Source organism: Micromonospora sp. NPDC049051, from assembly GCF_043197575.1.
Classification (GTDB): Bacteria; Actinomycetota; Actinomycetes; order Mycobacteriales; family Micromonosporaceae; genus Micromonospora.
Window position 1 is genome coordinate 1 of sequence record NZ_JBICTL010000008.1, and the last position, 115,343, is coordinate 115,343.

Here is a 115,343-nt window from a genome sequence, read left to right on the forward strand (position 1 = left end):
CCACCCTCGAACAACACCCCGACGTCGGCACCGCCGTCGTCACCCGCCGCGAAGACCAAGGCATCGCCCGACTCGTCGGCTACGTCACCGGACGCCACGGCCGCACCCCCGCCACCGCAGAGCTACGCGACCACGCCGCCGCCATACTCCCGCCCTACATGGTCCCCGCCGTCATCATGATCCTCGACCGCTTCCCCACCGGCGGCACCGGAAAGATCAACCGAAAGGCACTACCGGAGCCGGGCTCGCAGCGCCCCGACCTCGGCGTGGCCTACGTCGAGGCCGCCACCGACGAGGAACGAATGGTCACGGGCGTGTTCGCCGCCGTACTCGGCATCGAACCCGTCGGCACCCGGGACAGCTTCTTCGCCCTCGGCGGCACCTCCCTGCAATCCGCCGCCGTCGCCGCCGCCATCGACGAGGCCGCCGACGTCGTCGTACCCGTCTCGCAGATCCACCGCACGCCCACCCCGCACGACCTGGCCCGGTGGCTCACCACCGCGCCCCGCCGCCCCGCCGCCGAAGAGGCACCGCCCGTCGCCGGCCGCCCCGCCGCGACCGGCCCCGTCCCGCTGACCCTGGCGGTCGGCAAGTTCGTCTGGCTCCCCTTCGACCTGGTCTGTCCGACCACCTGGTGGATCGAGGGCGACCTGGACCTACGCGCCCTGATGGCCGCCATGGGCGACGTCCACCGCCGCCACGAGGCCCTCCACGCCCGCTACCGACGCACCGACCCACCCGTCGCCATCATCCCGCCCAACCCCGGCATGCCACAGCTACGCCTACTCACCGACGCCACCACCGAACAAGACGCCCTCGACCAACTCGCCGACGCCGTCCAACAACCACTCGACTACACCCAGGGCCGCAACTGGCGCGCCGCCCTCATCCGCAACAAGACCACCAAACGAATCCTGTTCGGCATCGGCATCCACCACATCGCCTTCGACGGCTGGTCACACACCCTGCTCGTACGCGACCTCAGCCACGCCTACACCGCGCGCCAGGCCGGCCAGGCACCCGTGTGGGACCGCCCCGCGCCCACCCTGCGCCAGTTCTTCGACGAGCACACCCGCCTGCGCAACGCCACCGACCTCGACGCGCAGCGGGCGTACTGGCGCGAGCAGTTGCGCGGACTCACCCGCCAGGGCGAGGGCCGGCCCCAGGAACTGCTGGAGCAGACCCCGACCTGGGGCCCCAAGACCGGGCACATCGTCGCCGTCACCCCCGAGGTGCTGGACCGCTGGGACCGGGCCGCCCGCGAACAGCGGTTCAGCCGCTCCACCTACTTCGCCGCCGCCTACGCCTCGGCGCTGCGCACCATCCACCAGCAGGACGACATCGCCATGCTGATGATCGTCGCCCAGCGCGGCAGCCGGATCCTCGACTCCACCTTCACGAGCAGGATCAGCAACAACTGCCTCCGGGTCCGGTTCGACGGCCCGGAGCAGAACCTGCTGCGGGCCGTCCAGCAGACGGCGGACGGGCTGATGGCCGCCCAGGACGTCTCCTTCCTGGAGATGACCACCGACCCGGTCCTCGGCATGTCCCGCGAGGTGGCCAACAGCCTGCCCTCCTTCGCGTACCAGGACAACCTCGTCCTCCCGCTGGAGCTGCCCGGCTGCCGCACCGAGGAGGTCGTCGAGCCGTACGCCCGGGAGTGGTCGGGCGCCTGTGTCGCCGAGGTGCTGCCCGGCGACAGGGGCACCCTCCTGCGCGTCACCGTCCGTACCGACCTGGTCCCCGCCCCCGTCGCCGAGATCCTGGCCACCGACATGCTGCGCTTCCTGGAAGCCGGGCCCGAGAGCGTCGCCGGGACGCACTGAGAACGCGGTGGCGGTCCCGTCCCGACCGGCCGGCTGAACCGCATCGGCGTGTATCGCGACGGCCCCGCTGGGGCTAGCATCACGCTGTCGATGATGATCGATTGCCCGCCCCCGGCGGGCCAGTCGGAGGTGAGTTCCCTGCGCCGCACAACGCAGACCCTGATCGCTGTCCTGGTCTCCTGTCTGACCGTGGCCCTGGCGGCGGTGCCGGCACACGCCGCCGCCCAGGTCAGGGTGTACGTACCCAGCGGGCTCCCGCTGAACATCCGCAACGCCCCGGCGCTGAGCGGCGCGGTGATCGGCAGTATCCCCAACGGCAACACCGTCACCATCACCTGCCACGTGCGCGGGGACTCCGTCCAGGGATTCGCCGGCGTCACCAACATCTGGAACAAGCTCTCGGGCGGCGGGTGGGTCACCGACGGATTCCTGGAGACCGGCTCGAACGGCCCGGTCGTCCCGCTCTGCGGCAGCTCCGCCCAGTTCAAGCTGCCGTTCGCCGCCGGACGTGCCTACCCGATCACCCAGGCGGCGGGCAGCAGCTTCTCCCACAACGACGCCTACAACCGGCACGCCATCGACTTCGGCATGCCGGTGGGCGTGCCGATCCTCGCGTCCGCCGCGGGCACCATCCGCTTCGAGGGCTGGGCGGGCGGCGGTGGGATCATGGCGCTCGTCGACCACGGCAACAACCGGTGCTCCCAGTACGCCCACCTGAGTGCCACGATCATCAACAACGGTGACCGCGTGGCGCAGGGGCAGCGGATCGGCACCTCCGGGGCGACCGGCAACGTGACCGGCCCGCACCTGCACTGGAACATCGTCAACTGCGACACGCAGACCAGCCGCGAGATCCCCAACAGCGTCGAGGTCGGCACCAACTACGTGGTGGGTACGGCGCCGGTCAGCCAGAACGGCTGAACCGACCCGACCGGCCACGCCGGACACCCCGGGCGGGCTGGGACTCCACACGGTGTCCCAGCCCGACGCCCCGAGGCGGGGCGGGCCCGGCGCACGACCGGTCCGCTCCGGTCACGACGGGGAACGGATGAACGGGTCTCAGTGGACGAGGGCTGCCGGGCAGTGCGCGAGGAGCTCCGTCGGGGCGTGCACGACCAGGTCGGGGCCGGCGGCGAGCAGCGCGGCGACGTCCCCGCCGTGCCAGGTGGTGGCGACCGCGGTCGCCCCGGCGTCCCGACCGCTGAGCAGGTCGATCACCGCGTCGCCCACCATCATGGCCTGGTGCGGCGGCACGTCGAGGTGGCCCAGCGCCTGGAGCACGATGTCCGGGGCGGGCTTGGGGCGGGCCACCTCGTCGGAGCCGATCACCTGGCCGAAGAGGCCCAGCACGCCGAGCTGGTCGAGCAGGGACCGGGCCCGGGGGCCGGCCTTGCCGGTGGCGACCGCCATCCGGATGCCCCGCGCGTGCAGCGTCTCCAGGGTCTCGCGTACGCCGGGGAAGAGCGGCACCAGGTGGGCCATCCGGTAGCTCTCGCGGACGAACGGCTCCTCCATCTCCAGCGGCAGCCCCATCAGGCGCATGATGTCCGGGAAGTACCGGCCCATGTGCCGGTTGTACTCCTCGAACGGCGCCGGCCCGTCGCCCACCACCTCGGCGTACGCGATGCTGAACGCCTCCCGCATGACGGCCGAACTGTCGACGATGACGCCGTCGAGGTCGAACACGACCGCGCGGATCGGGCCGCGCGCCGGCGACGGCGGGGTCACCTCGACGGTGGATGATGGATGGCTCATGGCTGCTCCCGGAAGCGGTTGGGGCCGACGGTGGATCTCACCCGTCGCGACGACCCGCCAGCGCGTGCTGCCGCTCCGGCCTGGTGGGCCGGGCGGACTGGTAGATCCGTTCGATGATGTCGATGGTCCGACGGGCCTCGGCGACGGCCGCGCCCCGGGCCGCCGGGTCGGCGAGCAGCCCTGGCAGGGCGTCGAGCTGGCGGTCGTACTCGGCGCCGATCGGCTCCTCGGCCAACGGCAGCCGGACGGTCTCGCCGGCGCGGGTACGCGTCAGCACCGGCGTCGGCTCCCGGTTGGGGCTGAAGCCGAACGTGCAGCGCAGCGTCGCCGATCCGGCCGCGCCGTGCACGGTGACGGTGGTGCGGTCCAGCGACTCGTGCGAGGCCCAGCAGGCGTGCAGGGCGACCGAGGCCCCGTCGGCGGTGACCAGGAAGCCCCGCGCGGTGTCCTCGACGTCGCCGGGAACGTGGCCGGCGGTGTCGGCCTCGCTGCGCCAGGCGGCGTGGGCCGCGCTGTCGTTGACGAAGTCGTCGGAGACGCTGCCGACGGCGTGGGTGACGCGGGCCGGGCCGAGCAGCGGCAGCACCGTGTCGAGCAGGTGCCAGCCGAGGTCCACCAGCGCGCCCCCGCCGGAGAGGTCGCGGCGGGTGAACCAGCCGCCCGCGTCGGGCACCCCCCGGGCGCGGACCCAGGCCACGTCGACGTGCCGGATCGGGCCCAGCCCGCCGGCCACGTCGACCAGCGCCCGGATGTCGGCCCGGTAGCGGGCGGCACTGCCGGCCAGCAGCACCGCGTCGCCGTCGCGTTCCGCGTCGGCCAGCATGCCCGCCTCGGCGGAGGTCAGGCAGACCGGCTTCTCCAGGAACACCGGTACGCCCCGGCGCAGCAGCCGGACGGCGACGGCGGCGTGCAGGTGGTTCGGTACGGCGACCACCGCCAGGTCGACCGCCCCGGCCGGAAGGTCCTCGACGTCGGCGTACGCGGACGCGACGTGGTGGGCGTCGCGGGCCCGGTCGCGGACCCCGGGCTGCGGGTCGACCACGGCGACCACCTCGAAGCCGGGGTGCGCGGCGAGCCGGGGCAGCCAGATCTCCCGCCCGGCCCAGCCGAGGCCGACCACCGCGACCCGCACCGGTCGGTCGGACGCGACGGACGGGGGCAGGGCCGTCATCCGGCGAGGATGTCGGCGAGCACGGCGGCGATCTCGTGCATCTGCTGCTCCGTGCCGAGCAGGGTGCGGTGGTGCAGCCAGACGCAGTCGGAGTGGATCTGCTCGACGTTGGGGCAGCGGGCCGCGATCGCCTCGACCGACTCGTCGGGCGCGCCGGCCTTCCAGAAGCCCTCGCACCGGTAGATCGCCCGGAACGCCACGAACGCCGGAACGCCGCGGGCGATGAGCGCGTCCACCACGGCGCGGCGGCGCTCGATGCTGATCCCGGGGATGCGGAACATCGCCATGTAGTGCGGGTTGCGGTCGGTACGCGGGTCGGTGGTCTGCGGGACGACACCGGGGATCTCGGCGAGCAGGCGCGACAGCAGCGGCCAGCGCTGCTCGCGCAGCGCGATCTGCCCGTCGAGGCGGGCCAGCTGGGCGCGCAGCACGGCGGCGGTGAACTCGCCCATCCGGTAGTTCGAGCCGGTGGTGCCATGCAGGTAGTCCCGGTCGGTGCGGGGCCGGCCGCAGCTGTGCACGAGGAACGCCCGCTCGCGCAGCTCCTCGTCGGGGAAGACGACCGCCCCGCCCTCGCCGGCGGTCATGAGCTTGCCGTTCTGGAAGCTGAAGGCGGCCACCGAGCCGAGCGCCCCGGCCCGCTTGCCCTGCCACTGCGCGCCGTGGGCGTGCGCCGCGTCCTGCAGCAGCGCCACGCCGGCGTCGGCGGCGAGCTTGTCGAGCGCGTCCATGTCGGCGAACTGCCCGGCCATGTGCACCGGCATGATCACCTTGGTACGGGGGGTGATCGCGGCCTCGACGGCGGCCGGGTCGATGCAGTAGGTGTCCAGGTCGACGTCGACCGGCACGGCGACCGCGCCGAGGCGCTGGGCGGCCAGCGAGGACGAGATGAACGTGAAGGCCGGGACGATCACCTCCGTACCCGGTCCGACGCCGAGCACCTCCAGCGCGACCTCGAGGGCGTGGGTGCCGTTGGTGACGGCAAGCGCGTGCGGGCTGCCGTGGTAGTCACCGAACTCCTGTTCGAAGGAGTCGACCTCGCTGCCGCCCATCCGCCACCACTGGCCCTGTTCGAGCGCGCGGATCAGTCCGGTCCGCTCCTCGTCGCCGTACTGCGGCCACTCGGGGAACTCCGACACCGTCGAGGGCTGACCACTCATGACTTCCCACTTCCCAACTCGGGCAGACCAGGGGCTTCGCCGGACCATCGGGCGGGACGACCCGAAACCGCCGGTACGCGGTCCGGCCCATCGGGGCGCCGGATGGCCGGTTCGCGGTAGGAGACGCTTCCGTTGGAGCCGGCGGCGTCGCTTCAGCAGGGAGGACGGTAACCGAAGCGGATGCGCGGTCACCGCCCCTAACAGCCCCTAGCCACCCCTTAGTCCGCCCGCGTCACGGCCGCCGCCGGTTCGCCCGGGGCCGTGGGCGTAGTAAGACTGCGGTGGACCAGATCATCGGGCCTTGCGGGACAGGGCCGTGCCCCGCGAGGTGAAGTGTGTCGGACGTGCTGCTGCTGAACGGCCCGAACCTGGGCATCCTCGGCCGGCGGGAACCGGAGGTCTACGGCACCGACACCCTGGCCGACATCGAGCGCGCCGTCGGCGAGGAGGTCGCCGCCCGGGGCTGGGGCGTGGTGGCCGAGCAGCACGACTGCGAGGGTGCGCTGATCCACGCGATCCAGAACAGCTACGACACCGTGGGCGCCATCGTGAACCCGGGCGCCCTCATGATTGCGGGCTGGAGCCTGCGCGACGCGCTGGCCAACTATCCCCGGCCCTTCGTCGAGGTGCACCTGTCGAACGTCTGGGCCCGGGAGAGCTTCCGGCACGATTCGGTGATCGCCCCGCTGGCCAGCGGCGTCATCGTCGGGCTGGGGTCGCTGGGCTACCGGCTGGCCGCCCGCGCCCTCGTCGCGACCGTCCGATGACGACCGGACACCCCGCCCGCCGGTGCCGTCGGCGCCGCCACGTCAGCGGTACGGTCGTCCGCACGTCCCGACTCTTCCCGAAGGACCTCACGTGCACATTCCCGTTCTCGTCCTGACCCTCATCCTCGCCGCGGTGTTCGTGGGCACCGCCGTGCCGAAGCTCACCGGGCAGGCACAGATGCGCGAGCGGATGGACCACCTCGGCGTCTCGCCCGGGCTGACCCGCGTGCTGGGGGTGCTGGAACTCGCCGCGGTCGCCGGGCTGCTGCTCGGCCTGCTCTGGCCGCCGCTGGGCGTCGCGGCGGCGATCGGTCTCGCCCTGCAGATGGTGGGCGCGGTCGTCTACCACGCCCGGGCGAAGGACCCGGCCGCGATGACCCTGACGCCGGTGATCTTCGCGGTGGCCGCCCTGGCGCTCGTCTACCTGCACGTGCGGCTGGGCTGAGGCCGGGCGTGTCCGGTCCGCAGCGCCGCGGCGGCGTACTGGGCGTCGACGTCGGTGGCACCAAGGTCGCCCTACGCGCGGAGGCGCCCGGACGGCCGGCGTACGACCGGACCTTCCGCTGGCCCCACGGCGCCGACCCGGCCGCCGACCTGGCGGTGCTGGCCGCCGAGGTGGACCGGCTGCGCGACGGGTGGGGACCGGTGGACGCGGTCGGGGTGGCGATGCCGGCGACCACGGACCCGACGGGCACCGTCACCACCTGGCCCGGGCGGCCCGGCTGGGTGGGGCTCGACCTCACCGGCGCGCTGCGCCGCCTCTTTCCCGACGCGGCGACCGCCGTCGCCGACGACGGTGATCTCGCCGCGCTCGCCGAGGCCCGGCGCGCCGGCGCGGACGACGTGGTCTACCTGGGCGTCGGCACCGGGATCGGCGGCGGCGTGGTGCTGGCCGGACGGTCGGTGCCCGGCCGTTCGTCCGCCGAGATCGGTCACGTGGTCGTCGCCCTCGACGGCGAGCGCTGCGACTGCGGCCGGCACGGCTGTCTCCAGTCGATCGCGTCCGGGCCCGCCACCCTGCGCCGGGCCGGTGCCGGACGTGGCGGCGAGGTGAGCTTCGACGACCTGCGGGCGGGGCTGGACGGGCGCGAGCCCTGGGCGGTGGCGGCGGTCGACGCGAGTTGCCGGGCGCTGGCGGCGGCGGTGGTGAGCCTCGGCGAGCTGCTGGATCCCGCGCTGGCCATCGTGGGCGGCGGGTTCGCCGCCGGCCTGCCCGGCTTCGTGCCGCTCGTCGCGGAGCGGGCCCGCTCCGCCGGCCGGCCCGGGCGGCCGGCGCCACCGGTGCGCCCCGCCGCCCTCGGCGCCTTGTCGTCCCTGCACGGCGCGGTGGAGCTGGCCCGTGACCTGACGGGCCCGCCGGCCCCCGCGCGTCCCACCCCCACCTCGTAGAGGAGATCAGCATGGTCAGGATCGGCGTCATCGTCGGCAGCACGCGGCCCGGCCGCAAGGCCGACGCCGTGGCCCGCTGGGTGCACGACATCGCCGCCAAGCGGGGCGACGCCACGGTCGAGCTGGTCGACATCGCCGACTACGCCCTGCCGCACTTCGACGAGATGCTGCCGCCCTCGATGGCGCCGTCGAGGCGCCCCGCCGTACGCCGCTGGGCGACGACGGTCGCCCGGTGCGACGGCTTCGTCTTCGTCACCCCGGAGTACAACCACTCCATCCCGGGCGCGCTGAAGGACGCCGTCGACTTCCTGTACCAGGAGTGGCAGCACGCCGCCGCCGGCTTCGTCAGCTACGGCGTGCACGGCGGCACCCGGGCGGCGGAGCACCTGCGGCTGGTGCTCGGGCAGCTCGGTGTGGCCGACGTCCGGTCCCAGGTCGCGCTCTCCCTGACGACCGACTTCGTCAACTTCCGCGACTTCCGGCCCGCGGCGCACCACGAGCAGGCCGTCGGAACCATGCTCGACGAGGTGGTCGCCTGGGCCGGCGCGCTGCGGACGCTGCGCCGGCCCTGACGCCGGCACGCAGTGCGGCAGTGCCGCAGTGCGGCAGCGTCAGGCGTCAGTGCGCCGGAGCGGAACCGCCAGCGGGCCGGCGTCAGCCGGCCCGCTCGGCCCGCAGCAGCAGCGCGGCGGCGACGCAGCCACCCGCGAAGACGGCCACGGCGCCGACCGTCTGACCGGTCTCCAGTGCGGAGCGGAACGCGGCGGCGACCGCCGCGCGCTCCGGCTCGCTCCGCGCGGCGGCCAGCGCGGCGGGGAAGGACCCGGCGCCGGCCACGGCGGCCGGCAGCAGGGCCGCGAACCGGGCGTTGAGGATGGCACCGAGCACGGCGATGCCGAGGCTGCTGCCGACCTCCGTCATGGTGCCGTCCACCCCCGCGCCGGCCCCGGCCTTCTCCGGCGGGATCGCGCTCAGCACGGCCTCGACGATGGCCGGGTTGGCCACGGCGCAGCCGGCGCCCATGATCAGTAGGCCCGGCAGCAGTACCCCGTAGCTGTCCGACGGGGCGTGGGTGATCAGGGCGAGACCACCGGCGAGCAGCGTCATGCCGAGGGCGATCGACCACGCCAGCCCGAGCCGGCGGATCACCCGCGCGGCGATCCCGCCCAGGTTCAGCACGACGATGGAGAGCGCGAACGGCATCATCCGCAGCCCCGCCTCCCAGGCCGGGTAGCCGCGGACGAACTGCAGGTGCTGGGTCAGCAGGAACAGCGCGCCGGTGGCCCCGAAGGTGATCAGGACGACCCCGGAGACCGCGCCCACGAAGCGCGGATTGCGGAAGAAGTGCATGTCCAGCATGGGATCGGCGACCCGCCGCTCCCAGGCCACGAAGGCGGCGAGCAGGAGCACCCCGGCGACCGCCGTGCCGAGCACCGGGGCGGCGGTCCAGCCCTGCTCCGGCCCGGCGATGATCGCGTAGACGACCCCGGTCAGGCCGGTCGTGGAGAGCAGCACCCCGCCCAGGTCGAGGCGGCTGCCGGACGGCTGGCGCCACTCGGGCACCAGCGCCCACGCCGCCACCAGGCAGACCAGCACGATCGGGACGTTGACCAGGAAGATCGCCCCCCACGGCAGGTGGGCGAGGATGAGCCCACCGAAGGGCGGCCCGGCCGCGAACCCCAGGGCGCTCGCCGCCGCCCAGAGGCCGATCGCCCGGGTCCGCTCGGCGCCGTCGAAGACCTGCATCGCCACCGCGAGGGTGGCGGTGACCAGCAGCGCGCCGCCGACGCCCATGCCGGCGCGGGCCGCGATCAGCTGCCCGCTGGACTGGGCGAGCCCGGCGGCCAGCGAGCCGAGCCCGAACAGCACGAGCCCGGCCAGCAGCATCCGGCGGCGGCCGTACCGGTCGGCGGCGCTGCCCGCGGTGAGCAGCAGCCCGCACTGCACCAGCGCGTACGCGTTGATCATCCACTGCACGTCGGCGGTGCTGGCGGCCAGTTCGGTCGTGAGCACGGGGATCGCCACGGTCAGCACCGTGTTGTCGAGCACCACGGTGACCTGGGCGAGGCAGAGTACGACGAGGATCAGCCACCGGCCGCGTACCCGGCCGTCCCCGCCGTCGGCCGGTGCCCCGGCGGCCGGCGCGAGCGACGTGGCCGTCATCGCGCGGCCGGGGCGAAGCGGGCGATGGGGTTGGTCAGGTTGCCGACCAGTTGCAGGGCGGCCGAGGGGTCGGCCAGGTCGACCATCTGCTGGTTGTTACGCAGCTGGAGCCGGTTCAGGCAGGACAGCGCGAACTCCGGGGCGAACAGGTCGTAGCGTCGCAACCGCTCGGCGAGGTGCGGGACGCTGTCGGCGTAGTCGATCGCGCACTCGGCGACCGTCCGCCAGAAGGTCTCCTCGTCCAGCACGTCCTCGGTGACCAGGATGGCGCTGAGGTAGCGCAGGAAGCAGTCGAAGACGTCGGTGAAGATGGACAGCAGCTTCATGTCCTCCGGCACGTCGGCCCGGACCCGCCGGACCGGCGGGGGCAGGTCGGCGTCGGGGTCCATGACCACGATCTCCTCGGCGATGTCCTTGAAGATCGCCCGTTCGACCGTTGCGCCGTCCAGGACGAGGATGACGTTCTCGCCGTGCGGCATGAAGGCCAGGTCGTGGGCGTAGAAGCTGTGCAGCAGCGGGGTGAGGTAGGCGTCGAGGTAGCGGCGCAGCCACACCTGCGGCGCCAGCCCCGAGCGGGCGATCAGCGCGGCGGCGAACGAGCGGCCGTCGCGGTCGGTGTGCAGCAGGGACGCCATGGTGGCCAGCCGCCGGCCCGGCGCCAGGGTGGGCACCGGGCTCTCCCGCCACAGGGCCGCCAGCATCTTGCGGTACGGGGAGTACCGGTCGGTGGCCGCCTCGTACTCCAGGTGCCGGTACCCGACGGCGGCCCGCTCCCGGATGATCGTCAGGCCGGTGCCCTTGAGGACCTCGTCGCCGTCGATGAGGTCGGCGAGCCAGTCGTTGATGGCCGGGGTGGCCTCCATGTACGCGGCCGACAGCCCTCGCATGAAGCCCATGTTCAGCACGGACATCGCCGTCTTGACGTAGTGCCGGGACGGGTCGGTGACGTTGAAGAAGGTGCGGATGGACTGCTGGGCGAGGTACTCGTCGGGGCCGGGGCCGAGGCAGACGAGCCGGCGCTGCGCCACCTCGGCGGCGAAGGTGACGGAGATCTTGTTCCACCACTGCCACGGGTGCACCGGGACGAGCAGGTAGTCGGCCGGGTCGAGGCCGAGCCCGGTGAGGGTGTCCGCGAACCCGGCGAGGGTGTCGTCGCCGAGTTCCGCGCGGATCAGCGTGTCGTAGTCGAGGTCGGCGGCGCAGGTGAAGGTCGTCCGGTCGCGGTGGGCGGCCAGCCAGATCAGCCGCACCGGGTTGCCGGCCTCCGGGGCGTACGCGTGGTATTCGTGGATGCCGAAGCCGATGCGGCCGTTGTTGGCGACGAAGCCGGGGTGGCCCTCGGTCATCTGGGTCTCGATGGCCTGGAAGTCCGCCTCGGCGAGGTCGGCGGCGCTGACCGCCGGCTTGTCGAGCTTGTACGCGGTGCTGGCCAGGGTGGAGCTGATCTCCTCCAGGTAGACGGGGAGGATCTGGTCGGTGAGGCCGAGCGCGCCGCGCAGGTCGAGGCAGAACTCCAGCGCGTCCAGCGGCAGCTCGGTGTCGCCACGGTGCCGGGTGATGCTGTCGGCGTCGATCCGCCAGTGGTCGAGGGCCAGCAGGCTCGCGGTGAAGCGGTAGACGACCTCGCCGTCGTCGCCGCGCACCTGGTACCGGCGTGCGGCGGTGGCCGGGTCGGCGGGGACGGGCTCGTCGGCGGGCACGGGCTCGGGCGCGAGGAGCCGCTCGTGGGCGAACTCGGCCAGCGCCTTGCGGACCAGCAGCCGGTTGGCCTGGGCCCAGTTCGCGGGCGTCAGGTGGGCCACGGATGCGAGCGGGTTCACGCGGGCACGTCTCCTCGGGTTGCGGCGTGGAACTGGTCACGGGTGCAGACGCTGAGCAGCGCGTCCTTCTCGGGCTTGCGGATCGGGCCGACGACGGTGAAGCCGACGGCCGCGTTGAGCGCGTGCACCGCCGTGTTGCGCACGTCGGGCTCCACGACGACCCGGCGGGTGGCCGGGTCGGCGAAGAGCCATGCCATCACGGTGGTGATCACCGCCAGGGTGAAGCCGTGCACCGGCGCGTCGGCGGGCGCGCAGAGGAAGTGCATGCCGACGTCGCCGTCGGCCGCGTCGTACAGGCCGACGAGTTCGACGTGGGCGGGGTCGTACCGCTCGGCGAGGAAGGCCGGGCGGCCCTCGTGCAGGCCGATGAACGCGTCGTGGTGCGGGTGCGCGGCGATCCGCCGGTACTCCTCGGCGACCCGGGTCACGTCGGCGTCCTGCATGAGCCAGAACGCCGCCTTCGGGTGGGTCACCCAGCGGTGCAGCAGCGGCGCGTCGGCGTCCGGGTCGAGCGTACGCAGGGTGAACTCGCCGAGCCGCTCGTCGACCCGGCGGTGGACCATCTCGGTCACGACGCGGCCCCGGCCGGCACGCCGAACTCCTGGAAGGCGATGCCCTTCTCGATCGGGTAGTGCTCGCGGCCGAGCAGTTCCCGGATGATCCACGAGTTGCGGTACGGGCCCATGCCCAGGTCGGGCGAGGTGACGCTGTGCGTGTGGGTGCCGGCGTTCTGTAGGAAGATGCCGCGTCCGGTGTGGTCGATGCTGTAGTTGCGGGCCACGTCGAAGCGCCCGTGCGCGTCCCAGCGGATCCGGTCGCGTACCGGCTCCAGGAACTCCGGTACGCGGTAGTGGTAGCCGGTGGCCAGCACCAGCCCCTCGGTGTCCAGGGTGAGGTCGCGCCCCTGCTCGACGTGGTGCAGGCCCAGCGTGTACGTGCCGCCCGGCTCGTCGTAGGTGGCGGTGGTCAGCTCGGTGTTGGTCAGCAGCCGGGTGCGTACGGGACCGGCGAGGCTCTTGGCGTAGAGCAGGTCGTAGATCTCGTTGATCAGGTCGGCGTTGATGCCCTTGAACAGCCCCTTCTGCGCGGACTCCAGCCGGTAGCGGGTGGGCTCCGGCAGGGCGTGGAAGTAGTCCACGTAGTCCGGCGAGGTCATCTCCAGGGTGAGCTTGGTGTATTCGAGGGGGAAGAACCGGGGCGAGCGGGTCACCCAGTTGAGCTGGTAGCCGCACGTGTCGATGTCGCTGAGCAGGTCGTGGTAGATCTCGGCCGCGCTCTGCCCGCTGCCGATCACGGTGATGCTCCGCTTCGCGCGCAGCGCCGCCCGCCGCTCCAGGTACCGCGAGTTGTGGATCACGTCGCCGCCGAGCCCCGCGCAGGCGTCCGGCACGTACGGCGGGGTGCCGGTGCCGAGCACCAGGTGCCGGGCCCGGTAGGTGACCGATTCTCCCGTGGCCGTGACCGTGACCCGCACCGTGTAGTGCTCGTCGGCCGGGTCGAACTCGACGGCGGTGACCTGCTGTCCGTACCGGACGCTGCTCAGCTTGCCGGCGGCCCAGCGACAGTAGTCGTCGTACTCGCTGCGCAGCGGGAAGAAGCTCTCCCGGATGTAGAACGGGTACAGCCGCCCGGACTCCTTGAGGTAGCTGAGGAAGGAGTACGGCGAGGTCGGGTCGGCGAGCGTGACGAGGTCGGCGATGAACGGCGTCTGGAGCCGGGTCGACTCCAGCAGCATCCCGGGGTGCCAGCTGATGCTCTCCCGCGCCTCCAGGAAGATGCCGTCGAGGTCGTCGATCGGCTCGGTCAGGCAGGCCAGGCCCAGGTTGTACGGGCCCAGCCCGACGGCGATGAAGTCGTGGGTCGACATGTGGTTCTCCGATGCGGGATGGGGATCGTCAGCCGACGGGGCAGGACAGCTCGACGGTGGCCCTGGTCTGCGCGTACCAGCCGGCGTGTTCGGCGACGAGGTCGAGGACGTGGGCGATGTCGTCCAGCGTGGTCTCGGGGTTGAGCAGGGTGATCTTGAGGTAGTGCGCGCCGTCGACCTTGGTGCCGGCGACGAGGCCGGCGCCGGAGGCCGCCAGCGCCTCGCGGGCGTACAGGTTGGCGTCGTCGACGACCTCCCGTCCGGCGGCGGCCGGCAGGTAGCGGAAGACCACGGTGCTCAGTTGCGAGCGGGTCACCACCTCGAAGCGGGGGTCCTCGGTGAGCAACTGCCACGCGGCGGCGGCGCGGTCGACCACCTCGTCGAAGAGCTCGCCGATCGCGTCCGGCCCCATGATCCGCAGGGTCAGCCAGAGCTTGAGGGCGTCGAAGCGGCGGGTGGTCTGGATGCTCTTGTCGACCTGGTTGGGGATGCGCTGCTCGACCATCCGGGCCGGGTTGAGGTAGTCGGCGTGCCAGGTGGCGTGCCGCAGCACACGCCGGTCGCGTACCAGCAGCGCGCTGGAGCTGACCGGCTGGAAGAACGACTTGTGGTAGTCGACGGTGACCGAGTCGGCCCGCTCGATGCCGTCGAGCAGGTGCCGCCGGGTCGGCGACACCAGCAGCCCGCAGCCGTACGCGGCGTCGACGTGCAGCCACACGCCGGCGGCGGCGCAGATGTCGGCGATCTGCGGCAGCGGGTCGATGGTGCCGAAGTCGGTGGTGCCGCCGGTGGCGACGACGGCCATCACCACCAGCTCCTCCTCCCGGCACCGGGCGATCTCCCGGGCCAGGTCGGCCGTACGCATCCGCCGGTCGGCGTCGGTGGGCACGGTGAGGACGGCCTCGGCGCCGAGGCCGAGCATCTTGGCGGCCTTCTGCACGCTGAAGTGCCCGGCCGCCGAGGTGATGATGCGCAGCCGGGACAGCAGCTCCGGGCGGGACTGCCGCTCGGTGGCCCGGCCGACGAGGTTCGCGCAGGTCTCCTCGCGGGCCAGCAGCATCGCCTGGAGGTTGGACTGGGTGCCGCCGCTGGTGAAGATGCCGTCGGCAGCCGGGCCGAGGCCGATCCGGTCGGTGGTCCAGTCGACGAGCCGGCGTTCGATCAGGGTGCCGCCGGCGCTCTGGTCCCAGGTGTCCAGCGAGGAGTTGACGGCGCTGAGCACCGCCTCCCCGAGCAGCGCGGGGATCACCACCGGGCAGTTGAGGTGCGCCAGGTAGCGGGGGTGGTGGAAGTAGACGGCGTCACGCAGGTAGACGTCGTGCAGTTCGTCGAGGGCGGCGCCGCTGTCGCCCAGTGGCCGGTCCAGGTCGATGCCGGCGATCCGCGGGGCCAGCTCGTCCGGTGTCACGCCGGTGAACGGCCGGTCCACCTCGGCCACCCGGGCCGCCACCCGGCCGATCCCCTCGGTCAGCACCCGCCGGTACTCCTCGACCGTGCCGGCGGTGAACAGGTGGGCGCGGGCACCCTCCGACCCGGGGGTCACTCCGGTCGAAGGCACCTGGACGGTGGGTCCGGGCAGGCTCATGCGGGTCCTCAGCGGTCGGGAATGGACGGACGGGGCAGGATGGCGGGATGTCACCAGCCGCCCGCAGTCGGTGATCGAGCGAGCTTAGGTTACCCTAACCTAAGCTCGTGTCAATATCGCTCCCCACATTGAGCGATATCACTCAACTCGACGCCTCGTCGGCGCCCGGGCGCCCGTCGCCCTGAGCACCAGGGCCGCCCGGTTCCGCTGCACGCACCCGCCAGGTAAGGTCGGCCCCGGTTAGGGGAGGGTAGCCTAAGTTGACATTCCTGTGGCAGGTGGCGCGACCGCCCATTCGCGAGGCACGACGATGACCGGCGTCTATCGTGACCGGTGGGGAATCCCACACCTGCGCGCCGACAGCGCCGACGGGCTCGCCCGGTTGCAGGGGCGGGTCGCGGCCGTCGACCGGACCTGGCAGATCGAAGTGGAACGGTGGCGTTCGGAGGGTCGGCTCGCCGAGCACGTCGGCCCGGCCGAACTGGGCTGGGACGTCTTCGCCCGCCGGGCCCGCCTCGACGACACCGCCCGGCGCTGCTTCGAGCGGCTCGCCCCCGCCACCCGACGGTGGGTGACGGCGTACGTCGACGGGGTGAACGAGGGGCTGGCCGAGGGCGCCGCCGCGGCACCCGAGTTCGCGGCGGTCGGCTGCGTCCCGGGCCGGTGGCGGCCGTGGTCCCCGCTGGGTGTCTTCCTCGTCCAGCACATCCTCTTCTCCACCTTCCCCACCAAGCTGTGGCACGCCCACGTCGCCGCCACCCTCGGCCCGTCGGCGGTCGACCTGTTCGCCGTCGAGGGCCCCGGCGGATCGGGCAGCAACGCGTGGGCCGTGCCCGGTGACCCCGGCACCGAACGGGCGCCGCTCGTCGCCGGCGACCCGCACCGCGTCCTCGAACTGCCCGGCATCTACCAGCAGGTGCGCCTCGCCTGCCCCGAGTTCGACGTGTTCGGCTTCGCCTTCCCCGGCGTCCCCGGCCTCCCCCACTTCGGGCACGCCGGCGACGTCGCCTGGGCCGTCACCAACGCCATGGCCGACTACCAGGACCTCTACCGCGAAGAGTTGCGCCACGACGGCGAACGCGTCCTGGTCCGCGAGGCGGACGGCTGGGTGCCGGCGCACCGGCACGTCGAGCGGATCGAGGTCCGCGGCGGCGAACCCCGGTCCGTCGAAGTGATCGAGACGCCACGCGGGCCCGTCGTCGACCACGACCGGGGCACCGGCGAGGCGATCAGCCTGCGCGTGCCCAGCCGGGTCGAGCAGCGCCTGGGCTTCAACGCGCTGCTGCCGCTGCTGCGGGCCCGCAGCGCCGACGACGTCGCCAACGCCCTGCGCGACTGGGTCGAGCCGGTCAACAGCGTCCTCGTCGCCGACCGGCACGGCACCGTCCACCAACTGGTCGCCGGGCTCGTCCCGCTGCGCGACGAGCGGTGCCGCCGGGAGCCGGTGCCCGGCGCGGATCCGCGGTACCACTGGCACGGCGGCTACGCCGAGCCGCGCCGCAGCACCGTCGACGGGTTCGCCGTCTGCGCCAACGACCGCCGCCCCGACGTGGCGGACCTGGGCAGCGGTTTCGCCCCGCCGCACCGGGCCCGCCGCATCCGTGCCCTGCTCGCCGACGGGGTCCGGGCGGAGGCCGTACACATGGACACCCGGCTGGAGACCGGGGCGCTGCGCGGCGTGCTCGACCGGCTCGACCCCGGCGGCCTCAGCGAGCCGGCGCGGCGCCTGCGGGACCGGCTGACCACGTGGGACGGCCGGATGGGGGCCGAGAGCACCGACGCCGGCGCCTGGGCCGCGTGGCGCGCGGCGCTGGCCCGCCGGCTGTACGACCACCCGTGCCTGCGCCCCCTGCACGAGACCCCCGGCGCGTTCGACGGCCTCTTCGCGCCGTGGACCGACCCGCTGTCGCGCATCGGGCACGCCCTCGACGGGGTGGCCACCGGGCTGCACCGCCTGGGCGGTGAGATCGGCCCGGTGGCGGCCGGCGCGCTCGAGGATGTCGCGGCGGGCGACCCGCCCGGGCCGTGGGGCCGGCGCCACGTACTGCACCCCGTCCACCTCGGCGTGGCGCCGGCCGTCGACGAGGCGGTACGGGCCATGCGCGAGCGGGTCACGCTGGCCGGCGACGGCGACTGCGTGCTCGCCACGTCGAGCGTGCCCGGCGTGTCCGACGCCTGCTGGCGGGGCCCGGTGGCCCGCTACGTGTGGGACCTGACCGACCGCGCGCGGAGCCGCTGGATCGTCCCCTTCGGCGCGTCCGGGCGACCCGGCGACCCGCACTTCGACGACCAACTGCCCCTGTGGGCCGGCGGCGAACTGGTTCCGGTGGTCACCGACTGGCGGGAACTGACCCGGGAACGGCGCGAGTCGGAGCACGCCGCACCGGCCTGAGTGGACGGCCCGGATCGCACCGGAGCGACGCGCGAGGCCCCGCCGGATGCGACGGGGCCTCGCGGGAGCGGGTCGGTCAGGACGTGGGGAAGTTGTCCGGCGTACGGATGCGCTCGCGCAGGAGGGCGCCCGACTGGGTGAGCACGTCCGGGCCGGTGTACGTGCTGCCGGCGCAGGTGCCCGGCCGCAGCGCGGCGCTGCCCTCGGCCTTGTCCGAGTAGGTCCAGTTCGCGTAGCTGATCTTCAGCCGGTCCAGCAGGTCGATCCAGGCGTTGCTGCTGGCGACGTCGACCCCGCCGTCACCGGTGTAGTCCACCGTGCCGAACTCGGTGACGAACAGCGGCAGCCGGGCGGCGGCCCGCTCCACCTCGGCGCGGTAGTTGTCCCGGTGGGACGCGGCGTAGAAGTGGAACGTGTACATGACGTTCGTCGCGTTCACCGGGTTGTTGATGACCTCGTTGGCGTTCGAGCCGTCGGAGACGCCCAGCGAGGACCAGCCCCGGGTGCCGACCACGACGACCGCGTCGGGGTCGTTGGCGCGGATGACCGGGATGACCTGCTCGGCGTAGCTCTTGATGGTCGCCCAGCTGACGCCGTTGGGCTCGTTGGCGATCTCGTAGACGACGTTCTTCTTGGCGGCGTTGCGGGCCGAGACGGCGGCGAAGAACGTCTTGGCCCGGTCGAGGTTGTACATCGGGTCGCCCGGCGTCAGGGTGTGGAAGTCGATCAACGCGTACATGCCGCGCTGCTCGGCCTCGTCGACCAGGGTGTTGACCCGGTTGGTGAACCCGGGCGGGTCGGTCTCGTAGCCGTCCTCCTGCACGTACATGGCGATCCGCAGCAGGTCGGCCCGCCAGTCGTCGGCGAGCGCGTCGAGCGAGGCGTCGTTGAGGCAGTGGGCGAACCACTGGATGCCGTGGCTGCTCATGCCCCGCAGTTGGATCGGCCGGCCGTACTGGTTGCACAGGTTGACCCCGCACACCCGCAGCTGTCCGTTGATCGCGACCGGGGTCTGACCGTCGGGCGGCGGGGTCGTGGGCGGCGGCGTGGTCGGCGGTGGCATGGTCGGCGGCGGGGTCGTGGGCGGCGGCGTGGTCGGCGTGGTCGCGCCGGTGCAGGCGGTGCCGTTCAGGGTGAACGTCGTCGGCGCCGGGTTGGCGCCACTCCAGGTGCCGTTGAACCCGATGCTGGTCGACGCGCCGGACGCCAGCGCGCCGTTCCAGCTCACGTTGCGCGCGGTGACGGCGGCGCCGGTCTGGCTCCAGGTCGCCGACCAGCCCTGGCCGACGCGCTGGCCGGCGTCGGGGAAGGCGAAGCCGAGTGTCCACCCGTCGACCGCGTCGCCCAGGTTCCTGATCGTGATGTTGGCGGTGAAGCCACCGGCCCAGCTGTTGGTGGTGTAGGTGACGGCGCAGCCGGTGGCGGCCTGGGCGTCGGCGGCCGGTACGGCGGCCGAGGCCGCGACGGTCAGCGCGCCGAGGGCGCCGGCCATGAGCAGGGTGCGCCGGGACGGGCGCGGTAGGAACTTCATGCGGGTGCCTTCGCTTCCGATGGGTGGTGGGAGTGCGGCAGCGCGGGGGCGGCGGGACGCCACGTCCGCCCGGACGGGTGCGCAGCTCGTACGCCGGCGGCCCGACGGACGGGAGCGCCAGCCGGGAGGCCCGCGGCACACCCTGCCCACGGGGCCGGGAGCGCTCCCATGACGCAGCCTAGGCGGGCCGGCCCGCCATTCGCAACATGGACGTACGTCGACCTCCACACACGCCGGCCCCGGGACGCGGACGCCCCGGGGCCGGTGTGCCGACGGTGTCGGTCAGAAGGTGGGAGCCAGGTAGAGCAGGCGGTTCGGCGAACCGGTGCCGGGGCTGGTGATCACGTTCGTGGTGGCCTGGCTGACCAGGTACGAGTGCACCTGCGCGGGCGTCCAGCTCGGGTTGACACTGAGCACCCGGGCTGCCGCGCCGGCGACGTGCGGCGAGGCCATCGAGGTGCCGCTGATGGTGTTCGTGGCCGTGTTGCTGGTGTACCAGGCCGACAGGACGCTCACGCCCGGAGCGAACAGGTCGGTGCAGGTGCCCCAGTTGGAGAACGAGGCGCGCGCGTCGTTGCTCTGCGAGGCGTTGACGGTCAGCGCGGTCGGCACCGAGGCCGGCGAGAAGTTGCAGGCGTTGGCGTTCGAGTTGCCGGAGGCCACCGCGTAGGTGATGCCGTCGGCGATCGAGTTCGCGACCGCGGTGTTCAGGGACGTGTTGGTGGAGCCGCCGAGGCTCATGTTCGCCACCGCCGGCTGACCGGCCTGGTGGTTCGAGGTGACCCAGTTGATGCCGGCGATGACCTGCGCCCAGGTACCACTGCCCGAGCAGTTCAGCACCCGGACGGCCACCAGCCGGACGTTCTTGGCCACACCGTAGGTGTCGCCGCCGACGGTGCCCGCGACGTGCGTGCCGTGGCCGTTGCAGTCGGCGGCCGGCAGCGCGTTGTCGATCGCGTCGTAGCCGTCGACGGCCTGGCCGTTGAAGTCGTTGTGGCTGGTCAGGATGCCGGTGTCGATGATGTACGCCGTCACGCCGGTGCCGCTGCTGTTGTAGGTGTAGGTGCGGCTGAGCGGCAGGGCCCGCTGGTCGATGCGGTCCAGGCCCCACGGCGGGTTGTTCTGCGTGGCCGCCAGCGACACGGTGTGGTTCTGCTCGACGTAGGCGACGTCGGGGTGCGCGGCGAGGCGCTTGGCGGCCCGCTCGGACAGCTTCACCTCGAAGCCGTTGAGCGCGTCACCGTAGACGTGCCCGACACTGCCGCCGAAGCGCGCGGCGAGCGAGCCGGCGGTGCTCTTCACCTCGCCCTGGCGGGTGCCGGCGCGGCCCCCGACGCTGGTGTCCTTGAGTACCACGATGTAGCTGTCGGCCACGGCGGTCGCGCCACCGGCACCGCGGATCTCACCGGTGGCCGCGGCCGCCGCCGGTGCGCCGATCATGGTGGTGACCATGGCGGCGCTGGCGAACACGCTGGCCGCAGCGGCGAGGGCACGCCGATGAGTGCGGGGGAATGTCATACCCCGGTCCTCCTACTGTGGTGGCCCGCGGGCGGCTTGTGGCACACCCGACAGGCGGTCTGGACGTTGACCAAAACCTTAGCCAGCACATTCATGATCGTAAATCTTGTTGATGTTCACGATATGAGGACGATGTTGAGAAAAGTATTCGTGAATACCTTGCGTGAGTAAGGATTCCATTGAGAAGCGTCTACTTTCCTGGTTGACTGCGGAGGGAGCACCGGGCCGTCACACATCCGTCTCGACCTGCGACAGGAGTTCCTCCACCATGCTCCGAAGGCCCCTGCTCCACGCCCTGCTCGCCGCCCTGGCGGCGATCCCCCTCGCCCTCGCCGCCGGGCTCACCGCCCCCTCCCCCGCCCTGCCGTCGGCCGCCGCGCCGGTGCGGGTGATGCCGCTGGGCGACTCGATCACCGGCTCGCCCGGCTGCTGGCGCGCCGCGCTCTGGAACCGCCTCCAGTCCACCGGGTACACCGACGTCGACTTCGTCGGCACGCTCGGCCCGCAGGGATGCGGCGAGCCCTACGACGGCGACAACGAGGGCCACGGCGGCTACCTGGTGACCAACGTGGCCAACCAGAACCTGCTGCCGGGGTGGCTCGCCGCCACCCGACCCGACATCGTCCTCATGCACTTCGGCACCAACGACGTGTGGAGCAACATCGCGCCCGCCACGATCCTCGCCGCGTACGGCCGGTTGGTGGAGCAGATGCGCGCCGCCAACCCGGCGACGAAGGTCCTCGTCGCGAAGATCATTCCCATGGCGCCGCCCACGTGCCCCGAGTGCGGCCAACGGGTGACGGCCCTCAACGCCGCGATCGACGGATGGGCGGCGGCGACCACCACCCCGGGCTCGCCGGTGGTGGTGGTCGACCAGTGGACCGGGTTCGACACGGCCACCGACACCTACGACGGCGTGCACCCGAACGCCTCCGGCGACCGGAAGATGGCCGACCGGTGGTACCCGGCCCTGACCGCGGCGCTGGGCGGCGTCACCCCGACGCCGACCGCCACCCCGACGCTCACGCCGACCGGCGGCCCGACGGCCACGCCGACCGCTCCCGCCGCCGGATGCACCGCGAGCTACCGCGTGGTGGGCCAGTGGCAGGGCGGCTTCCAGGGCGAGGTGACGGTACGCAACTCCGGCGCCGCGCCGCTCTCCGGCTGGACCGCCCGCTTCGCCTTCGCCGACGGGCAGCGGGTCACCCAGTCCTGGAACGCCCAGCTGTCGCAGAGCGGGGCCGAGGTCACCGCCCGCAACGTCGACTGGAACGGCGCCCTCGCCCCGGGCGCGCAGGCCACCTTCGGCTTCCTCGCCAGCACCTCGGGCGGCACCGCCGCCGGACCGGCGAGCTGCACGACCCCCTGACGCGGAAGCCACCGGTCGGGCCGGCGAGCTGCACGAATCCCTGACGCGCCAGCCACCGGCCGGACCGGCGCGGTCGGCCCGGAAGTTCCGCAGGCTTCCGGGCCGACCGGCGACGGAGACGACAGGCCCGGCCCGACGCGGAGGAGCGGCGTCCCATAGCTCGGTGTCGCCCACATCTCGCCCCTCAGTTTGGTGATCCTCATCACACGCCCGCAACCGGCGGCCGATCCGGCCGAAACCCCGCTGCCACACAACGGAATTCCCTTTCGCCGGCCCGGATCCACGCCCTCGGCAGCACCCCGGCGACCAGGCGTCTCGATACGTACCGATCCGTAACTCGCACGCAGAGTCACGCGCGGCGCCCCCGCCGGCGAGTGACGGTCTCCGCCGGCTCCGCCGCACCCCATCACGGTTTGCGGCGCTCACTACCCTGATCGTTGATCCCGTGCCCGGGCACACGTCGACATCGATAAGGGCTTCACATGAGCGACAGTTACCCTCCGTACGGAGGGCAGCAGCCGGACCCGAACGTCACCCCCTGGAGCGGACCGCCGGCCCCGCAGCAGGGCGGATACCCGGGTTACGGGCAGCCAGCGCAGGCGCCGCAGTTCGGTGCTCCCTTCCCGCCGCCGAAGAAGTCGAACAAGGGTCTGATCATCGGGCTCGTCGCCGGCGCGGTGGTCCTCGTCCTCGCCATCTGCGGTGCCGGCATCGGCCTCATCCTCGTCAGCGGTGACGACGACGAGCCCACCACGGTCACGAGTGCCGCCCCCACCGCGGGCCCCGACGCCACCGGCACCCCCGGCCCGGACGCCTCCCCCACCCCGGACCAGCAGCAGACGCAGGAGCCCAGCAACAACGCGGTGACCGCCCGCTACTCCAGCGACCTGTCCAACGTCTGCGACGGCGGCCAGATCCTGAACGCCGCCCCCTACACCGGCCCGTCCGGCGCCAAGGCGTACACGTTCTCGAACAACCCCGACCGGCTGACCTTCTGGTCGTCGAAGTCCATCGCCTCGAACAAGCCGTACTACGCCAAGAGCGCCGACTTCACGACCGTGTCGGTGGTCGGCTGCCTCAAGTTCGTGGAGGGCAGCGAGGGCGCGCCGAAGAAGTGCCAGTACAAGGACAGCTCCGACAAGCAGGTCACCATCGACTACATCTCGTCGCGCTACACCATGACCTTCTACGCCGCGAAGACCGGCGAGAAGATCGGCGACGGCGGCACCATCAGCGCCCCGGCGGCGCGCTGCCCGAGCTTCATCTCGTACAACAAGACCACCATGCGGTCGTACGCCTCGCCGGACTCCGGCAGCATCGAGGCCGCCCTGGACAAGTTCCTGTCCTGACCGACGCGACGACGGTGGGGAGGGACGCGCGGCGTCCCTCCCCACCGTCGTTCGCCCCTCGGCAGCGGCTGACGGCGTCCCACCGGTGGATGCCGACGCGGTCGTGACGCCGGTGCTCCGACGACTGCGGGGCCGCCCCGTCCGAAGACGGTGCGGCCCCGCGGTCGTTTCCGGCGCGTCAGCGGCGCGCCGGCGTCTCCCGCCCGGCGGCGTCCACCGGCACCTGGTCGAAGGCCGGAGCCCCGTCGACGGCGTCGGCGGCCACGGCCGTCGACCTGGCCGCGTCCGGCAGATCCAGGCTGCTGCGCAGCCCGACCGGCTTCAGCAGGACCGCGGCGATGACGCCGACCACGGCGATCGCGGCGGAGATCAGGAAGATGTGGCCGGTGGCGTCCCCGTACGCCGCACGGACGATCTGCTGGACCACGGCGGGCATGGCGTCGAGGTTGAGGCTGCCGGCTCCCGAGCTGGCGGAGGCGGGGATGCCGGCGGCGGAGAGATCGGTGGTGATCTGGTCGGTGACGCGCCGGGCGAGCACCGCACCGAGCACCGAGACACCGATCGTGCCGCCGAGCGAGCGGAAGAACGCGACGGTGGAGCTGGCCGCGCCGATGTCCTTCAGCGAGACCGTGTTCTGCACGGCGAGGACGAGGTTCTGCATCGTCATGCCGACCCCGACGCCGACGACGAACATGGCCGCGCCGACCAGCGTCAGCGAGGTCTCGTGGTCGATCGTGCCGAGCAGGGCGAACCCGATGACGAGCACGATCGCGCCGAACACGATGTACGGCTTGATCTTCCCGGTCCTGGTGATCAGCCGGCCGGCGACGATCGACGAGATGAGGACACCGGCCATCATCGGGATGGTGAGCAGGCCGGCCTCCGTCGGGCTGTAGCCGCGCCCGATCTGGAAGTACTGGCCGAGGAAGACGGCGCCGCCGAACATCGCCATGCCGACCGCGAGGCTGCCCAGGATGGCCAGGGCGGTGGTGCGCTGGCGGACGAGGTTGAGCGGGACGACCGGCTCCTCCGCCCGGGCCTCGACCCAGACCGCCAGGGCGAGCAGCGCGAGCGAGCCGCCCACCATGGCGGCGCTCTGCCAGGAGACCCAGGCGAACGAGTCGTCGACGAAGGAGATCCAGATCAGCAGCACGCTGACCCCGGCGGCGATCAGGGACGCACCCAGGTAGTCGATCTTCACGTTCTCGCGGCGGACCGTCGGCAGGCGCAGGGTGGCCTGGAGGAGGACCAGCGCGATGGCGGCGACGGGAACCCCGACGAAGAAGCACCAGCGCCAGCCGAGCCAGGACGTGTCGACGATGAGCCCGCCCAGCAGCGGGCCGCCGACGGTCGCCACCGCCATGACGCCGCCGAGGTAGCCGTTGTACCGGCCGCGCTCCCGGGGCGGGATCATCGCGGCGATGGCGACCTGGACGAGGGCCTGGAGGCCACCGACACCGATGCCCTGGAACGCGCGGGCGCCGATGAGCTGGCCGGCGGTCTGGGCGAACCCGGCGATCACCGAGCCGACCAGGAAGACCACGATGGCGATCTGCACCAGGAGCTTCTTGTTGAACAGGTCGGCGAGCTTGCCCCAGATCGGGGTGGTCGCGGTCGCCGTGAGCAGGGTGGCGGTGACCACCCACGTGTACTGGGTCTGCGACCCGTTCAACGCTCCGATGATCTTCGGCAGCGCCGTCGAGACGACGGTGCCGCTGAGCATCGCGACGAACAGCACCAGCAGCAGGCCGCTGAGTGCCTCCAGCGTCTGCCGGTGGGTCATCGGCGCGTCGTCCGCCGTGGTGGTGGGTGCGCTCATCGCGCGGCCTCCAGGTTGTCGTGGTGTCCGAGGGCGGTCTCGATGTCGCGGGTGAACCGGCCGATCGCGGTGGCGAACGCCGCCACCTCCGCCGGGGTCCAGTCGGCGAGCGCGGTGTCGAGGATCCGGCCGTACCAGTCGTAGGTGTCGGTCAGGGCGGCCTTCCCGGCCGGGGTGACGGTGAGCAGGCTGGCCCGCTTGTCGGCGGGGTCGGCACGCCGCTCGACCAGGCCGTGGGTGACCAGCGTGGCGATGGAGCGGCTGACGGTCGACGGGTCGAGCCCGCTGCGGACCGCCAACTCGCGGGCGTGGCAGTCGGCGGGGAACCTCTCGATCTGCATGAGCAGACCCGCCAGGCCGACCGGCACGCCCGGCCGGACCTCGGCTCGGCGCCGCCTGATCAGCCGGACGCTCCTGGCCAGCTCGGACAACCTCGTACCGAGTTCGCGGCCGTCAGTCACCACGCCCTCCTCTCCCTGTCGCAGATGGTTGCCGCACACAAGCATCTGCCGATCTTGCCCAACGTGCAAGTTTGCGCGACGAGAAGTAAGTCACGCCCCGTAGGCTGTCGCCATGGAGGAGATCACCGGGCTGCGGGAGCGCAAGAAGGCGGCCACCCGCCTCGCCCTGCACGAGGCGGCCCTGCGCCTCGCCACCGAGCACGGGCTCGACCGGGTCACCGTGGAGGCCATCGCCGATGCCGCGAACGTCTCCCGCCGGACGTTCTTCAACTACTTCTCCAGCAAGGAGGCGGCGGTCTTCCACGGTGACGCCGTACGGCTGCGCCGGCTGCTGGAACTCATCCGTCGCCAGCCGCCCGACGCGCCGCCGTGGGAGGCGTTGAGCGGGGCCGCCGAGCGCCTCGCCGTCGAGGCGTACGGCAACGCCCCGCCCTCCTGGCTGCTGCACCGCCGGCAGCTACGCGGGCACCCCGGCCTCGTCGCGCACCAGGTCGCGGCCTACAGCGCCATCGAGCGCGAGCTCGCCGACGACGTCGCCCACCGGCTGACCGGCCCCGACCGTACGCTGCGGTCCCGGGTCCTGGCGGCGACCTTCCTGGCCTCCCTGCGCGTGGCCATCCAGCACTGGATCGACCACCCCGACGGACCGCTGCTCGACGTCCTCCGGATCGCGCTCGCCGAACCCGACCCCGCCGCGTCCGCGCCGCCGCCGGCCGCCTGACGGCCCCGGTGTGGCGGGGCCGCGCCCTTGGCACGGCCCCGCCACGCCGCGGGAGGCGCCGCCGTCAGGGCAGTTCGGGCGGGCTCACGTAGCTCCAGGTGGTCCCGTCGGCCGAACACCACAGACCCGAGGTGTACGGCCAGGTCCGCTGGACGTACCCGCCGCCGTCGGGCACCGGATCCGCCGCGGCCCCCGGCGCGGGGTCCGTCGGGACCAGGCTCAGCCCCGCGTCGCGGCTGGTGAACATCAGCGGGCTGTCGGCGGCGACGACACCGGCCTGGACGAGCAGGGTGCCGTCGGGGCCGACGGAGGCCCGGACCGACCGCTCGCCGACAGTCGCGCCACCCGTGGTGCGTCGCCACGTCCGCCCACCGTCGTCACTGCGGTGCACGACCAGTGCCGCACCGGTACGGCCCACGGCGTAGACGGTGTGGCCGTCCCGCGTCGCGACGTCCAGCGCCACGTCCTCGCCGGCGGTCAGCGCCCCGGTGAAGACGTGCCGGTCCCAGGTACGGCCCCCGTCGCGGCTCACCGCGAGCGCGCTGCCCCGGCCGACGTACCGGCCGTCGACGACCGACTCGTCCGCGTAGCCGCTCACCCAGATGCCCGCCGCCGCCGGAGCGTCGCCGACCAGGGCGGCCTGCTTCAGCCCGGAGGTCTGCGGCACCAGCACGACGTCACCGGTCACCGGGTCCGCCGCCACGATCTCCTCGAATCGGGACCCCAGCCAGTGGTTCACCACCCGCCAGCCCTCGGGCACCCGGTCGGCCGTACGGGGCGTCACCTCCCGCCACCGCTCACCGCCGTCGACGCTCGCGAGCCAGCCCTGACGCATCGGCACCGCCCCGGCGCCGTACTGGTACCGCGCGACCAGGGTCCGCCGACCGGCCGCCGCGACGACGGAAGTCGCGGCACGTGGCAACGGGAGCGGGAAGGTGCGCCAGGTCGCCCCCCGGTCGGCCGTGCCGGCCACCAGCACCACGCAGTCCTCCTCGCGGCAGTCGTGCCACCGCAGGTAGAAGTGGTCGAGGTCGCCCGCGACCATCGGACCGGTACGCACGGTGCGTCCCGCACCGGGGGCGGGGCTCGCGCTGGGCCCGGGCGACGGGACGAAGACCGGTGTCGGGGTGGGGTCGGTGCCGGGCGCCGGCACCGGCGGCTCACCGGCGCGCACAGCGACGGTCGTCGCTGCCGCGACCAGGGTCAACGCAGTCAGCGACAGGGCGGCGGCCTGGTTGCGCCTGCGACGGCGCGCGCGGCGCCGCACCTCGGCGAAGTCGGGCCTGAAGGCCGCCTGGGCGGCCCGGTCGAGACCGGCGAAGTCGAGCTCAGGCATGGCGGGAACCTCCCTTGTCCACGGTGCCCGGCGAGGCGGTCGTCAGGTGGGCGGTGTCGTCGAGGTCGGCGGCGAGGGCGCGGCGGGCCCGGACGAGCCGGGTCTTGACCGCCTCCACCGAACAGCCCAGGGCCGCCGCGACGTCGACGACCGGCAGGTCTGCGATGTGGTAGAGCACCACGGCCTCGCGCGCCGGTCGCGGCAGCCGCTGGAGGGCGGCGACGAGGGCGACGTGGTCGGGCGACAGGCCCGCGCTCCCCCGATCGGGATCGAGCCGGCCGGAGCGGGCCAGCCGCGCGAAGACCGCCGTCCTGCGGTACCGGCTGCGGGCGATGTTCAGGGCGACCGTACGCAGCCACGCCTCCGGATGCTCCAACTCGCCGAACCGGCCGGGCCGGGCGAGTGCCCGTACGAAGGCGTCCTGCACGACGTCCTGGGCCTCCGCGTGGTCGCCGATGATGGCGAACAACTGCGACACCAGCCGCGGCGCCGCGGCGGCGTACAACTCCCGGATCTGTTCCTGGGGCGTCACATCGTCTCCTCCTCCTCGTCCCATGCACCCTTGAGACCAACCAGAGGCCGCCCCGGTGACACCCTCGGCCCGCCGAACCCGGCCGGGGCCCGACCGACACGCGGTTCGGCTTCCCGTCCGCGGGGTCGCTCCCGTCGCCTGCGACAGGCGACCACTTCCACCCGGCGCGGGCGTCTGCCAACCTGTAATCCACCGTCTTCGATGCCAGGAGCGCCCCGTGTCGTTTCTCCGTCGTACGGCGTCCGCCCGCGCCGCGATCGCCCTGTCCGTGCTCACCGCGCTCACCGTCGGCCTGGCCGCCGCGCCCGCCCGGGCCGACGCCCCGACCTACACCGCCCTCGGCGACTCGTACGCCTCGGGCACCGGCACCCGGGAGTACTACTCCGACAGCGGCTCGTGCCAACGTTCCCGGCACTCCTACCCGGTCCTGACCGCCGCCCGGCTCGGCGCCACGCTCACCTTCCCCGCCTGCGCCGGCGCGACGGTCTCCGGGGTCCTCAACGGGCAGCTGGGCAGCCTGAACGCCACGACGGACCACGTCACGGTCAGCGCCGGCGGCAACGACATCGGCTGGTCGTCGGTGATCGTGCAGTGCGCGCTGCCCTGGCCCGCCACCTGCTGGTCGCAGATCGACAACGCCGAGAACCAGATCCGCGACACCCTGCCGGGCCGCCTGGACCAGCTCTACTCCCGGATCCGCGGTCTCGCCCCGAACGCCCAGGTCGCGGTGGTCGGCTACCCGCGGCTGTTCAACGGCGAGGAGTGCAACCTCATCGCGAGGATCTCCCCCGGTGAGCAGGCCGAGTTGAACGCCGCCGCCGACCTGCTCGCCACGACCATCCGGAGCCGGGCGGTCGCCCACGGCTTCGCCTTCCTCGACGCCCGGGGCCCGTTCACCGGCCACGCCGTCTGCGACGACGTCGAGTGGCTCAACGGCACCTCGAACCCGCTCGGCGAGTCCTACCACCCCAACCGGGCCGGTCACGTCGGGTACACCGCCATGGTGCAGGCGGCGTTCAGCGGCACCGCCGCCCGGCGGTCCTGACCACGGACCGCCGGGCCGTACGCGTCAGCGGGGCGGCGCCGAGCGGGCGGGCGGCGGGAGACGCAGCCGGTCGTTGACCCGCCGGATGACCTCCGCGGGCAGCTTCGACACCCGCCGGTCGTAGCTGAGCAGCCCGTTCAGCTCGTCCTCCACGTCGGACAACTGGGTGTAGACGGTGGCCGACAGGCCCGCCCCCACCGCGGGCACGATCTGCTCGTCGTGCAGCCGGGTGAACGCCTCAGCCAGCTCCGCGGGGGTGCGGAGACGCTTGTACCCGAACTCCGCCGACCCGAAGGTGTGCCCGTCGACGCGCAGGGTGTACCCGCCGTACTCCGAGAGCACCAGGGCCCGCCGGTCCCCGCCCGGCGCGGCGCCGCGCCGGGCCCGTGGCCGCGGCGCGCGGAAGCGGCGGAAGTAGACGTGCAGGCTGCGCAGGTCGCCGCCGCCCTGGTCGTGCCAGCCGCTGGCGTGGTCGACGGTACGGGTCGGATCGAGGGCGGCCACCTCGCGGGCGACCTCGGCGGCGTCGAACTGCCCCCAGCCCTCGTTGAACGGCACCCAGACGGCGATGCTCACCACGTTGCGCAGGTGCTCGACGGTCTCGCGTACCTCGGCGCGGAACTCGTCGCGCCCGGCCGCGTCGGCGCGGCCGAACCACCGCCGCCACCGGCCCCGGTCGGGCAGCCGCAGCGGCGTCAGCACCGGCGCGGTGACCACCAGCGGGCGGTACGCCTCCCCGCCGTTGACCATGTCCTGCCACACCAGCATGCCGAGCCGGTCGCAGTGGTGGTACCAGCGCAGCGGCTCGATCTTGATGTGCTTGCGCAGCATGGTGAAGCCGAGCTGCTTCATCGCGACGATGTCGGCGACCAGCGCCGCGTCCGACGGCGCGGTGTAGAGACCGTCCGGCCAGTATCCCTGGTCGAGCACCCCGGCGTGGAAGTACGGCTCTCCGTTGAGCAGCAGCCGCGGCACCCCGTCGGCGTCCGGCCCGACGCCGAACGAGCGCATGCCCACATAGCCGCGCACCCGGTCGTCGCCGTAGTCGACGGTCACGTCGTACAGGAACGGGTCCTCGGGGGTCCAGGGGCGTACCTCGGGCAGGGGCAGCCGCACGGCGGTCCCGGCGGCGGCGCGCGCCTCGGCGGCCACGACGCCGTCGGCGAGGACCCGGATCAGCGCGTCGCCCGCGGCGGCGCTCGCGTGCACGGTCACCTCGACGCAGCCGTCGGCCAGGTGCGGCGTGAGGGTGAGCCGCTCGACGTGGGCCGCCGGGACGGCCTCGGCCCAGACGCTCTGCCAGATCCCGGACTGGGCCGTGTACCAGATGCCGCCCCGGCGCAGCTTCTGCTTGCCGCGCGCGTGGTGGCCGGTGTCACTCTCGTCGCGCACCGCGACGACCAGCACGTTCTCGCCGTCGCGCAGCGCGTCGGTGACGTCGCAGCGCACCGGCAGGTAGCCGCCGGTGCGCCCGCCGACGGGCACCCCGTTGAGCAGGACGACGCAGGTCTGGTCCACCGCGCCGAAGTGCAGCAGCACCCGGTCGCCGGGCCGGCGGAAGCCGTCGGGCAGGCGCACCGTGCGGCGGTACCAGAGCGTCTGGCCGGGCAGCAACTGCCGCCCCACCCCGGACAGCGGCGCCTCCGGCGAGAAGGGCACCAGGATCTCGCCGTCGTAGCGCGCCGGCTCCCGGGCGTCGTCGGTGATGGCGTACGCCCAGCGGCCGTTGAGGTTGAGGTGGCTGTCCCGGACCAGTTGCGGGCGCGGATACTCCGGCAGCACCCGATCGGGGTCGAGCGCCTCGCCCCACTGCGTCGTCAACGTCATCCGTCCACCCTCCCGCCCCGCCGCCGCAGCGCCAGCACCGGTACGACGATCAGCGCCAGCACGGCCAGCGCCATCAGGAAGATGCCCGGCGTCGGCACCTGCCGGACCACCCCCAGGTCCTGGTACGTCTCGCCGGCGTTGCTGATCACCGCCGCGCCCAGGTACGGACCGATCAGCATCGGGACCAGGATGGCGAAGATCATCCGCAGCCCCTGCACGTGACCGGCCCGCCCCGGCGGCGAGTGGTCCCGCACGAGCGCCCCCAACGGCGCCAGCACCAGCATGAAGCCGGACATCAGCACGATCCCGGCACCGACCACCGGCAGCGTGGCGCGGGCCAGGAACATCAGCAGCAGGCCGGTGCCGTAGACCGCCGCGGCGGGCAGCAGGAACCGGACCTTGCCGACCCGGTCGATCACCCGGCCGGAGAGCACACTGATGACCGACGCGGTCACCAGCACGACGGCGAGCACCACCGCGTACCCCTCGACCTCGAGGTAGCGCTGGAGATAGATCACCAGGTACGGCAGGAAGACCTGCGTCGAGATCCCCCAGACCGACCAGGCGGTCAGGGCCAGGTAGAGGCCCGGGTTGGCGCGCATCACCGAGGGCCGCAGGCCGTGCAGTACCGCGCGCAGGTAGCCGGCGTCGTTGCGTACCAGGGTGGGGCTGTCCTCGACCAGGAACCACGCGACGACGCCGGCCACGGCCATCACCGCCCCGATGATCAGGAAGAAGGTTCGCCAGTCGCCGGCGCGGGCCAGCCCGTCGAAGCCGCCGAAGATCACCAGCATGGAGAGCAGCGGCATGATCGCCAGCACCGACTCCACCCGACCCCGGTTGGCCGGCCGGGTCACGTCGGTCACCCACGCCTGGAACGCCGCGTCGTTGGCGCCCGAGCCGAGGAACGACATCAGGCAGTCCAGCACGATCACCGCGAGCACGGCGAGCAGGACGGCGTTCGCCACCGGCGCGAGCTGCCCCATCGTGCCCACCGTGAGGAAGCCGAACGCGGCGGTGCAGACGCCCCAGAGCAGGTAGCCGCCCGCGACGAACACCCGGCGCCGCCCGGTGCGGTCGGAGAGCGCGCCCAGCAGCAGCGTGGCGACGGTCGCGGTGGCCGCGCTGGCGGCGACCATCGTGGCGATCACGGTCGGATCGTCGGTCACGGTGTCGTAGACGAAGAGGTTCAGGTAGATGTTCTCGACCGTCCAGGCCATCTGGCCGACCAGACCGAGCAGCACCACCGCGACCCAGGTACGCGGTCGCAGGCGGACGGGATCGGCGGCGGGCGTGGCGGCGCCCCGCGGGTCGGCGCTCGGCGACGCCGGGGGCGGCGCCTGGTGCGGGACGGGCATGGGACCTCCTCGGTGGTCAGCACATGATGAGCCCTCGCCCGCCGCCCCTGCTCACGGGGCCCGCCCGGCCCGAGGCGCGCACCGACGGTCGCGTGCGCGCCCCCGACCGTCACCCCACCGCCGCCGCGCGGCGACAGCCGGCGTCACCGCCGGACCCGGGGCGGATACCCTCGCCATCGTGACCCACGAGAACGAGATCACCGAGCCCGTCGACCTGTGCCTTCCGGGCGGACGGCTCAATCCCGCCGCCGTGGGCTGGAGCCGCCACCCGCTGCACCGCGCGAACCTGCGCGGCTGGGGCCGCAACAAGCGCTGGGAGTACTGGGGCGTCGTCACGCCGACCCACATCGTCGGTCTGGTCGCCTCGTCGCTGGACTACGCGGGCGTGCACAGCCTCTACGTGCTCGACCGCACGACGAAGGTCGAGATCGACCGGAACGCGGTGGTGCCCCTCGCCCGGGGCACGGTCTTTCCGCCGGTCAGCGGGGCGGGCGCCGTGCGGGCGCGCGGCGGCGGCCTCTCGATCGACATCGACCAGACGGCGACGCAGACCACCATCCGCGCCACCGCCCCCGGGCTGGAGGTCGACCTCGTGGTGCCGCTGCCGGCGGGGCACGAGTCGCTGGGCGTGGTGGTGCCGTGGAGCACCCGCCGGTTCCAGTACACCGTCAAGGACCTCGGCCGCCCGGTACGCGGCACCCTGCGGGTCGACGGGGTGGAGCACGCGGTCGACGAGACCGACTCGTTCGCCGTCCTCGACCACGGTCGCGGCAAGTGGCCGTACGCGATCCGCTGGAACTGGGCCGCCGGCAGCAGCCCGGGTCGGGCGATCCAGCTCGGCGGCAAGTGGACCGACGGCACCGGCTCGACCGAGAACGGCCTCTTCCTCGACGGCCGGCTGCACAAGATCGGCGACGAGCTGCGCTGGGAGTACGACCGCACCGACTGGCTACGGCCGTGGCGGATCAGCGGCGAACGGGTGACGGTGGAGTTCCACCCCTTCCACGAGAAGGTCGCCCGGACCAACTTCGGGGTGCTCGCCAACGAGACGCACCAGTGCTTCGGGCACTTCACCGGCTGGGCGACGGCCGACGACGGCGAGCGGGTCGACCTGGACGGCCTGGTCGGCTGGGCCGAGGAGGCACGCAACCGCTGGTGAGGGCGATGGTCCGCGAGAGGGCTGGCCGCCACGAGCGGCCGTGACGGCGAGGCGGACGCTCAGGCGGGGTCGCCGGACGCCACACCGCGCGGAGCCGTCGACCGTCGGGGGGCCGGACCGGCGTCCAGCCGTCGCTGGTAGGCGGCGGCCAGATGGTCCTGGAGTTCGGCGTGCCGGAACTGGTAGACGACACCGGCCTGGCGCAGCACCTGGCGCCGCAGCGACTCCCGGAACAGCGCGGTGAACCGTATCGGCGGACGCCCCCGCAGCAGGAGCACGAGTTGGGTGAAGCCGGTCAGGACCGCCGGGCCGAGACCGCTGATGATGCCGTACATCATGCCGGCCACGAGGCCGACCTCCGGTCCGAGCGACCATGCCTCCGGCTGAGGCGGGTACACGACCTCGAACAGCGTGAACAGGACTCCACCGAAGACGACGTTGGAGATGACTGCCACCGCGGTGCGGCTGCGGTCGGCCCGGAACGTTCCGTCCGGGGTGCTCGCCGGCGAGTCGGCCAGTGGCTTCAGCCAGATGCCGAGCAAGCCGAACGTCACGTTGGCCCGGCCGACCGACGAGCCGAAGATCAGCGGGACCATCGTGCTCAACGCGGCGAGCACCCCGGCGAACGGGCCGACGAGGAACCCGGTGCCCACGCCGACGGTCAGCGGCAGTCCCGAGCCGAGCGCCCACAGCGTCCGCAGCTCCGCCCGGGTCGGCCACCGCAGGTTCATGCCGATGGGTTCGGGCGGCGTCTCCTCCCCGCCGGGAGAGGAGGACGAGGTTGCCTCCTCGCCGGAGGGGGCGGGCGGCCGGACACATGCGCCCGCGATACCGGCGACGGCGAAGAACGCGCCGAGCAGAGTCCACAGCCGGTCAGACCCGGCCCCATGGACGACCGCCACGTACGTCCCCGCCAGCACGGCCGCCGACAGTCCGAATCCGATCGCGACCACGACCGACAGCGGTCCGTAGGGAACCCAGGTCGGGATCTCCCACCAGCGCAGGTCGCGACGTCCCCTGAGGTGGTGGGCGATCCAGGACAGGTAGAACAGGTGACGTCGGTTCCGTCGCCGGTCGCGCCTGTCGCGCGGGCGGGAACCGGTCGGGTAGGCCCGCTCCAGGAACTGGCCGATCACGTGGGCCTTCACCTCCGCCACCGAGGAGAGGCCGAGCAGCTCCGCCGGGTCGGGTGCCTCACCGTCCGGCCCGTCGAACGCGTCCCGGGCCAGGCTCAGGATCAGGGGGGTGGCGAACGCCTGCGCGACCGGCGAGTCGGGCCGGTCGTGCAGATGGTCGGCGATCCGCCGCCAGAACCGACGTCGCCGGTCGTCGTCATGGCCACGGCGGAGGTACTCGGCGGCGGTGTCCGGCCCGACCGGGTCGAGTTGGAGGACGACCGGGCGTGGCAGCCGTCCCCCCGCCCGCGCGCTGTCGTATCCCTCGACCTGGGAGGTGAGGACGACGCGCAGCCCGGAGGCCTCGTGCGCGATCGCGTCGAGCGCGGCCTGCTGCCCCAGGAGAGGCATCTCGTCGAGACCGTCGAGGAAGAGCGCCACCCGCCTCTCGTCGATCAGGCGGCGCGCGGCGCGCGCGCCGTAGCGCGGGTGCCGCAGTGCCCGGAAGGTCGTCTCCAGCTCGCTGGCCACGTGGTCGAGCAGCGACCTCTCGTCCGGGTTCCAGCCGCCCAGGGTGACCCAGACCGGCACCGGCGTGCCGGCGTGGCCCCCTGTCAGGACGGGTTCGACGCATTCCTCGGCTGCCTCGACCAGCAGCATCAGCATCGCCGCGGTCTTCCCGCTACCGGCCGGGCCGAGCAGGACCAACTGGTGGCGCTGGATCCGCCGGTAGAGGTCCGCATGCAGATCACTGACCACGCCCCGCTCGCCCCGGCCGTCCGCGGCCGGGTTCCGGCGGCCGGCGCCCCGGCTGCGGGGAACCTTCCCACCCGTACGGCCGAACACCTCGGATGTCGGCAGCGACCGTTCGTGGTCCCACCGCCAGGTGACCCGCACCGGGTCGGCGGTCGTTCCGATGCCCCAGGCCTCGGACTGCGCCGACCACTGCGACAGGGTCGCCCGGGCCAGCACGTCGGCTGCCGCCACGAGCTGCTCCGCCTCCGGCAGTTGCGGCTCATCCTGACCGCGCCGCCACTCCACCCACACGTAGGCGACCAGCACCAGGGCGAACGGAACCCAGATGCCCTCGTCCAACCAGGACGGCAGCTCCACCGTGCTGGTGGCCAGGTTGACGACGACGGCGAGCACGGCGGCCAGCACCACGGTCAGTGGCCCGAGGAAACGCCGCATGGAGTTCTCCTGCTCTGACGGAAACCCCACTGTATCGACACGGGCTGTTCTCGTGGGTCGACGTGCACGCGGGTCGGCGTCCGGCGAGCGCGATCGTGGCGCCGTCGGAGAAGTGGGACGGGCTGTCCATCGTTCGGCCGACCCGATCCGGTCCGGCCACCGTCCGGAGCGGACGTTCTCGTCCGGAAACAACCCGTCAGGGGCGACAATCAGCAGGTGGACAGGGTGGTCGCCGTGCTCACCGGCTTGCCGCCGGTCGTCGTCCTGGCGCTGGTGCTCGTGTTGCCGGCCCTGGAGTCCTCGACCCTGCTCGGGTTGGTCGTGCCGGGCGAGACGGCGATCCTGCTCGGCGGGCTGGCCGCCCACGGCGGCGAACTGCCGCTGTGGGCGGTGATCGTCGCCGGGACGGTCGGCGCGTGTCTGGGCGACCAGGTCGGCTACGCCCTGGGCAGACGGTACGGCTCGAAGATGCTGACCCGCGCCCCACGCGCGTTGCGCAGGCACGCCGACATCGGGCGGGCCCGCAGCCTGATCGCCCGGCGTGGGACGTGGGCGGTGGTGGCGGGCCGGTGGGTGGCAGTCCTGCGGGTCGGGGTGCCGATGGTCGCCGGCGCCGGCGGGATGCCGTGGCCGCCGTTCCTGCGGGCGAACCTGGCCGGCGGCCTGGTGTGGGCGACGGCCGTGGCGCTGCTCGGCTACCTCGGCGGAGCCTCCTACCAGTACCTGGAACGGGAACTGAGGATCGGTGAGTGGGTCCTGCTGGCCCTGATCGTCGGCGGCGTGGCGCTACAGGTGTGGCGGCGTCGGATGCGACGCGGTCGGCGCGGCGGCCCAGCGGGTCACCGGGTTGGGCCAGGTGGACCGGGGACGTCTGCCGACCGGTGACCCGGCCGGCCCTGCGGCGCTGACGCTCAGGACGCCCGACCGACGAACTGCGCCTGACGGCCGAGCAGGTCGCCGAACTCACCCAGTGACGACGACGGCGGAGGGCGGGACGCGGCCGCCTGCTCGTGCCGGTCGCCAATCCAGCGTCGGCGCCACCGGCACCGTCAGCTCGGGAACGCATCGATCTTCCCGCGTTTTCCGCCGACGTCGGGCGCTCACTCACGTAGCGTGGCGAGATGGGCGGCTCGCCGTGCCGCCACGGGCCGTTGGTGCCGGGTGACCTGCGGGTCGCTCACGTACGCGGGCCGGGCCAGGCACCGTCTGCCCCGGCACGGGCGGCCGGTGCTCCGCCGCTGTTCGGCGCGTACCCGATCCTCCCAGCGGGATCGCGACGGTGATCGCCGGCGCCACACTCATCGGTCGCGGCGCCGACACCGGCGGGTGACCCCCCGCCAAGGCCAGCCAGGAGGAGGACGCGATGCAGGCCATCCGGAAGGTCCGCCATCGACAGGCCGACGTCGACGGCCTGGCGGTGTTCTACCGCGAGGCCGGGCGCCCCGGCCAGCCCACGGTACTGCTGCTGCACGGCTTCCCCAGCTCGTCGCACACGTTCCGCGAGATCATGCCCACGCTCGCCGACGTCGCGTACGTGATCGCCCCCGACCTGCCCGGCTTCGGCATGTCGGCGTCGCCGACCATCGACCACTACGACTACACGTTCGAGAACCTCTCGTGGACGGTCAAGAGGCTACTCGACCAGCTCGGGGTCGAGCGCTTCTTCGTCTACCTGCACGACTTCGGCGCGCCGGTGGGATACCACCTGGCCACCCGCGCCCCGGCCCGCGTCCGCGGCCTCGTCGTCCAGAGTGGCAACGCGCACGAGGACGGCCTCGGCGAGCAGTGGGACAGCGCCAGGGCCTACTGGGCCGACCCGACCGCCGAGAAGCGTGCCGCGCTGCCGGACTGGTTGAACTTCGCCGGCACCCGCGACCAGTACCTGGCCGGGCTGCCCGAACACCTGCGCACCCTGCACGCTCCCGAGTCGTGGCACCTCGACTGGGAGCGCATGAGCCGGCCCGGCAACGTCGACGCGCAGTTCGCGCTGTTCACCGACTACGCCAACCACGTCGCCCGCTTCGACGAACTCGCCGAATACCACCGCGCTCACCAGCCGCCGGCGCTCGTACTGTGGGGACGGCACGACCCGTACTTCGACGTCGACGAGGTCCTCGCCTACCACCGCGTCCTCGATCGCATGGACGCGCACATCTACGACGGCGGGCACCTCCTGTTGGAGACGCACGCGGTCGAGTGCGCCGAGGTGATGCGGGCGTTCGTGCTCGACAACGCGTGAGCCGACGCGCCGCTACAGCGCGGCGTTCCGCGCACGACGCCTCCTGGTCGGCCGCTACGCCGTTCGGCAGCACCCGAACCCGGTGCTGCGTGTGCGCGCCACCGACGACAGGGAACTGGCCCCGGCCGGGGCGATGCGCGTCACCCGCGTTTGCGGATCTCGTCGGCGGCCTGTGGGACGATCTTGAACAGGTCGCCCACGACGCCGAAGTCGGCCAACTCGAAGATCGGCGCCTCGCCGTCCTTGTTGACCGCGACGATGGTCTTCGAGGTCTGCATACCAGCCCGGTGCTGGATCGCCCCGGAGATACCGAGCGCGATGTACAACTGCGGGGACACCGTCTTACCGGTCTGCCCCACCTGGAACTGGTGCGGGTAGTAGCCGGAGTCCACGGCGGCCCGCGACGCGCCGACAGCACCACCGAGCAGGTCCGCCAACTCCTCGACCAGCTTGAAGTTGTCGGCGTTACCGACACCGCGTCCGCCGGAGACCACCACACCCGCCTCGGTCAACTCCGGGCGGGAGCCCTTCTGCTCGGCGACCCGCTCCACGACCTTCGCCAGCTTGTCGGCCTCCGCCACCGCGACGGCCAGCTGCTCCACCGCCGGGGTCGCCGCCGCCGGGACCGGGGTGACCGAGTTCGGCCGCACCGTCACCAACGGCAGACCACGCGTCACCTTCGACGTGACGATCGCGGAACCCGCGAACGCCACCTGCGTGGCGGTACCATCCGCGGCCAGACCCACCACATCGGTCAGGATCCCGTTGTCCAACTTCACCGCCAGGCGGGCAGCGATCTCCTTGCCCTCCTGCGACGACGCCAACAACACCGCCGCCGGCTGGGTCCGGGAGACCAGATCAGCCACGACGCTCGCCTTCGGCGCCACCAGGTAACCGTCGATCTCCTCACTCTCCGCCGCGTAAATCTTCTCCGCGCCGTACTCACCCAGCTTGGCGCTCAACGCCTCCGCGGCACCCGGGCCACCGAGCACCACCGCACTCGGGGTACCCAACTCGCGCGCGAGGGTGAGCATCTCCAGGGTGACCTTCTTGACGCCGAACTCCCGAGTAGCTTCGACGACGACGAGAACCTCAGACACGTTCACACCCCTCACACGAACTTCTCGGTGGCCAGGAACTCGACCAGCTTCACGCCGCCATCACCCTCATCGGTGACCTTCGCCCCACCCGAACGCGGCGGACGCTTGCTGTGCTCCAGCACGGCACTGGTCGCACCCTCAAAACCCACCTCGGCCGCAGCGACACCGAGGTCACCCAGGGAGAGCGTCTGCACCGGCTTCTTCTTCGCCGCCATGATCCCCTTGAACGACGGGAAACGCGGCTCGTTGATCGTGTCCCAGACGGACACCACCGCGGGCGTCGAAGCGGTCACCACCTCGTAGCCCTCCTCCGTCTGCCGCTCGACCGTGAGGGTCGAGCCGTCGACGGTGAGCTTGCGGGCACCGGTCAACGCCGCGATGCCCAACCGCTCGGCGATCATGTGCGGCATCACCTGCACCCGACCATCGGTCGACTCACTGCCACACAACACCAGGTCGGCGTTCAACTGACCGAGCGCGGCAGCGAGGACCTTCGAGGTGGCGACGGCACACGAACCGTGCAGGGCGTCGTCCACCACATGCACCGCCTTGTCCGGACCCATGGACAACGCCTTACGGATCGACTCGGCCGCCCGGTCCGGACCCATCGTCAGAACCGTCACCTCGCCCCCGTGCGCCTCCTTGACCTTCAACGCCTCCTCGATGGCGTACTCGTCCATCTCGTTGATGACATTGTTCGACGAACCGCGGTCGACGGTGTTGTCGTCACTACGCAGGCTGCGGTCCGCGCCCGAATCGGGCACCTGCTTGACGAGTACGACGATGTTCATCGCGCTTCGACAACCTCTCTCTGACTGATCCGCCGCGACGAGCCGCGACGGGGGCGCCGACAGGGGCTACCCGTGAGGATCGCCCGGCGGTGCCCAGGGGAAGGGTCCATACCTCACTTCGCAGGCGATACGCCTGACGCGACCCGCGCCAGGGCCCGCTCGAGGGCCGGCAGCCCGACGTCGATGGAGCGGGCCACCGGGACCACCGTCAACGCGATCGCCTGCGCCACCTGTGTGGGCGTCGCCCCGTACCGCAGCGCGTTGGCCGCGTGCAGTCGGGCACCGGGGACGAAGAGGTGGTTCGTCGAGAGGTTCGCGACCACGAAGACCAGCTCCTTCCACTGAGGCGCCAGGCCGTCGCGTCGCCAGACCGCGCGATTGAGCCGCCGGTAGGCGTCGAAGTACTCCGGGAGCTGGTCCGCCATGGCACCGTGCAGACCAGGGAAGTGGCTCTCGAACGTGTCCCAGTACGGTCCCTGGTGGCTGGCGGGCTGTTCCCCGGGACCCAGGATCTCGGTGAGCCCGCTGGCCAGCCCGTGCGTGGACAGGGCGGTGAGCAGTTGGATCACCTCGAGCACGTCCGCGGCACTCGCCCCCGCCTCCAGCGCGAGCACCATCCGCTCCTCCACCGCGGCGGCGTCCAGGGTCGTCATCGACACGTCGTGGGCGACCAGGAGCAGTTCGCGGATGGCCGGCGGCAGCGCGTCGGCCTGGTGGGCCGAGCGCAGGTACGCGATGGCCGCGGCGGCGAAGGCCGGATCGCGGCTGATCAGCTGATCCCACCCCGTCGACACCGTCCCGAACACCTCCCGCACCGCGGAGCGGACGTCGACATCCTCGACCTGGCGCGTCTCAGTGGTCATCGCGCGCCCCGTTCGCCAGGGCGATGGCCTCGGCACGCAGGGCGGTACGCGGCACCTTGCCGTTGGAGAGCCGCGGGATCTGCTCGTCGGTGCGGTAGTGGACGATCCGCGGGATCTTGTAGCTGGCCGCCCGCTGGGACAGCGTCGCGCGGATCCGCTCGAGCGGGAGCTCCTGCGGATCCGCCTCGATGAAGGCCACGACCACCTCGCCCGCCTCGTCGTCCGGGATCGAGCACACGTGGGCCTGCTTGACGCCGTCGAGGCCGTCGAGCAGCGACTCGACCTCCTGGGGCGAGACGTTGATGCCGCCCGGCTTCATCATCTCGGTCGCGCGGGCCTGGTAGACCATCCGGCCGTTCTCGTCGAACCGTGCCAGGTCGCCGGTCCGGAAGAACCCGTCCTCCCGGATCGTCTCCGCCGTCCGCTCCGGGTCCTTGAAGTAGCCCGGCGTCACCCGCCCCCGGACCAGCACGGCACCGACCTCACCGGGTGCGAGCGGCTCCTCGGTCTCGGGGTCGACGATCACCACCTCCTGACCGGGGACCGGCAGTCCCTGCGTGGTGAGGATGGTCTCGTGGTCGTCGTCCCAGGCGGTGAGGGTGGCCAGGCCGTACAGCTCGGTCATCCCGTAGACGCTGGTGCCGTAGGTGATGCCGAGGTCGTCCAGGGCGAGCTTGCGGTCCTCGTAGGAGAAGCCGATCATCCCCTTGCGCAGGAACAGGCGCGACTTGTCGAAGCCGGGGGTGCTGAGCAGCTTGCGGGTGAGGTTGCCGAAGCCGTAGTAGACGGTGCACCGTTCCTTCTCCAGCATCTCCAGCGCCGCGGCGGCGTCGAAGACCTCCTGGAGCACGACCCGGCCGCCGTGGGTCCAGGTGCTGAACAGCCCCTGGATCGCCGACAGCCCGTAGAACAACGGCGTGGCCAGCCAGGTGCGGTCCTGCGCGTCGACACCCTGACGGGCGCCGATGTGGAAGTTGTTCTCGATCATCGCGCCCTGCGCCAGCATCACCGACTTGGGCTTGGCGGTGCTCCCGGAGGTGTAGAGCAGGTACATCAGGTCCTCGGGGCGGTTCTGCCGTTCCCGCTCGCCCAGGGCCTCCGCGGGCACCTGCTCGCCGGCGGCCAGCACCGAGGCCAGCGTCCGGGCGCCCGCGATCTCACCGCGCAGGCTGACGACACCGCGCAGGTGCGGGAAGCGGGCGCTGTGCAGTTCCGCGCCGGACTCCGCCAACTCGGGCAGGATCTGGGCCAGCCCGGCGGCGTAGTCGTGCCGGCGCAGGCTCGGCACCGTGAACAGCCACGTGGACTCGGAGTGCTCAAGCGTGTACGCGATCTCCTCGGCGTGGTGCCAGGTGTTCTGCGGCACCAGGTGCGCTCCCACCCTGGCGGCGGCGAAGGCCAGGTGCAGGAAGTCGGGGTGGTTCCCGGAGAGGATGGAGATCCCCTCTCCCCGGGAGACGCCGAGGGCGAGCAGCGCCTTGGCCCACTCGTCGACGGTCCGGTCGAAGTCGGCGAAGGTCTCGTGCCGACCCTCGAACGAGATCGCCACGGCGTCCGGGGTCGTCCCGGCCCAGTGCCGGATCAGCTGGCTGGCCGTCGCTGCGGGAGAGGTGGGCAGGTTCACGGACGTCATCCCTTCTCGGGGGAGGTGGGCGCGGACGAGGCGGGGGCGAGCGGTGAGCCGATGCTGCGGCCTCCGCACACGACGAGGACCTGCCCGGTCGTGTACGGGGCGTGGAAGAGCAGGTGCCGGACTGTCCGGGCCACGTCGTCCGGTCGGCCGGGGCGCCCGACCGGGATCGCCGCGATCGACCGTTCGCGGATCGGCTCGGGCAGCGCGGCGGTCATCGCCGACTCGATGAAGCCGGGAGCCACGATGTTGACGGTGATGCCGCGCGGTCCCAGTTCCAGCGCCAGCGACCTGGACGCGCCGACCAGGGCCCCCTTGGTGCCCGAGTAGGCCGTCGAGCCGAAGGTGCCCAGCCAGGCGCGGGAGCCGATGGAGACGATCGATCCGCCCTGTGACCCGAAGAGGTCGACCGTCTTGCGCACCAGGTCCAGCGGGGCGACCAGGTTCACCGCCGTCACCAGCGAGAAGAGTTCGTCGTCGAGCTTGGCCAGCCGCGCGTCGCGCAGGACGCCGGCGCAGTTGACCAGGCCGACCAGGCGTTCGCCGGCGGACCGTACGGCGTCGACGATCCGGTCCCGCTCGCCCGCTTCGCTGATGTCCGCGGCCAGCGCCATCGGGGCGGCGGCGCCCTCCACCGCCGTCACGAGCGCGGCGGTCTGCTCCAGGGGCTCGGTGGCGTGGTCGGTCAGCACGAGCCGGTGACCCGAGCCGGCGAGCTCGACGGCGATCTGCCGACCGATCCCGCCACCGGCACCGGTGACCAGGATCGTGGTCGGAGCGTGCTGATTCATGCGTGCAACCTCCCCAGGTCCGCACCCGCGCACAGGTAGATCTCCTGGCCGGTGATGGCACGCCCCTGCGGCGAGCCGAGCAGGCCGAGCTGGCCGACGACGGCGGCGAGGATGCCCGGGTCGTCGAGGTCGCCGTGGACCAGCGTGTTGACCCTGATCCCGTCGCGGGCGAACTCGATCGCCCAGGTCCGGCCCATCGAGAGCAGCGCACCGGCGACGGCCGAGTCGAGATGACGGCCCTCCATCCCGAGGGTTTCGGGCTCCCCAACCAGGATGGTGATCGTGTCGAGAGTGCCGGACCGGCTCGCGAGGGCCTCCTTCACGAAACCCACGACCTCGGCCAGGACCCGCATGACCTGCTCCGGATCCTCGTGCAGCTGGGTGGTCCCGGCCGAGTCGACCGGGCGCGCGGCGAGAAGCAGGTGGGTGGGCTCTGCGGCCGGCTCGCCGTCCTGCCGCAGCAGCGGCTCAAGCTGCGTGGCGGCGGCCCGGCCCGGCCCGAGCAGAACTCTCATCGCGCCATCACCAGCGTGGTCACCGAGCCGCCGTCGGTGCCGCTGACCGTGCCGCCCTTGCAGTACGCGAGCCCGACCCGGGCGTTCTCGACCTGGCGTCCGCCGGCACTGCCGCGCAGCTGCCAGGTCAGCTCGACCGCCTGGGCGACGCCGGTCGCGCCGACCGGGTGCCCACGCGACAGCAGCCCACCGCTCGGGTTGACCGGCAGGCGGCCGCCCAGGGAGGTGTGCCCCTCGGCGGTCCACCGGGCGCCCTCGCCGACCGGCACGAGACCCAGGCCCTCCAGGCGGACGATCTCCGCGATGGTGAAGCAGTCGTGCATCTCGACGACGTCGATGTCCGCCGGGCCGACGCCGGTCAGGCGCCATGCCTGCTCGGCGGCGTTGCGGGAGACCCGCTCGGCGTTGATGCTCTCGCCGGCACGCTCCACCGACCCGCTCACCAGCGCGCAGCCGAGGACCCGCGGAGCTCCCGCCGCGAGCCCCAGGCGCTGGGCTCCGCGCGGGCTGCACAGCACCATGGCCGCGGCCCCGTCCGAGATCGGGCTGCAGTCGAGCAGGCCGAGCGGCTCGGCGATCTGTCGGGCCTGGAGCACCTCGTCGAGCGAGATGGCCCGCTGGTACTGGGCGAACGGGTTGTGGACGGAGTGGGCGTGGTTCTTCACCGCGACCATCGCGATCTGCTCCCGCGTGGCGCCGTGGTCGGCCATGTACCGCCGTGCGCTCATCGCGTGTCCCGCGGCCATGACGTAGCCCACGGCGGCGTCGAGGTCGTTGGGGTCGGGGCGTACGCCGCCGGAGATCCGGTCGGTCATCTTCTCGACCCCGATCACCAGCACGACATCGTGCAGTCCGGCCGCGAGCGCCGTCCAGGCCTCCCGGATCGCGGTCGCACCGCTGGCGCAGTAGTTCTCGTGGTTGGACACCGGCTTGCCGTCCAGGCCGAGCCGGACGGCGATCCGCTGGCCGGCCACCGGGCCGCCGAAGACGTGGCCGACGAAGACGGCGTCGACCTGCGCCGACGCGGCCCCGGCCTCGGCGAGCGCCGAGCGGGCGGCCTGCTCGCCGAGGTCCTCGAGGGTCACACTGACCGGGTGCTTGCCGAAGCGGACCATGCCGACCCCGGCGACGTGGGCCGATGCGAGCGTCACGCGTTCTCCTCCTGCTCGATCTGGAAAGCGAAGCCGGCCCGGTCCGAGCCGTCGGCGGACGGGAAGACGGCCGGCACGACACGCACCCGATCGCCGATCTCCACCTCGGTGCTCGCGGCGCCGACGATCTGTGCCATCACCCGCGGGCCGTCGTCGACCAGCACCCGGGCCAGGACGTACGGCACCTCCACGCCGGCGGGGGCCTGACGGACCACGGTGAAACTCACCACCTCGCCGCGCTCGGCGAACGTCGCCGGCACGATCGCGTCGCCGTCGGCCCGGCATCCGGCACAGAACGAGCGAGCCGGGAATCCCGCCTCGCCGCACGCCGTGCAGCGAGTGCCCAACAGGGCGAACGGATCGAGCTGGAACAAGCCGGCCCGAAACGGCGGCAGTTCCGTGCTGGGTGCCATCACAACCTCCTCAGTTTTGGATATCATATCCTGTATCGAGAGGCAGTCGACCAGCTGCCGAGGCACGAGAGGAACCCATGAGCAGGACCCTCCTGGAGCAACTCGTCACCCGACTCGCGGCGACCGTCGGCGCCGGGTTCCCGTCCGCCGTACGCGACCGTGCCGCCCTGTGCGTGCTGGACTCCGTGGCCTGCGCGATCGGCGGGCAGGACCTGCCCTCGACCCGCGCGGCCCAGCGCGCCGCGGCGCGGATCGACGGCACGGGACCGGTGCCGCTCTGGGGCACCGCGCTGACCACCTCGCTCACCGGCGCCGTGTTCGCCAACGCGGTGGCCGCGCACGGGTTGATCCACGAGGACATGCATCCGGCGAGCCGCGTCCACGCCGGCACCGTCGTGATCCCCGCCGCGCTCGCGGTCGCCGGTGAGCTGGACACGCCGGTCGAGCGTCTGCTCGACGCCGTGGTGCTCGGTTACGAGGCGATCGGCCAGCTCGGGGACGTCTTCGACCAGCCCGCGTTCGTCCGCGGGACGCTGCGGCCCAGCGGGGTCCTGGGCCCCTTCGGCGCGGCGGTCGCCGTCGGGCACCTGCTCGACCTGCCCCCCGACCAGCTGGTCTCGGCGCTCGCCATCGCCTCGAGCGCGTCGGGAGGCGCCACCGAATGGGCCCGGGCGGGCACCTCGGACGTCTTCGCCCAGAACGCTCTGGCCGCCCGCGGCGGCGTCCAGGCCGCGTTCCTGGCCGCCGAGGGGCTCACCGGCCCGCGTACCGCCATCGAGGGTCCCGCCGGCATGCTCGCCGCCCTACGCCTGGAGGCGGGCGAACTTCCCACGCCGGCCCCGACGTCCCTGGCGATCGACGCCGCCTACTTCAAGCGCTTCCCGGCGTGCGCCTTCACACAGGAGACGGTGCTCGCCGGCCAGCGCCTGCGTGAGTCGGTCGATCCGGCCTCGATCCGGGCCCTGCGGATCGAGAGCTACGACATGGCCGCCTACTACCCGGGCTGCGACAACGCCGACAGCCTGGACGATCCCATCTCGCGTCAGATGAGCAACCAGTTCAACCTCGCCGCCGCCCTGGTCGACGGCGCACCATCTCCCAGCCGGCTCCTGGGCCCGCTTCCCGCCGAGATCCGTCGGCTGGCGCAGGTCACCTCGGTACGGTCGGTCCCCGAGTTGGCGGCGCAGTACCCGGCGCGGCCGGCGTCGCGTGTGGTCGCCACCCTCGACGACGGCAGCGTGCACTCAGCGGAAGCCTCCGGCGTCGGGCTCTCGGCGGACGAGGTCGTCGAGAAGTACCGCCGCTACAGCCACGGACGGCTCACCACCGCACAGGCCGAGCGGTTCCGCTCGATCCTGTTCGAGGAACGGGGCAGATCCTCCCGAGACCTCGTCGCACCGCTACAATCTGCCGCTGAAGTTTCGTTGACCCCTCCAGAGGAGACGCGCGCGTGAGTCCCCAGAACCTCAGGATTGCGCGCCTCAGCCTTGCCCAGCAGGCTGCCGAGTACATCAAGTCCGCCATCTACCGGGGCGAGCTCCGGCCCGGGGAACGGATCCCGCAGGCCGCGGTCGCCGACGCCCTCGGCGTCAGCCGCCTGCCCATCCGCGAAGCCCTGATCTCCCTGGAGGCCGAGGGGCTCGTCGAGCTCGTCCCCCACCGTGGGGCGTTCGTCATCCCCATCCGCCGCGAGGACATCGAGGACCACTACCGGGCGTTCGGCCTGCTCCAGGGCTGGGCGGCCAAGCGGGCCTCCACGCGGATCGCTCCCGAGGCCCTCGAACGCCTCGGATCGCTGAACAAGGCGCTGACCGACGCGACCGACAACGACGAGCAGCACGACCTGAACTGGCAGTTCCACGCTCTGATCAACCAGACCGGGGGCAGCCGCCGCCTGCTGTCGATCATGCGCCAGTTGTCGATGAACCTGCCGCGCGAGATCTACCAGGTCGCACCCGCGGCCAGCCCCGAGGCGCTCGCAGACCACGCCGAACTCCTGGCCGCACTGAGCACCGGGGACGGCGACCGCGCCGAGGCCACGGCCCGCCGGCACCTGGAGCACGAGGCGGAACACATCGTCGCCAAGCTCCGGCGCGACGGGGTGCTCACCGACGACTGAGCACCCCGCGCGCGTCCGTCACCAGGCCCGCTGCGGTCGCCACCCGATCGTCGCCTCGAGCGTACGTGCGATCGAGACGAGCCGCGCGTCGTCGCCGTGCTTGCCGACCAGCATGACGCCGACCGGCAGGCCGTCGTGCTCGGCCAGTGGCACCGACAGCGCGGGATGACCGGTCGCGTTGTGGACGTTGGTGTTGCCCACCATCGTCCACCCACGCATCGCGACCTCGGCCGGGCTGAGGTCGCCCTCGCCACAGCGGTGCGCGGCGTGCAGGGCGGTCGGCATCGCCAGTACGTCGTACCGGTCGAGCATCCGGTCGTAGGCGGACCTGATGCGGGGGATGTTGTTCTGCGCCGAGGAGTACAGCCGCCCGGCGGAGGAGACACGCAGGTGCTCACCGACGGCGATCATCGCCAGGTACGCGACCGACGCCTTGTGACCGTGGGCGGGGAATCCCGCGGCGAAGGCGTCCGCGAGGTCCTGGCGGTAGTCACCACGCCACAACCGGCCCTCGCCGAAGGTGTGGGCGGTCGCGGCCATCCCCTCGACCAGGACGGCGAACATGATCCGGTTGCCCTGGGTGTGCTCGGGGAGGGAGACCTCGGCCACCTCGGCGCCGATCTCGCGCATCGACTCCATCGCCGCGGCGAACGCGCGGGTGGTCCGCGCCATGAACTCGTCGGCTGACGGGAGCGCCTCCGCCACCACGCCGACCCGGAGGCCGGCCAGACTGTCGGCCGCATCGCGGACGGCGCCGAGGAAGTCCTGACCGAACGCGGTCACGCCGGCCTGACGCGGGTCGCCGGCCCTCGGCGTCGCGATCACCTGCATGAGGCGGGCCATGTCGTCGGCCGTCCGCGTCAGCGGACCGCAGTAGTCGAGGGTCTTGTCCATCGACATGATTCCGGTGTAGGGCACCAGGCCGAAGGTCGGCTTGAGCCCGAGCACGCCGCACCACGCGGCGGGCAGCCGGATGGACCCGCCCTGGTCGGTTCCGAGCGCGACGTCGACCTGCGGGTAGGAGAGCGCCGCCGCCGACCCGCCGGAGGAGCCCGACGCCGTCCGCGTCGGGTCGAACGGGTTCAGGGTCGTCCCGAAGACGCTGGTCTCGCCACCGGCGGACATGCACATGTCCTCGCAGTTGGTGGTGGCCACGATCCGCGCGCCGGCCTCGAGCAGGAGGTCCACGACGGACGCGTTGAGCTCCGGCACCGCGTCGGCGAAGATCGGCGAGCCGGCCGTGATCGGCACCCCCGCCACCGAGATGATGTCCTTGACAGCGACCCGCATCCCGGCCAGCGGCCCGTCGCCGGCACCCGCGACGTCGCACCAGTGCACGATGGCGTTGAGCGGGTCGTCGTCGTGGGTCGCCCGCACGACCGGCCGGCGCACCACCTTCCGCCGCAGCGGATCAGGGTTGCCCGCCAGGAACTCGTCGGCCTGCCGCAGCACGTGGTTCGCGACCTGCAGGACGCTGTCCCAGGGCAGTTCGTCCTTCTCCAGCCCGAGCCTGCGCAGCGCGGCGGCAACGTCCTCACGCGTCAGCTCGACGGGACCGTGGTCCACCGATTCCTCCCGGATGATGTCTCTACTGTCCGGCCGTCGTGGCCAGTCCCGACTGCGCCGCGGTCACCAGTGCGGCCAGTTCCTGCGGATCAGGGTGCTCGGCGACCTTGAACTCCTCGCAGATCGTGCCGTCGCGGACGATCAGCACCCGGTCGGCGAGCTCCGGCACCTCATTCTCCTCGGAGGTGTGGAAGACGACGCAGTTTCCCCGTCCCGCGTGGTCCCGGAGGAACTGGTGGATCTCCCGGCGGCTGTCGAGGTCGATGCCGCGGGTGGGCTCGTCGACGACGAGAAGCGTCGGGTCGACCGCCAGACCTGCCGCGATCGCGACCTTCTGCTGGTTGCCTCCGCTGAGCGAGCTGACCGCGATCGCGGGCCCGGAGCAGCGGACCCGGTACGTGGCGATCGCGTCCAGGGCGAAACTGCGCGCCTTGCGGCGGTCGAACAGGCCCCACCGGCTGCGGAACCGTCCACTGTCGCGGATGACCAGGTTCTCCTCGACCGACATCTCCTGCACCAGGCTCGCCTTGCGGTCGCCCACGATGAACACCGAGGGGGTGTCCGCCTGGGAGTCGTCGGCGATCTTGGCGAGGATCGCCCGGGATCCCGAGCCCTCCAGGCCGACGACGGCGACGACCTCGCCACCGTGCAGCCGGACGGCCGTCTCGGGCACCTCGTTGCGCACGCCACGCGAGGCCAGGTCCACGACCACGCGGCCGCGTTCGACAGCCGCCCGCGCGCCCGCCCCGGCAGCCGTGGAGCCCATCATCATCGCGGTCGCGATCGAGTCCGCGTCGATCCCGTCGCCCTCGAGCGTGGCGTCCGCGAGGCCGTCCTTGATCACGACGACCGAGTCGCACACCTCGGCCACCTCGGAGAGGCGGTGCGAGATGAGGCAGACGACCTTGCCCTCGGCGGCGATCTCCGCCATCTTCTGCAGCAGGGCGGCCGAGTCGTCCGGCCCGAGAGCCGAGTTCGGCTCGTCGAACAGGAAGACCTCCGCCTGGGTGTCCATCGCCCGCGCGATCTCGACGCGCTGGCGGAAGGAGAACGGCAGTCGCTCCAGCGGCGTGTCCAACTCCCGGTCCAGGTGGAACCTGGCCGCGATCTCGATCCGCTCAGGCGTCAGGACGGGACGGCCACGCCGCATCAGCTCGCGGCCAATGCTGAGGTTCTCCCCCACCGTCAGGTTCGGATAGACGAAGGGCTCCTGGTGGACGATCGCCACGGCGTCGGACCGCAGCGGGTCCAACGGGTTCGCGTCGAGGGTGAACGTGCCGGCGTCGCATCGTTCCTCGCCGGCGAGCACCTTCATGAGGGTCGACTTGCCGGCGCCGTTGGCGCCGACGATGCCGGTGATCTGGCCGCGCGGGGCGATCAGGTCCACGCCGCGCAGGGCACGCGTGGCGCCGTACCGCTTCTCGACCCCGCGGACCTGGAGACCCGAGCCGCTCATGACGACTTCGCCGATCGACGGGTCCGCTGGTCCAGCACCACCGCGCCGATGGTGACCAGGCCGAGGAAGACCTGCTGCACGTAGGGCGCGGCGGCCATCAGGGCCAGGCCGTTGTTCATCACCGCGAGCAGCAGGGCGCCGAGCAGCGCGCCCGCGACCGTGCCCCGGCCACCGTTGAGGCTCGCGCCACCGATGATCACCGCAGCGAAGACCGGGAAGAGCAGCGAGGTTCCGCTGTCGGGATTGACCGAGCCGATGAACGAGAAGTCCAGCAGCGCGGCGAACGCCGCGGCCGCCGAGACGATCAGGAACGCGAGCAGCTTGGTACGACCGATCTTGAGCCCGCCGAACCTCGCCGCGTTCTCGTTGCCCCCGACGGCGCGTGCGCGGAAGCCGTACAGCGACCGGTGCAGCACCAGGACGAAGATCCCGGCGACGATCAGCATCCACACGACCTGCATCGGGATGTCGAAGGGCAGCGAGCGGTTGGAGATGCCGGTGAAGGTGCTCAGGGACCCCTCGGAGACGTGCTGGCCCGGCGTGGGGTAGGCCGGCGCGAACCGCTCGGCGTTGCCGATGAGCAGCGTCAGCCCGACCGCCAGGGTGCTGGTGCCGAGCGTCGCGATGAACGACGGCACCCGCACGACGCAGACCAGGAAGGCGTTGACCGCGGCGATCACCAGCGCAAGGGCGAACCCGATGGCCACCGCCAGGAGCAGGGGCATCCCCCACACCATCCAGGCGACCGCGATGGTGGTTCCCACCACGCCGTAGACGCTGCCGAAGGAGAGGTCGATCTCTCCGACGACCAGCACGACGGTCAACCCGAGGCCGATGATGGCGTAGGTGCTCATCGCCCGCAGCACGCCCAGGAGGTTCTGCGGCTCGAAGAACGAGCCCTCCGAGAGCACCCCGAACACGGCCGCGGCGATCATGATGGCCAGAACCAGTCCACCGGTACGGCGGAAGGCGTCGAGCAGCTCCGGTCGGAACCACGCCTGCGACGAGGACTTCGTCGCAGGCGTGGACGCCGAGGAGTCGGTCGACGCGGATCTACTGGACGACACGGTCGTTCCTATCCCTTTCGCTTCGTCCCGACTCGGGGGGGTCAGGAGGCTTGCTTCAGCGCGGCGCGAGCCTCGTCGAGGTTGGCGCGGGTGATCACGCCCGGCTCCTGGGTGTTCTGCATCACCAGGTTGCGCCCCAGCAGGCTGGCGCAGGCGACCGCGCCGAAACCGCCATGCTCCGGCCAGCCCTGGTCGAGGCTCGCGACCTGGGTGCCCTTCTCGATCGCTTCGAACTGACCCTCGCTCGGGTTCCAGCCCAGCGTGTGGATCTTGCCCGTGCGCCCGAGGTCGTTGATGGCCCGGGCGGCCTGCTCGATCGAGAGGTCGGCGTTGACGATGAAGTCGACGTCGGTGTTGCCGGTCAGGAACGCCTTGTAGGCGTCGTAGGCCTGCGCCGGGTCGTACGGCGCCTTCAGGGGCGCCTGCGGGGTGTTCGCGAACGTGATGTCGGGGTACGCCTTCTTCAGCGTGTCGACGAAGCCGTTGAGGCGCCCGGTGGACCAGGCGGCGGAGGGCTCCCCGCTGCTGAGCGCGATCTTCTTCGGCGCGGTGCCGGTCTCCTTGATCCACTCGATCAGGGTGTTGGCCGCGCCGACGCCCTCCTTGGTGCGGTCCTGCCGGAACTGCGAGATCTCGGCACCGTTGGACTCGACGTTCACCATGAACACCGGGATACCCTTGGCCAGGGCCTGGTCCCGGATCTGGTTCATCGCGTTGAGGTCGGCCTGCTGGATCGAGAGGCAGTCGATCTGGTTGGTGTCGAGCAGCGCCTGCACCTGGGCGATCTGGGCCGGCGTGTCCGTGGCCGCCGAGGGCGCCAGCGCCTTGCCCTTCAGGGGCAGCATCTCGTTGGCGAGGGGGAGGCTGGCGTCATACCCGCTCTTCAGCTGGTACGAGAGCAGGGCGACGCTCGTCGACTGGTAGGAGAAGACGTAGTTGATGGCCTGGCCGCTCTCGACCTTCTTCAGGATCCGGTCGTCGATCTTGAAGGGCGTGCCGTCCTCGAGTTTGCCCTCGAACTGCACGGCGGACTCGAGCGACTTGGCGACCTGCGGGAGACCCGCCGTCTTGAGCTTCGAGACCACCTGCTCCGGCGATGCGCCACCGCCACCGCCGCTGGTCTCGTCCGAACTGCTGCTGCACGCCGTCAGGCTCAGGAGTGCCACGCACCCCGCAGCGACACCTACCGTGAACCGTGCCACGCTGTCCTCCCGATTCGATGTTGTATCCAATATACACTTGGTAGCTCCTGCGGACGCAGAAGCGAATCAAATTTGTGTTACGGATTCGCGCGGGCCACGAGTCGCGGCCCGGCCGCGTACGACTCGACCCCGACCCGCACCCGCTGCCCGACCCGGAGGTCGCCGTAGCGGCTCCCCGCCACCGAGGCCATCACCACGGCGCCGGCGTCCAGCTCGACCAGGGCGACCACGTACGGCACGGGCAGATCCGGGCGGTGCAGGTAGTCCTTGACGAACTCCACGAACGACCAGATCCGGCCCTCGCCGGCCTGTCTGCGCCACTCGTGCCGCCCGTCCCCGCACCGACGGCAGCGATCCGGCCGGGGCAGGCTCACCAGCCCGCACCCGCCGCAGGTCGCCAGCACGATCTCCCCCGCCCGCAGACCTGCCAGGTGGGGGGCGATGGCCGCAGACGTCGCAGTCGGCTCGGAGACGCTCATCGCCCCTCCCCGGACCGGCGGTAGAGGATCGTGGAGCTCACCGGCGCGGTCGCGGCGTACGCGACCAGCCGCGGTGGGCGCGCCGGTCGCGCGACGGCGTCACCGCGCACCTGCCGCACCGCCTCCACGTTCAACGCCCAGCCCTGCATGTACCCCTCGGAGAGGTGCCCGCCGGCGGTGTTGAGGGGCAGCGGCGCATCCGTCCCGACGCCCTGGTCGACGACCCAGTCCGCCGCCTCCCCCGGGCCGCAGACCCCCATGCCCTCGAGGGTGAACAGGACGTTCGGGCTGAAGTTGTCGTAGATCATGGCGGCGTCGAGGTCGTCGACCGTGGTCCCGGCCATGCGATGCGCGCGTTCGTGGGCCGCACGGGCGGCCGTACGCCAGTAGTCGGCCGGGGGAAGGTCGGAGCTCGCCAGTCGGCTCTGCTGTCCCCAGCCCGCGATCTGCACCGCGACCCCGGGCAGATCCGCCGCCCGCTCCGCCGTGGTGACCACCATCGCGACCCCACCGTCGTTGATCATGCAGTAGTCGTGCAGGCGCATCGGCCGGACGATGGCGCGGCTGGCCCGGTACTCCTCGGGCGTCAACGGTGCGCTCATCGCCGCGCCGGGGTTGCGGACGGCGTGGTCCCGGAAGGTGACCGCGATCGTCTCCAGCGCCGCGGACGCCGAGCCGAACTCGGCCTCGTAGCGCTGGAGCATCAGCGCGTAGAACGCCCCCGGCGAGGTGAACCCGTACGCGCGGTGCAGCTCCGGGTGGCTGCCGTAGCCCTCCGCCGCGGCACTCGATGTCGCGCCCAGGCCGCCGTAGGTGTGCCCTCCGGAGCGGCTGTCGTTGCCGTAGGCGAGGACGACGGCCGTGCACTCGCCCGCCTCCACCGCGCGGGCGGCCAGGGCGATCGCCGGGCCCGTCATCCGGCCCTCGGCCGGCACCTGCAGCGAGAACGCGGGCGAGATCCCGAGCCGGGCGGCGATCGTCTCGTAGGAGCTGACCCGCTGCGTGATCAGGCCGTCGAGGTCGTGGGCGGCCAGCCCGGCGTCCACCAACGCCGCCTCGACGGCCTGCACGGCCAGGTCGTCGGCCGTGCGGCCGGGGTGTACGCCGAAGCCGGTCGAGCCGATCCCGATCACGACCGCGGTCGCGGGCATGGTCACCTCAGCCCCAACGACTCAGCAGGTCGTCCAGGGTCTCCTGGTGCGGCGTCTCGGCGCGCGTCGACGGCGTCCGGGAGAAGCGCGGCGCGGGGCTGGGGTGCAGGTAGCCGTCGTCGGTCACGTAGACGGCGCGCTCCGCGACGTGCGGGTGCCGGGCGGCCTCGTCCAGGTTCAGCACCGGACTGACGCACGCGTCCAGTTCGGCGAACACCTTGTCCCAGTGCGCGAGGTCGTGCTGCGCGATGCGAGCCGCGAAGATCTCCTTCATCGCCGGCCAGTCCTCGCGGGAGTACTGCGGCGGGAGGTCGCCCTCGTCGAGCCCGAGGCCGACGAGGACCTGGCGGTAGAACCGCGGCTCGATCGCGCCGACCGCGAGGAAGCGGTCGTCCGCCGTGCGGTAGACCTCGTAGAAGGGCGATCCGGTGTCGATGGTGTTGGTGCCGGGCTCGTCGTTCCAGTTCCCACGACCGCGCCAGCCGAGGACCGAGGTCATCAGCAGGGCGGCGCCGTCGAGCATCGCCGCGTCGATCACCTGACCGCGGCCCGAGCGGGTGCGCTCGACGTACGCGGCGAGCACGCCGACGACCAGGAGCATCCCCCCGCCGCCGTAGTCACCGACGAGGTTCAGCGGGGGCAGCGGGCGCTCGCCGCGGCGTGCGAGGTGGTGGAGGACCCCGCCGACGGCGAGGTAGTTGACGTCGTGGCCGGCGCTGCGCGCCAGTTCGCCACCCTGACCCCAGCCCGTCATCCGGCCGTAGATCAGCCCCGGGTTGCTCTCCTCGAACACGTCCGGACCAAGGCCCAACCGCTCCATCACGCCGGGGCGGAACCCCTCCAGGACGATGTCGGCCCGGTTGATCAGGTCGATCGCGCGCTGGCGGGCCTTCTCGTCCTTGAGGTTGAGTTCGTACGCCGCCCGGCCGCGCCAGATCGGGCCGAAGTGGTCGTGAGGGTCCTCGGGGTCACGCGGCGGCGAGTCGATACGGACCACGTCGACGCCCATATCGGCGAGCATCATGCTCGCGAACGGCACGGGTCCGAGCCCTGCCATCTCGACCACCCGGACACCTGTCAGCGGACCTCGTTGCACCTTCATAATGGATACAATATTTAACATCAAAGGAGGCCTGATGCAACCCTTCCACGACCTGTCGCTGACCCCGGCGACCTTCCGGAGCGTCGCCGCCGGGATCGGCTTCACCGAGGGCCCGGCCCGCTCCGGCACCTCCGACGTCCTGGTCACCTCGATGACCCGCGGCCTGGTCTACCGCGTAGCCCTGTCCGGCGACGGGGCCGAGGAGTTCGCCGAGACCGGCGGCGGCCCGAACGGACTCGCCGTCGGCACCGAGGGCGACCTGCTGGTGATGCAGTCCGGCGCGACGGTCATGCCGACCAGGTCCGCCGTCCCCGCACAGCCGGGCATCCAGCGGATCGCCGCCGACGGCACCGTGAGCACGGTGACCACCGACGTCCACTCCCCCAGCGACGGCGTCCTCGGCCCGGACGGTCGGCTGTGGTTCACCGATCCCTCGGCGCACGACCTCGACAGCACCACCGGCACCGGAGCGGTGCGGGCGCTGGACCTCAGCACCGGGGTGATGGCCGATGTGATCACCGGTCTGGCGTTCCCCAACGGCCTCGCCTTCGCCGCCGACGGCACCCGCCTCTTCGTCGCCGAGACCGGGGCACGGTGGATCCGTCGCTACGATCTCTCCGGCGGCGCCGCGACGCCCGACGGCTGGATCGCCCGGATGCCCGAGGGACATCCCGACGGCCTGGCGCTCGACGCGCTCGGTCGGGTCTGGGTCGCCGGGAGCACCGGCGCGAACATCGTGGTCTTCGGCACCGACGGCACGGTCGCGGGCACCATCGACTTCCCCGCGGGCCACATGGTGACCAGCCTGTGTTTCGCCGGGGAGGACCTGCGCACCCTGGTGGTGACGATGCCCAAGGGCGGGCAGGTGCTGGCGGCGCCGGTCGACTGCCCCGGCCTGCCCCTTCCGGTCATGCGCTGAGCCGACGCGTCAGGACGGCGCGACCCCGACGCCCGCCCCACGAGCGCGGTGTGCGACCAGGAGTTCCCCCGCACGCCGGACGTGGGCCGACATCGCCTCCCGGGCGGCGTCGGGGTCCCCGGCCCGCAGCGCGACGATCACCTGCCGATGGTCGGTGGCCGAGGCCTCGGGCCAGCCGCTCACGTTGGCGAAGAACAGGCGCGGCGCGTAGCGGGAGGTCAGCTTGAGCAGCACAGCCAGGCGCGGCACCTCGGCGGCGACGTTGATCGTCCGGTGGAAGCCGTGGTTGCACCGCTCGACCTCGTCGGCCGCTCCACGGGCCGCGGCGGCCTCAAGCTCCACCTGGAGCCGCTCCAGCCCGTCGAGGTCGCGCCGGCTCATGGTCCGCACCGCCCGGGCCGCCAGCTCCCCGGAGAGCCAGCTCTGGGCGGCGTACACGTCGGCGAGGTCCTGGTCGGTGATCGGCAGCACCTTGAAGCCGCGGCGCGGGTACTGCTCGAGGAAGCCCTCGGTCGCCAACTGGATCAGCGCCTCGCGGACCGGGGTGACGCTCGAGTTCAGGTCGGCGGCCAGCAGGTCGAGCCGGAGAAAGGAGTCGGGCACGACCTGGCCGGTGACGATCAGCTCTCTGACATGGTCGGCGATCTCGCGCGGCTTGCTCCGGCTCACGCCCACACTCTGCCACATATGCGGGATCGCTCACACATATACGATATCCAAGTTGCGTGTACGATCCGGGTACGCCTTCGTCCCGCCCCTGCAGAGAGGCCCTGCCGTGTACGAGCTCAATGAGGAAGAGAGCGCGATCGTCGCGCTGGTCCGCGACTGGATCGACCGCGAGGTCAAGCCCCAGGTGCAGGAGCTCGAACACAGCAACACGTACCCGGAGAAGTTCATCGAGCAGATGAAGCAGATGGGCATCTACGGCCTGGTCATCCCCGAGCCGTGGAACGACGCGTCCGTCTCGGTCCCCTGCTACGCGGCCGTCACCGCGGAGCTGGCACGCGGCTGGATGAGCCTCGCCGGCGCGATGGGCGGCCACAGCGTGGTCGCCAAGCTGCTGCTCAGCTACGGCACCCGGGAGCAGCAGGACCGCTACCTGCCGAGGATGGCCACCGGCGAGATCCGGGCGACGATGGCCCTGACCGAACCCGGCGGCGGCTCCGACCTCCAGGCGATGCGCACCATCGCCCGCAAGGAAGGCTCGGAGTACGTCGTCAACGGCTCCAAGACCTGGATCACGAACGCCCGCCGGTCCCAGCTCGTGGCGCTGCTGTGCCGCACCGACCCGCACGCCGAGCCGACCCACCGCGGGATGAGCATCCTGCTCGTCGAGAAGGGGGCACCCGGCTTCGAGGTCTCCCGGGACCTGCCCAAACTTGGTTACAAGGGCGTCGAGAGCTGCGAGCTCTCCTTCGACGACTTCCGGGCGCCCGAGGATGCGCTGCTCGGCGGCGTCGAGGGCCAGGGCTTCGCGCAGATGATGCGCGGCCTGGAGATCGGGCGGATCCAGGTGGCCTCCCGCGCCCTGGGCGTCGGCGCCGCCGCGCTGGAGGACGCGCTGCGCTACAGCCAGCAGCGCGAGAGCTTCGGGCAGCCGATCTGGAAGCACCAGTCCATCGGCAACTACCTGGCCGACATGGCGACCCAGCTGACCGCAGCCGAACAGCTCGTCATGTACGCGGCCCGCAAGTACGAGTCCGGCGAACGAGCCGACATGGAGGCCGGGATGGCCAAACTGTTCGCCTCCGAGACCGCCATGAAGATCGCCCTGGACGCCATCCGGATCCACGGCGGATACGGCTACTCCACCGAGTTCGACGTCGAGCGGTACTTTCGGGACGCTCCCCTGATGATCGTCGGCGAGGGAACCAACGAGATCCAGCGCAACGTCATCGCCCGCCAGCTCGTGGCGCGCTCCAAGGTGTCGTCGTGAGGTTGGGTGGGCCCTGGCTCTTCGTGCCCGGCACGCAGGAACCGCGCTTCGCGAAGGCGCACAGCGCCGGGGCGAGTCAGGTCATCGTCGACTGGGAGGACGCCGTCGATCCGCGGGACAAGGACGGCGCCCGCGAGACCACCGCCCGTTGGCTGGCGTCGAGTCCCCCCACCTGGGTCCGGGTGAACGCGGCGTCCACCGAGTGGTACGAGTCGGACGTCGCCGCCCTCGAACGCCTCGACGGCCTGGCCGGCGTCGTCGTCCCCAAGGCCGATGACCCCGGCGTACTCCAGCACGTCGGGGATCGCCTCGCGCGGCCGGTGATGGCCCTCGTCGAGTCGGCGCGGGGACTCGACCGGGCTCGCGAACTGGCTCGGACGCCCGCCGTCGTGGCGATCGCCTTCGGCTCGCTGGACTTCGCCCACGACCTGCACTGCGCGCCGACGGACCGGGCGCTCCTGGCCGCACGCAGTGAGCTGGTGCTGGCGTCCCGCCTCGGCGACCTCGTACCGCCGATCGACGGCGTGAGCGCCAACGTCCAGGACCCGCAGGCAGCCGCCGCCGACGCCAGGCTGGCCCGCGAGCTGGGGTTCGGAGGCAAGCTGTGCATCCACCCGAGGCAGATCGCGCCGGTCCGTACGGCGTTCGCACCCTCCGAGTCGGAGCTGAGCTGGGCACGGGCGGTGCTGGCCGCAGCAGCGGACACCCGGGGAGCCGTGCTCGGCCCGGACGGCGAGATGATCGACCGCCCCGTCATCGAACGAGCCCACGCGATCCTGGAATCGACGATCTGACCCGGGAGCCCACCCTTCCCGGCCTGCCGTTCGGAGAAAACTGATGGAGCGCCCCACCGTGCTGACGCACGAAGAAGTACTCACCCCCGAGCACGCGGAGGCGTTCGCCTCCCTCATCGACGTACCGGTGCCGGACCTGGCCGCCGACGGCCTGCCCCTGCTGTGGCACTGGCTGTACCTCTCGGTCTGGCCGGCGCAACGCGACATCGGCGCTGACGGGCACCCGACCCGAGGAAGTCTCCCGGTGCCGCCGGCTCCCGGTCAGCGGCGGATGTGGGCCGGCGGACGGGTCCGCACCCAGCACCCCCTCGTCACCGGCCGCACGGCCGTACGCCGTAGCGAGGTGGTGTCGACCACCACCAAACAGGGACGCTCCGGCCCCCTCACCTTCGTCGTGGTCGAGCACCGGATCACCCAGGACGGCGTGACCTGCGTGGTGGAGGAACAGGACATCGTCTACCGCGAGGCCGTGGCCCCGGACGGCCCCGGACCGGTCCCGACCCCTGACGGCCCGGCCGCGACACCCGCCCCCGTCGCCGTGCCCCCGGCTGCCGGCGAGCGACGGGTCGCGCTCGATCCGCCCCATCTGTTCCGGTTCTCGGCGCTCACGAGGAACGCCCACCGCATCCACTACGACCGCGAATACGCGAGGTCTGTCGAGGGGTACCCGGCGCTGGTGGTCCACGGCCCGCTACAGGCCCTCCTGATGGCCGAGTCGGCGCGGGCAGCCGGAGCTGTGGGACGCCTGACCATGAACTACCGCCTGGTCTCCCCTCTGCTCGAACACCAGGGCCTGGTCACCGGTTCGGAGCCGAGCCCCCACGGCTGGAACGTGCACGTGCGCGACGACAGCGGACGAGTCACCGCCACGGGAACGGTGTCGAACGAGGAGTGACGCGCCGGCGCAGCGCCCGAGGGCCACAGGAAACTGCTGCACCCCTCGTGCGACGGCACACCGGCCACCACGCTCAGAAGCTGATCACCATCGCCCTCGGCGTCCGTGCCACCAGGAACGCAACGGGCACGGTGACGAGGGATCATGAGACGGTGATCTCACTGGATTCTGCCCGGCAGCTCGCCGAACGGTTCCTGGATGCTGAGGTCAGAGGTCACTTCAGTCATCCGGTGGTCATCGTGGACTCCGCTGTCGAGGACCTTGACGAGGCGTACGTCTTTCCCTACAACGGGAAGGCGTACGTCGAAGCCGATGACTGGCATCAGGCCATGGCCGGCAATGTCCCCGTCGTGGTGAACAAGCGGACAGGCGAAGTGAGCTTTTCTGCCTGAGCCGCGGCGATGCAGGACAGGCGGCAAGAACCTGGTGCACAGCAGCCGTTCCGTCTGGGGATCGCTCAAGATGCCGGACTATCGGCACGTGGAGACGGCCACGCGCTGTCCCAACTCGCCCAGACGTCAACCTCGCCAGCCGACTCCACACCCGTCGCCAGCAGCAGCGAGATGACCGCGACCAGGCGGGTGAAGACCACGACCGAGGAGCCATACAAGCCCTCGCCCACGGCCGTGACGACCAGACCCGTGGCGAGGTTCCGGCCTGCGGCGTGGAGAGCCTCGGCGTACTCCGGCTCGGCGGCCCGACCCTGACCTCATCACATGGAACGGAGAGCGCGACGGGCGGATGGAGGTCGAACTGGACTCCAGGCGAGTCACTGACACGCGCCATCAGCAAGCCGTACGAGGACGAGTGTCCCAGACGACCCCGGTACTCGACGCCGACGACGTCGATCTCGGCCGGCGTCGGGCCGGCGTCGCCAGTCCACGCGGTCAGGCTGCAAGACTCCCGCCGGAACTCCCTGCGCATGGGCCGCACCGTAGCGGAACGCCGCAGCTCGCGCGGCCTGGGGATCAGGAAGAAGATCGCGGATGCCCGGTCAGGTGCTACCGGCCGGACTCCTCACCGCGCAGTACGTGGACCGCGGCCACGACGTCCGTGACGGTGCGGTCAGGCAGGGGGAGCTCCGCCGGCCAGTCCATCCCTCGGCTGACCCAGAGGGTGGCAAGCCCCGCCGCACGGCCACCCTCGACATCGAATACCGGGCTGTCCCCGATCGCCCAACCGCCGCTCCGCAGATCCACGCCGCACCCATGGGCTGCCGCTTCGAAGATCTCACGTGCCGGCTTCCGGATGCCCAGCTCGCCGGACACTGCCCAAGCATCGACGCACCGGTCCAACCCCGTACGCCTGATCTTCCCTAGCTGGTTGTCGGCCTGGCCGTTGGTCACGATCGCGACCGCCCAGCCGTCGTCGCGCAGTAGGGTCAGCGACGCCAGCACCTCTTGGCGGCAGCTCACCAACTCGGGCATCCGGCGGCGGTACTGCCTCCATGTTTCGTCCACCGAGGCTGCCAGTCCGAAACGCTTCGTCACCTTGCCGAAGAACCAATCGCGGGGCACAACCCCGTCTCGATCCGTGACGATCAGCCAGGCCAACGCGTCGTCCGGCAGTCCGCGGTCGGCGCAGAACTCGACCGCCCAGCGCCGGAACGCCTCCGAACGGTCCACGAGGGTGTTGTCGAGATCGAAGAGCGCCAACCGCTGCATGGTGGACAACGTATCGGTCGAGAGAAGCGGATCCCCTCGTCGAGATTCATCAGACCGCCCATCCTTCCCGGAAGGGACAAGGTGGAGCGTGCTACCGGACGAGTCTCAATAGCGCCGCGCGGAATCCAGTGCTGCTCTACGAACACTGATCTGGATCGCGCAGACACCCCGCTCTGGACCGAGGTAGAAGTGGTCGATCCTGATATCCGTGTCCGCGATGCCGGCGGCCCAGAAATCTCGGCGGGTCGATCGCGGTGGCAGATCAACGCCAAGGTCAGTCAAGCGCCTCCACGCCTGAGCCATCGCGGTGGCCTGGTCCTCGGATGATCCCAGCGACACCCAGTCTTCGTCGTGTTCCCTCTGTAGGCGCCGCCCCACTGCCGCCAAGCCCTTCTGTTTCCTGCTCCTGCCCACACTGCGACAGTGGCGCATCGGAACAGTCAGGACAAGGAAGATCCCCGCACCGCCAGTTGAAAGATCGCTCCCGGCGGATCTGAGCTGTCCGGGGCGCCTGGTCAGCGCCGGTGCCGAGTTCTGCCGGGTATAGGGCTGAGGCAGGGGGAGCCACTGTTGGATGAGCGGGTCCGCGCAAGCCTGATTTTCCTCGACGTCGTTCGCGGCGAAGGGCCGCAGCAAGAGATCACCCGCCAGCAGGCGGGTCTCGGGCAACGTGGGAATCATTCCTGCTGCCTCCGGCTGATCATTGTGTGCGGCTGACGCTAGCAGGGCCTGCTACCAGGTCACTCGGCGCTCGTTGAACTCCTTTCTGGTCCCCGTTCCCTGGCCCTGACCATGGCCTTGTGACCCGTGTCGGGAGATTCGTGACGCCGTCCTGCGTGCGGTCGGCCGGCAACTCACCCCGGTACCCCGAGCACGTGCGTGCTGCCGGTACGTGTCGGCCACGGCAGCGCCGCGCGGTCGAGCTTGCCGTTGGCGGTGGCGGGAAAGCCGTCCACGAACACCACCGCGGCCGGCACCATGTAGTCCGGTAGCGCGGCGGCGGCGTGCCGGCGCAACTCCCGTACGGTCGGCCGGCAACCGGCGGCCGGCACGACGTAGACCACCAGCGCGCGGTCGCCGTCGCGGTCCGGTCGGGCCAGCGCCACCACCTCCCGTACGCCCGGGTGCCCGCGCAGGCGGTGCTCGACCTCGGCCAGCTCCACCCGGGCGCCCCGGATCTTGACCTGCCCGTCGGCCCGGCCGAGGAAGGTCAGTGTCCCGTCGGGGCCGAAGCTCGCCCGGTCGCCGGTGCGGTAGAGCCGGCCGCCCGGGTCGGGCCCGAGCGTGTCCGGGACGAACCGCTGCCGGGTCAGCTCCGGCTGGCCGTGGTAGCCGAGGGCAAGGACGTCGCCGCCGATGAGCAGGTCGCCCGGCACCCCCGGTGGGCAGGGGCGCAGTTCCTCGTCGACCACCCAGTACTGCGCGTTGTCGATCGGCCGCCCGTACGGGATGCTGCGCCAGGTCGGGTCGACCTCGCCGACCTCGAACCAGTTCGACCACACCGTCGCCTCCGTCGCGCCGCCGAGGCTGACGACCGTCGCCCCGGGGAAGACGGCGCGTACCTCGTCCGGCAGCGTCAACGGCGTGTAGTCGCCGCTGAGGTAGACCAGCCGCAGGTCGCCGGTGCCGTCGGCGCCCCGGTGGGCGCCGAGCAGCGGCGCGAGGTGGGCCAGCGTCGTCGGCGCCGAGTTCCAGAACGTCACCGGCTCCCGCAGCAGCACGTCGCGCAGCAGCTCCGGGTCGCGCCGCTGCGCGTCGTCGGCGAGGTAGACGCCCGCCCCGTACGCGGGCAGCCCGAGCAGGTCGAAGACGGACAGGTCGAAGCCGAGCGAGGTGACCGACAGGCCCAGGTCGTGCGGGCCGAAGCCGTGCGTACGGCGGCACCAGGCGAAGAGGTTGTGCAGCGGGCGATGCGCCACGGCGACGCCGTTGGGACGGCCGGTGCTGCCGGAGGTGAAGACCACGTAGGCGGTGGAGTCCGCGCCGGTGCCGGGATCCGGAGGGTGCTTTTCGCGGGGGTCCGCGACCGGGGCGTCGGCGGCCACCGGGCGCACCCCCGGCGGCACCCGCCAGCCGTCCTCGCCCCCGGCGACGACGAGCAGCCGCACACCGGCCTCGGTCAGGAGGGTGTGCGCGCGCTCGGCGGGCAGCGTCGGCTCGACCGGCACGTAGCAGCCACCCGCCTTCAACACCCCGTACACGGCGACGGCCAGCAGCGGGCCGCGCGGCACCCGGATGCCCACCGGCGTCTCGGGGCCGACCCCGTGGTCGCGCAGCGCCCACGCCAGCCGGTTGGTGCGCCGGTCCAGCTCGGCGAAGGTCAGCGCGCCGCCGGCCCAGCGCACCGCCACGGCGTCGGGGCGGCGCCGGGCCTGCGCCTCGAACAGCCGGTGCACCGGGCCGTCCGCCGCGTACGCGCGGCCCGTACGGTTCCACGCCCGCTGTCGCGCCGCCGCGTCGGCTGTCGCCGGGGCCGCCGCGTCGGCTGTCGCCGGGGCTGGCGACCGGCCGCCGGCCGGGGCGGTCACCGGTCGCCGTCCAGCACGGCGCTGATCACGTCGGTCAGATGCACCAGCAGCGGCGGCTTCATGATCCCGATGTGGTCCCCCGGCACCCGGTGCAGCTCGATGCCGCCGCCGACCAACTCCTCCCAGCGGGCGAGGTAGTCGGCGAACGTCTGGCCCGAGGAGACCACGTGCTGGCCGTTGGCGAGCGCGTCGCTGGCGATGAGGTGCAGTTTGCCGGCGTAGCGGGGGTTCGGGTACTCGATGAGCGCCTGCAACGACTCGCGCCAGACCCGTACCATCCGCGGCCAGGCGGTGCCGACGCCGCGCTCGGGCAGCGCCATGCCCTCCTTCTCGTCGATGTCGTTCGCCACCCGCTCGTAGAGGTCCATGATCTCGGCCCGGCGCTCGGGGGTGTCCGCCTCCGGCCCGCCCCGGTCGATCTCCAGGACCAGCTTCTCCAGCCGGCGCACGAAGCCCATCTGCTCGTAGAACTTCGGCCGGGTCTGCGCGTCGAGCACCGGGTCGAGCAGCATGAAGGTGACGTCCTCACCGGCGTCGAGCAGCAGGGTGGCGAGCTCCGCCGCGATGGTGCTGCCGCCACACCAGCTGAACAGCCGGTACGGCCCGTGCGGCTGGGCGGCCCGCAGCTCGTCGAGGTGCCGGCGGGCCATCTCGGCGGCGGTGGGGATCGTCGCGTGGTCGCCGTGCGGCTTCGGCCACTCGAACGCGGCCAGGGGCAACTGCGGGTCCAGGTACGGCAGGAAGCGCTGGAACCAGTGGGCGCTGCCGCCGCCGGGATGGATGCAGAACAGCGGCGGGGCGCTGCCCCGGCGCAGCCAGAGCATCGCCCGGTTGCGGTTGCCGGGCTCGGCCGGCGCCTCCGGGCCGCCGACCGCCCCGTCGGTGATCGCGGCGGCCAGCCGCGCGACGGTCTGGTGCTCCAGGAAGGCCCGGAACGTCAGCTCCACGCCGTGCGACTCCCGCACCAGCGAGATGATCCGCATCATCGCCATCGAGTGGCCGCCGAGGTCGAAGAAGTCCTCGTCGATGCCGACCTCGTCCAGCCGCAGCACCTGCGCCCACGCGTCGGCGATGGCCCGCTCCAGCGGCGTACGGGGCGCCACCCGCGTGCTCCGCTCGGCGGGTCGCGGCTCGGTCGCGACCAGCGCGGCGCGGTCGACCTTGCCGGAGGCGGTCACCGGGAACTCCTCCACCACGTGGCAGCGGGTCGGCACCAGGTGCGCCGGCAGCCGGCGGCGTACGTGCTCGCGCAGTTCGGCAGCGGACGGGGTGGCGCCGCAGCTGCCGGCGGTGGGCCGGACGAACGCCACCAGCGTCGCCTCCTCCGTGCCCGCCGCGGCGACCGCGACGGCCGCGGCGGCCACCGCCGGGTGCGTCTGCAGCGCGTGCTCGACCTCGCCCAGCTCGATGCGGAAGCCGCGGACGCTGACCTGCTGGTCGCCGCGGCCGTGGAAGCGCAGCGTGCCGTCTGCCGCGCGGGAGACCACGTCACCGGTGCGGTACATCCGGGTGCCGGCCGGTCCGAACGGGTCGGGGACGAACCGCTCGGCGGTCAGCCCCGCGCGGCCGAGGTAGCCACGGGCCAGGCCCGCCCCGGCGACGTGCAGTTCGCCGCGTACCCCGGCGGGCAGCGGTCGCCCCTCGGCGTCCAGGACGTGGCACCGCACGTTCGCCAGCGGGGTGCCGATCGACGGCATCCGCTCCGGCGAGCCGGCGGCGACCGGCGCGTACGTGGCGGCGACGCACGCCTCGGTGGGGCCGTACAGGTTGACGAAGGCGGCGTGCCGCGCCCACCGGTCGGCCTCCCCGGCGGGGCACGCCTCGCCGCCGACCAGGGTGACCCGCAGGCGCGGGAAGTCCGCCGGGTCCAGCCGGCTGAGCATCGACGGCGGCAGGAACAGGTGGGTCAGCGTAGCCGCCTCGCCGCGCAGGTCGTCCGGGTCGCGGTCGGGCGCGGGCAGCACCAGTTCGGCGCCGGCGGTGAGAGCGGCGACCAGTTCGGACACCGAGGCGTCGAAGCCGACCGGGAAGAACTGCAACATCCGGTCGCCCGGCCGGAGGTCGAAGACCTCCTGCTGCGCGTGGCGGAGGTTGCGCAGCGCCCGGTGCGGCACGGCCACCCCCTTGGGCCGCCCGGTGGAGCCGGAGGTGTAGATGACGTACGCGAGGTCGTCCGGCGCCACCGTCACCTCCGGCGCGGTGACCGGCATGTCGAGCTGGGCGGACTCGTCGGTCACGTCGACCGTCGGCACGTTCCTCGGGCCGGGCCCGGTGAGGCCGGTCGGTGGCCGCCCGGCGGTGAGCACCACCGTGGCCGCCGTGTCGGCGAGCATGAACCGCAGCCGCTCGGCCGGGTACGCCGGGTCCAGCGGCAGGAACGCACCGCCCGCCTTCAGCACGGCCAGTACGCAGACGGCCAGGTCGGGCGTCCGGGGCAGGCAGACGCCGACGACCGAGCCCGGGCCGACGCCGAGGGTGCGCAGCCGGTGCGCCAGCCGGTTCGCGCGCAGCTCCAGCTCGGCGTAGTAGACCTTGACGATGCCCTGCCGCAGCGCGACGGCGGTCGGCGCGGCGCGGGCCCGCCGCTCGACGAGCCGGTGCACCGGCTCGTCGCTGTCGAAGGCCCGCTCGGTGCGGTTCGGCTCGACGAGCACCCGGTCGCGGTCGACCGGCGCCAGCGTCACCGTCCGGGGCGACCCCGCCGCGGCCGGCACCCCGTCCGGGAGGGCGCACTGGGCGGCGCCGGGACCGGCAACGGCGTCGGGACCGGGAGCGACGCCGGCCGCCATCGCGGCCAGCACCCGCCGGTAGGTTCGGCCGACCAGTTCCAGGTAGGGCCGGTCGATCCGGCTCGGCCGGCCCAGCAGGCGCAGGTAACCCGGGAACGACACCGCCGAGAACGGCTGCTCGCTCGGGCTGAAGTCGGACTCCAGGTCGATGCCGGAGTCCCAGTCGAGCACGTGGAAGTCCAGGTAGGTGAAGCTGACGTCGACCAGCGCCGAGGCGTGCCGGCCGTCGCGCCGCATCGCGGCCATCGGGTAGCGGCGGTGCGGCCAGAGCCGCGTCTCCCGGTCGAAGACCGCCCGCACCAGCCCCGGCCAGCTCCCGGCGGTCAGGTCGACGGGGAACGGCACCGTGTTCAGGTACATGCCGATCACCTCGTCGCCGCGCAGCCGCTCCGGCCGGCCGTTGCCGACCAGGCCGGTGAAGAAGCGCTGCCGCCCGGTCAGCAGGCCCCAGGCCGCGAGGTGGGCGGCGTGCAGCACGCTCTTCAGCGACACGTCCGCGTCGGCCGCGAGCCGACGCAGCGCCGGCTCCAGGTCGGCGTACGCGACGACGACCGAGTCCGGCGCGTCGTCGCCCGGCCCGTCCATCCCGGCGCCCCACTCGGTGGGGATCTCCAGCTTGTCGTCGGCCGTGATGGTGGCGGTCCAGAAGTCCCGGTCCACCGTCGAGCGCAGCGACTCCTGTTCGGCGGCGACGAAGTCGGCGAACCGGACGGCGGGCAGCGGGGCCGGCCGGGGTACGCCGCCCCGGCGCAGTGTCCGGTAGTGCGCGAGCAGCTCGGCGATCACCGAGGTGTGACTCCAGCCGTCGAGGATCGCGTGGCACTCGACGTGGGTGAGCCACCACTCGCGCTCCCCGGTGCGGTGCACCGCGTAGCGCAGCAGCGGCGGCACCGCCAGGTCGAACGGCGCGGCGCGCTGGGCGCGCAGGAACTCGTCGAGGACCTGGCGCTGCGCGGCCGGCGGCAGGTCCCGCAGGTCGTCCAGGTCCACCGGCAGCTCGGCGGTGGCGTGCACCAGTTGCAGCGGCCGCGTGTAGCCGGCGAGCGCGAAGGAGGTACGCAGGATCTCGTGCCGGCGTACCAGCAGCGCCGCCGCCGCGCGCAGGTCGGCCAGGTCGAACGGCGTCTCGTCCTCGATCCGGTAGCAGCTCACGTTCACGTAGACCGGCCGCTGCGCGGCCAGCATCTCGTACACCATTCCCGCCTGCGTCTCGCCCATCGGGTACGCATCGACCAGGCCCGGCGGCAGCAGCGCCCGGTCGGCGTCGGAGAGCAGCGCGAACGGCGCCACGACCGGCGGCTCGACTGCGCACGGGGGCGCGTCGGCCGGGCCGTCCGGCGTCCGCGTGCCGACGAGGTCGGCCAGCTCGGCGACGGTGGCGTGCCGGAACAGGTCGTGCACCGACAGCGGCAGGCCGGCCGCCCGCAGTGCCCCGACGGCGCGGATCGCCCGGATCGAGTCGCCGCCGTGCGCGAAGAACCCGTCGTCGCGGCCCACCGAGTCGACACCCAGCCCGTCGGCCACGGCCCGCGCGATCGTCCGCTCCAGCGCGGTCCGGGGCGCGGCCCCGGCCGGCGCGTCGTCGGCGGGCGGCGCGGGCAGCGCCCGGTGGTCGACCTTGCCGGCGGTGGTCAGCGGCAGCGCGTCGAGCACCACCCACCGCGCCGGCACCAGGTGCCGGGGCAGCCGGGCCCGGGCGTACGCCGCGACCGCGTCCCGATCCAGCGCCGGACCGGCCGCGTCGCGCGCGCCGACGAGGTACGCGACGAGCCGGTCGTCGCGCACGGCGACCACGGCGGCGACGACGTCCGGATGTGTGCCGAGCACCGCCTCCACCTCGCCCGGCTCGACGCGCTGGCCGCGCAGCTTCACCTGCCGGTCCAGCCGGCCCAGGTACTCGATCGTCCCGTCGGTGCGGTGCCGGACCAGGTCGCCGGTGCGGTAGAGCCGTCCGCCGGGCGCGGCGCCGAACGGGTCCGGCACGAACCGGTCGGCCGTGTGCCCGGGGCGGCCGAGGTAGCCGCGGGCGAGCTGCACGCCGGCCACCACCAGCTCGCCGGGCACGCCCGCCGGCAGCAGCCGCAGGTCCGCGTCGACGACGTAGGCGCGGGTGTTGGCGACCGGCCGGCCGATCGTGACCGGCTCCCCCGGCAGGCATTGCGCCGCCGTCACGTCGATCGTCGCCTCGGTGGGGCCGTAGAGGTTGTGCAGCTCGCAACCGAACCGCTGGTGCACGCCCGCCGCCAGCTCGGCCGTCAGCGGCTCGCCGCTGGCGAAGATCCGGCGCAGCGACGGCAGCTCGCCGGTCGGCGTGTCGAGGAAGGCGCGCAGCATCGACGGGACGAAGTGCAGCGTGGTGACGCCGTGTTCGGCGATCGTCGCGGCCAGGTACGCCGGGTCCCGGTGCCCGCCGGGACGGGCCACGACCAGCGTCGCGCCGCTGACCAGCGGCCAGAACAGCTCCCAGACCGAGACGTCGAAGCCGTACGGCGTCTTGTGCAGCACCCGGTCGGTGCCGTCGAGCGGGTACGCCCGCCCCATCCAGGCGAGCCGGTTCACCAGCGCGCGGTGGGTGACGACGACGCCCTTGGGCCAGCCGGTCGAGCCGGAGGTGTGCAGCACGTACGCCGGTTGGTCCGGGTCGGGGTCGCCGAGCGGCCCGGCCGGCGCGGCGGTGCCCACGTCGGGCCGGAGCAGCGTGCGCGCGGCGGTGCCGACTGCCGCCCGGTCGGTCACCACCACCCGTACCGAGGCGTCGGTGAGCAGCTGTTCCAGTCGCCGCGGCGGGCTCTCGGTGTCCAGCGGCAGGTACGCGCCGCCGGCGGTGAGCACGGCCAGCAGCGCGGCCACCAGCTCCGGGCCGCGCTCCAGGCACACCCCGACCACCGACTCGGGGCCGACACCCGCCGCGCGCAGCCGCGCCGCCAGCGCGGTGACGCGGGCGTCGAGTTCGGCGTACGACAGGATGCACCCCGCCGCCCGCACGGCCACCGCGTCCGGCGTCGCGGCCACCTGGGCCCGGAACAGCGCGGGCACCGTGCCGGCCGGCACCTCGGTGGCGGTGTCGTTCCAGCCGACGAGCAGCCGCTCGCGCTCGGCCGGCGGGATCAGGTCGATCTCGGACAGCGGGGTGTCCGGGGCCGCCGCCACGCCGGCCAGCAGCTGCCCGACCTGCGCGGCGAAGCGCTCGATCGTGGCGCGGTCGAACAGGCCGGTGGCGTAGACCAGGGCGCCGGAGAGCGAGCCGTCCGGCTCCGGGGAGACCGACAGGGTCAGGTCGAACCTGGCGTCGGCGAACGGGATCGGCACCGGCAGGACGTCCAACCCGGGCACCTGGAAGGCGTCCTGCCCGGCCTCCTGCCAGACGAACATCGTCGAGAACAGTGCCGTGCGCGCCGGGTCTCGGTCCGGCGCGAGCTCCTCGACCAGCTGCTCGAACGGCAGTTCCTGGTGGGCGAAGGCGTCCAGCGAGGTGCGGCGGACCCGCTCGACCAGCTCGCCGAACGTGGGGTCTTCGGTCAGGTCGGTGCGGACCACGACGGTGTCCACCAGGAGCCCGACGACGTCCTGCACGTCGTCGTGCCCGCGTCCGGCGACGGGCGTGCCGACCGTGACGTCGCTGGTGCCGCCCCACCGGCCGAGGACGACCGCGTACGCCGCCAGCAGGAGCATGAACGGCGTGGCCCGGTGCCGGCGGGCCAGCCGGCCCAGCGCCCCGGCCACCCCGGCGGGCACGGTGAACGGCACGACGTCGCCGGCGGTGTCCCGTACCGCCGGGCGGGGGCGGTCGGTCGGCAGCTCCACGGGCGTGACGCCGGCGAGCTGGCGGCGCCAGTACGGCAACTGGGCCTCCCGCAGCGCGTCCCCGCGCAGCCGCTGCCAGACCGCCACGTCGGCGTACCGCACCGGCGGCGGGGACAGGTCGGCGGGGCGGCCATCGATCGCGGCGGCGTAGCGGTGGCGCAGCTCCTCCAGCAGCAGGCCCTCCGACCAGTGGTCCACGGCGATGTGGTGGGTGGTGAGCAGCAGCAGGTGCTGGTCGGGTTCCCGGCGTACCAGCAGCGCGCGCAGGATCGGCCCGGCGGCCAGGTCGATCGGTTCGCGGTCGACCGAGACGAGCCGGTTCAGCAGGGCGCACTGCGTCTCGCTGTCCAGGTGGGTGAGGTCGCGGACCGGCAGCGGCACCGGGGCGGGCGGGTCGACCAGCTGTACCGGCTCGCCGTCGGCGCCGACCGGATAGCGGGTGCGCAGCACCTCGTGCCGGGCCACCAGCCCGTCGAGGGCGACGCGGAGCGCGGCGACGTCCAGCCGGCCGCCCGGGCGGTCGGTCAGGTGCAGCGCGATCTGCACCAGGTACTCGACGCCGCCGGGGCGCAGCCGGTCCAGGATCCACAGCCGGCGCTGCGCGTACGACAGCGGTGGCGGCTGCGCCCCGCAGGCCCGGGGGATGCCCGGCTCGGGCAGCGGGTCGAGGCCGCGCAGCCGGCGGGTGAGCAGTTGCTCGTGCGGGGTGGGCGGCTTCCCGGTCTCGGTCATCGGGTTCCTTCCCGGGCGGCGCGGGACAGCAGGTCCCGTGCCTGGCTCTCGGAGAGTCGGCTGACGTCGGCGCGGACCGCGGCGGTGACCGCGGCCGCGAGGGCGGCCACCGAGGTGGCCTCGAACAGGACGTGCAGGGGAAGCTCGACGGCGAACGCCTGCCGCAGCGCGGTACGCACCCGGGCCACCAGCAGCGAGTGGCCGCCGAGGTCGAAGAAGTCGTCGTCGGCCGCGATGTCGTCGTTGCCGAGCAGCCGCGCCCAGATCCCGGCGACGGCCCGCTCGACGGGGTCGGTCGGCGCCCCGACGGCGGACGCCCGCCCGACGCCGCCGTCGGCGGCGGCCGGCACGGGCGGGGCGCCGGGCGCGGGCGGGGCGCCCGGCGCGGGCGAGGTGTCGGACGCGGGCGGGGCCCCGGACACGGGCGGGGCCCCGGGCGCCGGGGCCGGCTGGAGGGCGCGGGCCTCCGGCTCGCCGGCCAGCCGTTCCAGCAGCGTGACGTAGTCCTCGGCGAGCCGTCGCATCGTCGCGCGGTCGAACAGTCCGCGGGCGTACTCGAGGACGCAGCTCAGGTCGCCGGCCGCGCCCCGGCAGACGGTGAACACCAGGTCGAACTTGGCGTCGGTGGCGGTCAGGGGCAGCGGCTCGACCGTGGCGCCGCCAAGCGTGCCGGGCGTCTCCCCCGTGTGCAGGACCTGGAACATTATCTCGAAGAGCGGATTGCGGGCGGGATCCCGGCGGGGCCGGATCGCCGCCACGACCTCCTCGAACGGGACGTCGTTGTGGGTGAGCGCGGCCAGCACGGTCGCCCGCACCCGCTCCAGCACCCGCGCGAACGACGGCCCGCCCGCCAGGTCGGTCCGCAGCACCAGGGTGTCGACGAAGAAGCCGACCAGGTCCTCGGTCTCCGGCGCGTCCCGCCCCGCGGCGGGCATCCCGACCGCGATGTCCGTGCGGCCGGTGCGCTGCGCCAGCAGCACCTGGAAGGCGGCCAGCAGCGTCATGAACGCGCCCGTCCCATACCGCTCGCCGACGGCGTCGACCAGCCGCGCGACGTGCGCCGGCACGTCCAGCGTGAGCACGTCGCCACAGCGGTCCCGGCGGGCGTCACGCGAACGGTCGGTGGGCAGCAGGACCGGTTCGAGTCCGGCGAGCTGGTCGCGCCAGTAGTCGACGCCGGCCGCCCCGGCGGCCTCGCGCCGGGCCCGCTGCCACGACGCGACGTCGGCGTACTGCACGGTCGGCGGTGCCGGCAGGCGCCGGCCGGTCAGCACCGCGCGGTACGCGTCGTCGAGGTCACGCCGCAGCACGTCGCACGACCACGCGTCGGCCGCGATGTGGTGCAGGGTGAGGCCGACCAGGTGCTCCGTCGGCGCGAGCCGGGCCACCACCACCCGCAGCGGGTGCTCCCGGCGCAGGTCGAACGGCCGGTTGCCGGTCGCGTCGAGCAGCGCCGCCGCCCGGGTGCCGGCGTCCGGTGCGCCGGCGAGGTCGACGAGGGTGACGTCCACCGGGCCGGGCGGGTCGACCAGCTGCACCGGCCCGCCGTCGCCGTCGCCGTACCGGGTGCGCAGCACCTCGTGCCGACGGACGACCTCGGTCACCGCGCGGGCGAACACCTCGGGATCCCACGGTCCGCGCAGGCGCCACCGCAGCCAGACCAGGTACTCCGTACCGTCGCCGCGCAGCCCGTCGAGGAACCACAGGCGCTCCTGCCCGGGCGACAGCCGCAGCGGGCCGCCACGCGGCACCGGCCGGATCCGGTTCCCGCTGCCGCGCGGCGGGGCGTTCGTCTGGGTGGGCATCCGGCTCGGCATCGGCGTCTCCCCCTTCACCGGCGGTCGGCATCGGATCGAGACTCGTGGACGCCGGCTGGCCGGTACCAGAGAAGGACCGGCAACGCCTCTGCCGGTCCTTCTCTGTCCCGCCGCCCGCCGTGCTCGGCACAGTGGCACCGAGTCGGCGGATGCGGGCCACCCGCCGGCGGCCCGCGACGCGACACCCACGACGGCCCCTGCTACCGAAGGGCGGCGAACATGCCCGCAACCATGGCGGTACGGACCATGGCGTCCTTCCTGCCGCACCGGTCGGTCGCGGTGGCGGAGCTGCCGGAACTGGCGTACCTCGGGCCAGGCGAGCGGGAACTCTGCGCCGGCCTCGGCATCGACCGCGTCCGCGCCGACCCGGGGCTGGACGCGTTCGACCTGGCCGCGGGCGCCGCCAGCCGGGCCCTGGCGGCCGCCGGGCTGGCCCCGGAGCGGGTCGGCGCGCTGGTCGTGGTGGAGTCCCGCGCGCCGGCAACGCTGGTCAGCTCCGCCGAGACCCGGTTGCAGGCGCACCTCGGCACCGACCGGGCGCTGACGTTCTCCGTCGGCGGGCTGGGCTGCGTGTCGGTCACGCCGGCGCTGCTGGTGGCGCGCGGCCTGCTGGCCGCCGACCCGGGGCTGTCCGACGTCCTCGTCGTGCACGGCAGCACGCCGGCCACGCCACGGCGCTACCGGCACCCGGTCACCGTCAGCGGCGACGGCGGGCTGGCCGCGGTCGTCTCGCGCGACGGGCCGCTGCGGGTCCTCGACGTGCTGCAGGAGACCGACGGCCGCTACTGGGACCTGTTCCGGGTGGACTACCGGGACCGCCCGTCGGCCCGCTGGACCGAGCGGTGCCGCGACCCCCGGGAGTACTCCTTCCAGCTGGCGCTGGAGAGCCGCAACCGGCTGCGCACGATGTACCAGCGCCTGCTGGAGCGCAACGGGTTGGCGCCGGCGGACATCGCCCGGCACCTGAGCCACAACCTCTCCACCGGAGCGTTCCGCTTCGTCGAGGAGACGCTCGGCGTGAGCGTCTCCTCGACCTGCCACGACAACCTGCGCGACCTGGGCCACCTCGGCCCGAACGACGTGCTGCTGAACCTGGCGACCGAGATCGGGGCGGGGCGGCTGCGGGGCGGCCAGCGGGCCGTTCTCGTCAACTCCAGCCCCGTGGCCGCCTGGAGCCTGGTGCTGGTCGAGTTCGACGGCGGCCCGGTGTCCCCGGAGACGGTCGACTGAGATGGGAGTGGGGATGGACGCACCCGACCGGGCCACGGTGGCGCGGGAGCTGCACGACTTCATCGCCCCGGCGCTGTCCGGGCCGATCGGCCCCGACGAGGACTACTTCGCGCTCGGCCTGCTCAACTCGCTGTTCGCGATCGAGCTGGTGGTCTTCGTGGAGGAGCGCTTCGGCCTCGAGGTCGAGGTGGCCGACCTCGACCTCGGCCACTTCCGGACGATCTCCCGGCTGACCGACTTCGTGCTGGCGAAGCTGGCCCGCCGGGCCGGGACGACGGCGTGACCGCCCCGCCGGCGCTCGACGACCTCGGCGCGGACCTCGCCGCGACGGCGTACGGCCAGGCAGCCCGCTGGGACCGCGACGGCGCGCTGCCGGCAGCGGTACGCGGCGCCGCCGCGCAGGCCGGGCTGCTCACGGCGGACCTGCCGGTCGGCTACGGGGGTCTCGGCGCCAGCCCGGCGCAGGTCGGCGAGCTGTGCGCCCGCCTCGGCGGCGTGTGCGGCGCGCTGCGGGCGCTGGTCACCGTGCAGGCCATGGTCGCGGCGGCCGTGCTGCGCTGGGGCACCGCCGAGCAGCGGACGCGCTGGCTGCCCGCGTTCGCCCGGGGTGAACTGCTCGCCGGCTTCGCCGCCACCGAGGCCGGCGCGGGCAGCGACCTGGCCGCCGTCGACACCCGCGTCCGCGCCGTCGCCGACGGCCGGGAGCCCACCCTGGAGCTGACCGGGGTCAAGCGCTGGGTGAGCTTCGGGCAGGTCGCCGACGTGGTGCTGGTGCTCGGTGTGCTGGACGGCCGGCACACCGCCGTGCTGGTCGAGACCGACCGGCCCGGCGTGACCCGGCAGCCGGTCGAGGGTCAGCTCGGTCTGCGCGCCGCCCAGCTGGCCCACATCCGGCTCGACGGCGTACGGGTCCCCGCGACGAACCGCGTCGCGCCGCCCGGCTTCGGCCTGTCCCACGTCGCGGCCACCGCGCTGGACCACGGGCGGTTCACGGTCGGCTGGGGCTGCGTCGGGATGGCCGAGGCGTGCCTGCGCGACATGGCCGAGCACGTGCTCACCCGCCGGCAGGGCGACACCCTGCTCGCCGAGCACCAGAGCGTACGCGCGCTGCTGGGTCGGGCCGCCGTGGAGACCGCCGGCGCGCGGGAACTCGCCGCCCGGGCCACGCGGTGGCGGGCTGCCGGTGCCCCCGACGCGATCGCCGGCACGGTCGCGGCGAAGTACGCGGCGGCCCGCGCCGCCGCCTCGGTCGCCGGCACGGCCGTGCAGGTGCTCGGCGCGGCCGGCTGCGCCCCGGAGAGCCGCGCCGGCCGGTTCTACCGGGACGCCAAGGTCATGGAGATCATCGAGGGCTCCGCCCAGGTGGCCGAGCTGCACGTCGCCGACCATCTGCTGCGGCGAACCCGCGCGACGGGACCAGGGGGACGACGGTGACCAAGCTGGTGAAGTGTCTGGTCTGGGATCTCGACGACACGCTGTGGGACGGCGTCGTGCTGGAGGGCGACGCCCCGGTGCCGTTCCCCGCGGCGGTACGCACGCTGCGCGCCCTGGACCGGCGCGGCGTCCTGCACGCCGTGGCCAGCCGTGGCGAGCGCGCCCCCGCCACCGCCCACCTCGCCGCGCACGGACTGCTCGACCTGTTCACCCGCGTCGAGGTCGGCTGGGGCGCCAAGTCCGGCGCGGTCGCCCGGATCGCCGCCGACCTGGGCATCGGCCTGGACGCGGTCGCGTTCGTCGACAACGACCCGGTGGAGCGCGCCGAGGTCGCCGCCGCCCTGCCGGCCGTGCGCTGCCACCCGGCCGACGCCGTCGCCGACCTGCCGGCCCGACCCGAGTTCACCGGCGGGCCCCCCACCGAGGAGTCGCGGCGGCGCCGCCAGCTCTACCGGGTCGACGACCGGCGCCGGGCCGCCGAGGCCGCGCACGCCGGGCCGCCCGCGGAGTTCCTCGCCTCGCTCGGCCTGGTGCTGCGGGTGCGCCGGGCCGGCCCGGCCGACCTCGCCCGGGCCCACGAGCTGACCGTACGCACCCACCAGCTGAACACCACCGGCGTCACGTTCAGCCCGGCGGAGCTGCGCGCGCTGTGCGCGTCGCCCCGGCACGAGGTGCTGGTGGCGCGGTTGCACGACCGGTTCGGCTCCTACGGCACCGTCGGGCTGGCGGTCACCGAGCTGCGGCCGGCCGCGACCGTGCTGCGGCTGCTGCTGATGTCGTGCCGGGTGCTGTCCCGCGGTGCCGGCGCGGCGTTGCTGGACCACCTCGTGCACACCGCCCTGGCCGCGGGCCGGCGACCGGTGGCGGAGTTCGTACCCACCGCGGCCAACCGCCAGATGCTGGTCACCCTGCGCTTCGCCGGCTTCGCCGTCGAGGACGACGCGGGCGACCGGTGGACACTGGCGGTCGATCCGGCCCGACCGCCGGCCGCGCGGTCGCACCCGGTGCGGGTGGTGGCGGCGTGACCGGGCAGCGGACCGCCGGACCCGGCGCGGCCGGGCCGAACGCGTACGCCGCACGGGGCGACGGCGACGGCGCGGGCGGGACCGTCGGGGTGGTCGGCGCCGGCACGATGGGGCTCGGCGTCGCCCAGTGCCTCGCCGCCGGCGGGTACGACGTGGTCGTGGTCGACCCGGCGCTCGGGTCGGCGGCCGGGGTGGCGGCGGCGCGGACCCGGCTGCGCACCGAGCTGCGACAGGCCCGGTTGCTGCGCGCGCGCCACGCGGACGAGCCGGTGACCCGGGTCGTCGAGCGGATCAGCTGGACCGACCGGGTCGCCGCGCTGCACCGGGCCGGGTACGTCATCGAGTGCGCGCCGGAACGCATCCCGCTCAAGGAACGGATCTTCGGCGAGCTGGACGCGGCCTGTCCACCGGAGACGGTGCTCGCCTCGGTCACCTCGGCCATCCCGATCGACCGGCTCGCCGCCCGCACCCGCCGGCCGGAGCGGGTCGTCGGGACGCACTTCATGAACCCCGCGCCGCTCAAGGACGGCGTCGAGGTGGTGCGGGCGGCGCGGACCGGCGCGGAGGCCCTGCGGCGCACCCTCGACCTGCTCGCCACGATCGGCAAGACCGGCATCGTGGTCGCCGACGGGCCGGGCTTCGTGCTCAACCGCGTGCTGATGCTCACCGTCAACGAGGCCGCCGAGGTCCTCGGCCAGGGCACGGCCGACGCCGAGACCGTCGACCGGCTCTTCCGGGACTGCCTCGGGCACCCGATGGGCCCGCTGCGCACGGCCGACCTGATCGGCCTGGACACCGTCGTGGACACCCTTCTGGTGCTGTTCGAGTGCACCGGCGACCCGCGCTTTCAACCCGGGCGCACCCTGCGGGAGCTGGTGGACGCGGGCCGGTACGGCCGCAAGAGCGGCAGTGGTTTCCACCAGTACCCGCGGCCGTCCGCCGGCCCGTAGCCCGTGCCGACGTCGTGGACGACGATGCGAGGCCCCGTCGGGGCATCGGGTGTCGGTCAATTCGCTGTCTTTCCTGGAGCCTCACCCGCGACGATTCCCGGCCACGCACAACCGCCCTGACCTGCACGATCAGGATGAGGAAGCTCAGGGCAAACGTGATGACCTCCGCGGGAGAGGCTGCGCTGCCCGGGGCAGCGTAGGCACCCCTTCAAGCGGGGTGCCTTTCGGCCGAAGCTGTGACACGGGCAGGAAGCCGTGAACCGCGCCGACGCGAAGATCCCGCGCCGTCCGGCCCACCCCGCCGACCCTGCTCGCGCCTGCCGTGGAACGGGCGGTCGTCCCGCCCGGGACCCGGGGGATGCTGGACGATCTGCGGGGCTGTCCACCACGATCGTGCGGGCGCTCGTCGTCTTCGCACCGCATCGAATCCCACCGCCGCGCAGGATGGAGACAGCGCACCGGATCACATGTCGACGTGCGCTGACTCAATCACGAGTGTGGGCCGGAGACGCGTGAATGGATCTCCGGTTATTCTGCGCCGGCAGAATCGAGGTGCCGGCGCAGCTGGTCAGCGAGCTGAGCCAATGCCTTGTCGAGGGCGGCGACGTGATCGGGGGTCCGGTCCGGCCCCGGTCGTGTCCACCGCCGCGCTGCCGCAGACCCGCCGGAACGGCACTGAACGCGCTGATCAGCCGGTCGCATCGGCGAGATCGGCGGGCAGGCGGCAGGCGGGCGGGCAGTCGGGCATCAGCGTGACCGATGACGCCCCGCCCGTCACCGGTCACCGTGATCTTCGAACGCGTTGCGGGAGCCTTCACCAGCAGGTGCCTTCCGCGAACAGGACAGGAGACCTTCGGCAATCCCGTTCTCCTCAGCAGAAGGCACTCTCCGCTTCCGGCCTACCCCTTGAGAATCTGACGAAGGGGACGAGGCTAGGGCAGGGACGGCGGGATCGCCGAATCCGCAGCTGCGCCCCAACGATTCAGCGGGCTACTTTCCGGCATAGCCAACTTGACGCCGGCCTGAAACCTGGTCTGGACCCCGAGATACTCCAACAGTTCGCCGACACGTCGACTGAAGGTTCTGGGCGAACAATTCAACTGGTGACTCGCGGCGACGTCCGTTGCCCCACTGAGTAAGGCCGCGACGATTACGTCCAGGTGGGGAGGAATTGGCTTCAGAGGAAAAGCTTCACTGCCAGCCCGATCACGAACAGCTCCGCCGAACTTACTCTTCGTCATCCCATCTTCCTTATCCAGCAGTCACCACGAGGCAAGCGCGGACTTCGACGCTGAAGCCGACCACCCAACGCGAGACTCATTCTGCCAGAGGGGCACCAAGTGGGGATTATCACGAAACAGCAAAAGGTCTGCACTTCACGCGATCACCTGGTCACCCAAGGTGGGGATTGACCAGCGACAAATCGGGCCACTTTCGCGCTGGCGGAATAAACGCTTCACCACCGTCTGATTCTGATCATCCCGTTTCGGACTCCCGCCCGAACCCGCAGCAAGCTTCCGGGCAAAACAGACAAGGGGTGGCCATTAAGGGTTCCCGATAGGTATGACGCGTCGATTAGGGGTGTCCTGGCGCGGTACTCGCCTTCTCGAAAGCGCTCCCACGAACTGGGCGAGGAGTTCCGGGCCCCGGCGGCACCGGGTCCACTCGCCGGTGCGCGTCGCCACCATCCCGGCCGGGCAGACCGACGCACGGGTCGGTGAAGTCGCATGGCATCGGCGCGGACGTGCCGCCGCCCTCGCGGTCGACCGCCCCCGCCTCGCCACCCCGTCGCTGACGCGAGGCCCCTTCTCAGGGGCGCGCGCCGCGACGGGGTACCGGCACCGTTCAGGAACGCCGACGATGCCGGGCCAACGCCACGCCGGTCGTCGCCATGGCCACCGCCGCCAACCCCGCCAGCAGGCCCAGGCCCGTCAGCACCTTCCCCAGTTCCAGGCTGTCGTTGAACGAGTCGCGACACAGCTCCACCGCCCAGTTGACCGGGTTCGCGGCGATCGCCGCGGCGACCCAGCCCGGCACCAGGTCCTTGGGCATGAAGGCGCTGGAGAGGAAGGTCAGGGGCATCACGATGAAGTTGACCATCGCGATCAGGGACTCCTCCCGCCCCACGATCAGCGCGACGGTGCTCGACAGAGCGGCGAGCGCGCAGGCGACCCCCGCGAGCGCGAGGATCATGACGACAACTCCGAGCACGCCCCCGTGGAATCTCACCCCGAGCCCGTAGCCCACCACGAGCAGGATGGCCGTCGGGATCACCGCGTTGACCACCTGCTGCACCAGCGGACCGATGATCAGGGCGATCGGGCGCACCGGGGACGCCAGCAGCCGGTCAAGGGTGCCCCGCTCCATGTCCGCCAGCAGGGACAGACCGTTCCAGCCACTCGCGAGCAGGACCGTCATCACGATGAGCCCCGGCAGGAAGAACTGGGCGTAGTTGTCCGACCCGAATCCGGGGATGTCGGCGATACGGCGGAAGGTCCCGCTGAACAGCAGCAACCACAGGAACGGCTGGACGAGGTTGATCGCGATGAGCCACGGTTGACGAAACGTGTGCAGGATGTGCCGACGCGCGATGTAGGCGGACTGCCCGACGAGCTCACTCACGATGCCTGCCCTCCGGCGGTCGCCCCGGGATCCACCTGGGTGGCGAATCTGCGTCCCGTGTACGCCAGGTACACGTCATCCAGGGTCGGCTGGGACACGCTCACCGACCGTACCGCCATGGCTTCCTGGCCGAGCCGCGCGAGGACGACCGGCACCGCCGCCCCGCCGCTTGGCGCCCGTGCGTGCAGCCGGCGCCCGTCGACGCGGATCTCGTCGAGATCGTCGAGCCCCGCCAGCGCGCCGCGGATCGCTTCCTCGGACTGGTCGGACTCGAACTCGACCTGCAGGGTGTCCCCCCGCAGCTTCTGCTTCAGCGTCTCCGGGCTGCCCGTCGTCACGATCTTGCCGCGGTCGATGATGGCCACGTCGTTCGCCAACGCGTCGGCCTCTTCGAGGTAGTGGGTGGTCAGCAGGATGGTGATCCCCTCCTGCCGGACCAGCGCGGTGAGGTCGGCCCAGAGCTGCACGCGGATGTCGGGGTCGAGGCCGGTCGTCGGCTCGTCGAGATAGAGGACCCGGGGGCGGTGCACGATCCCCATGGCGATGTCGACCCGACGCTTCATGCCACCGGAGCAGAAGCCCGCCTGCCGGCCGGCGACGTCCGAGAGCGCCAGCATCGAGAGCACCTCGTCGGTGCGGGTCGCCAGCGCCCGGCCCTTGAGTCCGAACATCCGCCCCTGGAGAAGCACGTTCTCGCGCACGGTGGCGGTCGGTACGGCGCTGAGGCGCTGTCCGACGAGCCCGATCCGCCTACGCACCTCGGTCGCCTGCCGAACGACGTCGTACCCGGCGACGAGTGCCTGCCCCGAGTCCGCGCGGGCCAGCGTCGAGAGGATCCGCACAGCGGTGGACTTGCCGGCCCCGTTGGGCCCCAGCAACCCGAACAGGGTGCCCTCAGGCACCACGAAGCTCAGCCCGTCGAGGGCCCGGACGCCCCGCGGGTAGCTCTTGACCAGGTCACGTACCTGGATGGCCATCTCGGCCATGTGCGTTCCTCTCGTCCTTCGTGGATGTCAGAGGTCGAGCTCGGCCAGCAACAGTTCGCCGAGTCGCGCCGAGGCCGACCCGAGGAAGTCGTGCCCGCCCGGCATGATCCGCAGGGTGAAGTCCTTGCTCGTGTGGTCCTGCCACATCGCGAGGTCCGCGAAGTCCACCGACGCGTCCTCCCGGGCGCCGACGACCGTGACCGGCATCCCGAGTGGCGCACCGGGCTGGTAGTCCCAGTTCTCGTAGACGGCGAAGTCGGCGCGGATGGCCGGTTCGAACATGCCGAAGAGGTTCCGGTCCGACAGCACCGACTCGGGGGTGATGCGGGAGTCCCGCAGGTAGGTGATGAGGTCCGGCTCGGCCAGCGTGTGTATGCGACGTTCCGGGGCGACCACCCTCGGCCCGGGCGAGGCCAGCACGATGAGCCGGACCGGCGGGCGGCCCGCCTGGGTCAGCTCGCGCGCCACCTGGTAGGCGACGAACGACCCCGAGCAGTAACCCAGCAAGGCCAGCGGCACGTCGTCCCACTCGCCCAGAGTCTTGATCACCTCCGCGACGGTCTCGTGCATGTCCGTGAGCGGGGTCTCCCGTCGGCGGGATTCCCGGCCCGGCAGTCGCAGGGCGCAGAGGTCGACGCTCGGCGGGAAGACGGCGCTGAGCGGCCGGAAGGTCGCCGTACCGCCGCCGGCCTGCGGGAAACACAGCAGCCGGACTCGCGGGTCGGTCACCGCACCGATCCGGACGATGGTGGACTGGGGGCGGACGGTCATGCCGAGTCGGCCTCCATCAGCAGGCGCAGGCTGCGGGGCCGCATGTCGGTCCAGACCGTGGCGATGTGGTCGAGGCACTCCTGCCGGGGGCCGGAGGGGCCGGACGCGGTCCACCCAGCCGGGATCGGGCGGTCGTCGGGCCAGATCGAATACTGTTCCTCGTCGTTCATGACCACCTGATAGGTGCGCCCGTCGTCGTCGAACAACCTGCTCACTCTCCGTTCTCGCCTCGGTACTGCTGACTGTCGACGCAGGTCAGCCTGAACTCCGCCGTGTAGCGGCGGCCCTGCGAATCACGCAGCCACAACTGGTCGGGTCCCGGCAGCATCTCGGTGACCGAGACGCTGCCACCGGGATCACGTTGCCGGCCACGGCGCAGCTTCGCCCAGAGCGTGTCGATCAGGGTGTCGTCGCGCAGGTCGACGTAGATCGGCTTGGCCTCACCCGCGACGACCCAGAACGCGACGTCGGGCAGCCCCCGGTCCGCCGCGACCTGCCGCACGTGCGACGCCACCGTCGCCAACCGGGCCTGCGCGAACTCGGCGAACCCGGTGAACGGGAGCTGCCACCGCTCCCGCGACACGACGACCCGGTCGATCTGGATCCGAGGCTGGTACGGGGACGGCGCCAGCAGCCCGAACCGGTTGAACGCGGCCAGGGCGAGGTAGTCGTCCAGCACCTCGATGAGATCGGCCTCGAAGTCGTCCACCACGGAGCGGACCACCAGCCGGCCATCCTCCCGGTGCACCCGCAGCGCGCCCGCCGCCACCACGTTCGCCCGCGGTGGCGCGTACGACTGCTCGGAGGAGACCCCCAGGTAGGTGTAGCCGGGCGAGTGGTACGCCTCGGGCGGCCCGGTACGGGAGTTCACCAGGCCGTCGGTCATCGAGTAGAGCGGGACGATCCGCTTCGGCATGTCGCTGTCGATGTCCCGCCGCAGCCCCGCCTGGTCGGGGTGCGACCACGAGAAGCACAACTGGTCGAGCGAGTTGATCGTGGGATGGACCTCGCCGAGCACGGCCAACCACCGGCCGTCGCGCAGGTCCTCCGGGCTGGCCGCCGCGAGCATGAGATCCGGACTGTGCCACCGTGCCGTCGGCCAGCCCGGTGCCGTGGCGGGGAAGGCCGTCAGGACCTTGTCCCGCAGTTCCTGCGACGAATAGGTCACCGGCCCGGCCATCGGCTGGGGGGCCAGGATCTCCGTCCAGCGTCGGCGCAGTTCGCGCGCCGCGGCGCCGGTCGGTCCGGTCGTACTGTCCTGGAAGGTCGGTGCGAGCTGGGCGAGCAGCCTGGGCAGGGGGTAGCCGTCGGCCGACTGGTCGGGCTCCTGCGCGAGCAGCTCGCCGACCAACGACCGGTATCCCCGGGCGATCTCGACCGAGAACCACCGCGCGCTCTGCAACAGGAGGCCGAGGGCCGGTGCCACGTCAGCCCGCAGCTCCGCCCCGAGTTCCGGGACGGTGTCGGCGCGACACTCCTCGTAGACGACCGTCCGTCCGGCGTAGTACCTGCCGTCGTGCCGCCGCGACGACTCCAGGGCGACGGTGGTGAACCGTTCGTGCAGCGCCTCCAGCGCGGAGGCCACCGCGGCCGGGTCGCCCACCGCGGCCGCGACCCGGTCCCGGGCCCGTACCAGCGACGTCAGTTCGTCCTGTGCCGCCTGCCGGCGCGCGGGATCGGCCACCCGGGCCAACTGCATGGCCAGCCGGCGCTCGGGATGCTGGGCCTGCGGAATGAAGAACCCACGGGTCAGCACCCCCATCGCCTGCAACTTACGGATCTCGGTGACGACCCGCGCGGCGTCGGCGGTCCCGTCGTCCAGGACAGCCGCCACATCCGCCACGGTCCGGAAGCCGTCGACCGCCCCGAGGACCCGTTGGCCCAACTCCGACAGGGACAGGAACGACCCGTCGCCCAGGTGGACGCCGCCCGGCCCCGCTGCCACGGCCGAGGCCACCTGCGGGACCGTCCAGTCATGCAGGTCGTAGCGCTCCGCGAGCGCCCTGCCCACCGCCTGGACGGCCCACATTTCGAAGAACACCTGCCCCCGGGTGACCGACCCCTGCTCGGGAACGACCGTGTCACCGTCGGTCCAGCGGCCCCAGGCCGTCGGTCCGAAGAACCCGATCGAGTCGTTCTTCGCGCAGTACCGCGACCGGTAGCTCGCCAGCGTCCTCGACAGATCCCGCTTCATCGGCCTGCCGTCGGTGACCCGACGCCGGGTCAGCTCGGCGACCTCGAGGTGCTGCCAGGTCAGCGCCTCCAGGAACGACGGTTGCCGGACGATCTCCGGGTCAGCGACCCACTCGAACGGCATGCCGGTGCTACGCAGGCAGAACCGACGCCAGACCGAGAACTCCTCGTCGCCCAACGGAAGCAGATGATCGGGGATCATGCGCTGGCGCTGATCCCGTACGTGGCGCGCAGCGTCTGAAGGCAGGTCTCGTAGCCGCGCTGAGCGGTGCCCGCCGGGGCGATCACGACCTCGTCGACGCCGGCCCGCCGGAAGGCGGCCAGACCACGGGCCGCCTCCTCGGGGCCGATCGCGGCCAGGGCCGACACCATCCCGGCGTCGGCCCTGCCCGTCTCGACGCAGTCGGCGAACCCGCTGTTGCGGAACAGCGCGCGGTAGGTCGCCACCCGCAGGTACGACGCGAGGAGCCGGCCGAACAGTTCGCGGTCGCGGTCGGGTTCGTCGCTGACCGCCGCGTGCATCATCGCGACCACGCGGAAGCCGTCCGGGCGCCCACCCCGCTTCGCCCAGCCGCGACGTAACGCGGGCAGCACGACGTCGGTGACGTACTGCGGCGTGCACATCCAGAGGATCACCCCGTCGGCGACCTCCGCGGCCAGTTCGAGCATCCGCGGGCCGAAGGCGCCGAGCAGGACGGGCAGGTCGTCACGCCGCCCGGGCGGGAGCGAGGCGTGCCCGCCGTACCATTCGCCGTCGACGTTCACCTCGCCCTCGTGGCACAGCTGCGTGACGACGCCGAGATACTCGCGGGTCCCCGCGAGCGCCGGCACGGAACGGCCGCCGACCATCCAGTCGCCGATCCCCCGGTGGCCCAGTCCCAGCCCGAGGTTCACCCGCCCGCCGGACATCTCGTCGATGGTCGCCGCGGTCTGCGCCATGACCACCGGAGGGCGCGAGTACATCGGCAGGATCGCCGTGCCCAGGCGCAGTCGTTCCGTCCTGACGGCCAGCCCGGCGAGCAGCGTGCCGACCTCAAGCTGATTGGGCATCTGCGGCAGCCACACCGAGTCCATGCCCAGCTGTTCCACGTCGCTGGTGAGCCTGAACATGTGCTGCGCCGACATGCCCTGGCCGCCCACCACGGCCCCGATGGCGGGCCGATCAGCCGGCATCGGTGGTCAGCCCCATCGTCTGCGCGACCTGCTCATCCGACATCGCCGAGATCTTCGCCACCAGGGCGGCCTCGATGACCTGGCCCAGGCCCCGGACGTGGCGGGAGTCGAACAGCTGCGCGGCCGAGACGTCGACCGAGAAGCGCTGCCGGATCCGGGACACCAGCTGGACCGCGAACAACGAGTTGCCGCCAAGGTCGAAGAAGTCGTCCTCGGCCCCGATCTGCTCGACGCCGACCGTGTCCGACCAGAGTTGCGCCAGGGCCCGCTCGAGGTCGGTGCTCGGCTCCACGTACGGCGTGGACAGGGTCCGTGCCGTGCCCGTGGAGGCACCGCCGGCGGTCAACTGCTCGGTGACCGCCGCCCGGTTGACCTTCGAGGTACGCCGCAACCGGACGTCGAGGCCCTCGGGGCACCAGATGACCTGCGGGCCCACCGCGCCACCGAGGATCAGCCGCAGTGCCTCCGCCCCGGCCTCGGGGGTGACCTCGTCCAGCGGCTCGGCGACTGCCGGTGCGGCGACCGCCGTCCCCTGGGTCCGCTCGGGCAGATCCTCCGGCATCCGGAAGATGGTGAACCGCTCCACCGTCAGGACCTCGTTGCCGTCGTCGTCGACGAGCGTCACGTCGGTGCTGGCGGTCTCGCCGAGGGTGTCGTCGAGGTGCCGGATGATGGCGTGCACCCGGCCGGGCAGCGCGCTGTGGACGCGGATGCGGCCGTAGCTGAACGGCAGGTAGAAGCCTTCGCCCCGGATGACCTGGCCGATCCCGATGCTGCAGTCCAGGACCGCCGGGTGCAGGTGGTACTCGTCGAGGTCGGAGCGGAACTGCTCGTCGAGCTCGACGGTCACCAGTTCCATGCCCGGCGCGGACCAGCGGCCCCGGATTCCGGACCAGCGGGGTCCGAACTTGAGCACGCCCTCGAAGTTGGCGAGATCGGGGACGGAGATCTCCGTCGCCTCGGCCCGCAGCTGCGCCAGGTCGTGCTTGGCGGGGTCGACGGCGCCGCCCGGGCCGACCCGGCCCTGTGCGTACTGGTTGCCGTCGGGGCTGCGCAGCACCACCTCGAACCCGTCGGGCTGCCGGCGCAGATCGAGCTGGCACCGCAGGCCGGGGTGGGCGACCAGCGGCTGGATGAGCATGAGGTCGGTGATCTCACCGTGCTGCTCGCCGGTCAGCTCAGCGAACGCGGCACGCACCAGCTCGATGATCCCCGTGCCGGGCATCGTCGGGATGCCGGTCATCCGGTGCTCGTCGAGAACCCAGTTCGTCGCGGACAGGTCGACGTCGAAGGTGCTGAGCGAGTCGTCGACGTCGGTCCGTGCGGAGAGCATCGGGTGGGCCACCGGACGGGCGTCCGCCGCGGCGGGCTGCTCCCCCCAGGCGATCTGGGCGAAGACCGACGGTGCCTCGACCTCCTGCGCCATGCCCACCTCGGCGAACGGCGGCCAGTTGATGGAGACCGTGTGCCGGCCCTCCGCCCACCGTGCCTGCGCGAAGGCGTCGAGCACCGCGTTGGCACCGACGTAGTCGCCGAGGCCGAAGTCGGAGGAGAGCACCGCGATCGACGAGTACAGCACCATCAGGTCGGGCTGGAAGATCTCGTCGAGCAGATACGTGCCGCGCACCTTCGGCGCGAGCACCGCCTGCGCGTCCTCGTGGGACCGGGTCTCGAGCATGCCGCCACCCGCCACGGCCGCCAGGTGGAACACCCCGTCGACCGGCCCGAAGTGGTCGAGCACCCGGTCGCGTACCGCGTGCATGCTGTCGGCGTCGGTGACGTCCGCCGCCAGCGTCAGGACCTGCCCACCTGACTCCTCGATCTCCTGGACCGCGCGGATGCGGTGCGCGACCGGCGCCTGCGGGGTGTCGGCCAGCACGGCCGGCCACTCCGCCCGGTCGGGCAACCCGCTGCGGCCGAGCAGCACCACCTTCGCCGACACCAGGTCCACGAGCTGACGGGCGAGGACCAGGCCGAGCCCGCCCAGGCCGCCGGTGAGGAGGTAGACACCCCCCTGGCGGAGCGCCGGCGGGGCACCCGCCGGCGCCGTCACCGAGATCCCGGCGTACGACCAGGCCCAGCGCTTGCGACCACGGTAGGCGACCTGCTGCTCCGGGCCCTTCCCGGCGATCTCCGCGAAGAGCTGTGCCACCGCCAGGTCCTCGCGGTACGTCCCGCCGAGGTCGATGCTGCGGCTGGTGACCGATTCGAGCTCCTTCGGCGCGAGCTTGACCACGCCCAGTACCGCCGCCTTGGCCGGCTCGACCAGGCCGTCGCCGGTGACGTCCTGCATCTGGCTCGTCACGACGACCAGCTCGACGGGCGTACCCGGCAGCCGGCGAACGGCCTCCTGGAGCATTCGCAGCACGCTGTGGAAGCCGTTGCTGAGCCAGTGCTCGGCGGCGGTGGCCTCGGTCAGGCCCTCGGGCCGGGTCCCGACGCAGAGCCCGTGCACCAGCGTCACCGGCGTCGGCAGGTCCGCGGGCAGGTCGGCCAGGAGCGCCATGGCCTGCTCGTCCGTCGTCGCCAGCAGCACGTTGGCGCCGGCGGCCCTGGCCCGCTCCGCCACCCGGGGCAGGACGGTGTCGTCCGGCGCGGAGAGGACGAGCCAGGTCCCCTCCGCGGCGGCCGGGTCCGGTGCCGGGGTCTCCAGCCACACCGGTGCCGTGTACGCACCGACCGGTCCGGCCGCGACGGCCGTCCCGCCGACGGCGGCCGGCTCTTCCTCGTCAGGTTCGATCCAGTAGCGCTGACGCTGGTAGGGGTACTCGGGCAGGGCCAGCAGGTTGCGCCGCTCGTCCGACCAGAACCCGGCCCAGTCCACCGGCACGCCCTCGGCCCAGAGCCGGCCGACCGCGCCGAGCAGGGTCTCCGCGTCGGACTGCTGCTGCTTCGGGTGGCGCAGCGTCGCCACCGCCACCGCCGAGCGGTCCTGGGCGGTGACGTAGCCGGTGAGCGTCCGGCCGGGTCCCACCTCGACGAAGGCCCGGTTGCCGTCGGTGGTCAGCAGCTCCACGCCGGCGGCGAACCGGACGCAGCCGCGCAGGTGCCGGGCCCAGTAGCGCGGGTCGGTCGCCTCGTCGTCGGCGATCCAGGTGCCGGTCAGGTTCGACACGAAGGGAATCGTCGGCGGGCGCAGGGTGGTCTTCCGTACCGCCTCCTCGAAGCGGTCGAGGATGCCGTCCATCGTCCGGGAGTGGAACGCGTGCGAGGTGTGCACCCGGCGGCTGGAGACGCCGTGCAGCATCAGTTCGTCCTCGAACCGTTCCACGTCCTCGGTCCGGCCGGCGACGACGCACACGCCGGGTGCGTTGATGGCCGCGATGTCCAGCGTGTCGTCCAGCATCGGGACGAGCAGCTCCTCGGGCAGGGTCACCACGAGCATCGAGCCGCTCTCGGCCGTCTGCATGAGCGCACCCCGCTCGGCCACCAGCCGCACCGCGTCGTCCCGGCTGAAGACCCCGGCCAGGGTCGCGGCCACGTACTCGCCGATGCTGTGCCCGAGCATCGCGGTCGGCTGGATGCCGACGCTCTGCATCGTCCTGGCCAGCGCGTACTCGATCGCGAACAGCAGCGGCTGGGTGTTGCGCGTCTGGTTCTGCGTCTCGCTGTCCGCCTTGAGCAGCAGGTGCAGCAGGTCCACGTCGTGGGTGGCGCGCAGCGCCGCCGCGCAGGCGTTGTACTCCGCGCGGAACACCGGCTCCGAGTGGTACAGCTCCCTGGCCATTCCCGGGTACTGCGCCCCCTGACCGGGGAAGAGGAAGGTGGCGCCGCGTGCCGCGGTGGCCCGGAAGGCGGGCAGGTCGACGGTCAGCCGGGCGGCGCCCTCCGCCGGGTCGGCGGCCACCACGAAGCGGCGCAGCGGCAGCGCCCGGCGGCCCGTGCTCAGGGTGTACGCGAGGTCGGCGAGCTCTTCGTCCGTGCCGGACAGCCAGTCGGCCAGCCGGCCGGTGAGCGCGTCGAGCGCCTCCGGCGTGTGGGCGGAGACGGGGATGAGCTGGACGGCACGCCGCCCGGGACGGGACGCCGCGCGGGCCGGCGGCTGCTCGATGATGACGTTGGCGTTGGTCCCGCCGATCCCGAACGAGCTCACCGCGGCCCGCCGGGGGCGCTCCGACGCCGGCCAGGAGCGCAGTTCGGTGCTGACGTAGAACGGGCCGTTGACGAAGTCGATGCGCGGATTGGGCTCGTCGAAGTTGATGACCGGGGCCAGCACCCCGTCCCGGACGGTGCAGACCGCGTTGACGAGACCGGCGACGCCGGCCGCCGCCCCGAGGTGACCCACATTGGCCTTGACCGACGCGATCGCGCAGTACCCGGCCTCGTCGGTCTGCTCACGCCAGGCGGTGCTGAGCGCGCCGACCTCGATCGGGTCGCCGACGAGGGTGCCCGTGCCGTGCGCCTCGACGTAGCCGATGGTGGCGGGATGCACGTCGGCGTCCCGCAACGCGGCGCGGACCACCGCGACCTGGCCGGAGGCGCTGGGTGACGAGAAGGCGCCCTTGTCGCTGCCGTCGTTGTTGATCGCCGTGCCGCGGATGACGGCGTGCACGGGGTTGCCGTCGGCCAGCGCGGCGGCCAGCGGCTTGAGCAGGACGGCACCGCATCCGTTGCCGAAGACGGTGCCCTGGGCCTGGGAGTCGAACGGCCGGATCCGGCCGTCCGGCGAGAAGATCCCGCCTTCCTTGTAGGCGTACCCGCCGATCTCCGGCAGGCAGATCTCGACGCCACCGGCAAGGGCGACCTCGCACTCACCGGCGCGCAGCGCCCGCACCGCGACGTGGACGGCCACCAGGGAGGTCGAGCAGGCGGTCACCATGCTGATCGCCGGGCCGGTCAGGCCGAGCCGGTAGGCCACGCTGGTGGCCAGGTAGTCCGTGTGGTTGCTGATCGAGGCGAGCAGGTTGCCGGCGCTGCGCATCGCCTGCGCGCTGCGGTAGATGTTGTCCTCGAGGTAGTTGTTGGGCCGCGAACCGGCGTAGACACCGATCCGGTCGCTGCCCTGACCGGGAACCACGCCGCCGTTCTCCAGCGCCGAGTGGCAGGTCTCGAGGAACACCCGGAACTGCGGATCCACCAGCTGGGCCTCGCGGCTGCTGAGCCCGAACAGGGCGGCGTCGAACATGTCGACGTCGCCGATGACCGGAGCCGCCCGCACGTACGCCGGGTCGGCCAGCTCGGCGTCGGTCACGCCGGCGGCCCGCAACTCCTCGTCGTCGAAGAAGGAGATCGACTCGACGCCGTCGAGAAGGTTGTCGCGAAACTCCTCAACGGAGCGGGCACCGGGGAATCGACCCGCCATACCGATAATCGCGATGGGTTGTCCAGCCGTCCGGGCGACGGGATCAAGACCAGCCTGATGCGCCATGGGGCACATGCTTGTTTCTCGTGGGTCCACGCATCAAGGTCGCGGCGAGTTCCTGGCGACAACTCGCCAGGTTCTTCCCGGCCACCGGGCGACCTTGCATCCTTTGGCAATGCTGGACAGGAATCGGAGGATCGCGCCGACCCCGGTCTCAGAGCTTCTCGTGACGCGTGGCGGCGACCATCACACGGTACTCCTCAAGCACGAGTGCCAACATCCGTCCGGCTCAGTGAAGGAACGGACCGCCCTCGGTCTGCTGCGTGCCCTCGACCGGGAGCGCCCCCTGACGGCGGGCACGGTGGTGGTGGAGTCCACATCGGGCAACCTGGGCATCGCGATGGCGCGGCTGTTGGCCGACATCGGTTGTCACTTCATCGCGGTCGTCGACCCGAAGACCCCGGCCGTCTCCCTCCGGGCGCTCACCGAGGCCGGCGCCGAGCTGCACCTCGTCGAGGAGCACGACGGCCAGGGTGGATACCTGCTCACCCGGCTCGACGCGGTACGACGGATCCTCCGGTCACGACCGGACTACCGCTGGCCCAACCAGTACGAGAACCCGGCGAATCCGGATATCCACGAGGAGAGCACGGCGCCGGAGATCATCGAGCAGGGCGGCCAGCACCTGGATGCCGTCTACGTCGCGGTCTCCACCGGTGGCACCGCCGCCGGGATCGCCCGGCACGTCCGCGGGTCGGGTAGAGGAATCCGGGTGATCGCCGTGGACGTGTTCCACTCGCTGGCGAGCGAGGTCTGCCCGGGCCCGCGCACGGAGATGCCGGCGACCGCCCGTCTCCTCCCGGGGATCGGCGCCAGCCGCCGGTCGTCGTTCCTCGAGGCGGGTTCCGTCGACGGCCGCCACCAGATCCGCGACAGCGACGCGATCGCGATGTGCCGGATGCTGCGGGAGGACACCATGATCGGCATCGGCGGGTCGGCGGGCTGCGTGCTGACGGCGTGTGTGACCGACCTGTTCGGACCGGCGGCTCCGGCGTTCCCCCTGTTGCTGATGCCGGACGACGCCAGCAAGTACGAGGACACGGTCTACGACGACGCCTGGCTGGCCAAGGTCGGCCTGCTCGATGCGGTCGAGTCCGCGATCCGGTCGTTCCGCCGGCAGGGCCTGTCGTTCAAGGCGAGCGAGCCGGCACGGGCCGGCTGACCCGTCACTCGCGCCGCCGCAGGCCCCGCCGGACGACAGCCAGGCTCAGCAGCAGACCGACGACGCACCACAGTCCCAGGACCAGGGCCACCCGCCCCAGTTCCCAGGAGCCCGCCAGCTCCTGCGTCGCCATCGTGTCCGGCAGGAACGCCGCCCGGAACCCCTGGCCCATCCACTTCAGCGGGAACAGGGACGACAACGTGGTCAACGGCGCTGGCAGCACGGTGATCGGGGTGACGAAGATGCCCGAGGTGAAGACCAGGACGAGATAGGTCAGGTTCGCCGCCGCGCTCGCCCCCCGGACCGATCTGGCCAGCCCGCTCAGGACGATACCCAGCAACGAACACGCCGTGGCTCCCAACAGGAACACCCAGGCCAGGGTCAGCCAGGACCCGGCGTCCGCCGGCAGCGCCAGGTCGAACAGCAGCACGCCCGTGGCCACCATCAGCACCGCCTCGGTGACGCTGACCACCAGCACGAGAAACAGCTTGCCCAGCACGTACGCGGCCGGCGGGGCCGGCATCCCGCGCAACCGCTTCAGCGTCCCGTTGGCCTGGTCCTCAGCGATGCCCACAGCGAGAGTGACGAAGGTGGCGGAGGCGATGCCCGCCGCGATCATGCTCGCCGTGATGTGTTGACTCGCGGTCACCCCGGTGCCGGCGTACTCGGTGGAGAAGATCGATCCAAGCAGCACAAGCAGGACGATCGGCAGCGCGAACGTGAACAGCACCGTGTCGCGTTCCCGGAAGAAGGTCCTGATCTCCACGGCCCCACGGGCCAGCCCGAGCCGGCCCGTACGGGTCAACGGGACTGTCGTCGCCTGCGTGGTCACGGCTTGTTCCCTCCCACCAGGTCGAGATAGACGTCCTCCAGTCGGGGGCGGCTGACCGTCAGCCCGGGCACGGACGGCCCGAGCCGGGCGACCAGCTCGTTGACGAACGCCCCCGGGTCGGCCGTCCGGGCGCTGCGCGCCTCGGCGTTCTCCAGCCAGCTCACCGTGGCCTCCCCGCTCATCCGGCCGCCGAGCGTCGCCGGGTCACCGTCGGCGCGGACGACCCCGTCGGCGATCACCACCACGCGGTCCGCCAACGCCTCGGCCTCCTCCAGATAGTGGGTGGTCAGCAGCACGGTGGTGCCCTGCTCGTCCCGCAGGCCGCGGACCAGTTCCCAGAACTGCCGGCGCGCCTGCGGGTCGAACCCGGTGGTCGGCTCGTCGAGGAACAGCAGCCGCGGTCGGCCCACCACCCCGACGGCGACGTCGAGCCGACGCCGCTGGCCGCCCGAGAGGGTGCGGACCCGGCGCCCGGCCGCCTCCGCCAGGCCGACCTGCCGCAGCAGGTCGGTCGGATCGTGCGGGGACGGAAAGTAGCCGCCGAAGTGGCGCAGCGTCTCCAGCACCGTCAGCTCCCCCGCGTCGCTGGCCTCCTGAAGGACGATGCCGATGCCGTACCGCCAGGCCAACGGGGCTCGCCAGGGGTCCACGCCGAGCACGCGGACCTCGCCGGCGTCCCGCCGCCGGTGCCCCTCGAGGATCTCCACGGTCGTCGTCTTGCCGGCGCCGTTGGGCCCCAGCAACGCGACCACCTCACCTTCCTGGATGTCCAGGTCGATGCCGTCCAGCGCGACGACCGTGCCGTAGCTGCGCCGCAGGCCGCGCACCGTCACCACGGGGCTGGTCATGTGGCACGCACCTCCTCGGGGTGTCCCATGGCAGTCTCCTCAGGATGTCCGATGATGCCGGCGACGACCTTGCCGAGCCCCTCGATGTGGGGCGGCAGCATCGAGGTGATGTTGCCGCCTGATATCCGGTGCACCTCGACGCCGGCCGGCACCAGGCGACGCCACCGGCCGACGTAGCCCTCAGGCTCGAGACCGGCCAGGCTCTCGTGCGTGCCGTTGACGAGGTCGTCGCAGGTGAGCAGGTGCAGCGGTCCCTCGTACGGCTGGTACAGGTACGAGATCCGGGCCTCCATCTGCTGCCGCCACGACCGCACCGCCAGAGGCCAGACGTGGTCGAAATCGGGATCGCGCAGCGCGTCGTGGAAGCCCTCCACGACGATGCGCGGCAGCAGGCCGGCGATCTCCGCCCGCAGTTCGGCGGCGCGTCCGGGCGGCGGGTCCTGGGCGAGCTCCTGGTACGCCCGATCGCACCGGGCCAGCAGCCGGAGGTTCTCGCCGCCGTCGCCGGGGACGTCGGGCAGTTGGAGCACCGGGTCCTGGAGGATGAGCGTCACGCTCTCGCCCATCGCGCGCAGCCCTCGGGCCATCTCCCAGGCGATCGGCCCTCCGCCACACCAGCTGAAGAGGTGGTAGGGCCCCTGCGGCTGATCGGTACGCAGCTCGTCGAGGTAGCGCCGGGCCAGGTCCGCAGTCGAGCGGGCCGCCTCCCCCGGATCGAACAGACCGGGATGCTGGTACGCGACCACGTCCAGGCTCTCCGGCAGGTGCCGCGCCAGGTTCTCGTACCAGTGCGCGCTTCCCCCGCCCGGGTGCACGCAGTGCAGCACCGACCGGCTACCGGTGCGGCGTACCCGGATCTGGCTGGAATCGGCCGTCCCGACCACGGACAGCACCTTCGCCCGCGGATCGGGCGCCGGCCGGTCGGGCCCGGGGGACGCCGCCGGGACGGCGGGCCGCGAATCGGGCTGCTGCCCGGCACCGCCGGGGCCCGTACGGGCGGCCTCCGGCGCAGCGCCCTGCCGCCCGGCGAGCAGCTCGGCCAGGGCCGCCACCGTCCGCCGCACCAGGATGTCCGTCGGTGAGATGACCATGTCGAGCTGCCGGCCGAGCCGGATCGCGATCCGCATCGCCCCGAGCGAGTCCCCGCCGAGTTCCAGGTAGTCACGCTCGACGCTGACCTCGCCGCAGCCCAGCTCGCGCTGCCACACCCCGGCGATCGTCCGCTCCAGCGCGTTGCGCGCGGGGACGTGGTCCGCCGCCGTCCTGCCGTCGTCCTCCGGCCTGGGCAACGCCCGCCGGTCGATCTTGCCGCTCACGGTCATCGGGAACTCGGGCAACACGACGAAGTGCGCGGGAACCAGCAGCGCGGGCAGCTGGGCGCGGGCGTGCGCCCGCACCGCGTCGACGTCCCACTCGACGTCGGGGCGGGCCAGCAGGTACGCGGCCAGGCGCGGCGCGCCGTCGTCGGAGACCACGGTCACCGCCGCGGCCCGCACCGCGGGATGAGCCGACAGCACCCGCTCGATCTCGCCCGGCTCGATCCGGACCCCACTGATCTTCACCTGCTGGTCGAGCCGGCCCAGGTACTCGATGACGTCGCCGTCGAGCCACCGTACGAGGTCACCGGTCCGGTACAGCCGCCCACCGGGTGCACCGAACGGGTCCGGCACGAACCGGCTGGCGGTCTCGGCCGGTCGGCCCAGGTAGGACTGCGCGACACAGTGCCCGCCGAGATACAGCTCGCCCGGCACGCCGACCGGCACCGGGTTGAGGTCGACGTCGAGGACGTGGTTCGTCACGTTGTCGATCGGACGGCCGATCGGCACGCTCGTCGCCCCCGGGTGCGGCTGCGGGGCGACCTCGTACCAGGTGCAGGCGATGGATCCCTCGGTCGGCCCGTAGAGGTTGTACACCCTGGCGTCGGTCCGCTCGGCCAGGCGCCGGGCGGTCGACAGGGTGAACTTCTCCCCGAGCAGCATGACCTCACGCAGACAGGCGGGGATCCCCGGTACGGCGTCGAGGAACGCGTTCATCATCGACGGTACGAAGGCCGCGTGGCTGACCTGGTGCCGCTCGATGAACGCGGCCAGACCCAGCGGGTCGAGGTGCAGCTTGTCGGGCGCCATCACCAGCGTCGCCCCGGCGACCAGCGGCCGGAAGATCTCGCCGACCGACACGTCGAAGGTGTAGGGGGTCTTCTGGACGACCCGGTCGCCACCGCGCAGGGGCAGCGCCCGTTGCAGCCAGTGCACGTAGTTGGCGGCGCCCAGGTGCGGCACGGCGACACCCTTCGGGCCACCCGTGGACCCCGAGGTGAACAGGACGAAGGCGGGGTGGCCTCCGGTCACCTCGACCGGTGTCCGCTCCGGACCGCCCGGGCGGGGGCCGAGCACCGGCACGACGCCGGCCAGCACCTCGTGCAGCTCCTCGTCGGCCACCACCAGCGCGACGTCCGCGCCGACCAGCCGCTGCCGCAGCCGCGCCGCCGGATCGTCCGGATCGAGCGGCACGAACGCCGCACCCGACTGGAGGATCCCCAGCAGCACGGTCACCAGGTGGACACTGCGCCGCATGCAGACGGCGACCGGCCGGTCCGGCCCCGCCCCCGCCGCCGCCAGTCGCCGGGCGAGCGCCGTGGCGGTGGTGACGAGCTCCCGGTAGGTGAGCGTCCCGGTGTCGTCGCGGACCGCCTCGGCGTCCGGGGTCGCCGCCGCCTGCCGGAGGACGCCTCCGTGCAGCGTCGTCTCGGCCAGGGCGAGCGGCGCGGCCACCGGTCCGGACAGCCGCCGCGCGAGCTCGGCGCCGGAGAGCAGCGGCCCGGTGGCGGACCCGCCGACATCGGCGAGCATGTCGGTCAGCACCCGGTGGTACGCCCGCGCCAGCCAGTTCAGACGTTCCGGGCGTACCCGCTCCGGCATCGCGGTGAACATGACGTACCCGGGCAGGACGGTCACGGCCAGCGGGAACTCGTTGGGACTGTCGTCCTCGGTCTGGGTCGTCTGCACCGCCGTGTCGCGCAGCAGGTAGTAGTCGAGGAAGTTGAAGACCGCCTCGACCAGCGGCTGCGTCGTACCGGCCAGCGACTGGAGCCGGGGCAGCGGGAAACGCCGGTGGGGCAGCAGTGCGGTCTCCGCCTCGGCCGCGGCCCGGATCAGGTCCAGCCAGGTGCCGCGCGGGCGCTCGCCGACCACCGGCGGCGTGTTGAGGTACATCCCGAGCACCTCGTCACCGCCGCTGACCTCCGGGCGGCCGTTGCTCACCAGGCCGCACAGGAAGCCGTCCCCGGCGCTCAGGACGCTCATCGTCTTGAAGAACGCGGCCAGGTAGACGCTCTTCACCGGAACGCCGATCGCCGCGGCCAGTTCGCGCAGCCGGTCGACGTCGGTGCCGAGCGGCTGCGCCACCGTGTGCGGGGCACCGGACCCGGCCGCCCCCCACTCCTGCGGAAGGCGCAGCGTCTCGTACCGGTCCAGCACGCTGGTCCAGTACTCGCGGCTCTGCGGATCGGCGACCACCGCGCGTTCCATGGCGATGAAGTCCGCCCAGCGGCGCGCCGGCCGCTCCATCGACGGCGGCGTCCGCTGGTCCCGCACCGCCACGTAGCGGTCCATCAGCTCGCCGAGCAGCGAGTTGTGGCTCCAGCCGTCGAGGATGACGTGGCACTCCACCCAGGCCAGCACCCACCGGGTGGCGCCGGTGCGGTACGCGAAGAGACGCCACAGCGGTGCCCGGTCCAGCACGACGGGAGCCAGCCGGTGCCGGGCGGCCTCCTCCCGGATGAGCAGCTCCTGCTCGGCCTCGTCGAGCCCGTCGAGGTCCTGCACCACCACCTCGGCCCGGGCCTCCGCGTGCACCAGTTGCAGCGGCTCGCCGTAGCTGGTGAGGTCGAAGGAGGTACGCAGCACGTCGTGCCGGGCCACGACCTGCCGCACCGCGGTACGCAGGGCGGCGGCCGACAGCGGCTTACCGTCGTCGACGAAGTACAGCGTCACGTTCTGGTACGGCCGGCGTTCCTCGTCGGCCATCAGCTCGTAGAGCATGCCGGCCTGGACGTCCGACAACGGGTAGGCGTCGAGCACGTCCTCGGGGAGTTTCTCCCGGTCGGCGGCCGATATCTGCCCGAACTCCTCGGCCACCAGGTCGTCCGGCCGCTCGTCGAGGCACTGTCGGGCCATGGCGGCGACGGCGGCGACGGTGCGGTGCTGGAACAGGTCCTGCACGCTCACCGCCAGGCCAGCCTCGCGCAGCGCGCCGACCAGTCTGATGGCGCGCATCGAGTCGCCGCCGAGGGCGAAGAAGTCGTCCGCGCCGCCCACCTGTGGCACCTGGAGGACCTCGGCCCACACCCGCGCGACCAGGTGTTCCTCCGGGGTGCTGGGCGCGACGTACGCGGTGCTGGTCGTGCGGCCCTGCTCCGGTGCGGGCAGGGCGCGACGGTCGATCTTCCCGCTGCTGGTCCGGGGAAGTGCGTCCAGGGACACGAACCGGCCGGGCACCATCGACGCCGGCAGCACTCCGGAGAGCCCGGCGCGGAGCCGGTCCGGCGTGGCGTCCGCGCCGTCGCGTGCCACGACGTAGGCGACCAGTTGGGCGGGCAGGTCCGCGGGCCGGTGCAGGGCGACCGCTGCCTCGGCGACCGCCGGGTGCTCCATCAGCCGTGCTTCGATCTCACCCAGCTCGATCCGGACGCCGTGCAGCTTGACCTGCGCGTCGATGCGTTCGAGGAAGTCGATGGTCCCGTCGGCGCGCAGCCGGACCAGGTCGCCGGTGCGGTACATCCGCTCGCCCGGCACGGACGAGAACGGGTCCGGCACGAACCGCTCGGCGGTGGTGCCGGGCCGGTTGCGGTACCCGTGTGCCAGCCCGACGCCGGCCAGGTAGAGCTCACCGGGCCAGCCCACCGGCACCATCCGCAGCCGCTCGTCCAGGATGTGGACGCGGATGTTGCTGATCGGCGTGCCGATCGGCACGCCGGCGGTGTCGAGGGTGGCGAGCAGCCGCTCGTCGACCCGTTGGGCGGTGACGTCGACCGACGCCTCCGTCGGGCCGTACAGGTTGTGCAACGCCGCCGACGACCAAGCCGCGAAGCGCCGGGCGGTGACGGTGCGCAGCGCCTCGCCGCTGCAGAACACGTGCCTGAGGCTGGGCGGCGCCTGCGCGACGACGGCCAGGAAGGCGTCGAGCATCGACGGCACGAAGTGCAGGTGCGTCACCGCCTCGGCCCGGATCAGGCGGTCCAGTTCCAGCGGGTCCCGGTGCACGCCCGGGGGTGTCACCACGATGGTCGCGCCCGTGATCAGCGGCCAGAAGAACTCCCACACGGCCACGTCGAAGGTGAACGGCGTCTTCTGCAACACCCGGTCGCCGGGTCGTAGCTGGTAGCTCTCCTGCATCCAGGTGAGCCGGTTGACTATCCCGCCGTGGTCGATGACCGCGCCCTTGGGGCGCCCGGTGGAACCGGAGGTGTAGATGACGTACGCCCGGTCGTGTGCGGTCAGTGCCGGAAGCTGCCCGTGGAGGTCGGTCGCCCCGTCTCCCGGTGCCACCGGAGGGACCACCGGCACGTCGCCGAAGGCGGCCGCGTGGTCGGCTCCGGCCACCACCGCGCGGACCTGGGCGTCGGTCGCCACCTCCGCCCGGCGCGCGGCCGGGTCCTCCGGGTCGAGGGGCAGGTAGGCGCCGCCGGACTTCAGGACCGCGAGCAGCGCGCAGACGAGTTCCGCGCTGCGGGGCAGGCAGACCCCGACGACGTCGCCCCGGCCGACGCCGTGCCGGCGCAGGGTGTGGGCCAGGGCGTCCGAGAGCTGGTCCAGCTCGCCGTAGCTCCAGCTGCGCCGCCCGTCCCGTACCGCGACCGCCGCCGGGTCCCGCCGGACGCGGTCCCGGACCAGCTCGTGCAGGGGGCTGTCGGGAACATCCCGGCGGGCGCCGGTCAGCACCGTCCGCAGCCGGTGGCGCTCAGCCTCGTCGAGGACGTCCAGCGCGCCGACCGACGCCCCCGGCGCGGTGACGGCGTGTTCCAGCAGGACGAGGTAACGGGTGACGAGCTCGTCGACGGTCCGCTCGTCGAACAGGGCGGTCGCGTAGTCGATCGCGCCGAACAGCCCGTCGGCGGTCCGCCGCAGCCCCATGCTCAGGTCGAGTTTCACGCCCCGTGGCGGGGTGGCGACGTCGACGACGTCGAGGTCGTCGAAGCGGCCCGGCAGCCCTCCGTTCTCGTCCTCGAACAGGAACATCGTCGACACCAGCGGGTTGCGGGACAGGTCCCGCTCCGGCGCGACCGCGTCGACGACCCGGTCGAAGGGGATGTCCTGGTGGCTGACGGCGGCGTGCAGCGTGTCCCGCACCCGATCGACCAGCAGGTCGAAGCTGGGGTCACCGGAGCAGTCGCAGCGCAGCACCAGCGTGTTGAGGAAGGGACCGACGACGGCGTCCACTCCCGTCCGGGTCCGGCCGCTCACCGGCATGCCGACGGCGACGTCGTCCTGCCGCGTCAGCCGGGCCAGCAGCGCGGCGAAACCGGCGAGCAGCACCACGTACGGCGTGGTCCGGTGCCGCTGGGCCAGCTCGGCGCAGGCCCGATCGACGTGCGCCGGCACCGCGAAGGTCACCCGGGCGCCGGCCGGATCCCGCGGGGTCGCGCGGGGCCGGTCGGCGGGCAGGTCGAGTTCGGTCAGCTCGGCCAGGGTGTCCTGCCACCACCGCAGACCGGCCTGTGCCTCCGCGGTGCCGAGGTGTCGCCGCTCCCACCTCGCGTGCTCGGCGAACTGTCCCGGCCGGGCAGGCTGCGGCGCCCCGGTCCGGGCCGCGTGGTAGAGCTCGGCGAGGTCGGCGCAGAGCAGTTGCACGGACCAACCGTCGCAGGCGATGTGGTGCAGGTGCGCGACGAGCACCTGTTCGTCGTCGCCCAACCGCACCAGGACCGCTCGCCAGACCGGGCCGGTGGCGAGGTCGAATCCGCGCCCGGCCTGGTCGGCCAGCAGGGCGGCGAGCCCGGCCTCGTCGGTGGTCACGACCGGCAGGTCGACCGGCGCGGGTGGATCGATCACCTGGACCGGCTCGCCGTCGCGCAGCTCGTACCTCGTCCGCAGGATGTCGTGCCGGGCGGCCAGGCCGGTCAACGCGACGCGCAGCGCCTCGACGTCGAGCACGCCGCGCAGCCGCAGCACGAGAGGCACCAGGTAGTCCACCCCGCCGGGCGCGAGTTGGTCCAGGAACCACATCCGGCGCTGCGCCGACGACAGTGGCGCCGGCCCGGTGTCGGTCACGCCGGCAGCGGCATCGGCGGCGGACCCGTCGTCGCGCCGCCGTACCCGGCCCGCGAGGCGTTGCGCCACCAGCCGGCGACGCAGTTCGGCCCCGCTGTCGGCTGCCGGACGTGGCCCCTCGGTGTCGCTCATCGTCTCTCCCCAGGCTCGTCCTGATCCAGCAGGAGCGCGGCCACCTCGTCCTCGGGCAGCGCGTCGACCTCGTCGACGACGAGCCGGGTGACCAGGTCCACCTGTTGCTCGACCGTCGTCGCCCCGAACAGGTCCCCCAGCGGGATGGTCACCGCGAAGAGGTCCTGGATGCGGGTACGGACCCGGGTGGCCAGCAGCGAGTTGCCGCCGATCGCGAAGAAGTCGGCGTCGTGCTCGACCGCGGGGAGACCGAGCACGGCGCACCAGATCTCGGCTATCAGCTCCTCGACGCTCGCCTCGGCGGATGCCTCCTCGGTGCGCTCGCCCTCGTCGTCGGCGGCGATCGGCGGGAGCGCCCGCAGGTCCACCTTCCCCGCCCCGGTCCTCGGCATCTCGGCGAGGAAGACCCAGTGCCGCGGGACCATCGCCTCCGGCAGCCGGGCCCGCAGGTACGCACCGAGATCGCGCGCGTCCGGTGGGGTGGCTTCGGCGGCCACGACGTAGCCGACGAGCTGGGTGGCGCCGTCCCGCGTCGCGGCGGTGACGCTCGCCGCCCGGATCCCCGGGTGGGTGAGCAGGCACGCCTCGACCTCGGCGGGCTCGACCCGGAAGCCGTTGATCTTCACCTGACGGTCCGCCCGGCCGTGGAAGTCCAGCACCCCGTCGGCGTTCCGGCTGACCACGTCACCCGTGCGGTACATCCGGGCCCCGGGCACCGTCGAGAACGGATCCGGCAGGAAGCGCTCGGCGGTCAGCGAGGGGCGTCCGTGGTAGCCCCGCGCGAGGCTGCCCCCCAGGAACAGCTCGCCCCGGACACCGGGCTGCGCCGGTCGCAGCCGCTCGTCGAGCACGTAGCCGACGGTGCGGCCCACCTCGGTGCCGATCGGCACCACCGCCCCGGGCGGCAGGCTGGCGGCACGCGCCTCGGTGACCTCGTGGAGGGTCGACGTGACGACGGTCTCGGTCGGCCCGTAACAGGCGATGAAGCGAGCGTCGATGCCGAGTTCGTGCCACCGGTGCACGTCCTCGGCGTACACCACGTCCGTGCCGATGTTGACCGCGCGCAGGGTGTCCAGCCGGCTGTCGGCCTTCACGACCCGGTCGAGCATGTCCCGCCACGCCATCGGCGGCAGGTCGAGGAAGGTGACCCGGGTGGCGGCGACCAGGTCGGGCAGGTCGGCAGGGCTCCACCCGCCGGCGGCGGCGAGCACCAGGGTCGCGCCCGACACCAGGGTCATGCCGAGGTGTTCCATCGCGACGTCCACGAAGGGCGGACTCGTCGTCAGGATCCGGTCGTCGGCGGCCAGCCCGTACCGCAGCGCCACGTCCTCGCAGTGGGCCAGGAACGCGCCGTGTTCCACCTGCACGCCCTTGGGCTCGCCGGTGGAGCCGGACGTGTGGATGACATACGCGAGCTGTCCGGCGACGACGGCGGCGCGGCGCTCTCCCCCGCCGTCGGTGGGCGCGGACGTCCGCAGGTCCTCCGGCACCAGCACCGCGGGGCCACCGGAGGGCACCAACCCGACGGCGTCCGGCGTCACCACCACGACGGCGGGTTCCAGCGACGCCACGATCGACGCCAGCCGCGCTCCGGGCCCGGCGACGTCGAGCGGGGCGTGCACACCGCCGGCCGCCATCACCGCCAGCGCGGTCACGATCAGGTCCAGGCCACGGGGAAGACAGACCGCGACGATCGACTCGGGCCCCACCCCGGCGGCACGCAGGCGGGCCGCCGCCACATCGACCCGCCGCGCCAACTCGCCGTAGCTGAGGCGGTCGCCGCCCTGCTCGACCGCGACGGCGTCCGGCCGCGCCGCCGCCTGACGCCGGAGCAGTTCGGGCAGGGTACGGACGGCCAGCCCGCCGACGGACGCGTCCGGATCGGTGGCGACCTGCTGGAGCAGCTGCCGGTAGCGGCGGATCAGCCGTTCGACGCTCGCCGGCCGGAAGAGGTCCGTCGAGTACTCGACGAGCCCCAGGTAACCACCGTCCGGCTCCTCGCTCAGCGTGACGGTGAGGTCGTAGATCGCCGTCGGCCACGGCAACGACAGCAGATCCAGCTGCTCCGGCAGGTCGGGCAGGTACGACGGCCGCGCCTGCCCCACCTCGAACATGATCTGGAACAGGGGATTACGGGAGCGGTCGCGGGCGATCCGCAGGCTGTCCAGGACACGGTCGAACGGGACGTCCTGATGCGCGTAGGCGGCCAGGGAGGTCTCCCGGGTGCGCCGCAGCACGGCCCGGAAGTCGTCGCCGGGGTCCACCTCGGTACGCAGCACGAGGATGTTCGCGAAGTAGCCGATGAGCCTCTCCACCGCCGGGTTGGTCCGACCGGCGACGGGTGCGCCGACGACGATCTCCCGGGTGCCGGTCAACTCCGCGAGCAGGCAGTTGAAGGCGGCCAGGAAGGTCATGAACGGGGTGGCGCCGAGTTGCTGCCCGACCTGCACGACCGGGGCGGCGACCGGGGCCGGCACCCGGAACACGTACAACGCGCCCCGGCCCTGCCACTGGGCGGGACGGGGCAGGTCGGTGGGGAGTTCGGTGGCGCGTGCCCCGTCGAGCTGCCGCCGCCAGTGTTCGAGCCCGCTGGCCGCCTGCGGGCCCTGCGACCAGGCCGACTGCCAGGCGGCGTAGTCGGCGTACTGGACGGCCGGTGCGGCGGCCGGGTCGGGGGACGACAGTTCGGCGGCGAGGATCTCCGTCGACACGCCGTCCCAGGCGATGTGGTGCACGAGCAGGACCAGCGACTGCCGGTCGGGGCCGGAGCGGACCAGTCGGGCGCGCAGGACCGGATCGGTGGCCAGGTCGAAGGGCCGCTGGGTCAGCTCCCTGATCTGCCGGGTCGCCGCGTCCTCGCCGGTGGCCTCGACGAGTTCGATCTCGACCGGGGCGGGCGGATCGACGACCTGGGTGAGCTGCTCGTCGACCATCTCGTAGCGGGTACGCAGGATCTCGTGCCGCTCGACCACGCGGGCGAGCGCGGCGCTCACCTCGGCCAGCGTCATCCGCGCCGGCAGCGGCACCACCACCGGCACCATCTGCTCCGGGCTGCCCGGACTCAGCTGCTCCGCCATCCACATCCGCTGCTGTCCGGCCGACAACGGCAGCAGCCCGGTCCTGGGCAGCACCTCGATCTCGGGTGCGGTGGTTCGACCCGCCGCGTCGTTCCCGCCGCCGGCCGCCGCCGCGTCCCGGCGCAGCAGGTCGGCCTGGGCGGCGACGGTGGTGGCCTGGTACAGCTGCGCCAGCGAGACGCCCGCACCGGTACGCGCCCGCAGCCGGGCCGCCAGCTCGCCGAGTTGCAGGGAGTGCCCACCGAGCGCGAAGAAGTCGTCGTGCCTGCCGACGGTGCCGGCGCTCGCCAGTACCGTGGCCCACTCCTGCGCGACGACCTGTTCCACCTCGTCGGTGGGCAACGCCCGCTCGCCGGGCGGCAACCCGTCCGGAATCCCGTTCAGCAGGGCGACCGCGTCGGTCTTGCCACTGGACGTGGCGGGTATCGCGTCCACCCGGACGAACAGCCCGGGCAGCATCGCCTCCGGCAGGGTCCGACGCAGGTGCGCCCGCAGCGCACCGGTCTCGATGGCGGCGTCGGTGACCAGGAACGCCACGAGCTGACGCCCCCCGTCGGGACGCGGACGCCCCAGCACGACAGCGGCCCGCACCAGGGGATGCGTCTCCAGCGCCCGCTCGACCTCGCCGGGCTCGACGCGGACACCGTTGATCTTGATCTGGTCGTCCGCCCGGCCCACGAACTCGAATTCCCCACCGGACCGTTGCCGCGCCAGGTCGCCGGTGTGGTACATCCGCGATCCGGGTGGCCCGTACGGGTCGGGCACGAAACGGGCGGCGGTCAGGTCGGGCCGCCCGACGTACCCCCGGCCGACGTTGACGCCACCGACGTAGAGCTGCCCGACGGCACCCCGGGGCACCAGTTCGCCGTCCCGGCCGAGCAGGACCGCCCGCAGCCCGTCCAGCGGGCTGCCGATCGGCACGGGTCCCCGGCGCTGCTCCTGCGGCCACCGGTACGCGGTCACGTCGATCGCGCACTCGGTGGGTCCGTACGTGTTGACGACCGTGACGTCGACCCGGTCGCGGACCTGCGCACACAACTCACCGGTGAGCGGCTCGCCGGCGCTGAACAGCAGCCGCAGCGAGGTGCAGTCGGCCCATCCGTCCGCGGCGAGCAACCGCCGCAGCACCGAGGGCACCACCTGGAGCACGGTCACCGCCCCCTCGGCCACCGCGCGCAGCATCACCGCCGCGTCACGCGGCGCGTCGGGCGGGGCGACGACCACGGTGCCGCCACTGATCAGCGGGCCGAACATCTCCCAGCCCGCGGCGTCGAAGGTCAGCGCCGTCTTCTGCAGCACCCGGTCGCCCGCGCCGAGTCCGAGCCGGTTGACCGGCCACCAGACCCGGTTGGCGATGCCGCCGTGGGTGACGACCACGCCCTTGGGCCGCCCGGTCGAGCCGGAGGTGTACATCACGTACGCCGCGTGTTCCGCCGCAAGCCGGACCTGGGGGAACGGGACGCCGCGCGCTGATCCGTCCACCGTGAGGATTGTGACTCCGAGCTCCGCCAACCGTCCGGCGTCGGCCGGGGCCGCGAGCAGGGTCCGTACGCCCGCGTCGGCGACGATCGTCTCGATGCGCGCCCGCGGGTGCTCGGGGTCGAGCGGGACGTAGCAGCCCCCGGCCCGCCAGACCGCCAGCAGGGCCACCACCGCGGCGGCGCCCCTCGGCAGGTGGACCCCGACCGGGGTTTCCGGCTCGACCCCCCGCTCGGCCAGCCGGGCGGCCAGCGACTGCACCTGGTCCAGCAGCTCCCGGTAGGTCAGGGAGGTGCCGCCGTCCTCGACCGCCACGGCGTCCGGGGTGCGGGCGGCCTGCGCGGCGACGAGTTCGGGCAACAGCGCCGGTGGCGTCCCGGTCCCGCCGGTGACTGCCGACCTGGCGGTGACCGGTACCTGGCCCACCGCGAGCGCCGGGTCCGCCGTGAGCCGGTCCACCAGCTCGACGTACGTGGTCAGCAGGTCCGTGGCCGTCGACTCGTCGAACAGCGCGGTGGAGTATTCGAGCTCGACCCGCAGGGCGCCCTGGGCGGCCGGTACGACGTGCACGGTGAAGTCGAGCAGCGACCCCTGCGGCGTGATCGGCAGCGCGGGCCGCACCCGGTAGGCGTTGTTCTCCTGCGTCGGCATGTTGAAGCCGACCTGGGCCAGCGGCGGCTGGTTGGGACTGTGCGTCGGGCTGGTCTCGCGCACCACCACGGCGAACGGCACGCCCTGGTGCTCCAGGGCCTCCGCCACCCGGTCACGGAGCTGGGGCAGCAGCGTCTGGAAACTCTCCCGGCTGGTGACCGTGGCGCGGATCGGCACCACGTTGACCAGCATGCCGATCATCCGTTGCAGCTCGGGCCGGACCCGACCGGACACGCTGGCCCCGACGATGAGATCCGAGTCGCCGGTGTAGCGGTGCAGCAGCACGAAGTAGGCCGCGAGCATCGTCATGTAGGTGGTCGCGCCGGACGCGCGGCCGACGGCGTGCACCCGGTCCACGACCGCCCGTGGCACGTCCCGGTGGATGGTCGCGCCGGAGAGGTCGCGGTGCGCCGGCCGGGGCCGGTCGGTCGGCAACGCCAGCGGATCGGGCAGCGCCGCGAGCCGTCCGCGCCAGTAGTCCAGGTCGGCCTTCGCGCCGCCGTCGCGGATCTGTTCCCGCTGCCAGACGGCGAAGTCGAGGAACCCGACGGGCGGCGCACTCCCCCCGGTCGCCATGTCGTCGATGACGAGGGCGAGCGACGCGGCGTCCAGGGCGATGTGGTGCGCGGCGAACAGGGCCAGCCGGCGCCCCGAGGGCGTGGTGATGACCGCGGCCCGCCACAGCGGCGCCTGGTCCAGCCGGTACGGCCGGGCGGTGACGGCCAGGGCGGTGGCGAACACGCCGTCGGGACCGTCCCCGTCCGCCGCCGTCAACTCCTCCACCTCGACGGGCACCTCGGCCGCCACGGTCAGCAGCGGTCTGCCGTCGGCGCCCGCCTTGATCGCCATCCGCATCGCGTCGTGGCGCTCGACGACCCCGCGCAGCGCCCTCACGAAGCTCGCCGCGTCCGTGCCGTCGGCCATCCAGTCGGCGGCGACCACGTTGAACAGCGGCACGTCACCGGCGATCTGGTGCAGGTGCCAGACCGCCTCCTGGGCGTACGAGAGCGGCACCGGATCGTTGCCGCGCCGGCGCGGCAGTGTCGCCGGCGCCGGTATCGGTGCGCCCACGCCCCCGCCCTTGATGATCTGGGCGAGCAACTGCCGCTGGAGCGGCGAGAGTTCGGCACTCACGACAGGTCCTCCTTCGCCGGGACGAAGTTCTCGATCCGCGCGCCGAGGCCCGTGTCCCGGGCGATCCTGACGACCAGCCCGGCCACCGCCAGGTCGAGCACGCCGAGCCCGAACGGAGAGACGACGGTGACCCGGTGCGGATCCCTCGGGGGAGTCTGCGGCCGGGCCGCGAGTTGACCGATGGTGGCGGCGATGAAGTCGTGGTGGCCGACCTGTCGTGCGGCGACGTCGACCGACGTGGCGGCACGCAGCACGTGGTCGACGTCGTCGACCACGTTGACCGCCTCGAGAACGGCGTCGGGCAGCACGTCCCGCAGCGAGACGTGCAACACCAGCGTGCCCGGCCGCAGCAGCCGGGTGTCCAGGTACGGCGTCAGCGCGTTGGTCGCGACACTCACCAGGGTGTTGCGGCCCAACGCCCGCCCCTGGTCCGTCTCGACGTGCACCGTGAGGGAGGGCAGGACCTCCGCGCACCGGGCCTGGAACGCGGTGGCCCGCTCCGTGCTGACGTCGTGCACCGTGACGTCGGTGAGGCCGGAGACGACCTGGCTGAGGAACCGCAGCACGGCGAAGTTGATGACCCCGCAGCCCAGCAGGGTCACCCCGGCCTGGTCGGTCTCGGCGGGCAGGAGCCGGGCCGCCAGGGCGGCACTGGCGGCCGTACGCCAGGCGGAGACCCGGGCGCCTTCGAGCAGCACCTCGGGCTGCCCGGTGCGCATCGAGTTGAGGATGATGGCGGACGACGCCCGCGGCACCCCCTGCCCGATGTTGGCCGGGAACGACGAGATCCACTTGACCCCGGCCGTCGGCTCCGGGCCGCCCAGATACGCCGGCAGCGCGATGATCCGGTTCCGGTCGTCGTCGGGGAACCGGAGGAACACCGAGTGCGGCAGCGCCGACCGCCCCGCCTCGTGTGCGAGATACGCCTGCTCCACCGCATGCAGCACCTCGGCCTCCCTGCCGTGCAGGGCCGCGCGCACGTCGGTGCTGGTGAGGATCAACATGGGTTCTCCGTTCGCCCTGCGTCAGCCAGGCCGGGCAGCACCCGCGCCTTACGGTCCACCGCGACCATGCGGAACTCGCTGGTGTAACGCCGTCCTGCCGCATCCCGCAGCCACAGCTGGTCGGGGCCGGGCAGCATCTCCTGGAGGACGACCGGCCCCCGGGCGGCCCGCCGCCAACTGCGAGCCAGGTTCGTCACCAGCAGCGGCGCGTCACGATCGACGTAGAACGGCTTCGGTTCACCCGGCAGTTGCGCGAACAGGTGCCGTGGCAGGCCCCGCTCGGTGAGGAAGTCGCTGAGCACCTCGGGCCGGTAGCCACGGGCACCGAGCACCTTCGGCGGCAGGTCGTCGACCGCGAATGCCCAGGTCGCCCGCCGGATGACCAGGTCGTCCAGGGTGATCCGCGGGCCGGGCCCGGGAATCCGGAACCGGTTGACCGTGATGGCCGAGAGGAACTCGCCGAAGAACTCGGCGACCGGCAGCTCCCACCGCCCGTCCCGGGGGCCTGCGGTGAGCCCCTCGTCCCGGTCCCGGACGACGAGTCCCGTCGCCGGCAGGACCGACACACCGTCCGGGGCGCCCATGTCCGTGCTGTGCGCCCAGTACAGGTACCGGTCGGGCACGTGCACGGTCAGGGGCGGATACCGACGCGAGTCGATCTGCGGCCCGTACGGGTAACTCGGCACGATCCGGCCACCAGCCATGTCCCGGGCCGTCAGCTCCACCAGTCGCCCCGGCTCGTCCGCGAGGGTATGGAAGAACCGCGACTCCAGAGTGTTCATGGCGGTGTGCAGCTCACCGAGGACCCAGAGCGGCCGCCCCCGGCCCGTGGCGAGCATGAGGTCGGGACTGTGCTGCCGGGCCGCCGCCCAGCCGGGCTCGCACGGGGGAAAGAGCCGGTCGACCAGCGCCTCGATGTCCTCGCTGGCCAGTTGGACCGGATCGGGGCCGGTCGCGTCGCGCAGGATCTCCGACCACCGCAGCCGAAAGTCCTCGCCGATCTCGTCGATGAGCGTACCGGGGGCGCCGGCCAGGACGTCCGCCGCGGCGATGTGCAGATCGGAGAGGAGGACGGTCTCCCGCCGGTGCCGCAGCTCCGCGTACGTCTCGCACAGCCGCTCGTCCACGGCCGCCCGCACCTCGGCGGTCAGCCACCGGGCCGATTGCAGGAGCAGCCCCAGCGGCTCCGCCACCTGGTCGACCAGCCCGGCGGGCACCACCGCGTCGAGGTCCCGACGACAGTCGACGTACGCGAGGGTGCGTCCGGCCGCCGCCTCGTCCTTGGTCCGCTGGGCGGTCTGGCCGGCGAATTCGGCGAACCGCCGTTCCACCGCCGTCAGCACCGGGGCCAGTTCCGCCGGCTGCCGGACGAACCGCTCGGCCGCCGCGAGCTGGTCGATGAGGCCCGTCAGGTCCGCGACCGCCTGGTCGCGGGCCCCGCTCTCCGGCAGCTTCATTAGTTGGGCCAGCAGTTCCCGCTCCGGATGCGCGCACGGCGGCAACACGAACTCGGCGACGACGATCCGGTCCGCGACCAGTCCGGCCAGGGCCGACCGCTCGTCGGCGTCGAGGTCGGCCTCGGTGAGCCCGGCCCTGGCGAGACGGTCCAGCAGGGCGAGCTGCGCCCGTTCCAGCGTCAGCGGCGCCTGGAACGGCCGGTACGCCTGTCCCTCGTGGACGCTGACGCTGGGCACCCGTCGCACCGGCAGGTGCGGCCGGATGGCGGGATCCTCGGCCCACCGCTGCGCCAGCGCGCGCACCGCCCACAGTTCGAACGAGGCGCTGGTGCTGCGCACCCCCGCCGTCCCGGTCACCTCCAGCGAGTCGCCGGCACCACCGAAGGTGGCCCAGCCGACCGGCCCGAAGAAGCCGATGCTGTCGTTCTTCGCGCAGTACCGCTGGGCGTACCTGGTCAGCACACCCGCCCGGTACGAGGTGAGCGCGGAGCCGGGCCGCCGCGCCCACTCGGCCACTGCCGGGTTCTGCCAGCTGAGCGCGGCGAGGAAGTCCGGCTCGGCCAGCAGCTCCCGGACGGCGGCGAGCCCGTCCTCGGCGAAGCCGGCGAGCCAGTCGAACGGCATGCCGGCGGCACGTACCGGGGCCACCGGCCACAGCGCCCAGTCACTGGTGAGCACGACGGGTTCGTTCACCGAAGTCCCTGCTCCCGCAGCAACGTGGCCAGTGCCGCGATCGTCGGGTAATCGAAGATCGCCCCGATCGAGAGCTCCACCTGGAACGTCTCCCGGATGGCGGAGATCAGCGCGATGGCGGTGAGCGAGTTGCCGCCGACCGAGAAGAAGTCGACGTCCATGCCGATGTCCGGGTCGCCGATCGCCTCGACCCACAGCGCCTTCATCCGGGACTCCAGGCTGTTCGCGTCGCCCGGCCCGGCGGTGGCCGCCACCGGTCCGGCCGACGCCATCCCCGCGACCGTGTCGGCCAGTGCCTCGGCGGCCGCGGCGGAAGCCACCGCCGTCGGGCGCTGATCGACGACGGGAGCGGTCGGCCCCGGCCGTTCGGGCGTCTCGCGGCCGCGCAGCGGCTGGGCATTGCTCTCCACGAGCACCTGCCCGGGGTGCCGGGCACCGAGGATGGCCAGGGTCAGCGCGACCCCCAGCCGGGGCGGGATCCCGTCGGCCGCCCCGCTCTCCCCGCCGCTGGCCGGGGCGGTCACCTTCGTGCCGGGTTGTATCTGGCGCAGGGTGTACCCGGTCGCCACGCAGAGCGGCTGCCCGTCGAACCCGAGCAACTCGAGATCCGCCCGGATCACACCCGGCCCGCTGGGCTTGCGCCGCACATGCACGAACACCTCCGCCGGCAACCGGCCGTGGAAGACGATCGACTCGCAGCAGAACGGCAGGTGGAAGCCGTCGTCGGGCCGACGGAACGCCGTCGACGCCGAGTCCAGCAGGGTGGGGTGCACCGGGTGCACCGCCAGGTCGTCGGCGAACTCCTCGGGCAGTCGCAGCTGCACCAGCAACTCGGAGGTGTCCTCCGGCGTCCGGGTCCAGGTGGCGACGGTGTTGTCCCACCTGCGGCCGAGGTGGAACAGCCTCGGCCCGTCAGCCTCCGACTCCATCAGCTCGTGGGTGAAGGACGAGCGCAACTCCCCGATCGGCCGGGGCCCGCCCGGCTCACCCGCCGCGGCGACCCGGGCGCTGGCATGCCGTACCGCCGGGGCGCCCGGGTCGCTGCCCGAACGCGACCACGACTCCAGGGTGCCGTCGGTGTGCAGCCGGATCTCCACCCGTCGCTCGTCCTCGGTGGCGAGGACCTGGTGGTAGACCACGTCGGTGAGCCGCACCGGCAGGTCCCGCCCGGTCAGCTCGCAGTAGCCGCGCAGCATGAGGTCCAGCTGACCGGTCCCGGGCAGGATCGCCGCGCCCTCCAGCCGGTGCTCGTCCATGATGGGGCTGAGCGCCGGACCGATCGTGGTCGACCAGGTCCGCACCCCGTACTCGGCGGCCATCCCGACCTCCGCCCAGGACGGCCAGTTGATGGAGACCGCGGACACCCCCGCCCGGCGCAGCGTCACGGCGTACGCGTCCTGGAAGGCGTTCGCGGCGGCGTAGTCCGCGCTGCCGACGAGCCCGTCATGCGCGGCCCGGCTGGAGAAGCAGGCGAAGAAGTCGAGTGGCGGGCCGGACCGCAACGCCTCGTCGAGCACCACCGTCCCCCGGACCTTGGGGCTGAGCACCGCCGCGACGTCGTCGGGTTCCCGCAGCCGAACCAGGCCGTCGCCAGGCAACCCGGCCAGATGGAAGACCCCGTTGACCGGCCCGAACCTGGACACCGTGACGTCGAGGGCCCGCCGCAGTCCCCGGCGGTCGGCGACGTCGCCGGTCAGGACGCGGACCTGTGCGCCCAGTCCGGTGATCTCCGCGAGCTGGGCGCGCAGGCGCTCGGAGCGTTCGTCCGTCGCGTCGTCGTCCAGGCCCGTGCGGCTCAGCAGGATCAGCCGGGGTTGCAGCCCGGTGCCGGCGAGACCGCGCGCCAACGCCATGCCGAGTCCGCCGGTGCCGCCCGTGATCAGGTAGACCCCCTGGCGCCGCAGCGGCGACGGCGACTCCCACGGCGCCGCGTCGAACGCCACCTGGGTCGGCACCCAGCGCCGCGTACCGCGCAGCGCGACGACCTCGTGCCGCCGCCACTGGCCCAGCTCGCACGCGAGCTCGTGGTCGGCGGGCAGGGCCACGTCCACCACGCGGCAGCCCAGCTCGGGCGCCTCCTTCGCCAGCGAACGGGCGAACCCGACGAGCATCGCGGCGGTCGGGTCGAGCGGCTCGGCGCCCGTGACGTCGACCGCTCCCCGGGTGAGCACCAGAAGCCCCGCCGCGCCGCCCGCCGGCAGGGCGGCGACCGTCTGGGCGGTGACGAAGAGACTGGTGAAGCCGGCCTCCACGGCCCGGTTCACGCCCGCGCTGGTCAGTGCGGGGTTGGGCCCAGCGGTGAAGGCGTGCACCACGAGCGTGACCGGTGTCCCCCGGCCGGCCAGCGCGGCCAGCACCCGGTCCAGGTCGACCCGGGAGCCGGGGCGGATCCGGAATTCCGCGCCCACCTCGGCGTACGCCTCCGCCGGCCGGGCGATCGCCACGGCGGCGCCGGCCTGCTGCACCGCCAGTACGACGGGAAGGCTGTCCGCCTCGGACGCCGGTGCCAGGAGCAGGCACAGCCCCGACACGGCGCTCCTCGGCAGCGCCTGCGTCTCGGTCCACACCACGGTCGACAGTGGTGTCCCGGCCTCGGTCGGCTCACCGCTGACCGGCAGGGCCGCCTCGACCGCCGGGACAGCCGCCACCGCCGGGGGCGTCGTCAGTGCCGGTGCGTCCACCCAGTGCCGGCGCCGCTGGTAGGGGTAGCCCGGCAGCGGCACCCGTCGGACCGGGCCGGCGTCGTCCGGCTCGGGCCACTCGACGTCGTGTCCGTCGACCCAGAGTCGCGCCACCACCGCCAGCAGCCCGGCGAGGTCCGTGTCGGTTCGCGGCAGGGCGGGCGTGAACGAGGAGCCCGGCCCCCCGGTTCCCCTGCCGAGGTCACTGAGCACGCGGCCCGGCCCGACCTCGAGCACGCGGCGTGGCCCGTCGGCGAGCACGGCGGCCACGGCCCGGTCGTACCGGACGACGCCGGCCACCTGGTCGGCCCAGAAGTTCGGGTCGACAGCCTGGTCCTCGCCGATCAGACCGCCGGCGGCGGCGGAGTAGAACGGGATCGTCGGCGCCGACAGCTCGACTCCGTCGAACGCGGCGGCGAACTGCACCGCGGCCGGGATCATCAACGGGCTGTGGAAGGCGCCGGCGGTCGGCAGGACCGTGGCCAGGATCTTGCGGCTCTGCAACGCGGACCGCGCGGCGAGCACGTCGTCGCGGCTGCCGCTGAGGACGACCTGTCGGGGTTCGTTCACCACGGCCACCGTCAGGCCGGCCAGCAGTTCGGTGGGGAGGTCGTCCAGGGGAGCGGCCACCGCCAGCATCGCACCCGTCGTGACGGCGGACATGGCCCGGGCCCGCGCCGCCACCAGGGCCACCCCGTCGGCCAGCGAGAACACCCCGGCCGTCACGGCGGCGGCCAGCTCACCGACGCTGTGCCCGAGCACCGCCCCGGGACGGACCCCCCGGGCCCGCAGGGCACACACCAACGCGTGCTCGACGGCGAAGAGGGACGCCTGGGTCGCGACGGTGCCGGTCAACCGCTCCGGGTCGCCCGAGAGCCAGTCCTCCCGGACCTCGATCCCGTGCGTCCCGAACAGGTCGAGCACCTCGTCCATGGCCTCGGCGAAGGCCTTGTCCTCGCGGTAGAGGCGGTGTCCCATTCCGGCCCGCTGGGAGCCCTGGCCCGGGAAGGCGAAGACCAGGTCCCGCCGTTCCGCGCCGGCTCCCCGCAGCACGCCGTCGTCGGCGGCGAGTCGCTCGGCGGCCACCGCCGGGTCGTCCGCGACGATGGCGGAGCGCAGGGGGTACGGCCGCCGGCCGTGCTGCAGGGTGCGCACCGCCGCGGGGAACGTCTGCGGGTCGTGGTCGGTGAAGTACCGGGCCAGGTTCTCCTGGTACTGCCGCCCGGCGACCTCGCTCTGCGCCGACCACACCACGATCCGGGGTTGTGCCCGCACCGGCTGCGGTACGCGCGCCGGGGGCTCCTCGATGACCACGTGGGCGTTCGTACCCCCCACGCCGAAGGAGCTGACCCCGCCGACCAGGGGCACTCCGGGGGCGCGGGTCAGCGGCGTGAGCCGGTCGGCGATGACGAACGGCGTCGAGTCCAGGTGCAGCTTGGG

At 72.8% G+C, this 115,343-nt stretch carries 79 protein-coding genes (1 of these 79 running past the window's edge); 27 read left to right on the plus strand and 52 right to left on the minus strand.

The annotated features are described in order from the left end of the window. Nucleotides 1-1,826: condensation domain-containing protein (locus tag ACGFIR_RS27430; protein WP_393008205.1), on the plus strand; the 1,826-nt coding region annotated here is incomplete at its 5' end. A 90-nt stretch (nt 1,827-1,916) separates the two neighbouring features. After that, nucleotides 1,917-2,747 carry a peptidoglycan DD-metalloendopeptidase family protein gene (locus ACGFIR_RS27435; protein WP_393008207.1) on the plus strand — a complete coding sequence of 277 codons (831 nt, stop codon included), beginning with the start codon at nt 1,917-1,919 and terminating at the stop codon, nt 2,745-2,747. A gap of 138 nt (nt 2,748-2,885) precedes the next feature. On the opposite strand, the gene ACGFIR_RS27440 is transcribed toward ACGFIR_RS27435, so the two are convergent. Genes ACGFIR_RS27440 through ACGFIR_RS27450 form a run of 3 tightly spaced genes read right to left on the minus strand, consistent with a single transcriptional unit; the run spans nt 2,886 to nt 5,912 of the window. After that, entirely contained in the window at nt 2,886-3,581 is a 696-nt protein-coding gene (locus tag ACGFIR_RS27440) for an HAD-IA family hydrolase (RefSeq protein ID WP_393008209.1), read from the minus strand. Nucleotides 3,582-3,618: 37 nt separating this feature from the next. Further along, nucleotides 3,619-4,752 (minus strand): Gfo/Idh/MocA family protein, encoded by a 1,134-nt coding sequence (locus tag ACGFIR_RS27445; protein ID WP_393008211.1) that lies wholly within the window; start codon nt 4,750-4,752, stop codon nt 3,619-3,621. After that, entirely contained in the window at nt 4,749-5,912 is a 1,164-nt protein-coding gene (locus ACGFIR_RS27450) for a DegT/DnrJ/EryC1/StrS family aminotransferase (RefSeq protein ID WP_393008213.1), read from the minus strand. Before ACGFIR_RS27450 ends, ACGFIR_RS27445 begins: the two co-directional genes overlap by 4 nt. A 335-nt stretch (nt 5,913-6,247) precedes the next feature. Between ACGFIR_RS27450 and ACGFIR_RS27455 the strand changes: the two genes are divergently transcribed. The 4 genes from ACGFIR_RS27455 to ACGFIR_RS27470 all read left to right on the plus strand — a co-directional run bounded on the left by ACGFIR_RS27455 (nt 6,248) and on the right by ACGFIR_RS27470 (nt 8,640). Continuing rightward, nucleotides 6,248-6,679: a type II 3-dehydroquinate dehydratase gene (locus ACGFIR_RS27455; protein ID WP_393008215.1), complete on the plus strand. Its 432-nt coding sequence runs from the start codon at nt 6,248-6,250 to the stop codon at nt 6,677-6,679. A 91-nt stretch (nt 6,680-6,770) separates the two neighbouring features. Next, entirely contained in the window at nt 6,771-7,124 is a 354-nt protein-coding gene (locus ACGFIR_RS27460) for a DoxX family protein (RefSeq protein ID WP_393148038.1), read from the plus strand. Between the two features lie 8 nt (nt 7,125-7,132). Beyond that, complete coding sequence (locus ACGFIR_RS27465) at nt 7,133-8,068, plus strand: ROK family protein (protein ID WP_393008219.1); 936 nt, start codon at nt 7,133-7,135, stop codon at nt 8,066-8,068. An 11-nt stretch (nt 8,069-8,079) separates the two neighbouring features. Further along, a complete protein-coding gene (locus ACGFIR_RS27470) occupies nt 8,080-8,640 on the plus strand; it encodes an NADPH-dependent FMN reductase (RefSeq protein ID WP_393008221.1) in 561 nt (186 codons plus the stop codon). A gap of 82 nt (nt 8,641-8,722) precedes the next feature. Here ACGFIR_RS27470 and ACGFIR_RS27475 read toward each other — a convergent pair whose 3' ends face one another. From ACGFIR_RS27475 to ACGFIR_RS27495, 5 genes are read right to left on the minus strand one after another with little or no spacing between them, the layout of a single operon-like run. Then, nucleotides 8,723-10,231, minus strand: a complete 1,509-nt coding sequence (locus tag ACGFIR_RS27475) for an MFS transporter (protein ID WP_393008223.1) — start codon at nt 10,229-10,231, stop codon at nt 8,723-8,725. Continuing rightward, entirely contained in the window at nt 10,228-12,051 is a 1,824-nt protein-coding gene (locus ACGFIR_RS27480) for an IucA/IucC family protein (protein ID WP_393008225.1), read from the minus strand. Before ACGFIR_RS27480 ends, ACGFIR_RS27475 begins: the two co-directional genes overlap by 4 nt. Beyond that, the gene (locus tag ACGFIR_RS27485; protein WP_393008417.1) at nt 12,048-12,614 is read right to left on the minus strand and encodes a GNAT family N-acetyltransferase; all 567 of its coding nucleotides are present in this window, start codon (nt 12,612-12,614) and stop codon (nt 12,048-12,050) included. Before ACGFIR_RS27485 ends, ACGFIR_RS27480 begins: the two co-directional genes overlap by 4 nt. A gap of 5 nt (nt 12,615-12,619) precedes the next feature. After that, on the minus strand, nt 12,620-13,918 hold the full coding sequence (locus ACGFIR_RS27490; protein WP_393008227.1) for a lysine N(6)-hydroxylase/L-ornithine N(5)-oxygenase family protein: 1,299 nt from the start codon (nt 13,916-13,918) through the stop codon (nt 12,620-12,622). 28 nt (nt 13,919-13,946) lie between these two features. Beyond that, entirely contained in the window at nt 13,947-15,503 is a 1,557-nt protein-coding gene (locus ACGFIR_RS27495) for a pyridoxal phosphate-dependent decarboxylase family protein (protein WP_393008229.1), read from the minus strand. 310 nt (nt 15,504-15,813) lie between these two features. Between ACGFIR_RS27495 and ACGFIR_RS27500 the strand changes: the two genes are divergently transcribed. Then, nucleotides 15,814-17,895: a penicillin acylase family protein gene (locus ACGFIR_RS27500; RefSeq protein ID WP_393008231.1), complete on the plus strand. Its 2,082-nt coding sequence runs from the start codon at nt 15,814-15,816 to the stop codon at nt 17,893-17,895. A gap of 76 nt (nt 17,896-17,971) precedes the next feature. On the opposite strand, the gene ACGFIR_RS27505 is transcribed toward ACGFIR_RS27500, so the two are convergent. Both ACGFIR_RS27505 and ACGFIR_RS27510 read right to left on the minus strand, forming a co-directional pair. Beyond that, nucleotides 17,972-19,426 carry a cellulase family glycosylhydrolase gene (locus ACGFIR_RS27505; RefSeq protein WP_393008233.1) on the minus strand — a complete coding sequence of 485 codons (1,455 nt, stop codon included), beginning with the start codon at nt 19,424-19,426 and terminating at the stop codon, nt 17,972-17,974. A gap of 282 nt (nt 19,427-19,708) precedes the next feature. Beyond that, entirely contained in the window at nt 19,709-20,944 is a 1,236-nt protein-coding gene (locus ACGFIR_RS27510) for a S8 family peptidase (RefSeq protein ID WP_393008235.1), read from the minus strand. A gap of 268 nt (nt 20,945-21,212) precedes the next feature. On the opposite strand from ACGFIR_RS27510, the gene ACGFIR_RS27515 reads away from it, so the two are divergent. Next, nucleotides 21,213-22,313, plus strand: coding sequence for a cellulose binding domain-containing protein (locus ACGFIR_RS27515; RefSeq protein WP_393008237.1), 1,101 nt, complete (start codon nt 21,213-21,215; stop codon nt 22,311-22,313). Nucleotides 22,314-22,795: 482 nt separating this feature from the next. Continuing rightward, the gene (locus tag ACGFIR_RS27520) at nt 22,796-23,662 is read left to right on the plus strand and encodes a hypothetical protein (protein ID WP_393008239.1); all 867 of its coding nucleotides are present in this window, start codon (nt 22,796-22,798) and stop codon (nt 23,660-23,662) included. A 178-nt stretch (nt 23,663-23,840) separates the two neighbouring features. Here the strand turns inward: ACGFIR_RS27520 and ACGFIR_RS27525 are convergent, their stop codons facing one another. Beyond that, a complete protein-coding gene (locus ACGFIR_RS27525; RefSeq protein WP_393148040.1) occupies nt 23,841-25,481 on the minus strand; it encodes an MDR family MFS transporter in 1,641 nt (546 codons plus the stop codon). Beyond that, entirely contained in the window at nt 25,478-25,942 is a 465-nt protein-coding gene (locus tag ACGFIR_RS27530) for a MarR family winged helix-turn-helix transcriptional regulator (RefSeq protein ID WP_393008243.1), read from the minus strand. Before ACGFIR_RS27530 ends, ACGFIR_RS27525 begins: the two co-directional genes overlap by 4 nt. Nucleotides 25,943-26,054: 112 nt before the next feature. On the opposite strand from ACGFIR_RS27530, the gene ACGFIR_RS27535 reads away from it, so the two are divergent. Next, nucleotides 26,055-26,663, plus strand: a complete 609-nt coding sequence (locus tag ACGFIR_RS27535) for a TetR/AcrR family transcriptional regulator (protein WP_393008245.1) — start codon at nt 26,055-26,057, stop codon at nt 26,661-26,663. A gap of 64 nt (nt 26,664-26,727) precedes the next feature. Here the strand turns inward: ACGFIR_RS27535 and ACGFIR_RS27540 are convergent, their stop codons facing one another. Both ACGFIR_RS27540 and ACGFIR_RS27545 read right to left on the minus strand, forming a co-directional pair. Continuing rightward, nucleotides 26,728-27,999: a hypothetical protein gene (locus ACGFIR_RS27540; protein ID WP_393008247.1), complete on the minus strand. Its 1,272-nt coding sequence runs from the start codon at nt 27,997-27,999 to the stop codon at nt 26,728-26,730. After that, nucleotides 27,992-28,531, minus strand: coding sequence for an RNA polymerase sigma factor (locus ACGFIR_RS27545; RefSeq protein ID WP_393008249.1), 540 nt, complete (start codon nt 28,529-28,531; stop codon nt 27,992-27,994). The genes ACGFIR_RS27540 and ACGFIR_RS27545 overlap by 8 nt, the downstream gene beginning before the upstream one ends. Before the next feature lie 217 nt (nt 28,532-28,748). On the opposite strand from ACGFIR_RS27545, the gene ACGFIR_RS27550 reads away from it, so the two are divergent. Beyond that, entirely contained in the window at nt 28,749-29,576 is an 828-nt protein-coding gene (locus ACGFIR_RS27550) for an SGNH/GDSL hydrolase family protein (RefSeq protein ID WP_393148042.1), read from the plus strand. A 24-nt stretch (nt 29,577-29,600) separates the two neighbouring features. Here ACGFIR_RS27550 and ACGFIR_RS27555 read toward each other — a convergent pair whose 3' ends face one another. Both ACGFIR_RS27555 and ACGFIR_RS27560 read right to left on the minus strand, forming a co-directional pair. Further along, entirely contained in the window at nt 29,601-31,403 is a 1,803-nt protein-coding gene (locus ACGFIR_RS27555) for a glycoside hydrolase family 2 protein (protein ID WP_393148044.1), read from the minus strand. Further along, nucleotides 31,400-32,761, minus strand: a complete 1,362-nt coding sequence (locus ACGFIR_RS27560; RefSeq protein WP_393008255.1) for an MFS transporter — start codon at nt 32,759-32,761, stop codon at nt 31,400-31,402. The genes ACGFIR_RS27555 and ACGFIR_RS27560 overlap by 4 nt, the downstream gene beginning before the upstream one ends. Nucleotides 32,762-32,939: 178 nt before the next feature. Here ACGFIR_RS27560 and ACGFIR_RS27565 point away from each other — a divergent pair, with 178 nt between their 5' ends. Continuing rightward, complete coding sequence (locus ACGFIR_RS27565; RefSeq protein WP_393008257.1) at nt 32,940-33,920, plus strand: DUF2804 domain-containing protein; 981 nt, start codon at nt 32,940-32,942, stop codon at nt 33,918-33,920. Between the two features lie 59 nt (nt 33,921-33,979). Here the strand turns inward: ACGFIR_RS27565 and ACGFIR_RS27570 are convergent, their stop codons facing one another. Continuing rightward, nucleotides 33,980-36,226 (minus strand): NACHT domain-containing protein, encoded by a 2,247-nt coding sequence (locus ACGFIR_RS27570; protein WP_393148046.1) that lies wholly within the window; start codon nt 36,224-36,226, stop codon nt 33,980-33,982. A gap of 216 nt (nt 36,227-36,442) precedes the next feature. Here ACGFIR_RS27570 and ACGFIR_RS27575 point away from each other — a divergent pair, with 216 nt between their 5' ends. Both ACGFIR_RS27575 and ACGFIR_RS27580 read left to right on the plus strand, forming a co-directional pair. Beyond that, the gene (locus tag ACGFIR_RS27575; RefSeq protein WP_393008261.1) at nt 36,443-37,111 is read left to right on the plus strand and encodes a DedA family protein; all 669 of its coding nucleotides are present in this window, start codon (nt 36,443-36,445) and stop codon (nt 37,109-37,111) included. Between the two features lie 478 nt (nt 37,112-37,589). After that, nucleotides 37,590-38,465, plus strand: a complete 876-nt coding sequence (locus ACGFIR_RS27580; protein WP_393148048.1) for an alpha/beta fold hydrolase — start codon at nt 37,590-37,592, stop codon at nt 38,463-38,465. 140 nt (nt 38,466-38,605) lie between these two features. Here the strand turns inward: ACGFIR_RS27580 and ACGFIR_RS27585 are convergent, their stop codons facing one another. The 8 genes from ACGFIR_RS27585 to ACGFIR_RS27620 form a co-directional block, all read right to left on the minus strand. Continuing rightward, on the minus strand, nt 38,606-39,565 hold the full coding sequence (locus ACGFIR_RS27585; RefSeq protein ID WP_393148050.1) for an electron transfer flavoprotein subunit alpha/FixB family protein: 960 nt from the start codon (nt 39,563-39,565) through the stop codon (nt 38,606-38,608). A gap of 11 nt (nt 39,566-39,576) precedes the next feature. Beyond that, nucleotides 39,577-40,356, minus strand: a complete 780-nt coding sequence (locus ACGFIR_RS27590; RefSeq protein WP_393008267.1) for an electron transfer flavoprotein subunit beta/FixA family protein — start codon at nt 40,354-40,356, stop codon at nt 39,577-39,579. Nucleotides 40,357-40,469: 113 nt separating this feature from the next. Then, nucleotides 40,470-41,219, minus strand: a complete 750-nt coding sequence (locus ACGFIR_RS27595; RefSeq protein WP_393148052.1) for a carboxymuconolactone decarboxylase family protein — start codon at nt 41,217-41,219, stop codon at nt 40,470-40,472. After that, on the minus strand, nt 41,209-42,843 hold the full coding sequence (locus ACGFIR_RS27600; protein WP_393148054.1) for a class I adenylate-forming enzyme family protein: 1,635 nt from the start codon (nt 42,841-42,843) through the stop codon (nt 41,209-41,211). The genes ACGFIR_RS27595 and ACGFIR_RS27600 overlap by 11 nt, the downstream gene beginning before the upstream one ends. A gap of 5 nt (nt 42,844-42,848) precedes the next feature. After that, nucleotides 42,849-43,640 carry an SDR family NAD(P)-dependent oxidoreductase gene (locus ACGFIR_RS27605; RefSeq protein WP_393148056.1) on the minus strand — a complete coding sequence of 264 codons (792 nt, stop codon included), beginning with the start codon at nt 43,638-43,640 and terminating at the stop codon, nt 42,849-42,851. Next, the gene (locus tag ACGFIR_RS27610; RefSeq protein WP_393148058.1) at nt 43,637-44,155 is read right to left on the minus strand and encodes a hypothetical protein; all 519 of its coding nucleotides are present in this window, start codon (nt 44,153-44,155) and stop codon (nt 43,637-43,639) included. Before ACGFIR_RS27610 ends, ACGFIR_RS27605 begins: the two co-directional genes overlap by 4 nt. Further along, nucleotides 44,152-45,306 (minus strand): thiolase family protein, encoded by a 1,155-nt coding sequence (locus tag ACGFIR_RS27615; RefSeq protein ID WP_393148060.1) that lies wholly within the window; start codon nt 45,304-45,306, stop codon nt 44,152-44,154. Before ACGFIR_RS27615 ends, ACGFIR_RS27610 begins: the two co-directional genes overlap by 4 nt. After that, nucleotides 45,303-45,719 (minus strand): Zn-ribbon domain-containing OB-fold protein, encoded by a 417-nt coding sequence (locus ACGFIR_RS27620; protein ID WP_393148062.1) that lies wholly within the window; start codon nt 45,717-45,719, stop codon nt 45,303-45,305. The genes ACGFIR_RS27615 and ACGFIR_RS27620 overlap by 4 nt, the downstream gene beginning before the upstream one ends. A 77-nt stretch (nt 45,720-45,796) precedes the next feature. On the opposite strand from ACGFIR_RS27620, the gene ACGFIR_RS27625 reads away from it, so the two are divergent. Both ACGFIR_RS27625 and ACGFIR_RS27630 read left to right on the plus strand, forming a co-directional pair. Further along, nucleotides 45,797-47,173, plus strand: a complete 1,377-nt coding sequence (locus ACGFIR_RS27625) for an MmgE/PrpD family protein (protein ID WP_393148064.1) — start codon at nt 45,797-45,799, stop codon at nt 47,171-47,173. After that, nucleotides 47,170-47,838, plus strand: coding sequence for a GntR family transcriptional regulator (locus ACGFIR_RS27630; protein ID WP_393008283.1), 669 nt, complete (start codon nt 47,170-47,172; stop codon nt 47,836-47,838). The genes ACGFIR_RS27625 and ACGFIR_RS27630 overlap by 4 nt, the downstream gene beginning before the upstream one ends. An 18-nt stretch (nt 47,839-47,856) precedes the next feature. On the opposite strand, the gene ACGFIR_RS27635 is transcribed toward ACGFIR_RS27630, so the two are convergent. From ACGFIR_RS27635 to ACGFIR_RS27665, 7 genes are all read right to left on the minus strand, one after another. Next, entirely contained in the window at nt 47,857-49,404 is a 1,548-nt protein-coding gene (locus tag ACGFIR_RS27635; protein ID WP_393148066.1) for an amidase family protein, read from the minus strand. Between the two features lie 22 nt (nt 49,405-49,426). Next, entirely contained in the window at nt 49,427-50,860 is a 1,434-nt protein-coding gene (locus ACGFIR_RS27640) for an ATP-binding cassette domain-containing protein (RefSeq protein WP_393148068.1), read from the minus strand. After that, nucleotides 50,857-51,927 (minus strand): ABC transporter permease, encoded by a 1,071-nt coding sequence (locus tag ACGFIR_RS27645; RefSeq protein WP_393008289.1) that lies wholly within the window; start codon nt 51,925-51,927, stop codon nt 50,857-50,859. Before ACGFIR_RS27645 ends, ACGFIR_RS27640 begins: the two co-directional genes overlap by 4 nt. Nucleotides 51,928-51,968: 41 nt before the next feature. Then, the gene (locus tag ACGFIR_RS27650; protein WP_393008291.1) at nt 51,969-53,093 is read right to left on the minus strand and encodes a sugar ABC transporter substrate-binding protein; all 1,125 of its coding nucleotides are present in this window, start codon (nt 53,091-53,093) and stop codon (nt 51,969-51,971) included. 113 nt (nt 53,094-53,206) lie between these two features. Continuing rightward, entirely contained in the window at nt 53,207-53,608 is a 402-nt protein-coding gene (locus ACGFIR_RS27655; protein ID WP_393148070.1) for a Zn-ribbon domain-containing OB-fold protein, read from the minus strand. Next, nucleotides 53,605-54,759 carry a hypothetical protein gene (locus tag ACGFIR_RS27660; RefSeq protein ID WP_393148072.1) on the minus strand — a complete coding sequence of 385 codons (1,155 nt, stop codon included), beginning with the start codon at nt 54,757-54,759 and terminating at the stop codon, nt 53,605-53,607. Before ACGFIR_RS27660 ends, ACGFIR_RS27655 begins: the two co-directional genes overlap by 4 nt. Nucleotides 54,760-54,766: 7 nt before the next feature. Next, on the minus strand, nt 54,767-55,882 hold the full coding sequence (locus tag ACGFIR_RS27665; RefSeq protein ID WP_393148074.1) for a CaiB/BaiF CoA transferase family protein: 1,116 nt from the start codon (nt 55,880-55,882) through the stop codon (nt 54,767-54,769). A gap of 13 nt (nt 55,883-55,895) precedes the next feature. On the opposite strand from ACGFIR_RS27665, the gene ACGFIR_RS27670 reads away from it, so the two are divergent. Then, nucleotides 55,896-56,780: an SMP-30/gluconolactonase/LRE family protein gene (locus tag ACGFIR_RS27670; RefSeq protein WP_393148076.1), complete on the plus strand. Its 885-nt coding sequence runs from the start codon at nt 55,896-55,898 to the stop codon at nt 56,778-56,780. 9 nt (nt 56,781-56,789) lie between these two features. Here ACGFIR_RS27670 and ACGFIR_RS27675 read toward each other — a convergent pair whose 3' ends face one another. Continuing rightward, nucleotides 56,790-57,449: a GntR family transcriptional regulator gene (locus ACGFIR_RS27675; protein ID WP_393008301.1), complete on the minus strand. Its 660-nt coding sequence runs from the start codon at nt 57,447-57,449 to the stop codon at nt 56,790-56,792. A gap of 106 nt (nt 57,450-57,555) precedes the next feature. Here ACGFIR_RS27675 and ACGFIR_RS27680 point away from each other — a divergent pair, with 106 nt between their 5' ends. From ACGFIR_RS27680 to ACGFIR_RS27695, 4 genes are read left to right on the plus strand one after another with little or no spacing between them, the layout of a single operon-like run. Further along, the gene (locus ACGFIR_RS27680; protein WP_393148078.1) at nt 57,556-58,716 is read left to right on the plus strand and encodes an acyl-CoA dehydrogenase family protein; all 1,161 of its coding nucleotides are present in this window, start codon (nt 57,556-57,558) and stop codon (nt 58,714-58,716) included. After that, a complete protein-coding gene (locus tag ACGFIR_RS27685) occupies nt 58,713-59,510 on the plus strand; it encodes an HpcH/HpaI aldolase/citrate lyase family protein (RefSeq protein ID WP_393148080.1) in 798 nt (265 codons plus the stop codon). Before ACGFIR_RS27680 ends, ACGFIR_RS27685 begins: the two co-directional genes overlap by 4 nt. Nucleotides 59,511-59,553: 43 nt before the next feature. Beyond that, on the plus strand, nt 59,554-60,405 hold the full coding sequence (locus tag ACGFIR_RS27690) for a MaoC family dehydratase N-terminal domain-containing protein (RefSeq protein ID WP_393148082.1): 852 nt from the start codon (nt 59,554-59,556) through the stop codon (nt 60,403-60,405). Between the two features lie 47 nt (nt 60,406-60,452). Continuing rightward, on the plus strand, nt 60,453-60,797 hold the full coding sequence (locus tag ACGFIR_RS27695) for a YrhB domain-containing protein (RefSeq protein WP_393148084.1): 345 nt from the start codon (nt 60,453-60,455) through the stop codon (nt 60,795-60,797). 609 nt (nt 60,798-61,406) lie between these two features. Here the strand turns inward: ACGFIR_RS27695 and ACGFIR_RS27700 are convergent. From ACGFIR_RS27700 to ACGFIR_RS27720, 5 genes are all read right to left on the minus strand, one after another. Further along, entirely contained in the window at nt 61,407-62,069 is a 663-nt protein-coding gene (locus tag ACGFIR_RS27700; protein ID WP_393008313.1) for an HAD family hydrolase, read from the minus strand. Between the two features lie 105 nt (nt 62,070-62,174). Then, nucleotides 62,175-62,738: a hypothetical protein gene (locus tag ACGFIR_RS27705; protein WP_393008315.1), complete on the minus strand. Its 564-nt coding sequence runs from the start codon at nt 62,736-62,738 to the stop codon at nt 62,175-62,177. Nucleotides 62,739-62,923: 185 nt separating this feature from the next. Next, nucleotides 62,924-64,597 carry an amino acid adenylation domain-containing protein gene (locus tag ACGFIR_RS27710; RefSeq protein ID WP_393008317.1) on the minus strand — a complete coding sequence of 558 codons (1,674 nt, stop codon included), beginning with the start codon at nt 64,595-64,597 and terminating at the stop codon, nt 62,924-62,926. Beyond that, entirely contained in the window at nt 64,594-71,922 is a 7,329-nt protein-coding gene (locus ACGFIR_RS27715; RefSeq protein ID WP_393148085.1) for an amino acid adenylation domain-containing protein, read from the minus strand. Before ACGFIR_RS27715 ends, ACGFIR_RS27710 begins: the two co-directional genes overlap by 4 nt. Next, complete coding sequence (locus tag ACGFIR_RS27720; RefSeq protein ID WP_393148087.1) at nt 71,919-73,739, minus strand: condensation domain-containing protein; 1,821 nt, start codon at nt 73,737-73,739, stop codon at nt 71,919-71,921. Before ACGFIR_RS27720 ends, ACGFIR_RS27715 begins: the two co-directional genes overlap by 4 nt. 219 nt (nt 73,740-73,958) lie before the next feature. Between ACGFIR_RS27720 and ACGFIR_RS27725 the strand changes: the two genes are divergently transcribed. From ACGFIR_RS27725 to ACGFIR_RS27745, 5 genes are read left to right on the plus strand one after another with little or no spacing between them, the layout of a single operon-like run. Then, nucleotides 73,959-74,969: a 3-oxoacyl-[acyl-carrier-protein] synthase III C-terminal domain-containing protein gene (locus tag ACGFIR_RS27725; protein ID WP_393148089.1), complete on the plus strand. Its 1,011-nt coding sequence runs from the start codon at nt 73,959-73,961 to the stop codon at nt 74,967-74,969. 13 nt (nt 74,970-74,982) lie between these two features. Then, the gene (locus ACGFIR_RS27730) at nt 74,983-75,252 is read left to right on the plus strand and encodes an acyl carrier protein (RefSeq protein ID WP_393008325.1); all 270 of its coding nucleotides are present in this window, start codon (nt 74,983-74,985) and stop codon (nt 75,250-75,252) included. Further along, nucleotides 75,249-76,403, plus strand: coding sequence for an acyl-CoA dehydrogenase family protein (locus ACGFIR_RS27735; RefSeq protein WP_393148091.1), 1,155 nt, complete (start codon nt 75,249-75,251; stop codon nt 76,401-76,403). Before ACGFIR_RS27730 ends, ACGFIR_RS27735 begins: the two co-directional genes overlap by 4 nt. Continuing rightward, nucleotides 76,400-77,428 (plus strand): HAD-IIIC family phosphatase, encoded by a 1,029-nt coding sequence (locus ACGFIR_RS27740; RefSeq protein WP_393148093.1) that lies wholly within the window; start codon nt 76,400-76,402, stop codon nt 77,426-77,428. Before ACGFIR_RS27735 ends, ACGFIR_RS27740 begins: the two co-directional genes overlap by 4 nt. Then, nucleotides 77,425-78,378 carry a 3-hydroxyacyl-CoA dehydrogenase family protein gene (locus ACGFIR_RS27745; RefSeq protein WP_393148095.1) on the plus strand — a complete coding sequence of 318 codons (954 nt, stop codon included), beginning with the start codon at nt 77,425-77,427 and terminating at the stop codon, nt 78,376-78,378. The genes ACGFIR_RS27740 and ACGFIR_RS27745 overlap by 4 nt, the downstream gene beginning before the upstream one ends. A 1,845-nt stretch (nt 78,379-80,223) precedes the next feature. Here the strand turns inward: ACGFIR_RS27745 and ACGFIR_RS27750 are convergent. Genes ACGFIR_RS27750 through ACGFIR_RS27780 form a run of 7 tightly spaced genes read right to left on the minus strand, consistent with a single transcriptional unit; the run spans nt 80,224 to nt 91,500 of the window. Then, nucleotides 80,224-81,000 (minus strand): ABC transporter permease, encoded by a 777-nt coding sequence (locus ACGFIR_RS27750; protein ID WP_158242009.1) that lies wholly within the window; start codon nt 80,998-81,000, stop codon nt 80,224-80,226. Continuing rightward, nucleotides 80,997-81,986 (minus strand): ATP-binding cassette domain-containing protein, encoded by a 990-nt coding sequence (locus ACGFIR_RS27755; protein WP_393148097.1) that lies wholly within the window; start codon nt 81,984-81,986, stop codon nt 80,997-80,999. The genes ACGFIR_RS27750 and ACGFIR_RS27755 overlap by 4 nt, the downstream gene beginning before the upstream one ends. A 27-nt stretch (nt 81,987-82,013) precedes the next feature. Then, entirely contained in the window at nt 82,014-82,757 is a 744-nt protein-coding gene (locus tag ACGFIR_RS27760) for a thioesterase II family protein (RefSeq protein ID WP_393008335.1), read from the minus strand. Further along, on the minus strand, nt 82,754-82,963 hold the full coding sequence (locus ACGFIR_RS27765; RefSeq protein WP_101415078.1) for an MbtH family protein: 210 nt from the start codon (nt 82,961-82,963) through the stop codon (nt 82,754-82,756). Before ACGFIR_RS27765 ends, ACGFIR_RS27760 begins: the two co-directional genes overlap by 4 nt. 5 nt (nt 82,964-82,968) lie before the next feature. Then, a complete protein-coding gene (locus tag ACGFIR_RS27770) occupies nt 82,969-85,152 on the minus strand; it encodes a lantibiotic dehydratase (RefSeq protein ID WP_393148099.1) in 2,184 nt (727 codons plus the stop codon). Continuing rightward, nucleotides 85,149-86,123 carry an LLM class flavin-dependent oxidoreductase gene (locus tag ACGFIR_RS27775; RefSeq protein ID WP_101411175.1) on the minus strand — a complete coding sequence of 325 codons (975 nt, stop codon included), beginning with the start codon at nt 86,121-86,123 and terminating at the stop codon, nt 85,149-85,151. Before ACGFIR_RS27775 ends, ACGFIR_RS27770 begins: the two co-directional genes overlap by 4 nt. Beyond that, complete coding sequence (locus tag ACGFIR_RS27780) at nt 86,113-91,500, minus strand: SDR family oxidoreductase (protein ID WP_393148102.1); 5,388 nt, start codon at nt 91,498-91,500, stop codon at nt 86,113-86,115. The genes ACGFIR_RS27775 and ACGFIR_RS27780 overlap by 11 nt, the downstream gene beginning before the upstream one ends. Nucleotides 91,501-91,600: 100 nt before the next feature. Here ACGFIR_RS27780 and ACGFIR_RS27785 point away from each other — a divergent pair, with 100 nt between their 5' ends. Beyond that, on the plus strand, nt 91,601-92,647 hold the full coding sequence (locus tag ACGFIR_RS27785) for a pyridoxal-phosphate dependent enzyme (RefSeq protein ID WP_393148104.1): 1,047 nt from the start codon (nt 91,601-91,603) through the stop codon (nt 92,645-92,647). Nucleotides 92,648-92,651: 4 nt separating this feature from the next. Here ACGFIR_RS27785 and ACGFIR_RS27790 read toward each other — a convergent pair whose 3' ends face one another. The 7 genes in view from ACGFIR_RS27790 to ACGFIR_RS27820 are tightly spaced (each overlapping or abutting the next) and all read right to left on the minus strand, a layout consistent with a single transcriptional unit that may run on beyond the window. Then, nucleotides 92,652-93,479: an ABC transporter permease gene (locus ACGFIR_RS27790; protein WP_393008343.1), complete on the minus strand. Its 828-nt coding sequence runs from the start codon at nt 93,477-93,479 to the stop codon at nt 92,652-92,654. Beyond that, the gene (locus tag ACGFIR_RS27795; protein WP_393008345.1) at nt 93,476-94,327 is read right to left on the minus strand and encodes an ABC transporter ATP-binding protein; all 852 of its coding nucleotides are present in this window, start codon (nt 94,325-94,327) and stop codon (nt 93,476-93,478) included. Before ACGFIR_RS27795 ends, ACGFIR_RS27790 begins: the two co-directional genes overlap by 4 nt. Then, nucleotides 94,324-101,727, minus strand: a complete 7,404-nt coding sequence (locus ACGFIR_RS27800; RefSeq protein ID WP_393148106.1) for an amino acid adenylation domain-containing protein — start codon at nt 101,725-101,727, stop codon at nt 94,324-94,326. The genes ACGFIR_RS27795 and ACGFIR_RS27800 overlap by 4 nt, the downstream gene beginning before the upstream one ends. Further along, nucleotides 101,724-108,068 (minus strand): amino acid adenylation domain-containing protein, encoded by a 6,345-nt coding sequence (locus ACGFIR_RS27805; RefSeq protein ID WP_393148108.1) that lies wholly within the window; start codon nt 108,066-108,068, stop codon nt 101,724-101,726. The genes ACGFIR_RS27800 and ACGFIR_RS27805 overlap by 4 nt, the downstream gene beginning before the upstream one ends. Beyond that, entirely contained in the window at nt 108,065-109,072 is a 1,008-nt protein-coding gene (gene sbnB, locus ACGFIR_RS27810) for a 2,3-diaminopropionate biosynthesis protein SbnB (protein WP_393008351.1), read from the minus strand. The genes ACGFIR_RS27805 and sbnB overlap by 4 nt, the downstream gene beginning before the upstream one ends. After that, entirely contained in the window at nt 109,066-111,222 is a 2,157-nt protein-coding gene (locus ACGFIR_RS27815) for a lantibiotic dehydratase (RefSeq protein ID WP_393148110.1), read from the minus strand. The genes sbnB and ACGFIR_RS27815 overlap by 7 nt, the downstream gene beginning before the upstream one ends. Beyond that, nucleotides 111,219-115,343: the 3' portion of an SDR family NAD(P)-dependent oxidoreductase gene (locus tag ACGFIR_RS27820; protein ID WP_393148112.1), read on the minus strand. It continues 1,152 nt past the right edge of the window; 4,125 of the gene's 5,277 nt are visible here — the last part of the coding sequence; its start codon lies off the right edge, out of view; its stop codon occupies nt 111,219-111,221. Before ACGFIR_RS27820 ends, ACGFIR_RS27815 begins: the two co-directional genes overlap by 4 nt.

Excerpts from the sequence above, each read along its gene's own strand:
- ACGFIR_RS27435 (WP_393008207.1), top strand. The coding sequence starts at position 1,917 with ATGATGATCGATTGCCCGCCCCCGGCGGGCCAGTCGGAGGTGAGTTCC.
- ACGFIR_RS27440 (WP_393008209.1), bottom strand. The coding sequence starts at position 3,581 with ATGAGCCATCCATCATCCACCGTCGAGGTGACCCCGCCGTCGCCGGCG.
- ACGFIR_RS27445 (WP_393008211.1), bottom strand. The coding sequence starts at position 4,752 with ATGACGGCCCTGCCCCCGTCCGTCGCGTCCGACCGACCGGTGCGGGTC.
- ACGFIR_RS27450 (WP_393008213.1), bottom strand. The coding sequence starts at position 5,912 with ATGAGTGGTCAGCCCTCGACGGTGTCGGAGTTCCCCGAGTGGCCGCAG.
- ACGFIR_RS27470 (WP_393008221.1), top strand. The coding sequence starts at position 8,080 with ATGGTCAGGATCGGCGTCATCGTCGGCAGCACGCGGCCCGGCCGCAAG.
- ACGFIR_RS27475 (WP_393008223.1), bottom strand. The coding sequence starts at position 10,231 with ATGACGGCCACGTCGCTCGCGCCGGCCGCCGGGGCACCGGCCGACGGC.
- ACGFIR_RS27485 (WP_393008417.1), bottom strand. The coding sequence starts at position 12,614 with ATGGTCCACCGCCGGGTCGACGAGCGGCTCGGCGAGTTCACCCTGCGT.
- ACGFIR_RS27490 (WP_393008227.1), bottom strand. The coding sequence starts at position 13,918 with ATGTCGACCCACGACTTCATCGCCGTCGGGCTGGGCCCGTACAACCTG.
- ACGFIR_RS27495 (WP_393008229.1), bottom strand. The coding sequence starts at position 15,503 with ATGAGCCTGCCCGGACCCACCGTCCAGGTGCCTTCGACCGGAGTGACC.
- ACGFIR_RS27500 (WP_393008231.1), top strand. The coding sequence starts at position 15,814 with ATGACCGGCGTCTATCGTGACCGGTGGGGAATCCCACACCTGCGCGCC.
- ACGFIR_RS27505 (WP_393008233.1), bottom strand. The coding sequence starts at position 19,426 with ATGAAGTTCCTACCGCGCCCGTCCCGGCGCACCCTGCTCATGGCCGGC.
- ACGFIR_RS27510 (WP_393008235.1), bottom strand. The coding sequence starts at position 20,944 with ATGACATTCCCCCGCACTCATCGGCGTGCCCTCGCCGCTGCGGCCAGC.
- ACGFIR_RS27515 (WP_393008237.1), top strand. The coding sequence starts at position 21,213 with ATGCTCCGAAGGCCCCTGCTCCACGCCCTGCTCGCCGCCCTGGCGGCG.
- ACGFIR_RS27520 (WP_393008239.1), top strand. The coding sequence starts at position 22,796 with ATGAGCGACAGTTACCCTCCGTACGGAGGGCAGCAGCCGGACCCGAAC.
- ACGFIR_RS27525 (WP_393148040.1), bottom strand. The coding sequence starts at position 25,481 with ATGAGCGCACCCACCACCACGGCGGACGACGCGCCGATGACCCACCGG.
- ACGFIR_RS27535 (WP_393008245.1), top strand. The coding sequence starts at position 26,055 with ATGGAGGAGATCACCGGGCTGCGGGAGCGCAAGAAGGCGGCCACCCGC.
- ACGFIR_RS27540 (WP_393008247.1), bottom strand. The coding sequence starts at position 27,999 with ATGCCTGAGCTCGACTTCGCCGGTCTCGACCGGGCCGCCCAGGCGGCC.
- ACGFIR_RS27555 (WP_393148044.1), bottom strand. The coding sequence starts at position 31,403 with ATGACGTTGACGACGCAGTGGGGCGAGGCGCTCGACCCCGATCGGGTG.
- ACGFIR_RS27560 (WP_393008255.1), bottom strand. The coding sequence starts at position 32,761 with ATGCCCGTCCCGCACCAGGCGCCGCCCCCGGCGTCGCCGAGCGCCGAC.
- ACGFIR_RS27570 (WP_393148046.1), bottom strand. The coding sequence starts at position 36,226 with ATGCGGCGTTTCCTCGGGCCACTGACCGTGGTGCTGGCCGCCGTGCTC.
- ACGFIR_RS27580 (WP_393148048.1), top strand. The coding sequence starts at position 37,590 with ATGCAGGCCATCCGGAAGGTCCGCCATCGACAGGCCGACGTCGACGGC.
- ACGFIR_RS27590 (WP_393008267.1), bottom strand. The coding sequence starts at position 40,356 with ATGAACATCGTCGTACTCGTCAAGCAGGTGCCCGATTCGGGCGCGGAC.
- ACGFIR_RS27595 (WP_393148052.1), bottom strand. The coding sequence starts at position 41,219 with ATGACCACTGAGACGCGCCAGGTCGAGGATGTCGACGTCCGCTCCGCG.
- ACGFIR_RS27605 (WP_393148056.1), bottom strand. The coding sequence starts at position 43,640 with ATGAATCAGCACGCTCCGACCACGATCCTGGTCACCGGTGCCGGTGGC.
- ACGFIR_RS27610 (WP_393148058.1), bottom strand. The coding sequence starts at position 44,155 with ATGAGAGTTCTGCTCGGGCCGGGCCGGGCCGCCGCCACGCAGCTTGAG.
- ACGFIR_RS27620 (WP_393148062.1), bottom strand. The coding sequence starts at position 45,719 with ATGGCACCCAGCACGGAACTGCCGCCGTTTCGGGCCGGCTTGTTCCAG.
- ACGFIR_RS27625 (WP_393148064.1), top strand. The coding sequence starts at position 45,797 with ATGAGCAGGACCCTCCTGGAGCAACTCGTCACCCGACTCGCGGCGACC.
- ACGFIR_RS27640 (WP_393148068.1), bottom strand. The coding sequence starts at position 50,860 with ATGAGCGGCTCGGGTCTCCAGGTCCGCGGGGTCGAGAAGCGGTACGGC.
- ACGFIR_RS27655 (WP_393148070.1), bottom strand. The coding sequence starts at position 53,608 with ATGAGCGTCTCCGAGCCGACTGCGACGTCTGCGGCCATCGCCCCCCAC.
- ACGFIR_RS27660 (WP_393148072.1), bottom strand. The coding sequence starts at position 54,759 with ATGCCCGCGACCGCGGTCGTGATCGGGATCGGCTCGACCGGCTTCGGC.
- ACGFIR_RS27665 (WP_393148074.1), bottom strand. The coding sequence starts at position 55,882 with ATGTTAAATATTGTATCCATTATGAAGGTGCAACGAGGTCCGCTGACA.
- ACGFIR_RS27670 (WP_393148076.1), top strand. The coding sequence starts at position 55,896 with ATGCAACCCTTCCACGACCTGTCGCTGACCCCGGCGACCTTCCGGAGC.
- ACGFIR_RS27690 (WP_393148082.1), top strand. The coding sequence starts at position 59,554 with ATGGAGCGCCCCACCGTGCTGACGCACGAAGAAGTACTCACCCCCGAG.
- ACGFIR_RS27700 (WP_393008313.1), bottom strand. The coding sequence starts at position 62,069 with ATGCAGCGGTTGGCGCTCTTCGATCTCGACAACACCCTCGTGGACCGT.
- ACGFIR_RS27715 (WP_393148085.1), bottom strand. The coding sequence starts at position 71,922 with ATGACCGAGACCGGGAAGCCGCCCACCCCGCACGAGCAACTGCTCACC.
- ACGFIR_RS27720 (WP_393148087.1), bottom strand. The coding sequence starts at position 73,739 with ATGCCGAGCCGGATGCCCACCCAGACGAACGCCCCGCCGCGCGGCAGC.
- ACGFIR_RS27725 (WP_393148089.1), top strand. The coding sequence starts at position 73,959 with ATGCCCGCAACCATGGCGGTACGGACCATGGCGTCCTTCCTGCCGCAC.
- ACGFIR_RS27730 (WP_393008325.1), top strand. The coding sequence starts at position 74,983 with ATGGACGCACCCGACCGGGCCACGGTGGCGCGGGAGCTGCACGACTTC.
- ACGFIR_RS27755 (WP_393148097.1), bottom strand. The coding sequence starts at position 81,986 with ATGGCCGAGATGGCCATCCAGGTACGTGACCTGGTCAAGAGCTACCCG.
- ACGFIR_RS27760 (WP_393008335.1), bottom strand. The coding sequence starts at position 82,757 with ATGACCGTCCGCCCCCAGTCCACCATCGTCCGGATCGGTGCGGTGACC.
- ACGFIR_RS27770 (WP_393148099.1), bottom strand. The coding sequence starts at position 85,152 with ATGATCCCCGATCATCTGCTTCCGTTGGGCGACGAGGAGTTCTCGGTC.
- ACGFIR_RS27775 (WP_101411175.1), bottom strand. The coding sequence starts at position 86,123 with ATGCCGGCTGATCGGCCCGCCATCGGGGCCGTGGTGGGCGGCCAGGGC.
- ACGFIR_RS27780 (WP_393148102.1), bottom strand. The coding sequence starts at position 91,500 with ATGTGCCCCATGGCGCATCAGGCTGGTCTTGATCCCGTCGCCCGGACG.
- ACGFIR_RS27785 (WP_393148104.1), top strand. The coding sequence starts at position 91,601 with ATGCTGGACAGGAATCGGAGGATCGCGCCGACCCCGGTCTCAGAGCTT.
- ACGFIR_RS27795 (WP_393008345.1), bottom strand. The coding sequence starts at position 94,327 with ATGACCAGCCCCGTGGTGACGGTGCGCGGCCTGCGGCGCAGCTACGGC.
- ACGFIR_RS27800 (WP_393148106.1), bottom strand. The coding sequence starts at position 101,727 with ATGAGCGACACCGAGGGGCCACGTCCGGCAGCCGACAGCGGGGCCGAA.
- sbnB (WP_393008351.1), bottom strand. The coding sequence starts at position 109,072 with ATGTTGATCCTCACCAGCACCGACGTGCGCGCGGCCCTGCACGGCAGG.